This is a genomic window from Vibrio genomosp. F10 str. ZF-129 (assembly GCF_000287055.2).
GTDB lineage: Bacteria > Pseudomonadota > Gammaproteobacteria > Enterobacterales > Vibrionaceae > Vibrio.
Genome location: NZ_AJYQ02000107.1, coordinates 1 through 115,343 on the forward strand (window position 1 = coordinate 1; position 115,343 = coordinate 115,343).

Annotated in this window: 107 protein-coding genes and 1 riboswitch (1 of these 108 running past the window's edge); of the genes, 77 read left to right on the forward strand and 30 right to left on the reverse strand. The window is 41.7% G+C overall.

Going from position 1 to position 115,343, the window contains the following annotated elements; all coding sequences use genetic code 11:
• Positions 1 to 431 precede the first annotated feature (431 nt).
• Positions 432 to 2,564, forward strand: a complete 2,133-nt coding sequence (locus A1QO_RS12880; RefSeq protein ID WP_017039475.1) for a sensor domain-containing diguanylate cyclase — start codon at positions 432 to 434, stop codon at positions 2,562 to 2,564.
• A gap of 225 nt (positions 2,565 to 2,789) precedes the next feature.
• Here the strand turns inward: A1QO_RS12880 and add are convergent, their stop codons facing one another.
• The 6 genes from add to glnA form a co-directional block, all read right to left on the reverse strand.
• Positions 2,790 to 3,791 (reverse strand): adenosine deaminase, encoded by a 1,002-nt coding sequence (add, locus tag A1QO_RS12885; RefSeq protein WP_017039476.1) that lies wholly within the window; start codon positions 3,789 to 3,791, stop codon positions 2,790 to 2,792.
• Positions 3,792 to 3,895: 104 nt separating this feature from the next.
• Complete coding sequence (locus A1QO_RS12890) at positions 3,896 to 6,430, reverse strand: EAL domain-containing protein (protein WP_017040892.1); 2,535 nt, start codon at positions 6,428 to 6,430, stop codon at positions 3,896 to 3,898.
• 123 nt (positions 6,431 to 6,553) lie between these two features.
• Positions 6,554 to 7,957, reverse strand: a complete 1,404-nt coding sequence (gene glnG / locus A1QO_RS12895) for a nitrogen regulation protein NR(I) (protein ID WP_017037159.1) — start codon at positions 7,955 to 7,957, stop codon at positions 6,554 to 6,556.
• Between the two features lie 43 nt (positions 7,958 to 8,000).
• The gene (gene glnL / locus A1QO_RS12900) at positions 8,001 to 9,053 is read right to left on the reverse strand and encodes a nitrogen regulation protein NR(II) (protein WP_017037158.1); all 1,053 of its coding nucleotides are present in this window, start codon (positions 9,051 to 9,053) and stop codon (positions 8,001 to 8,003) included.
• A gap of 131 nt (positions 9,054 to 9,184) precedes the next feature.
• A complete protein-coding gene (locus A1QO_RS12905; protein WP_017037157.1) occupies positions 9,185 to 9,727 on the reverse strand; it encodes a DUF4124 domain-containing protein in 543 nt (180 codons plus the stop codon).
• A 197-nt stretch (positions 9,728 to 9,924) separates the two neighbouring features.
• On the reverse strand, positions 9,925 to 11,334 hold the full coding sequence (gene glnA / locus A1QO_RS12910; RefSeq protein WP_017036270.1) for a glutamate--ammonia ligase: 1,410 nt from the start codon (positions 11,332 to 11,334) through the stop codon (positions 9,925 to 9,927).
• A gap of 536 nt (positions 11,335 to 11,870) precedes the next feature.
• On the opposite strand from glnA, the gene typA reads away from it, so the two are divergent.
• Positions 11,871 to 13,703 (forward strand): translational GTPase TypA, encoded by a 1,833-nt coding sequence (gene typA / locus A1QO_RS12915; protein WP_017036271.1) that lies wholly within the window; start codon positions 11,871 to 11,873, stop codon positions 13,701 to 13,703.
• A gap of 93 nt (positions 13,704 to 13,796) precedes the next feature.
• Entirely contained in the window at positions 13,797 to 14,351 is a 555-nt protein-coding gene (locus A1QO_RS12920) for an AAA family ATPase (protein WP_017037155.1), read from the forward strand.
• Here A1QO_RS12920 and A1QO_RS12925 read toward each other — a convergent pair.
• Positions 14,338 to 14,979, reverse strand: a complete 642-nt coding sequence (locus A1QO_RS12925) for a DUF2959 domain-containing protein (protein WP_017039478.1) — start codon at positions 14,977 to 14,979, stop codon at positions 14,338 to 14,340. The genes A1QO_RS12920 and A1QO_RS12925 overlap by 14 nt on opposite strands.
• Positions 14,980 to 15,342: 363 nt before the next feature.
• On the opposite strand from A1QO_RS12925, the gene A1QO_RS12930 reads away from it, so the two are divergent.
• The 3 genes from A1QO_RS12930 to A1QO_RS12940 all read left to right on the forward strand — a co-directional run bounded on the left by A1QO_RS12930 (position 15,343) and on the right by A1QO_RS12940 (position 17,588).
• Positions 15,343 to 16,215, forward strand: coding sequence for a virulence factor BrkB family protein (locus tag A1QO_RS12930; protein ID WP_240492227.1), 873 nt, complete (start codon positions 15,343 to 15,345; stop codon positions 16,213 to 16,215).
• Positions 16,169 to 16,603: a D-aminoacyl-tRNA deacylase gene (gene dtd / locus A1QO_RS12935; protein ID WP_017036275.1), complete on the forward strand. Its 435-nt coding sequence runs from the start codon at positions 16,169 to 16,171 to the stop codon at positions 16,601 to 16,603. The genes A1QO_RS12930 and dtd overlap by 47 nt, the downstream gene beginning before the upstream one ends.
• Positions 16,604 to 16,670: 67 nt before the next feature.
• On the forward strand, positions 16,671 to 17,588 hold the full coding sequence (locus A1QO_RS12940; protein ID WP_017039479.1) for a bifunctional GNAT family N-acetyltransferase/hotdog fold thioesterase: 918 nt from the start codon (positions 16,671 to 16,673) through the stop codon (positions 17,586 to 17,588).
• Positions 17,589 to 17,634: 46 nt separating this feature from the next.
• On the opposite strand, the gene A1QO_RS12945 is transcribed toward A1QO_RS12940, so the two are convergent.
• The 4 genes from A1QO_RS12945 to hslR all read right to left on the reverse strand — a co-directional run bounded on the left by A1QO_RS12945 (position 17,635) and on the right by hslR (position 23,047).
• Positions 17,635 to 19,578, reverse strand: a complete 1,944-nt coding sequence (locus A1QO_RS12945) for an AsmA family protein (protein ID WP_017039480.1) — start codon at positions 19,576 to 19,578, stop codon at positions 17,635 to 17,637.
• 213 nt (positions 19,579 to 19,791) lie between these two features.
• Entirely contained in the window at positions 19,792 to 21,420 is a 1,629-nt protein-coding gene (pckA, locus tag A1QO_RS12950; protein WP_017039481.1) for a phosphoenolpyruvate carboxykinase (ATP), read from the reverse strand.
• A 334-nt stretch (positions 21,421 to 21,754) separates the two neighbouring features.
• Positions 21,755 to 22,630, reverse strand: coding sequence for an Hsp33 family molecular chaperone HslO (gene hslO / locus A1QO_RS12955; RefSeq protein ID WP_017037149.1), 876 nt, complete (start codon positions 22,628 to 22,630; stop codon positions 21,755 to 21,757).
• Between the two features lie 15 nt (positions 22,631 to 22,645).
• Complete coding sequence (hslR, locus tag A1QO_RS12960; protein WP_017036280.1) at positions 22,646 to 23,047, reverse strand: ribosome-associated heat shock protein Hsp15; 402 nt, start codon at positions 23,045 to 23,047, stop codon at positions 22,646 to 22,648.
• Positions 23,048 to 23,288: 241 nt separating this feature from the next.
• Here hslR and gspC point away from each other — a divergent pair, with 241 nt between their 5' ends.
• From gspC to A1QO_RS13020, 12 genes are all read left to right on the forward strand, one after another.
• On the forward strand, positions 23,289 to 24,227 hold the full coding sequence (gene gspC / locus A1QO_RS12965; protein WP_017036281.1) for a type II secretion system protein GspC: 939 nt from the start codon (positions 23,289 to 23,291) through the stop codon (positions 24,225 to 24,227).
• A 37-nt stretch (positions 24,228 to 24,264) separates the two neighbouring features.
• Positions 24,265 to 26,295 carry a type II secretion system secretin GspD gene (gspD, locus tag A1QO_RS12970; protein ID WP_017039482.1) on the forward strand — a complete coding sequence of 677 codons (2,031 nt, stop codon included), beginning with the start codon at positions 24,265 to 24,267 and terminating at the stop codon, positions 26,293 to 26,295.
• On the forward strand, positions 26,295 to 27,788 hold the full coding sequence (gene gspE, locus A1QO_RS12975; RefSeq protein ID WP_017036283.1) for a type II secretion system ATPase GspE: 1,494 nt from the start codon (positions 26,295 to 26,297) through the stop codon (positions 27,786 to 27,788). The genes gspD and gspE overlap by 1 nt, the downstream gene beginning before the upstream one ends.
• Positions 27,788 to 29,008: a type II secretion system inner membrane protein GspF gene (gene gspF, locus A1QO_RS12980; protein WP_017036284.1), complete on the forward strand. Its 1,221-nt coding sequence runs from the start codon at positions 27,788 to 27,790 to the stop codon at positions 29,006 to 29,008. The genes gspE and gspF overlap by 1 nt, the downstream gene beginning before the upstream one ends.
• Before the next feature lie 36 nt (positions 29,009 to 29,044).
• Positions 29,045 to 29,488 carry a type II secretion system major pseudopilin GspG gene (gspG, locus tag A1QO_RS12985; protein WP_017036285.1) on the forward strand — a complete coding sequence of 148 codons (444 nt, stop codon included), beginning with the start codon at positions 29,045 to 29,047 and terminating at the stop codon, positions 29,486 to 29,488.
• Between the two features lie 103 nt (positions 29,489 to 29,591).
• Complete coding sequence (gene gspH, locus A1QO_RS12990; RefSeq protein WP_017040893.1) at positions 29,592 to 30,182, forward strand: type II secretion system minor pseudopilin GspH; 591 nt, start codon at positions 29,592 to 29,594, stop codon at positions 30,180 to 30,182.
• A 61-nt stretch (positions 30,183 to 30,243) separates the two neighbouring features.
• Positions 30,244 to 30,654 (forward strand): type II secretion system minor pseudopilin GspI, encoded by a 411-nt coding sequence (gene gspI / locus A1QO_RS12995; protein ID WP_026026844.1) that lies wholly within the window; start codon positions 30,244 to 30,246, stop codon positions 30,652 to 30,654.
• A 4-nt stretch (positions 30,655 to 30,658) separates the two neighbouring features.
• Positions 30,659 to 31,504: a type II secretion system minor pseudopilin GspJ gene (gspJ, locus tag A1QO_RS13000; RefSeq protein ID WP_017039483.1), complete on the forward strand. Its 846-nt coding sequence runs from the start codon at positions 30,659 to 30,661 to the stop codon at positions 31,502 to 31,504.
• Positions 31,488 to 32,507: a type II secretion system minor pseudopilin GspK gene (gene gspK, locus A1QO_RS13005; RefSeq protein ID WP_017036289.1), complete on the forward strand. Its 1,020-nt coding sequence runs from the start codon at positions 31,488 to 31,490 to the stop codon at positions 32,505 to 32,507. The genes gspJ and gspK overlap by 17 nt, the downstream gene beginning before the upstream one ends.
• Positions 32,476 to 33,684 (forward strand): type II secretion system protein GspL, encoded by a 1,209-nt coding sequence (gene gspL / locus A1QO_RS13010; RefSeq protein ID WP_017037145.1) that lies wholly within the window; start codon positions 32,476 to 32,478, stop codon positions 33,682 to 33,684. Before gspK ends, gspL begins: the two co-directional genes overlap by 32 nt.
• A gap of 8 nt (positions 33,685 to 33,692) precedes the next feature.
• On the forward strand, positions 33,693 to 34,190 hold the full coding sequence (locus A1QO_RS13015; RefSeq protein WP_017039484.1) for a type II secretion system protein M: 498 nt from the start codon (positions 33,693 to 33,695) through the stop codon (positions 34,188 to 34,190).
• The gene (locus tag A1QO_RS13020) at positions 34,190 to 34,960 is read left to right on the forward strand and encodes a type II secretion system protein N (RefSeq protein ID WP_017036292.1); all 771 of its coding nucleotides are present in this window, start codon (positions 34,190 to 34,192) and stop codon (positions 34,958 to 34,960) included. The genes A1QO_RS13015 and A1QO_RS13020 overlap by 1 nt, the downstream gene beginning before the upstream one ends.
• Before the next feature lie 140 nt (positions 34,961 to 35,100).
• Here the strand turns inward: A1QO_RS13020 and cysQ are convergent, their stop codons facing one another.
• The 4 genes from cysQ to A1QO_RS13040 form a co-directional block, all read right to left on the reverse strand.
• A complete protein-coding gene (gene cysQ, locus A1QO_RS13025; RefSeq protein WP_017036293.1) occupies positions 35,101 to 35,931 on the reverse strand; it encodes a 3'(2'),5'-bisphosphate nucleotidase CysQ in 831 nt (276 codons plus the stop codon).
• 25 nt (positions 35,932 to 35,956) lie between these two features.
• Positions 35,957 to 36,505, reverse strand: a complete 549-nt coding sequence (gene nudE / locus A1QO_RS13030) for an ADP compounds hydrolase NudE (protein ID WP_017036294.1) — start codon at positions 36,503 to 36,505, stop codon at positions 35,957 to 35,959.
• Between the two features lie 165 nt (positions 36,506 to 36,670).
• Positions 36,671 to 37,258, reverse strand: a complete 588-nt coding sequence (gene nfuA / locus A1QO_RS13035; protein ID WP_017036295.1) for a Fe-S biogenesis protein NfuA — start codon at positions 37,256 to 37,258, stop codon at positions 36,671 to 36,673.
• Between the two features lie 92 nt (positions 37,259 to 37,350).
• On the reverse strand, positions 37,351 to 38,163 hold the full coding sequence (locus A1QO_RS13040; protein WP_017039485.1) for a ComF family protein: 813 nt from the start codon (positions 38,161 to 38,163) through the stop codon (positions 37,351 to 37,353).
• A 63-nt stretch (positions 38,164 to 38,226) separates the two neighbouring features.
• Here A1QO_RS13040 and bioH point away from each other — a divergent pair, with 63 nt between their 5' ends.
• Both bioH and A1QO_RS13050 read left to right on the forward strand, forming a co-directional pair.
• A complete protein-coding gene (gene bioH, locus A1QO_RS13045; protein WP_017039486.1) occupies positions 38,227 to 38,994 on the forward strand; it encodes a pimeloyl-ACP methyl ester esterase BioH in 768 nt (255 codons plus the stop codon).
• Positions 38,995 to 39,126: 132 nt separating this feature from the next.
• Positions 39,127 to 39,597, forward strand: a complete 471-nt coding sequence (locus A1QO_RS13050; protein WP_017036298.1) for a hypothetical protein — start codon at positions 39,127 to 39,129, stop codon at positions 39,595 to 39,597.
• Between the two features lie 142 nt (positions 39,598 to 39,739).
• Here A1QO_RS13050 and A1QO_RS13055 read toward each other — a convergent pair whose 3' ends face one another.
• A complete protein-coding gene (locus A1QO_RS13055) occupies positions 39,740 to 42,085 on the reverse strand; it encodes a Tex family protein (protein WP_017039487.1) in 2,346 nt (781 codons plus the stop codon).
• Positions 42,086 to 42,367: 282 nt separating this feature from the next.
• Here A1QO_RS13055 and A1QO_RS13060 point away from each other — a divergent pair, with 282 nt between their 5' ends.
• Entirely contained in the window at positions 42,368 to 44,275 is a 1,908-nt protein-coding gene (locus tag A1QO_RS13060; RefSeq protein WP_017036300.1) for an ATP-dependent zinc protease family protein, read from the forward strand.
• Positions 44,276 to 44,458: 183 nt separating this feature from the next.
• Here the strand turns inward: A1QO_RS13060 and greB are convergent, their stop codons facing one another.
• Positions 44,459 to 44,938, reverse strand: coding sequence for a transcription elongation factor GreB (gene greB, locus A1QO_RS13065; RefSeq protein ID WP_017039488.1), 480 nt, complete (start codon positions 44,936 to 44,938; stop codon positions 44,459 to 44,461).
• Positions 44,939 to 45,092: 154 nt separating this feature from the next.
• Here greB and ompR point away from each other — a divergent pair, with 154 nt between their 5' ends.
• Both ompR and envZ read left to right on the forward strand, forming a co-directional pair.
• Positions 45,093 to 45,812, forward strand: coding sequence for an osmolarity response regulator transcription factor OmpR (ompR, locus tag A1QO_RS13070; protein WP_017036302.1), 720 nt, complete (start codon positions 45,093 to 45,095; stop codon positions 45,810 to 45,812).
• Between the two features lie 117 nt (positions 45,813 to 45,929).
• A complete protein-coding gene (gene envZ, locus A1QO_RS13075; RefSeq protein ID WP_017036303.1) occupies positions 45,930 to 47,240 on the forward strand; it encodes a two-component system sensor histidine kinase EnvZ in 1,311 nt (436 codons plus the stop codon).
• A gap of 90 nt (positions 47,241 to 47,330) precedes the next feature.
• Here envZ and recG read toward each other — a convergent pair whose 3' ends face one another.
• The 5 genes from recG to gmk all read right to left on the reverse strand — a co-directional run bounded on the left by recG (position 47,331) and on the right by gmk (position 53,705).
• Positions 47,331 to 49,409, reverse strand: a complete 2,079-nt coding sequence (gene recG / locus A1QO_RS13080; RefSeq protein ID WP_017040896.1) for an ATP-dependent DNA helicase RecG — start codon at positions 49,407 to 49,409, stop codon at positions 47,331 to 47,333.
• Positions 49,410 to 49,612: 203 nt separating this feature from the next.
• The gene (gene trmH / locus A1QO_RS13085; RefSeq protein ID WP_017040146.1) at positions 49,613 to 50,299 is read right to left on the reverse strand and encodes a tRNA (guanosine(18)-2'-O)-methyltransferase TrmH; all 687 of its coding nucleotides are present in this window, start codon (positions 50,297 to 50,299) and stop codon (positions 49,613 to 49,615) included.
• Positions 50,300 to 50,388: 89 nt separating this feature from the next.
• Positions 50,389 to 52,509 carry a bifunctional GTP diphosphokinase/guanosine-3',5'-bis pyrophosphate 3'-pyrophosphohydrolase gene (gene spoT, locus A1QO_RS13090; protein WP_017036306.1) on the reverse strand — a complete coding sequence of 707 codons (2,121 nt, stop codon included), beginning with the start codon at positions 52,507 to 52,509 and terminating at the stop codon, positions 50,389 to 50,391.
• A 117-nt stretch (positions 52,510 to 52,626) separates the two neighbouring features.
• Positions 52,627 to 52,899, reverse strand: coding sequence for a DNA-directed RNA polymerase subunit omega (gene rpoZ, locus A1QO_RS13095; protein ID WP_004735648.1), 273 nt, complete (start codon positions 52,897 to 52,899; stop codon positions 52,627 to 52,629).
• Between the two features lie 182 nt (positions 52,900 to 53,081).
• The gene (gmk, locus tag A1QO_RS13100) at positions 53,082 to 53,705 is read right to left on the reverse strand and encodes a guanylate kinase (RefSeq protein WP_017036307.1); all 624 of its coding nucleotides are present in this window, start codon (positions 53,703 to 53,705) and stop codon (positions 53,082 to 53,084) included.
• Positions 53,706 to 54,088: 383 nt separating this feature from the next.
• Positions 54,089 to 54,188, forward strand: a riboswitch (purine riboswitch).
• A 73-nt stretch (positions 54,189 to 54,261) separates the two neighbouring features.
• Between gmk and A1QO_RS13105 the strand changes: the two genes are divergently transcribed.
• Positions 54,262 to 55,632 carry an NCS2 family permease gene (locus A1QO_RS13105; protein ID WP_017040145.1) on the forward strand — a complete coding sequence of 457 codons (1,371 nt, stop codon included), beginning with the start codon at positions 54,262 to 54,264 and terminating at the stop codon, positions 55,630 to 55,632.
• 83 nt (positions 55,633 to 55,715) lie between these two features.
• On the opposite strand, the gene A1QO_RS13110 is transcribed toward A1QO_RS13105, so the two are convergent.
• Positions 55,716 to 56,582, reverse strand: coding sequence for a YicC/YloC family endoribonuclease (locus A1QO_RS13110; RefSeq protein ID WP_017036309.1), 867 nt, complete (start codon positions 56,580 to 56,582; stop codon positions 55,716 to 55,718).
• Positions 56,583 to 56,793: 211 nt separating this feature from the next.
• On the opposite strand from A1QO_RS13110, the gene rph reads away from it, so the two are divergent.
• Positions 56,794 to 57,522 (forward strand): ribonuclease PH, encoded by a 729-nt coding sequence (gene rph / locus A1QO_RS13115; protein ID WP_017040144.1) that lies wholly within the window; start codon positions 56,794 to 56,796, stop codon positions 57,520 to 57,522.
• 133 nt (positions 57,523 to 57,655) lie between these two features.
• A complete protein-coding gene (gene pyrE / locus A1QO_RS13120) occupies positions 57,656 to 58,297 on the forward strand; it encodes an orotate phosphoribosyltransferase (protein ID WP_017036311.1) in 642 nt (213 codons plus the stop codon).
• 99 nt (positions 58,298 to 58,396) lie between these two features.
• Here the strand turns inward: pyrE and lpxL are convergent, their stop codons facing one another.
• From lpxL to coaBC, 3 genes are all read right to left on the reverse strand, one after another.
• Positions 58,397 to 59,347 carry an LpxL/LpxP family Kdo(2)-lipid IV(A) lauroyl/palmitoleoyl acyltransferase gene (gene lpxL, locus A1QO_RS13125; protein WP_026026495.1) on the reverse strand — a complete coding sequence of 317 codons (951 nt, stop codon included), beginning with the start codon at positions 59,345 to 59,347 and terminating at the stop codon, positions 58,397 to 58,399.
• A gap of 21 nt (positions 59,348 to 59,368) precedes the next feature.
• Positions 59,369 to 59,959 (reverse strand): nucleoid occlusion factor SlmA, encoded by a 591-nt coding sequence (gene slmA / locus A1QO_RS13130; protein WP_017036313.1) that lies wholly within the window; start codon positions 59,957 to 59,959, stop codon positions 59,369 to 59,371.
• A 141-nt stretch (positions 59,960 to 60,100) separates the two neighbouring features.
• Positions 60,101 to 61,306 (reverse strand): bifunctional phosphopantothenoylcysteine decarboxylase/phosphopantothenate--cysteine ligase CoaBC, encoded by a 1,206-nt coding sequence (gene coaBC, locus A1QO_RS13135; RefSeq protein WP_017040897.1) that lies wholly within the window; start codon positions 61,304 to 61,306, stop codon positions 60,101 to 60,103.
• A 217-nt stretch (positions 61,307 to 61,523) separates the two neighbouring features.
• On the opposite strand from coaBC, the gene radC reads away from it, so the two are divergent.
• The 5 genes from radC (at position 61,524) to mutM (ending at position 64,508) form a co-directional block, all read left to right on the forward strand.
• Positions 61,524 to 62,198 carry a RadC family protein gene (radC, locus tag A1QO_RS13140; protein WP_017040635.1) on the forward strand — a complete coding sequence of 225 codons (675 nt, stop codon included), beginning with the start codon at positions 61,524 to 61,526 and terminating at the stop codon, positions 62,196 to 62,198.
• 293 nt (positions 62,199 to 62,491) lie between these two features.
• A complete protein-coding gene (gene rpmB / locus A1QO_RS13145; RefSeq protein WP_017036316.1) occupies positions 62,492 to 62,728 on the forward strand; it encodes a 50S ribosomal protein L28 in 237 nt (78 codons plus the stop codon).
• Between the two features lie 13 nt (positions 62,729 to 62,741).
• Positions 62,742 to 62,909: a 50S ribosomal protein L33 gene (gene rpmG / locus A1QO_RS13150; RefSeq protein ID WP_002535344.1), complete on the forward strand. Its 168-nt coding sequence runs from the start codon at positions 62,742 to 62,744 to the stop codon at positions 62,907 to 62,909.
• 272 nt (positions 62,910 to 63,181) lie between these two features.
• On the forward strand, positions 63,182 to 63,661 hold the full coding sequence (locus tag A1QO_RS13155; protein ID WP_017040636.1) for a hypothetical protein: 480 nt from the start codon (positions 63,182 to 63,184) through the stop codon (positions 63,659 to 63,661).
• Between the two features lie 37 nt (positions 63,662 to 63,698).
• The gene (mutM, locus tag A1QO_RS13160; RefSeq protein WP_017036320.1) at positions 63,699 to 64,508 is read left to right on the forward strand and encodes a bifunctional DNA-formamidopyrimidine glycosylase/DNA-(apurinic or apyrimidinic site) lyase; all 810 of its coding nucleotides are present in this window, start codon (positions 63,699 to 63,701) and stop codon (positions 64,506 to 64,508) included.
• A gap of 43 nt (positions 64,509 to 64,551) precedes the next feature.
• On the opposite strand, the gene A1QO_RS13165 is transcribed toward mutM, so the two are convergent.
• Positions 64,552 to 65,319 (reverse strand): glycosyltransferase family 25 protein, encoded by a 768-nt coding sequence (locus A1QO_RS13165; RefSeq protein ID WP_026026999.1) that lies wholly within the window; start codon positions 65,317 to 65,319, stop codon positions 64,552 to 64,554.
• A gap of 110 nt (positions 65,320 to 65,429) precedes the next feature.
• On the opposite strand from A1QO_RS13165, the gene A1QO_RS13170 reads away from it, so the two are divergent.
• From A1QO_RS13170 to A1QO_RS13195, 6 genes are read left to right on the forward strand one after another with little or no spacing between them, the layout of a single operon-like run.
• Positions 65,430 to 66,656, forward strand: coding sequence for an O-antigen ligase family protein (locus A1QO_RS13170; protein ID WP_241790453.1), 1,227 nt, complete (start codon positions 65,430 to 65,432; stop codon positions 66,654 to 66,656).
• On the forward strand, positions 66,653 to 67,606 hold the full coding sequence (locus A1QO_RS13175; RefSeq protein WP_017040639.1) for a glycosyl transferase family 90: 954 nt from the start codon (positions 66,653 to 66,655) through the stop codon (positions 67,604 to 67,606). Before A1QO_RS13170 ends, A1QO_RS13175 begins: the two co-directional genes overlap by 4 nt.
• A gap of 42 nt (positions 67,607 to 67,648) precedes the next feature.
• Positions 67,649 to 68,704, forward strand: coding sequence for a lipopolysaccharide heptosyltransferase II (gene waaF / locus A1QO_RS13180; RefSeq protein ID WP_026027000.1), 1,056 nt, complete (start codon positions 67,649 to 67,651; stop codon positions 68,702 to 68,704).
• Between the two features lie 12 nt (positions 68,705 to 68,716).
• On the forward strand, positions 68,717 to 70,018 hold the full coding sequence (waaA, locus tag A1QO_RS13185) for a lipid IV(A) 3-deoxy-D-manno-octulosonic acid transferase (RefSeq protein WP_017040641.1): 1,302 nt from the start codon (positions 68,717 to 68,719) through the stop codon (positions 70,016 to 70,018).
• Positions 70,015 to 70,755 (forward strand): glycosyltransferase family 25 protein, encoded by a 741-nt coding sequence (locus tag A1QO_RS13190; protein ID WP_017040642.1) that lies wholly within the window; start codon positions 70,015 to 70,017, stop codon positions 70,753 to 70,755. Before waaA ends, A1QO_RS13190 begins: the two co-directional genes overlap by 4 nt.
• A gap of 4 nt (positions 70,756 to 70,759) precedes the next feature.
• Positions 70,760 to 71,653, forward strand: a complete 894-nt coding sequence (locus A1QO_RS13195; RefSeq protein ID WP_017040643.1) for a hypothetical protein — start codon at positions 70,760 to 70,762, stop codon at positions 71,651 to 71,653.
• Positions 71,654 to 71,691: 38 nt separating this feature from the next.
• Here A1QO_RS13195 and A1QO_RS13200 read toward each other — a convergent pair whose 3' ends face one another.
• A complete protein-coding gene (locus tag A1QO_RS13200) occupies positions 71,692 to 72,414 on the reverse strand; it encodes a 3-deoxy-D-manno-octulosonic acid kinase (RefSeq protein WP_017040644.1) in 723 nt (240 codons plus the stop codon).
• Between the two features lie 71 nt (positions 72,415 to 72,485).
• Here A1QO_RS13200 and A1QO_RS13205 point away from each other — a divergent pair, with 71 nt between their 5' ends.
• From A1QO_RS13205 to A1QO_RS13225, 5 genes are read left to right on the forward strand one after another with little or no spacing between them, the layout of a single operon-like run.
• Positions 72,486 to 73,589 (forward strand): glycosyltransferase family 9 protein, encoded by a 1,104-nt coding sequence (locus tag A1QO_RS13205; RefSeq protein WP_017040645.1) that lies wholly within the window; start codon positions 72,486 to 72,488, stop codon positions 73,587 to 73,589.
• Positions 73,579 to 74,631, forward strand: coding sequence for a glycosyltransferase family 9 protein (locus tag A1QO_RS13210; protein WP_017040646.1), 1,053 nt, complete (start codon positions 73,579 to 73,581; stop codon positions 74,629 to 74,631). Before A1QO_RS13205 ends, A1QO_RS13210 begins: the two co-directional genes overlap by 11 nt.
• A gap of 8 nt (positions 74,632 to 74,639) precedes the next feature.
• Positions 74,640 to 75,128: a pantetheine-phosphate adenylyltransferase gene (gene coaD, locus A1QO_RS13215; protein WP_017036332.1), complete on the forward strand. Its 489-nt coding sequence runs from the start codon at positions 74,640 to 74,642 to the stop codon at positions 75,126 to 75,128.
• Between the two features lie 3 nt (positions 75,129 to 75,131).
• Positions 75,132 to 76,118 carry a glycosyltransferase gene (locus tag A1QO_RS13220; protein ID WP_017040647.1) on the forward strand — a complete coding sequence of 329 codons (987 nt, stop codon included), beginning with the start codon at positions 75,132 to 75,134 and terminating at the stop codon, positions 76,116 to 76,118.
• Positions 76,115 to 76,993: a glycosyltransferase family protein gene (locus A1QO_RS13225; protein WP_017040648.1), complete on the forward strand. Its 879-nt coding sequence runs from the start codon at positions 76,115 to 76,117 to the stop codon at positions 76,991 to 76,993. The genes A1QO_RS13220 and A1QO_RS13225 overlap by 4 nt, the downstream gene beginning before the upstream one ends.
• Positions 76,994 to 77,023: 30 nt before the next feature.
• Here A1QO_RS13225 and lpxM read toward each other — a convergent pair whose 3' ends face one another.
• The gene (gene lpxM, locus A1QO_RS13230) at positions 77,024 to 77,980 is read right to left on the reverse strand and encodes a lauroyl-Kdo(2)-lipid IV(A) myristoyltransferase (RefSeq protein ID WP_017040649.1); all 957 of its coding nucleotides are present in this window, start codon (positions 77,978 to 77,980) and stop codon (positions 77,024 to 77,026) included.
• A 104-nt stretch (positions 77,981 to 78,084) separates the two neighbouring features.
• Positions 78,085 to 79,026 carry an ADP-glyceromanno-heptose 6-epimerase gene (gene rfaD, locus A1QO_RS13235; protein ID WP_017040650.1) on the reverse strand — a complete coding sequence of 314 codons (942 nt, stop codon included), beginning with the start codon at positions 79,024 to 79,026 and terminating at the stop codon, positions 78,085 to 78,087.
• A gap of 175 nt (positions 79,027 to 79,201) precedes the next feature.
• Between rfaD and rfbB the strand changes: the two genes are divergently transcribed.
• From rfbB to A1QO_RS13405, 35 genes are all read left to right on the forward strand, one after another.
• Positions 79,202 to 80,299: a dTDP-glucose 4,6-dehydratase gene (gene rfbB / locus A1QO_RS13240; protein WP_017040651.1), complete on the forward strand. Its 1,098-nt coding sequence runs from the start codon at positions 79,202 to 79,204 to the stop codon at positions 80,297 to 80,299.
• Positions 80,299 to 81,186 carry a glucose-1-phosphate thymidylyltransferase RfbA gene (rfbA, locus tag A1QO_RS13245; protein WP_017040652.1) on the forward strand — a complete coding sequence of 296 codons (888 nt, stop codon included), beginning with the start codon at positions 80,299 to 80,301 and terminating at the stop codon, positions 81,184 to 81,186. Before rfbB ends, rfbA begins: the two co-directional genes overlap by 1 nt.
• The gene (gene rfbD, locus A1QO_RS13250; RefSeq protein WP_017040653.1) at positions 81,186 to 82,067 is read left to right on the forward strand and encodes a dTDP-4-dehydrorhamnose reductase; all 882 of its coding nucleotides are present in this window, start codon (positions 81,186 to 81,188) and stop codon (positions 82,065 to 82,067) included. The genes rfbA and rfbD overlap by 1 nt, the downstream gene beginning before the upstream one ends.
• 4 nt (positions 82,068 to 82,071) lie before the next feature.
• Positions 82,072 to 82,623 carry a dTDP-4-dehydrorhamnose 3,5-epimerase gene (rfbC, locus tag A1QO_RS13255; RefSeq protein WP_017040654.1) on the forward strand — a complete coding sequence of 184 codons (552 nt, stop codon included), beginning with the start codon at positions 82,072 to 82,074 and terminating at the stop codon, positions 82,621 to 82,623.
• A gap of 38 nt (positions 82,624 to 82,661) precedes the next feature.
• A complete protein-coding gene (locus tag A1QO_RS13260; RefSeq protein ID WP_017040655.1) occupies positions 82,662 to 84,236 on the forward strand; it encodes a glucosyltransferase domain-containing protein in 1,575 nt (524 codons plus the stop codon).
• Positions 84,237 to 84,464: 228 nt separating this feature from the next.
• Complete coding sequence (locus tag A1QO_RS13265; protein ID WP_017040656.1) at positions 84,465 to 85,430, forward strand: FAD-binding oxidoreductase; 966 nt, start codon at positions 84,465 to 84,467, stop codon at positions 85,428 to 85,430.
• Between the two features lie 22 nt (positions 85,431 to 85,452).
• Entirely contained in the window at positions 85,453 to 86,226 is a 774-nt protein-coding gene (gene rfbF, locus A1QO_RS13270; protein ID WP_017040657.1) for a glucose-1-phosphate cytidylyltransferase, read from the forward strand.
• Positions 86,227 to 87,309 (forward strand): CDP-glucose 4,6-dehydratase, encoded by a 1,083-nt coding sequence (gene rfbG / locus A1QO_RS13275; RefSeq protein WP_017040658.1) that lies wholly within the window; start codon positions 86,227 to 86,229, stop codon positions 87,307 to 87,309. It abuts the gene before it with no gap.
• 1 nt (position 87,310) lies between these two features.
• On the forward strand, positions 87,311 to 88,624 hold the full coding sequence (gene rfbH / locus A1QO_RS13280) for a lipopolysaccharide biosynthesis protein RfbH (RefSeq protein ID WP_017040659.1): 1,314 nt from the start codon (positions 87,311 to 87,313) through the stop codon (positions 88,622 to 88,624).
• A 29-nt stretch (positions 88,625 to 88,653) separates the two neighbouring features.
• Complete coding sequence (locus A1QO_RS13285; RefSeq protein ID WP_017040660.1) at positions 88,654 to 90,375, forward strand: thiamine pyrophosphate-binding protein; 1,722 nt, start codon at positions 88,654 to 88,656, stop codon at positions 90,373 to 90,375.
• Positions 90,375 to 91,382 (forward strand): NAD-dependent epimerase/dehydratase family protein, encoded by a 1,008-nt coding sequence (locus tag A1QO_RS13290; protein ID WP_017040661.1) that lies wholly within the window; start codon positions 90,375 to 90,377, stop codon positions 91,380 to 91,382. Before A1QO_RS13285 ends, A1QO_RS13290 begins: the two co-directional genes overlap by 1 nt.
• Before the next feature lie 110 nt (positions 91,383 to 91,492).
• Entirely contained in the window at positions 91,493 to 91,867 is a 375-nt protein-coding gene (locus tag A1QO_RS13295; protein ID WP_241790458.1) for a GtrA family protein, read from the forward strand.
• A gap of 24 nt (positions 91,868 to 91,891) precedes the next feature.
• Positions 91,892 to 92,821, forward strand: coding sequence for a glycosyltransferase family 2 protein (locus A1QO_RS13300; RefSeq protein WP_017040663.1), 930 nt, complete (start codon positions 91,892 to 91,894; stop codon positions 92,819 to 92,821).
• Positions 92,822 to 93,110: 289 nt separating this feature from the next.
• On the forward strand, positions 93,111 to 93,917 hold the full coding sequence (locus A1QO_RS13305; RefSeq protein ID WP_017040664.1) for an ABC transporter permease: 807 nt from the start codon (positions 93,111 to 93,113) through the stop codon (positions 93,915 to 93,917).
• Between the two features lie 11 nt (positions 93,918 to 93,928).
• Positions 93,929 to 95,269 (forward strand): ABC transporter ATP-binding protein, encoded by a 1,341-nt coding sequence (locus tag A1QO_RS13310; protein ID WP_017040665.1) that lies wholly within the window; start codon positions 93,929 to 93,931, stop codon positions 95,267 to 95,269.
• Between the two features lie 63 nt (positions 95,270 to 95,332).
• On the forward strand, positions 95,333 to 96,034 hold the full coding sequence (locus A1QO_RS13315) for a sulfotransferase family protein (protein WP_017040666.1): 702 nt from the start codon (positions 95,333 to 95,335) through the stop codon (positions 96,032 to 96,034).
• The gene (locus A1QO_RS13320; protein ID WP_017040667.1) at positions 96,034 to 97,143 is read left to right on the forward strand and encodes a DegT/DnrJ/EryC1/StrS family aminotransferase; all 1,110 of its coding nucleotides are present in this window, start codon (positions 96,034 to 96,036) and stop codon (positions 97,141 to 97,143) included. Before A1QO_RS13315 ends, A1QO_RS13320 begins: the two co-directional genes overlap by 1 nt.
• Before the next feature lie 11 nt (positions 97,144 to 97,154).
• Positions 97,155 to 97,844 carry a WbqC family protein gene (locus A1QO_RS13325; protein ID WP_241790455.1) on the forward strand — a complete coding sequence of 230 codons (690 nt, stop codon included), beginning with the start codon at positions 97,155 to 97,157 and terminating at the stop codon, positions 97,842 to 97,844.
• A gap of 1 nt (position 97,845) precedes the next feature.
• Positions 97,846 to 99,411, forward strand: a complete 1,566-nt coding sequence (locus A1QO_RS13330) for an amino acid adenylation domain-containing protein (RefSeq protein WP_017040899.1) — start codon at positions 97,846 to 97,848, stop codon at positions 99,409 to 99,411.
• Entirely contained in the window at positions 99,408 to 100,082 is a 675-nt protein-coding gene (locus tag A1QO_RS13335) for a hypothetical protein (protein WP_017040670.1), read from the forward strand. The genes A1QO_RS13330 and A1QO_RS13335 overlap by 4 nt, the downstream gene beginning before the upstream one ends.
• A 7-nt stretch (positions 100,083 to 100,089) precedes the next feature.
• Positions 100,090 to 100,314: an acyl carrier protein gene (locus A1QO_RS13340; protein WP_017040671.1), complete on the forward strand. Its 225-nt coding sequence runs from the start codon at positions 100,090 to 100,092 to the stop codon at positions 100,312 to 100,314.
• 2 nt (positions 100,315 to 100,316) lie between these two features.
• On the forward strand, positions 100,317 to 101,066 hold the full coding sequence (locus A1QO_RS13345; RefSeq protein WP_017040672.1) for an SDR family NAD(P)-dependent oxidoreductase: 750 nt from the start codon (positions 100,317 to 100,319) through the stop codon (positions 101,064 to 101,066).
• Positions 101,067 to 101,074: 8 nt separating this feature from the next.
• On the forward strand, positions 101,075 to 101,224 hold the full coding sequence (locus A1QO_RS20455) for a hypothetical protein (RefSeq protein ID WP_017040673.1): 150 nt from the start codon (positions 101,075 to 101,077) through the stop codon (positions 101,222 to 101,224).
• Between the two features lie 31 nt (positions 101,225 to 101,255).
• Positions 101,256 to 102,137, forward strand: coding sequence for a hypothetical protein (locus A1QO_RS13350; protein WP_017040674.1), 882 nt, complete (start codon positions 101,256 to 101,258; stop codon positions 102,135 to 102,137).
• 3 nt (positions 102,138 to 102,140) lie between these two features.
• Positions 102,141 to 103,271: an FkbM family methyltransferase gene (locus A1QO_RS13355; RefSeq protein WP_017040675.1), complete on the forward strand. Its 1,131-nt coding sequence runs from the start codon at positions 102,141 to 102,143 to the stop codon at positions 103,269 to 103,271.
• Positions 103,264 to 104,229: a hypothetical protein gene (locus A1QO_RS13360; protein WP_017040676.1), complete on the forward strand. Its 966-nt coding sequence runs from the start codon at positions 103,264 to 103,266 to the stop codon at positions 104,227 to 104,229. The genes A1QO_RS13355 and A1QO_RS13360 overlap by 8 nt, the downstream gene beginning before the upstream one ends.
• A gap of 33 nt (positions 104,230 to 104,262) precedes the next feature.
• Positions 104,263 to 105,375, forward strand: coding sequence for a glycosyltransferase (locus A1QO_RS13365; RefSeq protein ID WP_277814236.1), 1,113 nt, complete (start codon positions 104,263 to 104,265; stop codon positions 105,373 to 105,375).
• Positions 105,376 to 105,565: 190 nt separating this feature from the next.
• The gene (locus tag A1QO_RS13370; RefSeq protein WP_017040678.1) at positions 105,566 to 106,876 is read left to right on the forward strand and encodes a glycosyltransferase family 61 protein; all 1,311 of its coding nucleotides are present in this window, start codon (positions 105,566 to 105,568) and stop codon (positions 106,874 to 106,876) included.
• Complete coding sequence (locus A1QO_RS13375) at positions 106,869 to 107,264, forward strand: sugar 3,4-ketoisomerase (RefSeq protein ID WP_017040679.1); 396 nt, start codon at positions 106,869 to 106,871, stop codon at positions 107,262 to 107,264. Before A1QO_RS13370 ends, A1QO_RS13375 begins: the two co-directional genes overlap by 8 nt.
• Entirely contained in the window at positions 107,261 to 108,010 is a 750-nt protein-coding gene (locus A1QO_RS13380; RefSeq protein WP_017040680.1) for an acyltransferase, read from the forward strand. Before A1QO_RS13375 ends, A1QO_RS13380 begins: the two co-directional genes overlap by 4 nt.
• The gene (locus A1QO_RS13385; RefSeq protein WP_017040681.1) at positions 108,003 to 108,413 is read left to right on the forward strand and encodes a MaoC family dehydratase; all 411 of its coding nucleotides are present in this window, start codon (positions 108,003 to 108,005) and stop codon (positions 108,411 to 108,413) included. The genes A1QO_RS13380 and A1QO_RS13385 overlap by 8 nt, the downstream gene beginning before the upstream one ends.
• Position 108,414: 1 nt before the next feature.
• Complete coding sequence (locus A1QO_RS13390) at positions 108,415 to 109,518, forward strand: DegT/DnrJ/EryC1/StrS family aminotransferase (RefSeq protein WP_017040682.1); 1,104 nt, start codon at positions 108,415 to 108,417, stop codon at positions 109,516 to 109,518.
• A gap of 3 nt (positions 109,519 to 109,521) precedes the next feature.
• The gene (locus A1QO_RS13395) at positions 109,522 to 112,506 is read left to right on the forward strand and encodes a glycosyltransferase (protein WP_017040683.1); all 2,985 of its coding nucleotides are present in this window, start codon (positions 109,522 to 109,524) and stop codon (positions 112,504 to 112,506) included.
• A gap of 81 nt (positions 112,507 to 112,587) precedes the next feature.
• Positions 112,588 to 113,535: a glycosyltransferase family 2 protein gene (locus A1QO_RS13400; protein ID WP_017040684.1), complete on the forward strand. Its 948-nt coding sequence runs from the start codon at positions 112,588 to 112,590 to the stop codon at positions 113,533 to 113,535.
• 22 nt (positions 113,536 to 113,557) lie between these two features.
• Positions 113,558 to 115,343, forward strand: partial view of a hypothetical protein gene (locus A1QO_RS13405; RefSeq protein WP_241790457.1) — the 5' portion only. Its footprint extends 329 nt past the window's final position; 1,786 of the gene's 2,115 nt are visible here — the first part of the coding sequence; its start codon is at positions 113,558 to 113,560; its stop codon lies off the right edge, out of view.

Consider the following 115,343-nt stretch of genomic DNA (forward strand, 5'->3'; position numbering starts at 1 on the left):
AGTCGAAAGACTTGGGCTTTTTTACGTTTAAAGTAATGCCAATTCCACTAATCCCAACCCCATTAATTACGTGATCTAATAAAGGCTCTTAAAGGAGTTTTCGTGAAGCACGATTTTCAGAGTCTTATTCATTCCACACCTAATACTTACCTTAGAGTGGCTCACCTTGCGTTTTTGGTATAAATCTACCTTTTTAAAACGTTGTCTCCCTAAATAGTGACTTCATCTTGGTATGAAGTATAAAGGCCCGTTTTTAATAGATTGTTCATATCCCAAGTTTAGACCTAATAGATAAAGACACTGACAACGTGATACCTGACCAGCATTGAATGTTAATTGCAGCGATCAAGTTATGAGGGTTAGTTTTTGGATATATTGATAAATATGTATGATAATTAACCCATACATATTTATTATTCAATAGTGCGCTAATGACAGAACCCTCTATTTTACATACTACTGCTTTGTATCATGCTGCGGTGTCGTTATTAGAATTTGGCAAGCAGGATGAGAGCATCAATGAGCTGGCATGCAGTTTATCCGTTCTTTTAAAGCAAACTTTGCCTGTTGAGGGCGTACAGGTTTGTGACTTATCGAATAATAAATTGAATTTTTCTTATGACGGTGAAACCTTAACCCAGGATCTACTGGGTGAACAACTCGATTCGTTTTTCCATTTAGCCACTTCAATTAACAAGAAAAAAGGCATGTTAACCGTGCCCTTAAGTATGCTAAATCAAAAAAGGATGTTGAGCCAAAAAAAGGAACGCGCTTACGACATTTGTACGTTAAGTTTCGATAATCAAGGACATTTCGCACTGGTTGTTGTTTATCATCCCGACAGTGAATGGCGAAAAGAGCCACAAGATTTACCAATGTTTGCGTTGATACTGCAAAATATCTGGCAGCAACGACTATCAGAGATGTCGTCACAAAACGATCGGAATCTTATTGATACGCAGTACGACATCATACTAAATCAGCTTAAGGGTGAAACAAGGAAAAATCAGGCGATGGAGATTGTCGCTACTGCTCTGGCTGAACTGGCGGCTTGTCGTGATGAATATCAGTTATTACAACAAAGCATTCAGATTTTGCATGAACGGTTAGGGATCGACAGAGCTGGCGCGTTTGTTATTGATATAAAAGAAAACGAATACCGTGGTGTGTATGGTATTGACCCAGATGGAAAATATCGCGATGAAAGCCAAGATGTGTATAAATTTTCACATTTATCATCCCCTTTCTCTGCGGTACTTACCGATCCTGAAAAGGTGCTTCATGTAGAAAATGATGTAACGCTCTATTATATCGATCAACCTATTGGTATAGGTTGGAATGGTATGGTGGTGCTTCGAAATGAACAAGAAGCATTAGGCTGGTTTGCCATGGACAATCTCTGGAGCAAACAACCATTCGATGTAAATTTAAATGAAGCGTTTAATATTTTTGGTAAAACTATCGCCCGTTTTCTTGTGGAAATTCGTCATAATTCTCAGATAAGAATGCTAGGTAAAGCATTGAGTTTTATGTCTCGGGCGGAAAACAGACACGATCTATGCCGTCATGCGGTGCAATTCGCGGTCGAACAGTTAGATATTGATAGGGTTGGCATTTTCCTCCCTACTGATGGTGATATAAGTCAGATACAAGGTACTTTTGGTGTTGATGCCGAAGGCAAAATTCAGGACGAATCGCATATTATTTTAGCTATGCCAGAAAGCGAACTCAACCTACTGGCACAAGAGACACCAAACCAGCTATTTGTGCTTGATGACACACCTCTATATTACGACAGCAAGGTGGTAGGAAAAGGTTGGAATGCGTGTATTTTAGTTCGTATTAATGATGTGAACACCGTTTGTGTCTTTGCTGATAACTTGTTGCATAAGCGAGTATTAACCAGTCAACGAAAACAACTGCTACAGCTGTTTTTTAATAATGTCGGTGAAATGGTGATGCGCATAAGCAGTCAAGAATCGTTGATTGAAGCCAATAATTTATTAGAGAAACGAATCGCAGAGCGAACTCATGAGCTTGAAATCGCCAATAAAAAATTAAGCAACATTGCGCAACAAGATATGTTGACCATGCTTAAAAATCGGCGAGCTTATGAAGAGGTATTGATCAAACTATGGCAAGCTCAGTGGCAATCTAAAGGTTACTTATCTTTAGCTGTTATGGATTTAGATGGTTTTAAAATGGTGAATGACACTTATGGTCATCAAGCCGGTGATGAGCTTCTGCAGTTATTGTCAAAGTACTTACAGATATTTTTCCATCGACCTTCAGAAACGGTTTTTCGGTTTGGCGGTGACGAATTTGCTATCCTGCTCGTCGATTTTACTCCGGATGCAGCGTTTGCTCATGTAGATAAATTACGCAAATGTTTTCGTGACATCTTGGAAGAGAAATATAAATCAGTGACGTTGTCTATTGGTTTAGTATCCACTATCCCCAATTGTGAAAAAGTTCAAGAAGGTTTCTTTGCACAAGCTGACGACGCACTTTATCAGGCTAAAGAGCAAGGTAAGAACTGCTGTATGAGTAAAATAATTAAGTAAAAAATGACTCATAGCTCTATTCTAAGTACTCATAAATGCAGAGAAGAGTAGGGGCGTGGTAGATGAGTTGCGATCCTGCACTTTTGATAAGGGTTGGTCACCCTACATAATTAAAAAAGCCTCTGATTCACATGGTTCTTCGAAAGAGAGATGGAAAAGAGGCTTTTTGGTATTTCTAGTATTGTGCTGTTTAGTTGTTTAGTTGTTTAGTGCTTTAAATCGACTTTAACGCTGATTGACTTTATCTTTCAGCGCTTGTTTTTCTTGTTCAGAGATAAATGCCAGATCCAAACCATTAAGTTGAGCCTGTTTAATTTGAGCTTGGTTTAGGCCTGCTTGTGGTGCAGCCACTTCGTATTCGTAAGGTAATTCAATACCTTCTACAGCCGGATCATCGGTGTTCAGACACGCCAAAACGCCATGATCTAAGAACTGTTTAATTGGGTGGTTTGTTAAAGACTCTACCGTGCTTGTTTGGAAGTTAGATGTTAAGCATGACTCTATTCCAATGCGGTGCTCTGCAAGGTAATCCATTAATTTAGGATCATGTATGGCTTTAACGCCGTGTCCAATGCGAGTCGCTCCAAGCTCTTGAATTGCTTGCCACATGCTTTCTGCACCTGCGGCTTCTCCTGCATGAACAGTGACATTCAGGCCCGCATCACGAACTTGTTTAAAATGACTAATGAAGCGATCACCGGGTTGACCCAGTTCATCTCCAGCTAAGTCGACGGCAACAATATGATCTTTTTGAGTTAATATCGCATCAAGTTCTTGCTGGCAGGCATCGATACCAAATGTGCGGCTCATAATACCGATCATATTGGCTTGAACACCAAAATCACGGACGCCAGCTCTAACACCATCGACGACAGCTTCAACGACCCCCTCTACAGGTAGTTTATGTTTCATGGCCATGTAGTATGGTGAAAAACGCAGCTCAGTGTAATCAATTTGTGCATTTAGGGCATCTTCAACATTTTCGTAAGCAACACGACGACAAGCGTCAAGATCGCCCAATACTGCAACTCCCCAGTCTAGTTTTGATAGAAAAGCGACCAGTGATGGTTCAGCTTCAACGATCTGTACGTGAGGCGTTAGGCTTTCAATATCATAGGCAGGAAGAGAAACGCCAAACTTTTTCCCAAGGTCTAATATGGTCTGAGTACGAATATTGCCGTCGAGATGACGGTGTAGATCAGTTAAAGGGATGTTCTTTGTAATCATTGTAATCATTCCAATTGCTATTAGGAGGCCAATGCCAAGTATAAAAACCAATCACTATACTGTCAGCAGTAAAAGTGGGGTAAAACCATTGAATCCCTTATTTGTCATTTAATGTTAACTAAATGTGTTGGCCACTCCGTGAAAGGAACAGGCCGGCTATAAAGAAAGCCTTGGCCTTGAGGGCAATGAAGGGAGTTAAGCATCTGCACCTGCTCAATGGTTTCAATACCTTCGGCGACAATATTGACCTTCATTCCTTTTGTCATATTGATAATGGCTGAGACAATAGAGTTATCGAGAGTCTCAATATTCATTTGATCAATGAAGGTTCGGTCGATTTTAATGCAGTTAAAGGGTAACTCATGTAAGTAAGCGAGGGAGCTATAGCCCGTTCCAAAATCATCAATAGCGATTTTACAGCCCAACTGTTGAATGGCTTGCATGTTATTTAACACTAACTTATCACCACTAACGATGCGAGACTCGGTGATTTCAAGGGTAAGATATTGAGCATCAATGCCTGAATCTTCGATTATTTTGGTTAAGCCGGCAATATAGTCTTGCTGAGAAAGTTGATTGGCCGACACGTTGACATGCATGTGGAAATCTTCGCCCCATTTTCCTTGCTCTACGCCGAGCATCGTATCTCGACAGGCTTGGCGCAGGATTTGTTCACCGATTTCGGAGATAAATCCATATTCTTCTGCGATAGGAATAAAGTCCAGAGGTGAGATCAGGCCTTCTTGAGGAGATATCCATCTGGCAAGAGCTTCAGCACCAATCACATCGCCTGTGTTGAGATCCATAATCGGCTGATAAAAGGCAACGAATTCATTATTCTCAATCGCTGTTTTTATTTTTGCCATCATTGTTGTTCTGTTTTTAGAAATATCCGCCATTTCAGGTCGGTAGTAGCTGATGTTAGATGGTTCGAGTTTAGAGTTGCTTAGTGCGATACTGCCATTTCTTAACCATTTCCCCATGGAGGACTGATTATCGTTGTCCGAGACAATCCCAATAGAGACACTGATAATGAGATTTTGGTCATCGATAATAAACGGTGAAGCAAAAGCTTGATGGACCCGAAGCGCTAGCTGTTTGATATCGCTCTCGGATATTTGCTCTGATAAGTAAATCGCAAATTCATCACCACCAATACGAGCAAGGTATGCCCGCTTATTAGCAACATGCTTGATACGTTGTGAGATGTCTTTGAGTAGATCATCGGCTCGATTGTGCCCAATACTGTCATTAATGTTCCGAAACCTATTTATCCCAATCATCAATAAGTGACCATTAAGAGTTGGTAATTTATCGCAACAATCAATTAACCCCTCACGACTGTATAGTTTGGTGAGTGAGTCATACAACAACTGATTGCGCAAAGCATCAAAGGAGACTTTTAGGTTGTCGGTCATTTCGTTGAATGCGTTGACAAGAAGGTTAATTTCGTAGATCTGGCCTGGCTTAGGCAAGGTACTATGCCAATTGCCATCAGCAAGATCACTGGCTGCTCGTGCGGTAGCCGTCAGTGGTTGAGTAATTTTGTTAAACGCGATGAAACCTAGAGCGATACCGATAACACTGACGAAGATACCAAGACTCCAACTCAGGCGTTGGTTATTGGGTAATTCTCCTAGCAAATCTGGTTCTGAAATGGAAACGCCGATATACCATTCAAGCCCATGTTGATCGGTATAGGGGGTGACTTGGCTAAAGTAGCGTTCACCGGAGATGATGGAATCAAATTTATATAATCGAGATTGTATTGGGAAAGCGAGTGGTCGAATAAATTCAGCCATGGACTGAATGATAGGGTTGGCACTTTCAATGGCGAGTAAACGATCGCCTTTGTCTGTGATGGGGGTTCCCCAGGATACAACACTGTTATCACTTGAGTGAGTAATGAGTTGCTGTTCATTGTCGAAGATATAAATGGTCGCTTTGGTACGCTGTTTAAGTCCGGCTAAAAACGCATTAAAAGTATGGAGTTTAATGTCTGTCGCAACTACGCCCATAAATTCGTCATTGTCTATAACGGGGGCCAGTGCTGAGATGGTTATCGTTTGTCTTTCATCGGCATCGGTATAGATTGATGACCATACGGGCTTAAAATGACTCGATACTGGTGTGTACCACGGGCGGATTTTAGGATCGTAGTTTTCAATTACAGCTCTGGTGTTATGGCTTATCGTATCACCTTGGTAGATGACCAGATTATCATTTGAACGATTGTCTTGAAGCATTAATGTGTAGGTGTCATCCGCTTCTTTTCTGAAGCCAATATATTCACTGGCTTCGCTACCAAAACCAATAACGCCAATTTGGGAAATAGGCTTATAAAGAGAGTGAAAACTACTTCGGATATAGTCTTCAATCAGTTCAAGGTTACCCATTTGGTAGAGCTTATTTTGCCCGATGTTGTAGCTGATGGACAAATTGGCTTGAAAGGATTCTTCAAGATAGTGATCAAGCTTTTGAACTACATTCGTGGTCAGCGCTGTCAGGTGTTTATCCGTAACCTCGTTAACCATCTCTTCATAGCTGTATTTTTGCACCGCAATAATACAGCCCATGGTCAACAAGAAGATGAGGATAAAAGGCAAAACAACCGCTGTTCTTAGTGTTATTTGAGTCATTAACTTCCATCGAATATCTGATTTACGCGTTGATTTGCTTCAAAAGAGTGAAAATGAGGCACACAAAGAACAAACCAACACTAGTCGGTGTCTCATCAACGCGTTTAATTTCCATATATTCAATCAGTATAGCTCTTTTAGCTTCCTCGTCAGTGTATTTCTTCCCCAACCTAGAACCTTAGCAGCATCTTGTTTGTGTCCATTGGTATGATTAAGTGCAGCCTCTAGTAAAATTCGTTCAAATTCTGGCTGTGCGAATGAAAGCAGTTCCGTTTCACCGGATGACAGAGCTTTCTTGGCCCAGGAAGAAAGTAACCCTTGCCAGTTGTCGCCTTCACCGAGGGTGAGTGATGGCTTTTCATCGATCAATTCGCCTGGAAGATCGTTAGGAAGAATCTCATTGCCACTGGCCATGACGGTTAACCAGCGGCAAATATTTTCAAGCTGCCGGACATTTCCCGGCCAATCAAGGTGATTAAGCACGTCTACCGTTTTGGGATGGAGGGTCTTCATGTCAACCTCTAACTCATCGGCTGCCAAAGACAAAAAGTGTAGGGTCAGTTTTTCGATGTCTTGTCGTCTTTCTCTTAGTGCTGGAATGTGGATGCGAATGACATTAAGACGGTGGAATAAATCTTCACGAAACTCCCCTTTATGTACCAGGCTTTCAAGGTTTTGATGGGTAGCAGCAACAATTCGCACATCCACTTTAATGGCAGAATGCCCACCGACACGATAAAACTGCCCATCAGACAATACTCGTAGAAGTCGAGTTTGAATATCGAGTGGCATGTCGCCGATTTCATCTAAAAATAGCGTCCCTCCATTGGCTTGCTCAAAGCGACCTTGCCTAACACTATTTGCTCCGGTAAATGCGCCTTTTTCATGGCCAAATAGCTCAGATTCAATTAAGTCTTTGGGAATCGCGGCCATGTTTAATGCAATAAAGGGCTTTTTTGCTCTAGGGCTATGTCGATGCAGAGCGTGAGCAACCAACTCTTTACCTGTCCCTGACTCTCCGTTAATGAGAACTGAGATGGAGGAGCGAGATAATCGACCAATTGCGCGAAACACCTCTTGCATTGCAGGGGCTTCCCCAATGATTTCAGGCGTTTCACTCGACGAGGTTTCTTCAGTACTTTGTGATTTACGCTGCTCTTGATTGTGAGCAATGGCTCGCTCAACCAACGTGAGTGTTTCGTCGACGTCGAAAGGTTTGGGAAGGTACTCGAACGCCCCTTTTTGATAAGCGTTCACGGCGGCATCAAGATCGGAGTGAGCCGTCATTATGATCACAGGAAGTTCTGGTGAGCGAGTGTGAATTTGTTCCAGTAGTTGGATGCCATCAATGCCTGGCATGCGAATATCAGAGACAAGGACATCCGGTGTTTCTCGCTCTAGGGCAAGTAAGACACTTTCTGCATCGGAAAATGTTTCGCATTTTATGTTGGCTGATGAGAGTGTTTTCTCCATCACCCAGCGAATGGAGCTATCGTCATCGACAACCCAAACGTATCCTTTACTCATAGTGCGTATTCCTCATAGACATTCCGTTGCAAGCATTTAAAAGTTATATGGGTAAATAAATGGTAAATGTGGTTTTACCTGGCCAGCTTTCAACGTCAATTTTCCCGTTGTGCTGATCGATTAAATTTTGAGATATCGAAAGGCCTAAGCCCGTTCCTCCTTCCCGACCGGTGATCATTGGATAAAATAAAGTGTCGAGTAATTCGGGTGAAATACCCGGCCCGTTATCTATGATTTCAATTCGAGCGGAAAGTTTGTGTCTTTGGCCATGAATATTCGCTTGGTGCACTGTTCTGGTGCGAATAGTGATGGTGGGGTGCACTTGTTGGTGCTCCGTTAATATTTGTGCAGCGTTACTGATAATATTAAGCAGTGCTTGCTCTATCTGGTCTGAATCGACCAATATGTCAGGTAAGCTTGGATCGTAATCGCGTTCAATCGCAATGGTGTATTGGGATTCAAGTTCCACCAATTGGCGGGCTTTTTCTATAATCGAGTGCAAATTTTCAGGTCGTTTCTTACCGGGTTTTTGTGGACCAAGAAGTCGATCAACCAAGGCTCTGAGTCGATCCGCTTGCTCAATAATAATTTGAGTGTATTCCGTCAAGTTGGGATCAGGCAGCATTCGCTCCAGCAGTTGTGCGGCACCACGTAGGCCACCCAGAGGGTTTTTTATTTCGTGGGCTAAGCCTCGAACCAATAACTTAGCGGCTTGCTGTTGTGCATGTTGATTAAGCTCTTGCGATAAACGACGTTGTTGGCCAATTTTTCGCATTTCAACCAATAGCATCAGCTCCTTTTTCCATGACAGAGGGCTAACCGTAACTTCAAGCATTAGCGGTTTACCGTCGACAACAAATGTCACATCGCTATCGGTGATGCTTTGGCCACTCTGTAACGGTTGAGATAGTAGGGCTAAATCTAAAGAGGCGTGCTGAATGAGTTTAGATAGAGGTTGATCGACGATGCGTTTGGCACTTTGCGTAAACAGTTGTTCCGCTGAAGGGTTGGCATATCTCACAATGAGAGATTCATCCAGCATCAACGTCGCTGTTACAACATTATCTAAAATGGCGGTGCTTAATTCTGCGCTCACAGGATCATCCTTGTTGCTCTGAAAATCACCATCGCACCAATATGGTGCATGGCTATTCCAGTATGGCGCATAGCATCAGAAAGAGAAACCCAAATTCGTGTGTGTTAGGCCGTATGGCTGTGTGTTTATCACTATTTTACTGAGGCTCGATGTAAATGCACCGTTATAGACATAGATGATGCAATAAGCTTGCCGTCTCTAAAGGCTTGAATTGAAATAGTATGAGAGCCTCGATCGATGTTTTTTAGCTGCCATTTTCCCGTTGTATTTGGGGCAGAATAAGTGGCGTTGTTTAAGATCAGTTGAAAATGTTCACCCACTAACAACTTGCGATTCGAGTTTGCTGTGATGTTGATATGGCCTTGATTACTACGGATGGTTTGGTCGTGTTGTGGCGATTGAAAAGAGAGCGATAATGGCTCAGGTTTAGTGGTGGCTTTCCCTTTCTCTTCGCTAGGCCGATCGTTGTTGGGAAGAGACTCAAAGGAAGGGGCGGGTGCTTCTGCGAAGTGATCGGGCAGTGTAATGGTTTTTACTGTTTTCCCACCTTTTTTTCCGTTAGTAGAATCGCTTAAGTGAAGAACACCTTGGTCATCCTCCCATGTGTAGATGGTTTGCGTGTAGCTGAACACAGGAAAAAGCAGTGTTATAAAAAACAGAATATAGGGCTTCATCACTCATTTTTCCTTCACATAATCCACTGATTGAATGGGCTTTTTTCGTTGGAAGTGCTTTGGGAGGCAGTCAGAGAGTAGGATAAAGCTGAAGGACGAAGGGGCAAATAAACAAAAGGCTCACCTGAGAGGTGAGCCTAATAAAATAGTAACTTCAATCACGAATTACACACGACGGTGTGAATGTCGAATTGAGGTTATACTGAGTAGTAAAGTTCAAACTCTAGTGGGTGAGTTGTCATGTTAATCAGCTCAACATCTTTAGACTTAAGTTCGATGTAAGAATCGATAAAGTCATCAGAGAATACACCACCAGCCGTCAGGAATTCACGATCGCTATCAAGCGCTTTTAGTGCGACTTCTAGAGATTCTGCAACCGTTGGGATTTCTGCTGCTTCTTCTGCTGGTAAGTCGTACAAATCTTTGTCCATTGCTTCGCCAGGGTGGATCTTGTTCTTAATTCCGTCAAGACCTGCCATCAGCATTGCTGAGTAACATAGGTAAGGGTTCGCTGCTGGGTCACCAAAACGTAGCTCGATACGGCGTGCTTTCGGGCTTGGTACCACTGGGATACGGATAGAAGCAGAACGGTTACGTGCAGAGTATGCAAGCATTACAGGTGCTTCGAAGCCAGGTACAAGACGCTTGTACGAGTTAGTTGATGGGTTAGCAAATGCGTTGATTGCACGAGCGTGTTTGATGATACCGCCAATGTAGTAAATGGCTAGGTCAGAAAGGCCGCCGTACTTATCACCAGCAAACAGGTTCACACCGTCTTTTGCTAAAGATTGGTGTACGTGCATACCAGAACCGTTATCACCAACTAATGGCTTAGGCATAAACGTTGCTGTTTTGCCAAACGCATGTGCTACGTTGTGCACAACGTACTTGTAGATTTGAGTCTCATCGGCTTTTGCTGTCAGCGTGTTGAATCGAGTTGCGATTTCGTTTTGACCCGCTGTTGCAACTTCATGGTGGTGCGCTTCAACAACAAGGCCCATCTCTTCCATAATTAGACACATAGCAGAACGGATGTCTTGAGATGAATCAACAGGAGCTACTGGGAAATAACCGCCTTTCACACCAGGACGGTGACCTTTGTTACCACCATCGATATCAGAACCAGAGTTCCAAGCCGCTTCGATGTCGTCAATCTTGAAGAAAGAACCTGACATGTCAGTGTTGAATTTCACATCATCAAATAAGAAGAATTCTGGTTCAGGACCGACAAGAACGGTGTCTGCGATGCCTGTTGAGCGCAAGTACTCTTCAGAGCGCTTAGCGATTGAACGTGGGTCACGATCGTAGCCTTGCATTGTTGCAGGCTCTAAAATATCACAACGAATATTCAGTGTTGAATCTTCTGTGAATGGGTCAAGAACAGCACTTGATGCGTCAGGCATCATGACCATGTCTGATTCGTTGATACCTTTCCAACCAGCAACTGAAGAACCGTCGAACATCTTGCCTTCTTCAAAGAAGTCTGCATCAACTTGGTGAGAAGGTAAGGAAATATGCTGCTCTTTACCTTTTGTATCGGTAAAGCGTAAATCAACAAACTTAACTTCGTTTTCTTGGATCAGCGATAGGACATTTTCTACTGACATCTTGGATAACCTCCAGTGTTATTAAAGCGGTATTAGCTCGATTCGTTGTTCTTTTATGTCAGTAAAAACCGATATAAAAGTAAGAAACCCAGCATTGATTAATTTCATTTCAATTGTATTAACCGATGCTATTTTCTATAAAGCGATAATCGTGCCAAAAAAATTAATCCATTAATTTCAATGCATTATGTGATTTTTGTTGGTGGGCAATAAAAAAATTGCACCAAAATGATCCGTGACGGCACTTATTTGGTGCAAGATAAAGTTCATGCACCAATATGAATCAAACAACAGAGGTTATTCAGCCAATAATTGCCTGATATGTCAATGACAATAATGGATACCTGAGTTGAGTTTGTCCCAAATCAACTCGTCATCTAGTATTAAAGAAGAATAAATCGCTGAGATAGATCACATATTTCTAGGATTTTCTCCAGAATCTGGTACATTACGGACGTTTTTTTAATCAAATAAAGCAATGCTCATTAAATATACGATTTAAGAGGGTTGCTTCTTTTATAAGTGAATCATATTCCATGGCTACTCCACAGATTGATAAGTTAAGAAATATCGCGATCATCGCGCACGTTGACCACGGCAAAACAACACTGGTTGATAAATTGCTACAGCAGTCAGGTACGCTAGAGTCTCGCGGTGAAGCTGAAGAGCGAGTCATGGACTCGAACGACATCGAAAAAGAGCGTGGCATTACCATTCTTGCTAAGAACACAGCAATTAACTGGAATGACTACCGCATCAACATCGTAGATACTCCTGGACACGCGGACTTCGGTGGCGAAGTTGAGCGTATTATGTCAATGGTAGATTCCGTTCTACTGATTGTTGACGCGGTTGATGGCCCAATGCCTCAAACTCGTTTCGTCACACAAAAAGCATTCGCACACGGTCTTAAGCCAATCGTGGTTATTAACAAGATTGACCGCCCAGGCGCTCGTCCTGACTGGGTTATGGATCAAATCTTTGACCTATTTGATAACCTAGGTGCAACCGATGAACAGCTAGATTTCACCACTGTGTACGCATCAGCACTTAATGGCTGGGCAACAATGGAAGAAGGTGTTGTTGGCGAAGACATGGAACCATTGTTCCAAGCGGTTGTAGACACAGTAGAAGCGCCTCAAGTTGATCTTGAAGGCCCACTACAAATGCAAGTATCTCAACTTGATTACAGCTCTTACGTCGGCGTTATCGGTGTTTGTCGTGTCACGCGCGGTAGCGTTAAGCCAAACCAGCAAGTCACCATCGTGAATGCTGAAGGCCAAAAACGTAACGGTAAAGTCGGTACGGTTCTAGGTTACCTAGGTCTTGACCGTCACGAAGTAGAACAAGCCAATGCGGGCGATATCATTGCAATCACAGGTCTTGGCGAGCTTAAAATCTCAGACACAATTTGTGATGTGAACAATGTTGAAGCGATGGAAGCATTGTCTGTTGATGAGCCAACAGTGACCATGACTTTCCAAGTAAACACTTCGCCATTCGCGGGTAAAGAAGGTAAGTATGTTACTTCACGTAATATCCTTGAGCGTCTTGAGAAAGAATTAGTTCATAACGTTGCACTTCGCGTTGAAGAAACAGACAGCCCAGACCGTTTCCGCGTATCAGGCCGTGGTGAGCTTCACCTATCTATCCTGATTGAAAACATGCGTCGTGAAGGTTTCGAGCTAGCCGTATCTCGTCCAGAAGTTATCATTCGTGAAGAAAATGGCCAGCTAATGGAACCGTTTGAAACGGTGACCATCGATGTTCTTGAAGAGCACCAAGGCGCGATCATGGAAAGCATTGGTCTACGTAAAGGTGAGCTAACTGATATGGCTCCTGATGGCAAAGGCCGTGTACGTATGGACTTCATGATGCCTTCTCGTGGTCTTATCGGTTTCCAAACTGAATTCCTAACAATGACGTCTGGTTCTGGTCTTATTTACCACTCATACGATCACTACGGTCCACACAAAGGTGGTGTGATTGGTCAGCGTAATAACGGTGTTCTAGTATCGAACGCAACTGGTAAAGCGTTGACTTACGCACTGTTCTTCCTTCAAGCTCGTGGTCGTCTATTTGCAGAGCACGCGGATGAAGTTTACGAAGGTCAAATCATCGGTATTCACAACCGTTCAAATGACTTAACTGTAAACTGTCTGAAAGGTAAGCAGCTAACCAACGTACGTGCATCAGGTACCGATGAAGCACAGGTTCTTTCTCCACCGATCAAGCACACACTAGAGCAAGCGCTTGAGTTTATCGATGAAGATGAACTGGTAGAAGTAACGCCTGAAAACATTCGTATTCGTAAGAAACTTCTTACTGAAAACGAACGTAAACGTGCGGCGCGTCCTGCAAAAGCGTAATCACTGAATTAGCGATATATCAAAAGGGTGAGAAGTTATCTTCTCACCCTTTTTTGTCTCTGTGAGATGAGTCGAAATGGAATACAAAGACCGATGAAGCCTTTTATTATTTCTGGAGGCCCAGGGGCGGGCAAGACGAGTATCATTGAGTGTTTAGCGAGTATGGGCTACTGCACAACGACAGAAGCTTCACGGACGTTAATCGAGCAGCAGAGTTGTTCCGATAACGGTATTTTACCGTGGACGAATCTTAGCGCTTTTGCTGAGCTGTGTTTGGCGTTGATGACCGAGCAAAAGCAAGCGGCGCAGAAAAGTCGACGCATCGCATTTATGGACAGAGCTATTCCGGATATTTGCGCGTATCTGAAGCAAGGCAAGTTACCCATTGAGCAGCGGTACATGACAGGATGTGACGGTTATCAGCCTATTGCATTTCTTTGTCAGCCAGAGTGGTCGATCTACGCTCAAGACGCCGTAAGACCGCACCCTTTTGAAGAGGCGGTAGAGATACATGAACAGTTATTGAGTACCTATTTAGAATTGGGCTTTGACGTGATCCAGGTACCTTGGGGAGAGATCCGTGATAGAGCTGAATTTATTGAAAATCAAGTAAAAACAGCCCTAAAAGTTGTTCTTACTGCGGATTAAGTTGATTAAGAAATCGATCAGATTCTTCAATAGCGGCGTTCATCTGTTGAATTGCGTACCCAATATCTTTTTCTAAACTCATAAACTCCCCCTGAAGTGAGCCGACTGCGCTTGCATTAAGGTTATGCTTTAAATACAGCGTATTGTCTCTGAGTGTATTGAGTACTGGCGTCATTTTCTTCTCAGCTTGCTTCATCGCAGACAGCATGCTGTTGTAAGATGTTTTCGTTTCACGGAGTTTTTGTTGGCTCGAACGGCGAAGTTTATCGCTGGTATATAGGTCAAGTTCTTGCTGCCACTCCTCAAACAGAGCATCAGAGACATCTTCTATTGCTGCGATGCGGTCAGAAACGTCCTGTGCAGCGTTCTCACTCTCTTGATACTTGTCATTAATTTCGTTGTACACCTTTTCTAATTCACCTCCATCAAATTGAGTGAAAGCGGAAATAGCTTCAAGTGCGCTAGTGAACTCTTGCTGAGCTTCCTGCTGGGCTTCTTTTGCGTCTTCAACACGTTCAACCATTATGTCACGTTTGTGGTAGCCCACTTGCTCCATCGCAGAATAATAGGTGGACTGGCAGCCACTTAACGTGAAGACTGAAACCAATAGAATAATTAAATAAGGCATCCAAATTTCCTTTTTAATGGTAAGTCTAAGAGTTGTACCCCACTTAAGAAAATAAAGCCAGTAGTCTGATCTTGTCGAACTATGTGTAAGAATAAAGGTCATATTTTGAGATGAAAATCTATTTGTCGCTCGGTAATAAAAAAGCCTGTAACATTAAGTACTGTAAAAAAAACACAGTAAGCCGTCGAAAAATCAGGTATGACTTTGATGTGTATCCGATCTCTTTCAGTCGTAAAGAGAACGATGATCGCGATGACAAATGGCCTAACTACTGTTTAACCCGGTGTACTAAGGACAGATGTCGTGGATTTAAAAGCAATAGGACATAACTTTCTGAATTTCCTTCGCTACCTGCTAGTGCGAATGAACCACGATAGAATCAATGTAAATGCTGGATACCTGACTTACATTACCCTCCTGTCTATTGTACCAATGCTGACCGTATTGCTTTCCGTGTTATCTTCTTTCTCCCTGTTTTCAAGCTCGGGTGATGTCATACAAGATTTTGTTATTACTCATTTTGTCCCGGCTGCAGGTGATGCAGTTAAGGGAGCATTGGTGGAGTTTATTGCTAACACCGGAAAGATGACTGCGGTTGGTGGTGCATTTTTGTTTGTCGCAGCGCTGATGCTGATTTCAAACATTGATAAGAACTTGAATTTTATCTGGCGAGTAACAGAAAAGCGCCGTCCGGTGTTTTCATTTTCGATGTATTGGATGGTCTTAACTCTCGGGCCCATTTTAGTAGGAACAAGTATTGCTGCGACCTCGTACATCACCTCTCTAAAGATCATTGATAGTGAAGCCATCAGTGGTATCTACAATATGCTGCTGCGATGGCTACCGTTTTTATTGTCATTCTTTGCTTTTATTGTTTTGTATCTGCTTGTCCCTAATAAAAAAGTGCGTTTGACGGACGCCATGGTGGGTGCGATAACCGCTGCTATACTGTTTGAACTGAGCAAGAAGGGATTTGCTGCTTACATCACTCACTTTCCTTCTTATCAATTGATTTACGGCGCATTAGCGGCGATTCCGATTCTCTTTGTTTGGGTGTATTTGTGCTGGTTGATTGTCTTGATTGGGGCGGAAATAACGGCTGCTTTGGGTGAACAAGCCCTGTGGTCAGGTACCTCAGAAGTGCTACAATCAAGCGCTAAAATGGAAGAGAGCGAAGAGGATAATAAGAGTGATTGCGCTGATTCAGAGAGTAAGCGAGGCGGCCGTCAAAGTTGACGGTGAAGTCGTTGGAGAAATCGACCACGGCCTGCTGGTGTTATTGGGTGTTGAGAAAGACGATGATGAAGCGAAGGCGAAACGCCTGGTGGAACGAGTCACGACCTATCGAGTCTTTGGTGACGACGAAGGAAAAATGAACCTCAACGTTCAGCAGGTCGGAGGTAAAGTGCTGGTGGTTTCTCAGTTTACGTTGCCTGCCGATACCAAAAAAGGCACAAGGGCTGGCTTTTCTCGAGGCGCTCACCCAAGTGATGCTGAGCGTTTATACGACTATTTTTCAGATACGTGCGCAACGGTATTGCCAACAGAACGTGGCCAATTTGCTGCCGACATGAAAGTGTCATTGGTGAATGATGGTCCTGTGACGTTTTGGTTACAGGTATAGTGATTAATTACTGATACCGATACAAGGACGAACAACAAGCACAAACAGACAGGCTAGGAAGCATTTAATGTTCAAACTGATTACCCCCCAAACAGATAACCAGCTTAATAAGTATTATCACTTTCGCTGGCAGATGTTGCGTGAGCCGTGGCAAATGCCACTCGGTTCTGAGCGTGATGAATATGATTCGACTAGCCATCACCGTATGATTGTTGATGGTAGAGGTAGACCCATTGCGATTGGACGCCTTCATATCACCCCTGATGACGAAGGCCAAGTGCGCTATATGGCGGTGAAAAGCAATCGTCGCAGCAAGGGTATGGGTTCGTTGTTGTTGGTGGCTCTGGAGTCGTTAGCGCGCCAGGAAGGGGTGAAGCGACTCGTGTGTAATGCGCGAGAAGACGCCATCGCATTTTATGAGAAGAACCATTTCGAACGCCGTGGTGAGTTGAACGATCAACGTGGCCCAATGCGTCATCAGCAAATGGTCAAACCGCTCGATCCCATGGCTAATGTTCTAAGAAAACCAGAATGGTGCGCTGAGTTGCAAGACCGTTGGGAAAATCAGATCCCGATCAGCGACAAAATGGGCATCAAAATCAATCAATACACAGGGTATCAATTTGAGTGCAGTGCTCAGCTTAACCCGAACCTAAATCCACATAACACCATGTTCGCCGGTTCTGCATTTACCTTGGCCACCTTAACGGGATGGGGTATGACGTGGTTACTACTCAAAGAGCGCGGATTACAGGGGGATATTGTTCTCGCAGACAGCCGAATTCGTTATCGCCATCCGGTTGAATTCAATCCGGTTGCTAGCACATCTCTAGACGGCATCAGTGGCGACTTGGATAGACTCGCTTCTGGACGAAAAGCAAGAATTGTCATCAATGTGACGATTTATAGCGGAGATAAAGCCGCGGTGGAATTCATTGGCACCTACATGTTAATGCCGAATTATAAATCAGAACTATCGGTGTAATTCGTTATCGGTTTGAGGGCGCTGTTGGCTTAAGGACACTGTTGGCTTAAGGGCACTGGTGATCGGATGTCACAGTGCCGTTGAGCAGGTCAACATTCAGTTGTTGGCAAGCTTGTTCAATCGAAAGCCCGATATTTCCCAGTGTCGGTTTCACTAAATCAATGTTGCCTTGTATCATCCCCGTCATATCCGTGCCTTTAATTTCTGTCTCGCTAATCGACACTCTTCCCCTATCCGCTTGAACCCAAAGATTGCTCACGGTAAATGGTTGAATAAGGGTTTGATTTTTTGCGCCGTTATCAGGGTTGGTGGGTGTAGACGTAAACATTAAGACGCCCTCACGAACACTGGTTTTAAGCGTGCCGGTCAACGAGTGTTCAAACATATCACGGTTCCCCGATAGCCCATGGCTATTCAGTTCGAGTTCAACTTGACCATCGAGATCAATAGGTAAAGGGACGATTTTATTCAATAGCTTGAGTGGGAGCCCATCGCCATGCGCGATCAACTGCCAAGGTTGGCTGAGGCTGTTAAGTTCTCTAAACCCTGATGCTTCGAAATAACCGCTTTCTAATGGAATGAATAAACGTTCCAATTGCCATGAGCCGTTGTCAGCATTGCTATTTAACATTGCTTGAGTTGCGACGGTATCGTCATAACTCAGGCTATTAGCCGACATTTCCAGCTCCCCACGCCATAACCCGACCATATTATTACGTTTAAGTTCTAGGTTGCGACCAGAAATATTGGCGCCTGATATCTGCCAAAAAGGTGCATGTTCTATTTGAATGATCTGACTGCGTGCAATATCAAGTTGCTTAATGGTTACGGCGTCTTGCTGTGAAAAATATGCAGAGAGTATCGATAAGCTCTTTGCGGTATTTTCGGTCAATTTCAGCCCAGATGCTTTTAGCCAATCCAGCTTCGTTGTCGTTGGAGATAGGTGCCCAGACAGTTGAAGCCGACCTTGTAGAAAGTCACTATCAAACTCAGAAATCGTGAGTTTGTTCGGCTGAAACTGTAATTTTGCTATCGGTGAGATGAGCCATTGATCTGAGTAACTCATACTTTCTGCATTAAACGAAAGGTAGGCGTTTTCTTGTTGCCAAATAGGGGATGAATCTGAGCTCGATGTGAATAGCGATACATTTTCGATGGATGCATCTAGGTTAACTGCTTGAAATGTTTCGAATTCAAAATGGCTGTTTAGTATATCAAGGCTATTGATATGACTGATTTTGTTAATGATGGGGCTGAAATCGGTGTACAGCGATGGCAGTTTATCGTGTTCTGACAGACTCAATTTATTGATGGTGACGTTAATTAATGACCAGCCATGATCAAATTGCTCTGCTTGCCCTGACACTTCAGCATGACGCCACTCAAATGAAGCCCCAAAAATCGTACTGTCCTTGGGCTTGTAGTCGAGGTCAATTAAAAGGTCATTGAACGCTTCACCTTGATAGTAGAGCTGATCGGTACTGAATTGGATGACACCGAACGGTATCGTTTGATTGCTTTCTGCCCAACGCGGATTTTTGACCTGAACATTGACCCCACGAGCAATGATATCTTGGGAGGAAACATCAAAATTATTCAGGGCAATTTGGTGCACCGTCAGGTGCTTTTGCCAATCAAATGAAGGTTGAAGTGCCTGGAGGCTTAATCCATCAATAAGAACGCTATCTACTACCCATTTCTTTTGTTGATAGGGTGTTCGATTGAACCAAATATCCATTCTAGGGATATAAGTGATGTTCTGCTGCTGTTGATTCTGTTGCTGGTGTTGATAACTGACGCCTTCTAAAGAGAAGTGAAACGGCGGGTTATAAGTGAATTTTTCAACGTGAATTCGATCCTCTAAAAACTGATGGGATAAATAATTCGTAGCGCTGGTGGCGTAGTGTGTTTGAGAGAGAATAAACACAGATGCAATAAAAAAAATGACGAAAGAAATGAGGATTAGCGAGAGAACCAATAGCTTTTTCATGAGAGGCCTAATCCAGTTTGAATAACAAGTATCATTTATATTGTCTATAGATTGGTACAAAACGGTGTTAGCTTCAATAGAAAAGCCCCTAAATTTAGGGGCTTGTAACTAAGTTTCAAAAATAAGTTTCAAAACAACGCTAAGTTTTCAAGATAAGTTTTAAAACACGTTATCACTGATCTTATCTAATGTAGACCCTTAGGTTTTTTACTTTTAGTCGAGCTGTGGGCCAGCAGCAACCAGAGCTTTACCTTCGGTATTGTCTGTGTACTTATCAAAGTTATTAATAAAGCGTTGTGCAAGATCATGCGCCTTGCTTTCCCATTGCAGTGGATCCACATAGGTATCACGAGGATCTAGAATCGCAGGGTCAACACCTGGTAGTGATGTTGGTACTTCAAGATTGAACACCGGAATCGACGTTGTTTCTGCTTTCTCAATAGAACCATCAAGGATTGCATCAATGATACCGCGCGTATCTTGAATTGAGATACGTTTTCCTGTGCCATTCCAACCGGTATTCACAAGGTAAGCTTCTGCACCAGCGGCTTCCATACGCTTAACCAGCACTTCCGCATACTTGGTTGGGTGCAGCGTTAAGAATGCCGCACCAAAACAAGCAGAGAACGTTGGTGTTGGTTCCGTAATGCCGCGCTCTGTACCTGCAAGCTTCGCTGTAAAGCCGGATAGGAAGTGATATTTGGTTTGCTCAGGTGTCAATTTAGACACTGGAGGAAGAACACCAAACGCATCCGCAGATAGGAAAATTACTTTGTTTGCGTGACCGCCTTTTGAGACCGGTTTAACAATGTTATCAATGTGATGGATAGGGTATGAAACTCGCGTATTCTCTGTTTTTGAGTTGTCATCAAAATCAATAGAACCGTCATTTCGAACCGTGACATTTTCTAGCAATGCATCGCGGCGGATAGCGTTGTAGATATCTGGCTCAGCTTCTTTCGATAGTTTGATGGTTTTCGCGTAGCAGCCACCTTCGAAGTTAAACACGCCGTCATCATCCCAACCGTGCTCATCATCACCAATCAGTGCACGTTTCGGGTCCGTTGATAGCGTGGTTTTACCGGTACCAGACAAGCCAAAGAATACCGCGACATCGCCATCTTCACCCATATTTGCACTGCAGTGCATTGATGCGATGTCTTTAAGAGGAAGGAAGTAGTTCATCATTGCGAACATCCCTTTCTTCATCTCGCCACCGTACCAAGTACCACCAATCAACTGCATGCGTTCGGTAAGGTTAAAGACGGTGAAGTTTTCAGAGTTCAGACCATGCTCTTCCCACTTCTGGTTGGTGCATTTCGCGCCATTCATGACCACAAAATCAGGTTCAAATGTCGCGAGTTCTTCTTCGGTTGGGCGGATGAACATGTTCTTAACGAAATGCGCTTGCCATGCCACTTCTGTAATAATTCGAATACTGAGGCGAGTATCAGGGTTCGCACCACAGTAGCCATCTATCACAAACAAACGTTTACCGGACAACTGGTTGGTTACCAGCGTTTTCAGGTCATTCCATACCGTTTGGTCGATGGCTTTGTTGTCATTTTTAACCGCGTCAGATGTCCACCACATGTGCTCTTCTGTTGTGGCATCTTTTACAATGTATTTGTCTTTTGGCGAGCGACCAGTAAAGATCCCAGTATCAACAGCAACAGCACCGAGTTCAGTCACTACGCCTTTTTCGTAGCCTTCTAAACTTGAACGGGTTTCTTCTTCGAATAATTGTTCGTAACTAGGATTACGAAGAATCTCAGTTGCGCCAGTAATTCCGTGCTTAGTTAGATCGATTTGTGCAGCCTTTGTATGTTCCATAACAGTCATAGGTGCTCCTTGTAAGGATATTTTGTAGGGATTTGTAATATTATTATTTTTTGTTTGCTCATCATGCTATCAACGGAATTACCAGAAAACAGGGATATGGCTCAAATAATGACCATATATCTAATGTGGTTTTATGTGTGTCATCACATAATGGCTGTACTTATAATATCCTGTAAGCAAACCTTTGCGCTAGAGCAAAAGAATTATTAATACTAAGAAATTAAGTGCGTTTTTTTGGAACGGAAGCCCTTGTTTTACCTGGGTTTGATCACAAAAAAAGCCAGCGGAGAGCTGGCTTAGTAACGGATTTTACGTGCTTGTTGTTTTAAGCAAATTAATGCAGCGTACCGGAGTTTAAATTGGCCTCAATAAACAGTTCTTTGACCTGTTCTTCATCGAATGAATAATGGGTGCCGCAATAGTCACAATGAAGAGAGACAGAACCTTCAGTGGCGATAATATCAGCAACTTCTTCTTGACCAACAGTCATAATCGCCGCACCACTGCGTTCACGAGAACAACCACAGTGGAAGGTCACCGGTTGTGGTGCAAAGAGCTGAACTTGTTCCTGATTATACAAGCGATACAGAAGATCATTCGCTTCCAATGAAAACAGTTCTTCATTTTTAACCGTGTTAGTCAATTGCTCAAGGTGTTCGAAATCATTCTCAGTACCGGTACCATCAGGCATCACTTGAATCAGCATGCCCGCTGCGCAAGGCTTACCATTGTATTCGCCAGTACGAATCCATAGTCGAGTCTTGAGTTGTTCAGAGCGCTCGAAGTAACCTTCAAGTACTTCCGCTAAGTTGTCGCCTTCTAGCCCTACAACACCCTGATAGCGCTCACCCTGCTTAGGTTCGATCGTGATCACTAAATGGCCTTTACCGATTAGGTCATGCAGGCCTGCTTGTTCATTGATGTCACCGTCATAACGCGCAACGCCACGTATTTTTTGCTCGTGATCGCCATTGATAACAACCAGTGATACCGGGCCGTCACCTTGAAGTTGCATGGTAATCGAACCTTCAAATTTAAGTGTTGCGGTGAGAAGGGTTGTGGACACGAGTAGCTCACCCAGCAGTTTTTGCACTGCGGCAGGGTATTCCTTACTAGAAATTATTTGTTGGTATGCTTCATCCACTTGTACCAACTCACCGCGTACAGAAAGATCTTTAAAAAGGTAGCGGTTTAATACATTGCTTGCCATCTAGGGAGCTCCAGATTATTGATTTTTAAATTTAATAATATTTCGACGCTGCTTCTTATCAGGTCGCCGTTCAGGGCTTGGGTTGTGTGCGTGCAATCGACGTTGTTCAGCATTATCTGCACGCTTTTTGATGCTTTCCGTTGTCTCTATATAGAGTGTTTGCGCTTCTGGTGCCCCACGCCGTTGATCTGAAAGCTTCTCGATAGTGACTGTTTTTTCTTCATGCCCTTGCTTTAGTGTAATAAGTGCACCAATTTCTACAAGTTTACTCGGTTTGCTGCGCTGACCATTATATTGCACCTTTCCACCGTCAACCATGTTACGTGCGATGGAACGAGTTTTATAAAAGCGGGCAGCCCAAAGCCACTTATCGAGTCTGATTGATGTAGATTTGGAGTCTGAAGAGCTAGAGCCCATAGTGAAAAATACCTCTAATAGCGTTTCGCGCAGTCACTGGGTGTTGGCAACAGTCACTAAATGTGGATAAACAATGGTGTTGTGAAGCCATTTTTTCAAGGTAAGCACCAAATATTCGGGTGAATTTACGATAGCATCATTACGCTATGTTATATTTAACGGTCATAACTGTATGATCGATAATGCTAATCGCAATGGGCTATCCGCGATTTTTAATTGATATTTATAAAGGGTTTTTGGAGTGAAGCAGAACTTTTTTTCTAACAACATTGCTTCAAATGTTTGGCTGCAAAAGTTGACAGCGCATTCGGTCGTGATTCAGCAGCGTGCCAGTCTTTTGCTCTGCGTGCTATTGCTGGTTTTATCTGCTTGGATGCTCGGAAAGGTATTTTGGCTGGTACAAAGTCCGGTGGACTCTGTGACTCCTTGGGTGGCGCAGCCGATCAGCAAGCAAAATAAGGCTCAATCGACAATTGATACCTCTTCCTTAACCGGTAGCCATTTATTTGGTGAATATAAACAAGAAAGTAAGCCGATTGAAAAACCAGTGGTTCAGGATGCCCCTAAAACGCGCCTGAATCTGACGTTGGTTGGGGTGGTTGCCAGTAGCGATAATGGCAAGAGTCTGGCCGTCATTGCTAATCGTGGAAGGCAGGCTACTTATGGTTTGAATGAGCAAATCGAAGGAACGCGTGTTCAACTAAAAGCCGTGTTTAATGATCGCGTTATTATTGATAATTCGGGTCGAGATGAAACCTTGATGTTAGCTGGGATTGATTACAGCAAGCTTTCTCAAAATACAGCTCAAAACACAGCCGCGGTGAGACCTAGTGTCAATCGTCAGGGTAACAACCCAGTTAAGAGTGATAATGAGTCGAATTTGGAGACGGTTCGCGCGCAAATCTCAGAGGACCCACAGAAAATATTCCAGTATGTTCGCATGTCGCAAGTGAAACGCGATGGCAACGTAATCGGTTATCGAGTCACACCAGGAAAAGAGCCGGAACTATTTCGTTCAGTTGGCCTCGAAAGTGGTGATATCGCAACGCAGCTCAATGGGCATGACCTGACGGATCCTGTATCAATGAGTAAAGTATTCAGCGCTATTTCTGAGTTAAGTGAATTGAACTTAACGGTTGAGAGAGATGGTCAAACCCATGATATTAATATTGAATTTTAATGTTGATGCAATTGTGCACCAGCGTGAGGAGTAAAAAGTGAAGCATTGGTTAAATAAGAGTGCTTGGTTATTAGTCGGAAGTTTATTAGCAGCCCCAATGGCCACAGCGAACGATTTCAGTGCCAGCTTTAAAGGCACTGATATTCAAGAGTTTATTAATATTGTTGGTCGAAACTTAGAAAAAACCATCATTGTTGATCCATCGGTTCGTGGCAAAGTTGATGTGCGCAGTTATGACATGCTGACCTCTGAGCAATATTACAGCTTTTTTCTAAACGTTCTAGAGGTGTATGGTTTTGCTGCCGTTGAAATGGACAACGGTGTACTCAAAATCATCAAATCGAAAGATGCTAAACATTCAGCGATTCCCGTTGTAAGTGACGACAGTGAACAAGGCGACAGCGTAATAACACGTGTTGTGGCGGTGAAAAATGTGTCGGTCCGAGAGTTATCACCACTTATTCGTCAGCTCAATGATAACGCCGGAGCAGGTAATGTGGTGCACTATGATCCGGCCAATATTATTCTGATCACGGGCCGAGCAGCCGTGGTTAATCGCCTTGCTGAAATCATTAAACGCGTCGATCAGGCGGGTAATAAAGACATTGAAGTTATTGAACTTAATAACGCCTCAGCAGCTGAAATGGTTCGTGTAGTTGAAGCGCTAAACAAAAGCACCGATGCTAAAAATACCCCCGCACTCATGCAGCCTAAATTGGTTGCGGATGACCGCACTAACACTATCTTAATTTCGGGTGACCCTAAGGTACGTGCGAGATTGAAAAAGCTCATCAAACAGCTTGATGTCGAGATGGCTTCTAAAGGTAATAACCGGGTTATTTATCTGAAATACGCGAAAGCGGATGAACTGGTCGATGTACTCAAAGGCGTGTCAGATAATCTTCAAGCTGAAAAACAAGCAGCAAGACAAGGTGCTTCGGGTTCTAGTAGCAATCGTAATGAAGTCATGATTTCTGCGCATACTGGAACTAACGCGCTAGTGGTCACTGCTCCGCCCGATATTATGAAAGCAGTTCAAGACGTTGTGTCGCAACTCGATATTCGCCGTGCTCAAGTGTTGATTGAAGCATTGATCGTCGAAATGGCGGAAGGCGATGGTATGAACTTTGGTGTTCAATGGGGAAACTTAGAGACTGGTGCTGTTGTTCAATATGGCAATACGGGTGCTTCAATTGGTAATGTCATGATTGGGCGTGAACAAGCCAAAGATTCAACCAAGACAGAAAGCTACTGGAACTCTAGTGAGAATAAGTGGGAATCACGCGAAACAACGGAAGAAGGTGATTACACTGCATTGGCTGGCGCGTTAGCGGGTGTCAATGGTGCGGCGGTGAGTATTGCAATGGGAGACTGGACTGCGTTGATCAGTGCAGTGTCGACCGATTCCAACTCAAACATTCTCTCCTCACCAAGTATCACGGTGATGGATAATGGTGAAGCCTCGTTTATTGTTGGTGAAGAAGTCCCTGTACTGACGGGGTCAACCTCTGGTTCTAATAACGAAAATCCTTTCCAGACTGTTGAACGTAAAGAAGTGGGTATCAAGCTTAAAGTGGTGCCACAAATCAATGAAGGTAATTCGGTACAGCTTGATATTGAGCAAGAAGTGTCCAACGTGTTGGGTGCTCAAGGCGCTGTTGATGTGCGTTTTGCCAAGCGTCAGCTCAATACCAGCGTCATGGTTGAAGATGGCCAGATGATCGTGTTAGGCGGTTTGATTGATGAGCGAGCACTAGAAAGTGAGTCTAAAGTTCCAATATTGGGTGATATTCCGTTCTTAGGTTATCTATTTAAGTCTACCAGCACTCAGGTTGAGAAAAAGAACCTAATGGTATTCATTAAACCGACCATTATTCGTGATGGTATGACGGCAGATGGTATTACGCAGCGCAAGTACAACTTTATCCGTGCGGAGCAGCTGTACAAGGCAGATCAAGGCTTAAAGCTTATGGATGACAGCAGCATACCTGTGTTGCCAGCCTATGGTAAAGACATCAGTCATCCAGCAGAAATTCAAGCATTTTTTGATCAAATGGATACTGAGTAATGAGTGAGCAACTAGACAAGAGCGTTATTTCTCGCTTGCCCTTTAGTTTCGCCAATCGATTCAAACTGGTGCTCGAGCAAGATGACCAAGGCTGCACGTTATTCTATGTCGCCCCACTTGCCATTGAAGCACTCGTCGAAGTAAAGCGTGTTGCTAAAGTGATGTTCACGCCTGTTGAACAGAGCGTTGAAGAGTTTGATCGAAAGCTTACTGAAGTGTATCAGCGAGATTCTTCGGAAGCTCGTCAGTTAATGGAAGACATCGGCGCAGACAACGATGATTTCTTTTCTTTAGCGGAAGAGTTACCACAGGATGAAGATCTGCTTGAAACGGAAGATGATGCGCCGATCATCAAATTGATTAATGCGATGTTGGGGGAAGCCATCAAAGAAGGCGCTTCTGATATCCACATTGAAACGTTTGAGAAATCGCTGTCTATTCGTTTCCGAGTGGATGGGGTGCTGCGTGACGTTCTAGCCCCAAGTCGTAAGCTGGCACCTTTGCTTGTGTCGCGTGTGAAAGTCATGGCTAAGCTCGATATTGCGGAAAAACGCGTTCCTCAAGATGGTCGTATTTCACTGCGCATTGGTGGCCGAGCGGTTGATGTTCGTGTCTCGACCATGCCGTCATCTCATGGTGAACGTGTGGTTATGCGTCTGTTGGATAAAAATGCAACCCGATTGGATTTGCACAGTTTGGGAATGACCAAACCTAACCACGATAGTTTCAGCAAGTTAATCGAGCGCCCACATGGCATTATTCTGGTCACAGGGCCGACAGGTTCGGGTAAGTCGACCACCTTGTATGCGGGCTTGCAAGAGCTAAACAGTAACGAAAGAAACATCTTAACAGTGGAAGACCCGATTGAATTTGATATCGATGGTATCGGTCAAACGCAGGTTAACCCGAAGGTGGATATGACCTTTGCTCGAGGGCTTCGCGCTATTTTGCGTCAAGATCCCGATGTGGTTATGGTTGGTGAAATTCGTGATTTAGAAACCGCCCAAATCGGTGTTCAAGCCTCATTAACCGGTCACCTGGTGATGTCGACCTTGCACACCAATACGGCTGTCGGTGCGATCACCCGTCTTCGCGATATGGGAATAGAACCGTTTCTAATTTCATCTTCGCTACTTGGTGTATTAGCGCAGCGATTGGTTCGTACCCTGTGCAGTGGATGTAAACAGCCTTATCAAGCATCACCTGAGCAAAAAGCTCTGTTTGATGTGGTTCCAGATGACGAATTGACTCTGTATAAACCGTGCGGTTGTGAAGCCTGTAATTACAAAGGTTATCGAGGTCGTACGGGTATTCATGAACTCTTAATCGTGGATGAAGATGTTCAGGCGCTTATCCATAGTGAAGCGGGTGAACAAGCCATCGAGAAGTCGGTGCGCCAACAAACACCAAGCATTCGAAGTGATGGATTATTGAAAGTTCGTCAAGGTGTCACCTCTATTGAAGAAGTTATGCGAGTCACTAAGGAAACCTAATGGCTTCATTTGAATATAAAGCGCTCAATGATAAAGGCCGACAAAAAAAAGGCGTTATCGATGGAGACAGTGCTCGTCAGGTACGCTCTCGTTTAAAAGAACAAGGTCTTGTGCCGATTGAAGTCACAGAGACGCGTGCGAAAAGTAACGCTCAGTCTGATCAAGGTGGCTTAAGCTTCAAGCGAGGTTTAAGTACGCCGGATCTGGCCTTGATTACTCGACAGCTATCTACCCTTGTGCAGTCAGGTATGCCGCTTGAAGAGTGTTTAAAAGCCGTTTCAGAGCAATCAGAAAAGCCGCGTATTCGTAACATGCTTGCTGCAATACGCGCTAAGGTGACCGAAGGTTACACGCTGTCTGATAGCCTGTCGGATTACTCTCACGTATTTGACGATCTATTTCGCTCCATGGTGGCGGCAGGGGAAAAATCCGGTCATCTAGATTCAGTGCTAGAGCGTTTAGCTGACTATGCTGAAAATCGCGAGAAGATGCGATCTAAACTACTGCAAGCGATGATTTATCCGATCGTGTTGGTGGTCTTTGCAGTCAGTATTGTCGCGTTTTTGTTGGCTGCGGTGGTGCCTAAAATCATCGATCAGTTTGTACAAATGGCGCAAGAGTTACCTCAGTCGACTCGGATATTGCTAGCGTCCAGTGACTTTGTTCAGCAGTGGGGGATCGTGCTACTCATTGCTGTCATTAGCATTGTAGTTTTGGTTAAGTGGTTGCTGACTAAGCCCAATATTCGATTGTCTTGGGATAAAACCCTGTTGTCAGTGCCCTTGGTCGGCAAGATCATTAAAGGGCTGAATACGGCGCGATTCGCTCGTACTCTCTCGATTTGTACATCGAGCGCCATTCCTATTTTAGACGGGATGAAAGTGGCTGTGGATGTGATGTCGAATCAGTATATAAAGCAGCAAGTCATCGCGGCGTCAGAGAATGTTCGAGAAGGAACCAGCTTAAGAAAGGCCCTTGACCAAACCAAGCTTTTTCCACCGATGATGCTGCATATGATTGCCAGTGGTGAACAAAGTGGTGAGCTTGAAAGCATGCTGACTCGCGCCGCTGATAACCAAGATACTCAGTTTGAATCAACCGTAAATATTGCTCTTGGCATTTTTACCCCAATGCTTATCGCTTTAATGGCGGGTTTAGTGTTGTTTATCGTGATGGCAACCTTAATGCCAATTTTAGAAATGAATAATCTGATGAGCTAACAACTCTCTTTTGCGTCAATTGATTTTGGAGAAAAAATGAAACATAAAATGAACAAACAGTCAGGCTTTACTCTTTTAGAAGTCATGGTTGTGGTCGTGATTTTAGGCTTACTTGCCAGCTTTGTTGTTCCGAACCTTATCGGAAGTAAAGACCAAGCGGATCAGAAAAAAGCGGTGATTGATATCGCGTCACTGGAAAGTGAACTGATGAAATATCGACTGAATCACCACTCTTTTCCAACCACCGATCAAGGGCTAGAGGCCCTGGTGACGAAACCTAGCAACCCTGAGCCGCGTAATTACCCAGAAAATGGCTATGTGACTCGATTGCCGGTTGATCCTTGGGGCAATGAGTACCAATACCTAAATCCGGGTGAACATGGCGTGATGGATATTTTCACACTGGGAGCTGATGGGCAAGAAGGTGGTGAAGGCGTCAACGCTGATATTGGTAACTGGAACATCCAAGATTTCCAATAAAGCCTAATGAGCTTAATGAGATAGCTCCGCGAAAAACGGTCGCTATCTCTTCGCTCCCCAAACAACCACCCATACTGTACACCGCGAAAAGAGTTGCCACCGCATGATGAAATACAAACAACAAGGTTTTACCTTGCTAGAGATATTATTGGTTCTAGTGGTGATCTCTATGGGTGTGGTGACAACACTTTCAGCCTTACCTGACAATAGCCAAGATAATGCGAAGCAGCAGGCTCAAGCCTTATTTCAACGCCTTCAATTAATCAATGATGAGGCGATACTGAGTGGCAAAGATTTTGGCCTTCGTGTCGATGAGACGCGCTCTCGCTATATTTGGATGGGCATTGAAAATGGGCAATGGAAGCCGGTTACGCTCGATACTATCCCGGAAGAGACTGAACTCACGGAAGAAGGAGTGTCGATTGAAATGACGTTAGGGGGCGATGCTTGGAATGACAAAGATCGTCTCTTTCAACCCGGGTCATTGTTTGATGAAGAAATGTTTGCTGATCTAGAAGCGGATAACAAACCACTTCCACCCCAGATATTTCTATTTTCAAGTGGGGAAGTGACTCCGGTATCCATTGCTCTATACCCTCAAAATAAAGACGCTAAACAGGATGGTTGGCAAGTGGTCATTAAAGCGAATGGCCAAATCCTATTAATGTCTCCGGGAGAGCAGGATGAACAGTAGCACGATGAGTAAGAGTCATGTGAGCAAGAATATTGTTAGTCATAACATAGTGAGAAATAGCATGACAGTTCGGCAACGGCCGACAAGATCTCGCCGTTCTTTTGGGGCTCATACTGGGTCGCATTCGGTACGCGGTATGACGTTACTCGAAGTGTTAATAGCATTGGCTATTTTTGCCACAGCGGCTATTTCAGTGATTCGTTCTGTGGGTCAGCACATGAATACGATTGCGCATTTGGAAGAAAAAACGTTTGCTGCGATGGTCGTGGATAATCAAATGGCGATGGTGATGCTTGATGCATCAGGGTTAAAAGCCAAGCAAGGGACGGAAGAAATGGCAGGGCAAACCTGGTATTGGAGCGTCACCCCCGTCGAGACGGCTGGGGATTTACTAAAAGCGTTTGATGTGAGCGCCTCTTTGTCAAAGCAGGGTGATGCGATTATAACGGTACGAAGCTATGTTTCTCAGTAAAGCTATGTTTCTCAGTAAAGCTATGTTTCTCAGTAAAGCTATGTCACTTAACAAAATGTCACGCAGGAATAGGTTTCGTAGCAATGTGTCTTGCAGTAAACAGAATGTGTCTCGTAGTACACAGATAGCCCGCAAGGCTCAACAAGGGTTTACCTTATTAGAGGTACTGATTGCCATGGCTATTTTTGCCGCGTTAAGCGTGAGTGCTTACCAAGTGGTGGATCAGGTCCGCATGAGCAATGCGATATCTCTAGAACGTGGTGATCGCCTGAAAGAGCTGCAACGCAGCCTTGTGGCCATGGACAGTGATTTTAGACAAATGGCCACGCGACAATTTCGTACCAATGGCGAAGCGGGTGGTGAGTTGAGTGAAGTTCAACTACTGCAATGGAAAGACTATCTTTTAGAATCAGACGGCAAAGGTGTGCTATTTACTCGACTCGGTTGGCATAACCCACAACAACAGTTTCCACGCGGCGAAACTCTTAAAGTTGGCTATCGAATCAAAGAGACAACATTAGAGCGAGTATGGTGGCGTTACCCTGATACACCAGCAGGTCAGCAACCCATCATTACCCCTATTCTGACGGATGTCGAATCGTTCTCTATGCGATTCTACTCAAAAGGCACTTGGAGCGATAAGTGGGAAGCGGCTCAAACACTGCCAGAAGCCGTGGCCCTAGAGTTGGAGCTGACTGATTACGCAAAAATAGAGCGCGTTTACCTTGTCGCGAGTGGAGAGATAGTGCTCAGTGAAGACGACCAAGAAGATCGAGACTCCTTTAAGAACGACTCTTCTGATGATGACGCCTCTAGCGATGAGGAGGGCAGCGATGAACCAAGCGAATAATAAACAGCGAGGTGTTGCGCTGATCATCGTTCTCATGTTGCTTGCTGTGATGGTGTCGCTCGCTGCCACCATGTCGAGCCGTTTATTCACACAATATAAACGGGGAAGCAACCAAGTCAGTTACCAGCAAGCCTATTGGTATAGCATTGGCGTAGAAAGTTTAGCAAAAACAGTGATAGAACAGAGTTTCCAAGACAGCGATACGATCAATTTGTCTCAGCCTTGGGCATTAGAAGAACAAACCTACCCGTTAGATTTCGGGACATTGAGTGGCCGAATGGTGGATAAACAAGCGTGTTTTAATCTCAATGTTTTTTCTCGGGTAACACAGTCGTCTTCTCAACTAGAAAAACCGTATTTAATCCGGTTTTGGCAAACCTTGCTGGAAGAAGTGGATGTGGACAATTACCAAGCGGAAGTGATTGCGGATTCTACATGGGAATTTATCAATCAAGAGTCCTCGGTACAGTCATCACAGGGTGTGGGTGACAGCTATTATGAATCACTGTCACCCGCGTATATGGCGGCTAACGGTTTTATTGCAGATCCCAGTGAACTGAGAGCAATTCAGCAGGTTTCTGGGGATGTGATGCAAAAAATAGCGCCCTATATTTGTGCCTTGCCAAGTGATGATTGGCGTCTGAATGTCAACACCATCAATGCTGATCAATCGGCGTTATTGGTGGCGATGTTTCAGCCTCACTTGAGTCAACAAGATGCGATTTCATTAATTGAGTCTAGGCCCTTTGATGGCTGGGCATCGGTTGAGGATTTTATAGCAGAAAGCAGCGTTAGCGTAATTGAAGAAAGTGTTCGCAAGGAAGCTCAAGCCTATCTGAGTGTGGATAGTGCCTATTTTGAATCGGATGCAGAAGTATTAGTGAATGACTCTCGAGTACGCATTCGAAGTCTATTATTTAGTGATAATCGAGAAACAGCAACGGTCATTCGCCGTCGCTTTGGAGGGTTCAGTGAGCGAGTTTCTGACAGTTCGACTGAGTAGTGATAAAAACGCACAGATTCAGTGGCTAGTATGGTCAACAACACAAAGTGAGATCATTGCCAGCGGTGAACTCAATGGATGGGAAGAGCTGGGTGAACTATCTGGATATGCAGAGCAAAGACAAGGAATCGTGTTGCTATCGAGCGATGATATCGTTCTAGCAGAAGTAGATACGCCAGCAGGATCATCGCGTCAATTGGAATCCATGCTTCCTTACTTATTGGAAGATGAGATTGCCCAAGATGTTGATGAGCTTCATTTTACCGTATTAAGCAAGCAAGCGAAGAAAGCCTGTATTGCTGCCGTCGATAAACGTTGGTTAAAAGCGTGTTTGGACGAGCTTCAAGACGCAGGGATAAACATCAGTAAAGTGCTGCCAGATGTACTCGCATTACCGAAATCTGGTGAGCTTACTGCGGCGAATATTGGTCAACATTGGTTAGTGCGAAAAGGCGACAGTTTAGGGTTGAGTTTACCTTCACCTTGGCTTGAAACCTTAACGACATCTGACTGGGTAAAAGAGGGGCAAGAGTACTTACCGTTAACCTCTTACAGTCCTTTGCCGACACTAGAGTTGGATAGTGAGCAATCGTGGCAAAGTGTCGATGCGCCACTGATTATGCAGCTGCTTACCGAAGGCGCACTTGGCTCGAAAGTCACGTTATTGACCGGGGAATTTAAGCCTAATTCATCCTTGTTAAAGTACTGGTCTATATGGAAAAAAACTGCCGTCGCTGCTGCGGTTATTGGCGCGGTATTTGTGGGTCAGTACGGTTTGCAAATTTCTCAGGATGAAGCCAAAGCCGAAGCTTATCGGGCCGAAAGCGAACGTATATTCCGTGAGGCGTTACCCGGAAAAACCCGTATCCCGACGGTGAGCTATTTAAAACGGCAGATGAACGATGAAGCGACTCGTTTATCCGGTGGTGGTGGCGGCTCTCCAATACTGGATTGGCTGAATCAAATTCCAGATTCATTGAAAGCCAATAATTCAATGACGCTGCTGAGTATTCGTTACGATGGCAATCGAGATGAAGTTAGAATTCAAGCAAAAAGTAAAGATTTTCAAAGCTTTGAACAAGTGAGAATTAAGTTTGCTGAGCATTTTGAAGTAGAACAAGGTCAGTTAAGCCGCTCGGGTGAGTCGGTTAACGGTAGCTTTGTGTTGAAGAGATAGTGAGATTGATGATGAGTAAACTGGTCACGTCTTTTAGGCTTTGGTGGCAAGGCATCAGTGTTCGAGAACAACGTCTAATGATGATCTGTATGGGATTGTTAGTCGTCGGGATTGGGTACTGGGGGATTCTTGAGCCAATACAGCAACGAAGCTTACAAGCGCAAAATAAGATTAACAGTGAACAGCAACTGCTTAACTGGGTGAAAAATAAAGCGGATGAAATTACTCAATTACGAGCACAAAGTGGGTTAGTGACGACATCCGAGCCCCTTAATCAGGTGATTTCTTCTTCGGCGAGTCGGTTTAAAGTGGAACTTATTCGTATCCAGCCGAGAGATGACATGTTTCAAGTTTGGGTACAGCCTATAGAGTTTAATCAGTTAATAGGTTGGATTACCTACCTGAAAGAGCAACAAGGTGTTGATGTTGAACATTTCGATGTAGCACGCACCGATCAGGATGGTATGGTCGATGTCAAGCGTTTGCAGTTTAAGCGAGGTGAATAATGAAGCGTATCATTCTGATTTCGTTGCTTTTGATTGCCACGCTTATCGTGAGCCTGATTGTCCATATGCCAGCTCAATACGTTTTGCAAGCGGTGTCTTTGCCACAAGGTTTGGTGGTGCAGGGGACGCAAGGCTCAGTATGGAAAGGCAGCGCGGAGCGTGTCAGTTGGCAGGGGACTTCTCTGGGCCAAATCAACTGGACAGTCAATGCCGCCCAACTGCTGATGGGTAAAGTTCAAGTGACCACTCGTTTTGGGCAAGGAAGCGAGATAGGACTGAGAGGGCGAGGCGTCGTTGGTTATGGCTTTTCTGGCGCCTATGCCAAAGATGTGATTGCTTCTGTTCCGGCTCAGTTCGCTATTGATCAGCTGTCTTTGCCACTGCCAGTGGATCTTGAAGGCCAACTCGAGGTTTCCATTATCGAACTTGAGCATGCGATGCCGTATTGTCAGAGCGGAACAGGAACCGTGGTTTGGAGTGGTAATAACGCCACAACACCGTTAGCTGCACTGGCGCTCGGCCCTGTTGTGGCGAACATTGATTGCCAAGATAACGTCGTCTCGATTAATGCGAAGCAGGAAAGTGAGCAAGTCAGCGCGGAGTTTGAAGGGCAATTAGACGCAGCAACCCGTGGTCAGCTGACATACAGCGCTAAGGGTTGGTTTAAACCAGAAGCTAATTTTCCGACGAGTTTATCGAGCCAGTTGCAATGGCTGGGTAACCCAGACAGCAAAGGGCATTATTCATTGGATTTCAATGGCCGTTTATAGCGTTTATTTATAGCGTTTATTTATAGCGTTTATTTATAGCGTTTACTTATAGCGTTCAGTTATAGCGATTAATCGTCGAACGAAACAGAAAACAGGAAATGAAAAAAGCGAGCTTAACTAGGCTCGCTTTTTTATGATGCTCAGTCTTTCACTTTCAAAATTTCATCCCAAGGCAGGGATTCATCCCCAAGCACCAAGAAATTCGGGTTTTCAAGCGTTTCTCTTTGGTTGTATGAGAGAGGGGCTAACTGGGTGCTTAAAATGCGCCCGCCCGCTTCTTCGACGATACATTGAGTGGCCGCTGTATCCCATTCGCCCGTTGGACCGATTCTTAAATAACAATCCACGGCACCTTCCGCGACCAAACAAGCTTTTAGCGCGGCTGAGCCGAGTGGCACAAGGTCGTAGTTCCATGCGCTGCTCAGGCGAGCGGTAATGCTGTTGATGTTCTGACGTCGACTGATCGCCATGCCGATGGATTGCTTTTGGCCTTGTTCGTGTTTATGGCTTTCAATTTCAACTTTTTCACACAGATCGGGAATCTTCCAAGCCCCTTTACCTTTATAAGCGTAATACGTCACACCAGAAACTGGCGCGTAAACCACTCCCATGATCGGTTGATTATTGTCGATCAAGGCGATGATGGTTGCGAAGTCTCCACTGCGAGCAATGAACTCTTGCGTGCCGTCGAGTGGGTCTACTAACCAATAGCGGCTCCACTTCTCGCGCTTCTCTAAGCTAATGTCGGCGGCTTCTTCAGAGAGAACAGGGATATCAGGCGTAAGCGCCGATAGTTGATTGACGATGAGCTTATGTGCGGCAATATCCGCGCTTGTGACTGGCGTTTCATCACTTTTAACATAGGCTTCATATTGTTTTGTTTCATAGATGTCGAGGATAAGTTGCCCAGCAGAACGAGCCACTTCAACCACGGAAGGTATCAGGTGAGATAAGTCTTTATCAGTAGACATAATAATTCCTAAGACTTTGTTATTGTTATTTTTCTAAATGCTTTAGAGCAAGTAATAGGGCTGTGATACTGCGGGCTTCACAAAAATCTAAGTGAGTGACCAGCTCTTCAGCTTGAGCTAATGGCCAGCGCACCACTTCTAACGGCTCTGGCTCATCACCTTCTAGTTTCTCTGAGTATAGATCCTGTGCAATAAATAGGGTCATTTGACTAGAAAAATAAGAAGGAGCCAGGACGACCTGTTTCAGCGGAGTTAGCGTGTTTGCACCAAAGCCGATTTCTTCTTTTAACTCTCGGTTCGCGGCGTCAGTTGCCGACTCACCCAGGTCAATCAGCCCTTTTGGAAAGCCAAGCTCATATCGCTCTGTCCCCGCTGCGTATTCGCGTACTAACAGTAAGTCACCTTGTTCGGTCACGGGCACCATCATGACGGCATGACGACCACTGGGCTTCATTCGCTCATAGGTGCGCAAAACACCATTGCTAAAGCGCAAGTCAAGAGACTCGATGGTGAATAGCTTAGATTGAGCAATAGAACGAATAGAGAGAATGGTAGGTGGGCTCAATTTTGTCATAATGCTTATTCCGTTTGTTAGGTATAAAGCGCATACGTGCTGGGTTGACGTTACTATATAAAATGACTCTCCAAGTTCAAAATCTATCCGTTAGAGGTCGATCAAATTATTGAAAATAAGAAAAAGCCGACGTCGTGACATCGGCTTACTGAGCGTATTTAAGGCTTAGTAGTAAGAGTGCTCACCACGGTCATGCTCTGTGGCATCACGCACGGCCGTTAGTTCGCCTTCAAATTGCTGAAGAAGCTCTTTTTCGATGCCTTCTTTTAGCGTGACATCAACCATAGAACAACCATTACAACCGCCGCCAAAGGCAACAATAGCAGCGCCGTCTTCGGTAATTTCAACCAAACTTACGTGACCACCATGCCCAGCAAGCTGAGGGTTAACCTGGGTTTGAATCGCGTATTCAACACGCTCAATCAATGAGGCGTCATCAGCAACCTTGCGCATTTTGGCGTTTGGTGCTTTGAGTGTTAACTGTGAACCCATCTTATCGGTAACGAAATCCACTTCTGCATCTTCTAAAAATGGCAGGCTAAGCTCGTCAATATAAGCTGAGAAATGTTCAAATTTAAGTTCGGTGTCTGTTGCTTCAACCGCTTCTGGCGGGCAGTAAGAGACGCCACACTCTGCATTTTGAGTACCAGGGTTAACAACAAATACGCGAATGTTAGTCCCTTCAGGTTGTTGGCTAAGTAAGCCACCGAAGTGAGTTTGCGCTGTTTCTGTAATAGTAATAGTGTTTGACACGACGAATACCTGAGTAATTTTGTAGGCTATTATAACGCCATTCTACTCCTGATAAATCTAATTTCTAGACCTAAAAACAAAATCTCATCGCTTTATATTGAGTTATCTGTTTCAGGAGTGCGGCAGATACAATAAATATCAATGGTTTCGACGCCAGCATCAAGCAATAATTGACATAAATGATGGATTGTACTGCCTGTCGTGACCACATCGTCAAAAATCGCAATGTGTTTCTGTTGTGGAGAGGCATTCAGACGAAAAGCATTCCTCAGGTTTTGTTGTCGCTGTTTTTTATTGAGACCTTTCTGCTGAGGTGTGCTTTTCACTCGAGAAAAGAGGTTCGGTTCAATCTCTATATCGAGTCGTTTGCCTAGCTGTTTGGCAAGCAGGTCACTTTGATTAAACCCTCGCATTAACTGCCGCTGCCAATGGAGTGGAACGCTCGCTATTAGGTCTGGCGTTGCATCAATACGTTCGCTTAATAGCGCAGCTAATGGTTTGGCATGCCAAAACTGTTGCTGATATTTGAAGCGGTGAACATAACTCGATAAGGGAAGTTTGTAGTCACCTACGCAGTACAGCTTTGACCAAAGAGGAGGATGCGCTAAGCACTGGCCGCATTGGTCGGTTTGAGTGAGCGTCGTAAGCCCACACCGTGAACAGCGTGTGGTTGGCGCAAAGTGTTCCTTGCAGCTATCGCACCAGATACTTTCCCACTCGATATCATTTCTTCCGATCCTTTGACGCGTTGTCTCTTTTCTTTTGGCGTGCTCTCTATCCGATGTTTTTAGAGGCAATGGAGTATGGATGGGCAGTTGGCAAAGGTCACAATAACAGCCGAGATGCATGCGCATGGTTTTTTGTAGCCAATCGGATAACATAAGTGCCAAATTTTGATAAAACATGCCTTCATCATGAGTGTAACCGAGCGGGTGGTGAGACTGTTTTTAGTAGGAGAAAATGCGATCATGGATAAAGCTCTGCACTGGCAAGTGAGCGGTAACGGTGAGGATTTGGTCTTAGTCCACGGTTGGGGGATGAATGGGGCCGTTTGGGATCAAACGGTTCAGGTACTCAGCCAGCACTATCGAGTGCACGTCGTGGATCTTCCGGGTTATGGGCACAGCGCGCACTTGCACGCCGCCACCCTAGAAGAGATTGCACTATGTTTACTGCCACAGGCTCCGAAGCACGCTATTTGGCTTGGTTGGTCTTTAGGGGGCTTAGTCGCTACGCATATGGCTCTGGCTCATAGTGATCGCGTCACCAGGCTCATCACCGTCGCTAGTTCGCCCAAGTTTGCTGCAGAAAGACCTTGGCGCGGAATTCAACCTCAGGTTCTTGATGCTTTCACTGATCAATTAGTGGATGACTTTCAAACCACGATTGAGCGCTTTATGGCACTGCAAGCGATGGGCAGTCCTTCAGCAAGATTGGATGTAAAGCAGCTCAAAAAAGCGGTGTTATCTCGGCCATCCCCGAATCCTGAATCGCTACTGGCGGGTTTGAAGATGTTGGCGAATGAAGATTTTCGACAAGATTTAGCGACTGTTTCGGTGCCGATGCTGAGAATGTACGGTCGCCTCGACGGGTTAGTGCCGATCAAAGTCGCCACTGATGTACAGGCAACCGCTCCGCATACGGAACAATACATTTTTAGTCAGTCATCGCATGCCCCATTTATGACCGAGCTGGAATCCTTCTGTCATCAAATTGTCGCTTTTGGCGGAAAATAATCGTCGGTTAGATAAAAAATTGACATTAATTGCTAAATTTTTGACCAGTTTAGCCGATAAGTTTATTAACCCAATATAGCTAACAATACGAACAGCATTATCGGGTTGGGCGATGCCAAGGAGGTTTCGGCTATGATTGTGTCACCGACTAACGTTAGTGTGCCGCTTATCGCCCCATCGGTTAATGTGCAAACGGAACAAGCAGCGAGAGACAATAGAATTCGTGAGCCTGTTGTACCAACCGCAGAGCTAGTCAAGTCAAACGCAGAGCGTAAGTTAAAGGCTGACGACAAACGGCGAAGGCGATCCTCATGGGATCCGTCAGAGCATCCAGATTACGAGATGGACGCTGATGGCGCTATTGCTGAGCCGCAGACCGAAGAGCCCAAAAGTGTGTTAGAGCATCTTTTTAGGCTATTGGCTTTAGATACTTACAGCAAAAAGCAAGGCAAAGGCTATGCAATGCGGTTTCGGTTACCTAAGCGCATTATTGATGCAGCGATAACTGAGGGACGAATGGAAAAACGGCGAACGGTAATAAAATATCATTATGGTCATGCCGTGGCCCCAAACGTGCCATCTGAGGTTATAGCGGTGTTGTAAACATCAGCACTAAGGTGTTTATCGCTATGAATAAAAATACCCACAATAATGTGGGTATTTTTTTATCTTTCGGCTGTTATCTGTCCGCTTTTTTCTGATTGAACTACTGTTATTGACTCACCGTCAGTTCAGAACCGTCACTTTATTTTTTCGCTTTGGCGAAGGCTGCTGCAAATGCGCCTCCCATTGCGCCAGACGATGTATCATTCCCCTGGTGAGAACGTTGGCCGTTGCGGTCATTACTCTTTCGAACACTATTACTGTGAACGTTTTGTTTTTGCCCAGATGTTCTCTGGGGACGGTTATCTTGCCCCGGCTCGTCACTTAAACGCATGGACAGAGCGATGCGTTTGCGCTGCTCATCCACTTCCATCACTTTGACTTTAACGATATCACCGGCTTTTACTACGTCTCTAGGGTCGGAAATAAAGCGGTCAGTCAGCGCTGAGATGTGCACCAAACCATCTTGATGCACGCCAATATCGACAAACGCACCAAAGTTCGCCACGTTAGAAACTACACCTTCAAGCACCATGCCGATTTCTAGGTCAGAGACTTTTGTTACGCCGTCTGCAAAGCTGGCGGTTTTAAACTCAGGGCGAGGGTCTCGACCCGGTTTATCTAACTCTTTGATAATGTCAGTAATGGTCGGCACACCAAAGCTGTCACCGGTGTAATCTGCCGCTCGCAACTGGCCTAAAAAGTCACTATTACCAATCAAGGCTTTAATCGCGGTGCTATTTTTATCTGAGATCGCTTTCACCACGGGGTAGGCTTCTGGGTGAACCGCTGAGGCATCGAGGGGGTTTTTACCATCCATAATTCGCAAGAATCCGGCACACTGCTCAAAGGCTTTTGGCCCAAGACGAGCCACTTTTTTTAATGTGGTTCGCGCATCAAATCGACCATTGGTATCGCGATAGTCAACAATGTTTTGTGCAATGGTCGTACTTAGCCCGGCAACGCGAGTCAGCAGCGCAGCCGAAGCCGTATTCACATCAACCCCAACCGCATTCACACAGTCTTCGACAACTGCATCAAGGCGCTTCGCCAGCATCGATTGGCTGACATCGTGTTGATATTGGCCCACACCAATCGATTTGGGATCGATTTTTACCAGCTCGGCGAGTGGATCCTGTAAGCGACGTGCGATAGAAACTGCGCCACGGAGCGACACATCCATATTCGGGAATTCATTGGCAGCGAGCTCTGAGGCAGAATAAACCGAGGCTCCCGCTTCACTGACCGTGATTTTTTGCACTTTCAAGTTGCCGCGTTTAATGACATCGGCCACGAAGGTATCGGTCTCACGAGAAGCGGTGCCGTTGCCAATGGCAATCAAGTCCACATGGTACTTTTTAACCAGTTGTTCGACGGTGTGAGCGGATTGGTCATATTGCTTTTGTGGTGGGTGAGGGTAGATGGTGTCAGTGGCGAGTACCTTACCTGTGGCATCCACAATCGCAATTTTCGAGCCGGTACGCAGGCCTGGATCTAAGCCTAAGGTTGCTTTTGGCCCTGCGGGTGCGGCCATTAATAAATCTTTTAAGTTGGTGGCAAACACTTCAATCGCTTCAACTTCTGAGCGTTCTTTTAGCGCACCCATCAGTTCGGTTTCCATGTGCATTGATACTTTAATGCGCCAGGCCCAGCTAATAACTTGTTTACGCCATGCATCGGCAGGTGCACTGCTCAGGCTGATGCCATAGTGATCACTAATGATGCTTTCACAGTAAGACTGTCGGACACCTTCTTCTTGATTAGGATCGGCATTCATAGCCAGAGATAAAAACCCTTCATTACGACCACGAAGCATAGCCAGAGCACGGTGGGAAGGCACTTTACTGAGTCGCTCATTGTGTTCAAAATAGTCTTTAAACTTCTCACCCTGTTGCTCTTTACCCTCAACAACCCGTGACACCAGTTCGGCATTACGGGTCAGGTTTTGGCGAATTTTTTCGAGTAGATTGGCGTCTTCGGCAATGCGCTCCATGATAATAGCACGAGCGCCATCCAGTGCGGCTTTGGTGTCGTTGATGCCATTATCGGGCTTGATGTATTTGGCTGCTTCGGTTTCTGGTTCAGTTTGCGGAGTTGTCCATAAGGTATCGGCGAGTGGTTCCAATCCCGCTTCAATGGCAATTTGCCCTTTGGTGCGACGCTTGGGTTTGTAAGGCAAATAGAGATCTTCTAATCGGGTTTTACTCTCAGCTTGGTTGATCTCTTTTTCTAATTCAGGGGAAAGTTTCCCTTGGTCACTGATCGATTTTAGGATGGTGTCACGTCGATCGTTGAGCTCTCTTAAATAGGACAATCGGCTGTCTAAATTTCGCAATTGAGTATCATCTAGCCCCCCTGTCACCTCTTTTCGATAACGCGCAATAAAAGGAACCGTATTCCCGTCATCAATTAGGGTTACAGCGGCAATAACTTGTTCTGGGCGAACGTTCAATTCGCGGGCAATAGCATGGCAGATAGCTTGGCTCATCGGAGAGTTCTCTTCTGGTCTAAATTTTGATTAATGCACATGCATGGCTTGATACGCATGTCTCAGCACCGCTCGATAGTATTTCAATATTGGGGTATCGAAAGGATTTTCCAATATTTTTGTAATTAAGCTGTCAAAAAATCACAGTAATGAAGGTTTTTTGGTCTATTTTGGTTAAGGTTATGTCATAAAGAGACAGCAACTCGAACTTATCCACTTTCACGAGTTCAAAATTAGCCAAGAATAAACAACGGGCTTTTCTCAGAATTACGGAAATCAACAATGAAAAAAATGTCTTCAGTCTTAGTAATACTCAGCACTTTCTTATTTTCACTGCCGTCTTTGGCTGTTGATATTCCCTTTACTACTCAAAGCCCTGCTTATGATTTAGAGGGTAAAGTCGTTTTAGGTCGTACCGAAAATGTATACCTGAATGATTCACAAACCCTGGCAGGTGTGCCTTTTGTTGGGAAAATCGATACGGGTGCTGATACAACGTCAATGCACGCCGAGAATATTCATGTCTCCAGTGAGCATCCCGAGTACCAAGATCTTAAAGATGATGCCTTGATGGCGGCGTTAGTGAAAGAAGTCGAGAAAGATAAAACGCTCGACTATTTCGATTGGGACGGCAGTACGTTTTCACCGTTTAAAGTAACGGTTACGTTTACTGTGCACCATCCTTACACTGGCGATGCAGTCGTTATTAAAGCGCCTTTAGAACGCGTCAGTGTGATCCGAAGTCGTACCAGCAGCACGCCGTTACTGCGCCCAACCGTCAAAATCCCCATGACTATTGCTGGGCATGAAGTGAAAACCGATGTGAACCTAACCGACCGCAGTAATTTTACGGCTCCTGTTTTGATCGGAAAAACATTTTTGGTTAACCATGCCTGGGTATTTGCGGGTTACGATTATCTGCAAGAACAGCCAAACGCGAAAGTTGTGGGTAAAAAAGAGCAAGTGGCTATCAAGGGTGTTCCTTTGAATGTCAGTTTTTCGCTCGAAAATAGCCACAGTATTTTGCATGCAAAAAATATCGATATCGATAAAAAACGAGATCAAGTGACGTTCGATATCGTAGGCAGTAATGGTGAACAAAAAGAGATGTTGTTACCACTGGTACGTATGCTCAACATAAGTGGTCATCAGCGTCCATTGGTTTATGTACCCGTCCAATTGGACAGCAAAACGACTCAATATTGGCTGGTGTATTTGAAAGACCGCTCAGGCAGTTCTTCTCAACTTCGGGTGGGTACGAGCACCATTAGCGAATCCTTTATGATTGATACCCGTGCTGAGAACCTGCTCGGCAAAGGCGCAAAACGCTTTTTAGATATCGCAAAATCCAAACAGCCTATGGTGGTGTCTCCGCAAGAGCATATTGTGCTCGATGGCTTTAAGCTGGATGCTACACCTTCATTTACTGTCAAAACACCGCTGTTGAAGGTGGTGAGTTTTGAAGTGACAGAGGAAGGCAAAGACGATTATGTGGAGTACTTTCTCACCAACGCTGATGGCGAGCAGCAAAAAGTGAAGAAGAAGATTGAAAAGAATTTACGAGTGGGTGAAACCATCAGGCCTACTGTTCTTGGGCAACTGTTTATTGCAGGTGAAGGGCGAGAGCAAGAGTATGCGATTGATGTGCTCGATAGCGATGAAAAGCGACCTTATTTTATCTTAGGGCAAAAAATGGCAAAGGATGGTGTGTTTGTTAACACTCGTGCCGATCACTTATTGCAAGCGGAGCCTCTTTTCAAAGCTGGCCATATCGAGACGGTCCAAGTCGAAGGAATGACGTTTCCTGCGAAGCTGGACACAGGGGCCGATGTTAGCTCGATGAACGCAGTAAACATCAAACAGTTCAAAAAAGATGGCCATGATATGGTGACATTCACTTACCAAAATAGCCAAGGTGATGAGCAAGAGTTGACTAAACCCGTGATTGATGTGATGCGAATTAAAGCTAAAAAAGGTGAAAAACCAAATATTCGCCCTGTGGTTGAAATGAACGTTAAATTAGGCGAGCTTGAGAAAACAATCAACGTGAACCTTCAAGATCGTTCGCGGTTTGAATACAGCATGATTTTGGGCAAGAACTTTCTAAAGCATGGTGCGGTTGTGAGCAGCGATGAAAATTATTTATTAGGGAAAAGCGCTGGCGATAACGGCTCAAGTGCTAAAAAGTAGTACTCAGTTGTATGAGCTCAGCACTCATTTACCTGGACGATTCGTTTCTTAGATCTGCTGTTTTCTTGGAGCGGTTGTTTTCCTTTCCTAGAGCGTTTGCTTTCTTAAAGCGTTTTTTCTTGCAGTGCTGACGGACTTAACCGATAGGAAAAATCCCTGCCTGAGTGACCAAGCAGGGATTTTTTAGGTTTGATGGTAACGAATAGAATTAACGAACCACTCTTTTTCACCGTCTGGTGTCATCACGTTAAATTCATCGTCGACTTCCTTTTTTAATAAGGCTCGCGCCATTGGTGAATCGATAGAGACATAGTTTTTGACACCGCCATAGATTTCATCTGTCCCAACGATGCGAAACGATTTGGTTTCACCCGCATCATTTTCAATCTCCACCCAGGCGCCAAAGAAAACTTTGCCTTCTTGTTGAGCCGAGTAATCGACCACTTTGACCTGCTCTAGACGCTTTCTTAAATAGCGAACTCGGCGGTCAATTTCGCGTAAACGCTTCTTGTTGTACTGATAGTCAGCGTTCTCTGAGCGGTCTCCGAGACTCGCTGCCCAGGTCACTTTTTTGGTGACTTCCGGTCTGTCTTCACGCCAAAGGAAGTCAAGCTCTTTACTTAATCGGTCATAGCCTTCACGGGTAATTAGGTTTGTTTTCATATTTTTGACGTATGATTATTGAAGATGCTTAATACATTAGCTAAAAAAGTAATAAACGTTAACAATTCTTTGCGCCACATTGCACGCAACAGTGTTACATTTCTAATTGCGACTCCTTTTTGAGTGCAAGCTTATTGATAGGTGGAATCATTACATGCAAGAAAATTTCAAAATTTTAGTGGTTGATGACGATGCTCGTTTACGTGCATTACTTGAGCGATATTTATCGGAGCAAGGTTTTCAAGTCCGCAGTGTTGCCAATAGTGAGCAAATGGACCGCCTATTAACACGCGAAAATTTTCACCTTATGGTATTGGATTTAATGCTACCAGGGGAAGACGGCCTATCGATCTGTCGCCGTCTACGAAACGCAAACAACTCGCTACCCATCCTAATGCTGACGGCAAAGGGCGATGAAGTCGATCGTATCGTGGGTTTGGAAGTGGGTGCCGACGATTATTTACCAAAACCGTTTAACCCGCGTGAGTTACTGGCTCGCATTAAGGCGGTTCTTCGTCGTCAAACGATTGAAGCGCCGGGCGCACCCAGTTCAGAAGAATCTTTGGTTGAGTTTGGTGAATTCCGTTTAAACCTAGGGACGCGAGAAATGTTCCGTGGTGAAGAGCCGATGCCGCTAACTTCGGGTGAATTTGCGGTTCTGAAAGCGCTCGTGACCAACGCTCGTGAGCCAATGTCCCGTGACAAGCTCATGAACATGGCGCGTGGCCGTGAGTATTCCGCCATGGAACGTTCGATTGATGTGCAAATATCTCGCCTGCGTCGTATGTTAGAAATCGATCCAAGTAAGCCGCGTTATATTCAAACGGTATGGGGCCTTGGCTACGTTTTTGTTCCCGATGGAAAAGAAGCTTAACCCTCGTTACTCAACTCGCATTTCCTATACTCGCATTCCCTAGCTTTTAGTGCCGATTGAGGCGTGATTCTTCTAAAAGCTAGGGTGCGTTGCTAGGGATCAGCAAAGGCTCTCATTATGCGCATTCGCAGCTCGTTCACTCAAACCATCGTATTATTTCTTACCTTACTGATTGCTAGCCAAGTTTATTCTTACTATGCCGTGTTTAACTACGCCTTAATGCCGAGTTTGCAGCAGTTCAATAAAATCATTGGTTTCGAAATTCGCTTGATGCTCGATGAGACGAACAGTGAACTGGCAAAATTAGAGATGGATGCACCTTTGCGTCGTCGAGTTTTAGAGCAACTTGGCGTGACGATTCATTCTTCTGATAGCCCCATTTCTGATGAATTTGAACGGGCCATGAGTATCGATTTAATGAGTGAGGATATGACTCAAGAATTGGATACCGAGACAGAAGTTCGAATGTTACTGGTTAACGATAGCTATGTTCTGTGGATGCAAATTGATGCTCTTCCCAATTCACTGATACGAATCCCTCTTTCAGAACTGCAAGAAGATGACTTTAAACCTCTTTTTTATAACAGCTTGATGGTGGCCTTTTTGGTCATAGCGGGGGGCTGGTTGTTCATCCGACTGCAAAACCGCCCTTTAATTGCATTGGAAAAAGCCGCAAAAGGGGTTGGGCTAGGCGATATTCCGCCACCCTTACCAGAAAAAGGCCCTTCCGAAATTCGCTCGGTAACGCGTGCTTTTAATCAGATGTCCAAAGGTATTCAAGCGCTTGAAGAGGACCGTGCTTTATTAATGGCGGGGATAAGCCATGATCTGCGCACGCCGCTGACTCGGATTCGATTAGCCACCGAAATGATGCCGCCACAAGAAAGTTACCTTGCGGAAGGGATCATCAGTGATACGGAAGAGTGTAATGAAATCATTAGCCAGTTTATGGATTATTTGAAGCCCGTTGATCGTCAGACTTTTAGTGCCGTTTATCTGAATGAAATAGCCAATGAGATAGCGTTGGCAGAAACTCATACCGAGATGAACGTCGAGATTGAAACCATACTGGCCGATGACGTTAAGCCCGCGATTGGCAACGCCATCGCTATTAAGCGTGCGATCACCAACTTAGTGGTCAATGCGGTGCGTTATGGGAATGGTTGGGTGCGCATCAGTACCGGTGTGACGGCGGATAATAAATTGGCCTGGGTGTGTGTAGAAGATAACGGATCTGGGATTAAACCCGACCAAGTGACTAAGTTGTTTGAACCGTTTACGCGTGGTGACACCGCGAGAGGCAGTGAAGGGACGGGGCTTGGGTTGGCGATCGTGAAGCGTATCATTAGCCAGCACAACGGCACAGTGGTGGTGAATAATCGCAGTGAGGGTGGGCTAAAAGCTCAGCTAAGTTTCCCGACTAAATAATCCCCAAATAACAAGGCTGATTAAGGGATTAAGCCGCCTTTTTCCTGTGCTATTTCTGATCACTGACTTACTGTGATTGGCGTTATCACATTATGCTTTGGCGTAAATGTCTCGTTCACCCAACCAACGTTCTATGATGGCCGCTGCATTTTGTGGGTAACGGTCATGAATATGACGCGCCATGCGTTGAACCTCTGGAATTAGGCGTTGATCTCGTACTAAATCTGCAATTTTAAAATCAGCAATGCCAGTTTGCTTTGTGCCTAACAGTTCACCAGGCCCACGAATCTCTAAATCTCGCTGGGCAATGACGAATCCATCGTTACTTTCTCTAAGTACCCCTAAACGCTTTTGCGCGGTTTTCGACAGTGGAGCGTGATACAGCAGCACACAGTGGCTGGCGATTTCACCTCGACCCACTCGACCTCTAAGCTGATGCAGTTGAGCCAGCCCAAGGCGCTCTGGGTTTTCAATGATCATTAAACTCGCATTAGGGACATCGACACCCACTTCAATAACCGTGGTTGCGACCAGAAGGTGCAGTTTATTGTCTTTAAAATCCTGCATTACCGCTTGTTTTTCTGCGGGTTTCATTCGGCCATGGACGAGACCGATTTTGACGTCGGGCAGTGTGCGTTGCAGCTCTTCAGCGGTATCGGCGGCGGCTTGCGCTTCTAACACTTCGGACTCATCAATGAGCGTACACACCCAATAAGCCTGTTTGCCTTCATTGAGGCAGGCGTTTCGAACCCGCTCTACGATGTCGTCTCGTTTGGTGTCTGGGATGGCCACGGTTTGAATTGGGGTTCTGCCGGGTGGAAGCTCATCAATGATCGATGTTTCTAAATCGGCATAAGCGGTCATCGCCAGAGTTCTAGGGATAGGTGTGGCTGTCATGATCAACTGATGCGGATACGCACCTTGCTTGGCCCCTTTTTCACGAAGCTCTAAGCGCTGGTGAACCCCAAATCGGTGCTGCTCATCAATAATAACCAGAGTAAGGTTGTGAAATTCAACATGCTCTTGAAAAAGGGCGTGTGTGCCAACCACCATTTGTGCTTCACCAGAGGCAATGCGGCCTAGCTCGGTCTGTTTGGCCTTTCCGGTGAGTTTTCCTGCCAGCCACCCCACCTGAATGCCCATCTTTTCAAACCACGCGGCGAAGTTGATCGCATGTTGCTCGGCGAGTAATTCAGTGGGTGCCATTAATGCCACCTGATACCCGTGTTCTATGGCTCGAACTGCTGCCAGCGCTGCCACTAGGGTTTTACCGGAACCGACATCCCCTTGCACTAAACGCATCATTGGATGACTTAGTGCGAGATCATGCTCGATTTCACTCACCACTCTTGATTGCGCATTGGTTGGGGTAAAGGGAAGCTGTTCGAGCAGCTGTTTCTTGAGTGTACCAACGGCCGGCAGCGCGATAGCATGGTCTTGTTGACCTTTGCTTCGGACAGCGAGCATGGATAAATTTTGCGCCAATAATTCTTCGATGATCAGCCGAAGCTGAGCTGGGTGCTTGCCTTCATCAAATTGCTCTAGATCGATAGTGGGTGGCGGTCGATGAATCGTATGCAGCGCCTGAGCGAGCGTTTGTTGGTGGTCGTAAAGCCCTGCAGGTAACAGTTCTTGTACGGCCGCTTTATCGAGCAACGCCAGTGCTTGATCTGTGATGTTCCTAAGTGTTAATTGTCTTAACCCATCAGTGGTTGGGTAAACAGGTGTTAATGTTTGCTCGGTATCTGGGCTCTGCTCTGGAGATGAAAATTTAAAGTCAGGGTGAATGATCTCAAGGCCCATTCCTCCCCGTTTTATTTCACCGTAAGCGTGAACCCATTTCCCTTCTGAAAAATTGTTTTTAATACCCGCGGTAAAGTTAAAAAATCGTAGAGTAATGGTGCCATTGCCATCACTGATTTTAACGGCGAGCATTTTTCGTTTGCCAAAAATGGTATCGACAGACATTACCTTGCCCTGTACCGCGGCCCATAACCCGGCATGAAGCTTTGCAATCGGGTAAACACGCGTACGATCTTCGTAGCGGTAGGGAAGGTGAAACAGCAAATCTTGAACCGTATTGAGGCCAACTTTTTCCAGCTTTTCTGAGACTTTAGCACCAACACCAGACAGTGAAGTGAGAGGGATAGCGGAAAGAAGTTGGGACATAAAATTCGCTCATAAGGCAGCCGTCGGTGGATAAACCTAGTTAACCATTGGGCTGTGTTTTTGTACAGTCAAAAATGGAAACAAGATGGAAAGAGAAGGCAGGAAATAGGGTGGAAAAGAGGCCCATCTTCGGTTTCTACCCTGTATTGAACCTATTTCCGTCCTATTTTAGGCTTATTATCAGCTTCTTTTCGACTCAGCTTTTATGCTTTTTGCATCTCTTTCCACCAAGCTTCATCGGCCACGATTTGTCCTTCGTGATCCAGAGGTGGGTAAGGCAATTTCTTACGTTTCGCGACTTTCGCAAGTACCGGGTGACCGCGTTCAAATAGCGTACGGTGAATCGATTCTTCGGGAATAGCGCTCTCTTCTCGATCGTACATGCCCGCTTCTTGGCGTTGGCGCTGCGCTTCGTATAAAACAATCGCGCTCGCCACTGACACATTGAGTGATTGCACCATGCCCATCATTGGAATGATGATGTCTTGGTCAGCAAGCTCTAGTGCTTTTTTGGAGGCTCCTACCTTTTCATTGCCAAGAATGATGGCGGTCGGTTTGGTGTAATCAATCTCGCGAAAATCAACCGCGGTATCAGATAGGTTCGTGACTAAAATCTGCATGCCCTGTGCTTTGAATTCGGCGACTGCATCAATAATGTCGTTGTGTGTGTCGACTTCTACCCAGTTTCTTGCGCCTGCTGAGGTGTGGCTGAGTGTACGCATCTGAGCACTAGGCCAAATTGCATGGATTTTGTGAATACCGGTTGCATCAGCGGTACGGATAATCGCCGAAACGTTATTGGGTTTATGGACTTCTTCCAAGCACAAAGTGAGGTCGGTTTGACGAGCTTTGAGGACATCTTGAATGCGTTGGTAGCGTTCTAAATTCATAGGTTTCTAATCTTTTCCATTATGATTTTATTGTGCCGATATTGTAAAAATGCGCCCAATTATGAGCGCATTTTAAAGGCGTAAACAAGCTAGTTTCTCTTGCGTCGAACTCTCAACGCTTGAGGCATCACTCGAATCTTCTTCATGATCCCAGCAAGATGCACACGATCTTTCGTTGTCAGTAGCATGGTGATGGTATATAAGCGACCGTCACGCTCTTCCGTTGAAATTCCGTGAATATTCGAGCCCGTTTTAGAGATAACATTGGTCAATTCTGCTAGAGCCCCTTGGCTATTTTGCATATCGATCGTTAACTCGGTAATGAACTCTTGCTCGTAATCTTCGGTCCATTCAACGCCCATGTACTTATCGGGTTCTTTTTGGTACCCGCGAACATTCGGACACGTTTCGCGGTGGACCACAAGGCCACGACCTGGAGAGACGTGCGCTATGATGTGATCATCAGGGATTGGGTGACAACATTTCGCGAACGTCAGTAGGATTCCTTCAGCCCCTCGAATTGGCAGTTTCTTCTTAGGCTTTCCATCTTTGGTGATCACTTCGGTTAATTCATCGCTATCGCCTAGCAAGCGTCGAGCGATGACGATACTCATGAGTTCACCAAGACCAATAGCGGCCAATAAATCTTCCAATGTCGGGATTTTTAGGTCACTCAGCACTTGTTGAATATTGTCTTCACTGACATCGGAAATCGACTGATCACCGAGTGCGTGATTAAGCAGACGACGACCCAGTGTGACCGATTCTTCACGACGCATGGTTTTCAGTACTTGACGAATCTTAGTGCGGGCTCGAGAAGTCACCACATAGTTAAGCCAGGCTGCATTTGGGCGCGCGCCAGGTGCACTGATGATTTCGATGGTTTGCCCGTTCTTTAGCGATTTGCTCAGTGGGTATGGGTTTCTATCGACACGAGCACCGACACACATATTGCCCACATCGGTATGCACCGCGTACGCAAAGTCGACAGCGGTTGCCCCTGCGGGCAGTTCAACGATGCGACCTTTTGGTGTGAAGACGTAAATTTCATCTGGGAACAGATCAGATTTCACGTTTTCAATGAACTCAAAAGAGTTACCGGCACTTTGCTGAAGTTCGAGTAGGCTTTGCATCCAGCGCTGAGCTTTCACTTGCGCTGTTGTGCCAGTGCGATCACTGTCATTTTTATATGACCAGTGCGCAGCGACACCTTTGTCGGCCATTTGGTCCATGTCTTCAGTGCGAATCTGTACTTCAACTGGAACACCGTGAGGGCCAATCATTGAGGTATGTAAAGATTGATAACCATTGGCTTTTGGAACCGCAATGTAATCTTTCATGCGACCAGGGCGAGGCTTATACAAACTGTGAACTTGACCAAGAACGCGGTAACAGGTGTCTACACTGTCGATGACCACACGGAACGCATAGATATCCATAATGGTATGGAATCGCTGATCTTTGGTTTTCATCTTGTTGTAGATGGAATAAAGGTTTTTCTCGCGTCCGAACACTCGAGCTTTGAGCCCGAAATCTTCTAGGCGGCCTTCAATCTCACTGTGAATGCGCTGAATCATCTCTTTTCGGTTGCCACGCGCGGCTTTGACCACTTCTCGAAGGACTCGATAGCGATTAGGGTAGAGCGCTTCAAAACCCAGCTCTTCTAGCTCTGTTTTGATATTGTGGATACCGAGGCGATGCGCCAAAGGAGAGTATATTTCAAGAGTCTCACGAGCGATGCGACGTTTTTTATCAGGGCGCAATGCACCTAATGTACGCATGTTGTGAGTACGGTCAGCAAGCTTGATTAAAATAACGCGGATGTCTTGCACCATTGCAAGGACCATCTTACGGAAGTTTTCAGCTTGAGCTTCTTTGCGATCTCGAAATTTAAGCTTATCCAGCTTAGACACACCATCAACGAGTTCTGCAACTGTATTGCCAAACTGCGCTTCTAAATCTTCTTTTGTGACATCACAGTCTTCAATGACATCGTGAAGGAGAGCAGCTTGTAGAGTTTCAATATCCAGGCGCATTTCAGCTAAGATACGAGACACAGCAACAGGGTGGATGATGTATGGTTCACCGCTTGAGCGGGTTTGCCCTTCATGGGCGTCTCTTGCTACCACATAAGATTGACGCAGAGCCTCAATTTGAGGCTCTGTTAGGTATTCTTGGGCAACGTCTTTGAGGCTATCAAATAGATACAAATTATAGGCCCGGCAGGTTGTTTAATGGTAATAAGCAACTTACTTTACTTTGCAAAGAAATGTACAAAGAAATCACTAGCAAGCCAGTTCTTCGTGGACAAGTTCTTTGCGGACAAGCTAGCGAGTGTGAGCGATGCTACTGACTGCTGCGAGTTCTGCTGCTTCTTGCTCTTGTTGCTCTTGGCGCTCACGTGCGTCTAGAACATCTTTAGTAATAAGCCCTTCTTCGATTTCGCGTAGAGCGATAACCGTTGGCTTATCATTCTCTTCTGGCACTAATGAATCTTTACCGCCAGTCTGCATTTGACGAGCGCGGCGTGCCGAAATAAGAACTAGGTCGAAACGATTACCTACTTTTTCAACAGCATCTTGAACAGTTACGCGTGCCATGAGGACTCCAATTAGTTAACTTAAATTTTTAATGACGAGAAAGTATACAAGCTTATATCAATACTTTCTAGCGATTAAATAGATTTGATCCTAAAGGATCTTGTGTAATAAAGGCGCTAAGAGTGAGTGTGAATTCTCAGAGCCGCTATATTCATTTCGCGTATTTTGGCTAGTCAGGTCGATTATTCAGCCAAAAGTGCGTCAAGCATGCCTTTATACTTGGCTGCTTGTTTATCTTGTTTCAATCTTTCGGCGCGAATAATGGCTTTAAAGTCCATCAGAGCGGCATCGAAGTCATCATTAATGATCACGTAGTCGTATTCATTGTAGTGAGAGATCTCTGCTTTTGCTTCTGCCATGCGTTTGGCAATCACAGCATCGCTGTCTTGACCGCGAGCATTTAAGCGACGTTCAAGCTCGCCATTTGAAGGCGGTAGAATGAAAACGCTGCGAGCCAGTGGCATTTTTTCGCGTATTTGACGAGCGCCTTGCCAGTCAATATCAAGAAAGACATCAATGCCTTTTTCTAAATTTTCTTCAATCCAAACCTGAGAAGTGCCGTAGTAATTACCAAATACTTCTGCGTATTCTAAAAACTGGCCTTTACCGATCAGGTCTTCAAAGTGTTCTTTCTGTACGAAATGGTAGTGAACGCCATCTTGTTCACCCGGACGCATGCCGCGAGTCGTATGAGAAACCGATACTTTCATAGCATAGGTTGGATTGGTTTCTAGCATCGCTGAGATCAAGCTAGATTTTCCTGCGCCGCTAGGTGCAGATACGATATATAGAGTACCTTTGCCCATTTGTACTGTTCCACGTTTGGTTGAATGGAAGTCGAAAGTGCTTCGTCTTCAATTAAAGATAGCACTGACCCAAATTATCGTCACCAAGGGGATAAATCATTGGTCGATTTATCGAGTAAATTGGTGGTTTTTTAGGCCAGAAAAATGGAGGCGAAGAGTAGCATGTTTTACGTGTTTTGGACAAGAGAATGGTCTGGGCAATCACATCACTCTTTATTGGTTGGTATGAGTGAGAAATGCGGATTCGTAAAGAGTAAAAAAGGCAGGATAATGAATATTTTGGCAATCGTTTGCTTGTTTATCAAGCGTTTGATTTATTGTGTAATTTTTATTCTTAATTCATGTCGAAAATCATTGAATTATTCACCGGAGCGATTAAAATTCGCGCCAAAGTTTTATCGCACTGTATATGTTTAGTGATTTGGTCTAAACGTTTCTACTACTGAGCCTAACTCGGTTGCTACAGTCATTTTTGGTTGTGTCGCTGTTAAACGGACCTTCATATTCAGCGTGATAATCCCACCGAATTTTTAAATTAACTGAATAGGGTTCCGTTGTGAGCATCGATACTAGTATTAAGGATAGAGCGTCTGATTCTTTTCTTGAGTCAACCTTCAAAATTACCGAAAGAAAATCCACCATTGGCACAGAGCTGTATGCCGGCTTTATTACTTTTTTGGCCATGAGTTACATCCTCGCGGTTAACCCAGCGATTCTAGGTGATATTCCTGGTATGGATCGTGGTGCCATCTTTACCGCTACCGCACTGGCGGCTGCGCTTGCAACGCTGGTGATGGGCGTATTTGGTAATTACCCTGTGATGCTTGCACCAGGGATGAGTATGAACGGCTTTTTTAAAGGGCTATTGTTCAGTGGCTCTGTCGCTTTGGTTTGGCATGAAGCGTTGTTTGGTATTTTCTTATCAGGTGTGCTCTATCTAATTCTTTCAATGACGAACTTGCGCAAAGCCATGATTGAGTCGATTCCCGAAGATCTTAAGTTGGCGATTACCGTTTCTCTCGGCCTATTTATCGCTTTTCTAGGCTTAAAGAACGCAGGCATCATTGTGTCGAATCCGTTTGTTCTTGTCGGTATGGGAGATATTACTAATCCACAAGTGTTGATCGCGTTCATCAGTATTTTTATCGCTTTGGGCTGTATGGTTCGTGATATTAAACTGGCGACGTTCATTTCGTTTGTTTCAGCGATCGTTTTAACTATTCTTGCTGATATTTTCTTGGGCACCAATCACGCGCCGATCCCAGATCAGTTTGTCACTATGCCACCAAGTATGGAAGGCAGTTTTGGTGCGATCTTTAACTTCTCAGGATTTACCGCAGAGAAGATGTTTGATCTGCTTTTCATCGTGATCATCTTCTTGATTGTCGATTTCTTTGATGGGCTAAGTACGATTGTTGGTGTTGGTCGTGATGCGGGTATTATCGATAAAGATGGCAAGGTACCGAATGCACGCTCAGCATTGGTTGCTGATGCAGGCGGAACCGTGATTGGTTCAGTATTAGGTACGACGTCTATTACCGCATTCTCTGAATCGGGTATTGCTTCTTCACAAGGGGCGAAAACTGGCTTGGCTGCGGTGATGGTTGCCGGTTTATTCTTAATCTCGCTATTCTTATATCCGCTGTTCTCTATCTTCTCTGCTGCGATGGTGGCACCCGCGATGGTGGTGGTTGGTATCTACATGATTGGTCGCCTAGGTCAAATTAACTGGGAAAAGAAAGAGTCACGCATTGCTGCCTTCTTTACCATCATGTTTACAGTATTAAGTTTCTCTCCTGCAAACGGCATGGCGATGGGCTTTATCAGTTATGCATTTACGATGGTGGTTGCGGGTAAAGGCAAGCAAGTCCACCCAGTGATTTACGCGCTGTGTGTGTTGTTCATGACTTACTTGGTTCTATTATAAATTAAGTGATTAACTGTCCAGTAAAAATAAAAAAACCAGAGCAAAAAATGGCTCTGGTTTTTTTTATCTCAAAATAATTAATTCTATTCAATATTTTGGATCTGCTCACGCATCTGTTCGATAAGCACTTTTAGCTCAACACCTGATGCAGTGATGTCGGTGCTGATAGATTTAGACGCTAGCGTATTGGATTCGCGGTTGAACTCTTGCATCATGAAGTCTAGTTTACGACCACAAGCGCCACCTTTCTTCATCACAGCATTGGCTTCTTTCACGTGTGAATCTAAGCGATCCAGCTCTTCGGCTACATCGGATTTTTGTGCAAGCAAGATAAGCTCTTGTTCGACGCGAGAGCCATCGAGTTCAATGTTCGCTTCTTCAAACTTCTTCAATAGACGCTCACGTTGCCATTCTAAAATTTCAGGCATGCGCGCGCGTACTTTCACCACTTCTTCTGTAATAGCCGCCAAACGTTGGTCGATCAGTGCTTTCATGTTGGCACCTTCGCTTGCACGCGCCTCGATGAACTCTTTAATTGCTTCATCAAATCCAACCAAAAGGTCTTTGTTGATGCTGTTCATGTCTTGCTCTGGTGTTTCCATAACACCCGGCCAGTTCATGATTTGAAATGGGTTCAAACGGCTCTCTTCGCCAGTTAACGACATCACTTGATTTGCCGCATTGATCACTTGCTTAGCTAAATCTTGATTGATGGTTAAATCGCCTTTAGCGGCAGGGTTTGCTTCAAAACGCAGATTACACTCTACTTTTCCGCGCGCTAAACGCTTACGAAAACGCTCACGAAGCACTGGCTCTAAACCGCGAAACTGCTCTGGCATGCGGAAATAAGTTTCTAAGTAACGCTGGTTTACCGAGCGGATTTCCCAAACAGCGGTACCCCATTCGCCTTTCACTTCTTTACGTGCGTAGGCTGTCATACTATAAATCATCGAATTTTCCTGTCTCAATATTAGGTGAAAATTAACCGCGCAATAGTAGCAGATTTTTCTATCTAGTTTGTTTCCCCTACCGACTTTTCTTCGATCTTCTTGCCTTCCTCTTTCACCCCCCTCTTACTACCCTTTCTTTTCCTTCTTTCATATTTCCTATATAATCTTGCCCCAATTCACTCCGTCTCATCCAAATAAAGGTATATGCCCTATGCGTCCAAACGATCGCGCAGCGGACCAAGTTCGCCCAATTAAAATTACTCGTAATTACACCGCATATGCAGAAGGTTCTGTGTTGGTTGAGTTCGGTAATACGAAAGTTTTGTGTAACGCAACGATTGAAGAGAACGTTCCTCGTTGGTTGAAAGGTCAAGGTAAAGGTTGGGTAACGGCAGAATACGGTATGTTGCCACGCGCGACTCACACGCGTACTCGTCGTGAAGCGGCAAGTGGTAAGCAAGGTGGTCGTACGATGGAAATCCAACGTTTGATCGCTCGTAGCCTTCGTGCTGTGGTTGATTTAAAGGCGATGGGTGAAATCATGATCACGGTTGATTGTGATGTTATTCAAGCGGATGGCGGTACTCGTACTGCTTCTATCTCTGGGGCCAGTGTGGCTATGGCTGATGCATTTCAGTCGCTTATTGCGAGCGGTAAGCTGAAAAAGAACCCAATGAAAGGGCATGTATCAGCGGTCTCGGTAGGTATTCTGGGTAAAGACATTCTATGTGACCTTGAATACGTTGAAGATTCAAAAGCCGATACCGATATGAATGTCGTGATGACGGAAGACGGTAAGATGATCGAAGTTCAAGGCACCGCAGAAGGCGAACCGTTCAGCCATGAAGAGCTGATGGCGCTATTGGAGTCGGCGAGCAAAGGCATTCGAGAAATTGTCGCCGCACAGAAAGCCGCTTTAGCCGATACGCAGGCGGACTAGTTATTTCAATAGCTTCTATTTTATAGAGGCTATTTTTTTGCCTTTTCATAAGAGCAGTGGAGTATTCATTGCAATGAAAGAGGCGGTAAGAGAGACATTGTTTAAACCGTTATTTGAAAGATGAGAGAGAAACATGAAAGCATATCAACGTGAATTTATTGAGTTTGCCCTAGAGAAAGAAGTATTAAAATTTGGTGAGTTTACTTTAAAGTCAGGCCGCACAAGCCCTTACTTCTTCAATGCTGGATTGTTTAATACTGGGCGCGATTTGGCGCGTCTTGGTCGCTTCTATGCCGCGGCACTGGCCGATTCTGGTATTGAATTTGATGTACTATTTGGCCCCGCTTACAAAGGCATCCCAATTGCCACCACAACGGCGGTTGCGTTGGCGGATCATCATGATATCGATACACCATACTGTTTTAACCGTAAAGAAGCGAAAAACCACGGTGAAGGTGGCAACCTGGTGGGTAGTGATTTAGCGGGTCGTATTATGTTGGTGGATGATGTGATCACAGCCGGTACGGCGATTCGTGAATCGATGGAAATCATTCAAGCGAATGGCGCAGACTTAGCGGGTGTGTTGGTAGCCATAGACCGTCAAGAAAAAGGCAAAGGTGAGTTGTCTGCGATTCAAGAAGTTGAGCGCGATTTTGGCTGTGCGATTATTTCCATTGTTAGCCTAACGGATCTGGTTACCTTCCTTGAAGAGAAAGGCACAGATGCAGCTAATCTAGAAGCGGTAAAAGCGTATCGCGCGCAGTACGGCATTTAAAAGTTAGACTATAAAAGAATGAAAAAAGAGGCGAGAACAAAGAATGTTCTCGCCTCTTTTTACGTACAGAGATCGGAATGTCAGCTTGTCTTAAACCGTCTATTTGTATCGAATCCCTTTCTCTACGCTTTCATCTTCCATGGTCTTATAACGTTTATGCAGCCACATCCATTGCTCTGGCGCTCGTAAGATGATCTCTTCAACGTATTTGTTCATATAAGCGGCCGCTGATTTTTCATCTTTTTGTGGGTAATGTTCTTCAACCGACTTATTTGCCAAAATCTCGTATTGTCCATCTTCATTTCTAAAACCAGAACCGACCACAATGGCGCACTTACTGGTATACGCGAAAAGACTGGTTCCAGTAGTTGTACAAGCATCTTGAACCGCAAAGAAAGGAACAAACGCCGATTTGTTGCGCCCGTAGTCATGGTCAGGAAGGTAGAACAACCGCCCACCATTGCGCAGTACTCGAATCATACTTTTGACGTCTTTACGGTCTATCGCCCCATTACCATTTTGGGTCCGGCCACGGTACTGAATAAAATTGTAGGCTGGGTTGTTGTGTGGTCGATACGCACCAGAGCCAGGAAGACCTATCACAGCAAAGGCTCGACAAGTGATCTCAAGATTGAGTGCGTGAACACAGCAAAGCAGGACACCTTTCCCATCTTTTTCATGTTGTTTTAGCGCTTCTGTGTCTTTATCGGTAATCAGTGTTTTAAAGCGCCATGTGGGCCAAAACCAGGCAATACCCGTTTCAATCAGCGCTAAACCGGTATTCTTAAAGTTTTCTTTGACCAGCGATTGGATTTCTTGCGGTGATTTGTCTGGGAAAGCGAGCTCGAGGTTTCGTGTGGCAACATGAACCCGCTTCTTGCCAAACCGCATCGCAACAAGCCCCATTGAGTGACCAAAACGAAGCAGCAGTCGATAAGGCAGCAGGTGGACAATCAAGGCCAATAATCCAAACCCTAGCCATACGGCCCAATACTTAGGGTGCAATAGCGCCATTGAAAAAGTGGGTTTGTCGTAGGTTCTTCTATTCATAGTGATGACTTCATCAAGTGGTTATTGAATTTGTGCACTTAATAATGCCCAATATTCTTCAAAGTTCGCGGTGGGTTGATATTTAAAATCAGAACGAACGAAACGATTGAGACTGCCTTCAACTTGCCCAAGCAGTTGTGCCGCCAGTATCGCTTCATCAACCGGGAAAGATTTCCCTTCGCGTAGCTTACGTTCACGCAGAATTTGACGCAGAGATAACTCAATGCGCTCATACAGCTGATTGATTCTATCGCGTAGACGTTCGTTCTCAAACATGAGTGCATGACCCGACAGAATACGGGTTAAACCAGGGTTTCGTTCTGAAAAGGCCAAAATGAGTTGGATCACCAATCGAATGCGGTTCAGGGTGTCTTTTTCTTCATCTAAGATTCGGTTGATGCGCGACATCAGCGATTCTTCAATAAACTCAATCAATCCTTCAAACATTCGGGCTTTACTTGGGAAGTGACGATAAAGCGCCGCTTCTGACACTCCGACTTGCTTAGCAAGTTTGGCGGTCGTGATTCGAGATGCTCCGTCTGTAGACTCAAGCATTTGTGCTAATGCTTGCAGTATTTCTTCACGACGATTGGATTTTCTTGTGCCGGCCATGACCCTTTCCTTTTGATGACAACTTGAGAAATAGAACGTAACGAACATTCATTGCTGGTGGACTGCTTAGTGTAACCAACAGTGAATGGAGTTCGTAGTGTTTCAATAAAAACGCAGTGGTTAAAAGTAAAAAAAGTGATATTAGAGGCTTTTCTCGATCAGCATCATAATCGATTCAGCGAGCTGTTTCTTGGATGCCAATGGAAGTGAATGCTCACCTTGTTTGTCAAATACGGTAATGGCATTGTCGTTACTATTGAAGCCTTGGCCTAAAATCGACACATCGTTAGCGCAGATCATATCCAGATTTTTGTTCACGAGTTTTCCGCGAGCGTATTTTTCGACGTCTTGAGTTTCAGCCGCAAAGCCAACGGTAAATGGTCGGTTTTGAGTAAGGGCTGCGACAGAGGCAACGATATCTGGATTTTTCACCATCGAGATGGTCATCGTATCGTTGTCTGTGGTTTTTTTGATCTTTTGATCGGCAATGATCTCAGGGCGATAATCCGCTACGGCTGCGCAGCTGATAAATACATCGTGAGTGGGGGCGTTTTTCATCACCGAATCATACATCTGCTGCGCGCTTTTTACCTGAACGACAGAAGCCGATACTGGCTTGGTAAGCGAAACAGGCCCACTAACCAAAGTCACGTCTGCACCTAAATTTATTGCCGCTTGCGCAAGTGCATAGCCCATTTTTCCAGAGCTATGGTTGGAAATATACCGGACGGGATCGATAGCTTCGCGAGTCGGGCCCGCTGAAATCAATACGGATTTTCCTGTTAACGGCTGAGCGTGAGGTTTAAAAAATTGTTCACATCGCTCAACAAGCTGCATTGGCTCTAACATTCTGCCAAGGCCAACGTCACCACACGCTTGTTCGCCAGAGCCTGGTCCCCAAATGTTGAGGCCGCGCTTTGTTAAGGTCGCGATGTTTTCTTGTGTCGCGATATTTTGGTACATCTGCTGGTTCATAGCAGGAGATACTGCAATCGGTGAATCCGTAGCAAGTACTAACGTACTGAGAAGATCATTTCCCATGCCCGCTGAAATTCGAGCGATAAGATCAGCAGTAGCAGGCGCAAGTAAGATAAGGTCAGCCCATTTCGCCAGCTCGATATGGCCCATAGAGGCTTCAGCCGCAGGATCAAATAAGCTTTCTGATACGGTGTTACCCGAGACCGCTTGCATCGTTAAAGGTGTGATGAACTCTTTGGCTGCGCTGGTCATTACCACTCTAACTTGTGCTCCGCGCTCAACAAGGCGGCGAGTGAGTTCTGCGCATTTATACGCGGCAATACCGCCACTGATGCCCAATAGAATCTTTTTTCCTGCTAGGGTTTGCATGATGTTTTCCTTCGAAAATTCTGCCGCTAAGATAACATGGAGCTCTATTTTGTGACTAGTCCTGTTCTTGCGCAATAATGAACATCACAGTTGCATGGTTGTCATCGTTCACTCTCAACGATCATCGCTAGACAAGATAAATAGCGGCGCGGCTTTTATTGTATCGACATCCATTATTTTAATTTAAGTTTTAATATAGATAGAAGTGAATGTCGTTATGAGTATTAAAGTATTACCCGCAGAATCGATGCCAAGAGAAAAGCTATTAGCCAACGGGCCGGGTTCATTAACCGATGCTGAGCTGTTGGCCATTTTTCTAAGAACGGGAACCAAAGGGATGAATGTTCTCGAACTGTCTGACGTATTACTCAAAGAGATGGGATCACTGCGAGGGCTATTTTCAGCCTCCAAAGATCAGTTTTGTCATCACAAAGGGTTGGGGGAAGCCAAATTCGTTCAACTTCAAGCAGTATTAGAGATGACACAGCGCTATTTAGCCGAAACGTTAAAACGTGGCGATGCGCTCAGTAGCCCTCAGCAAACCAAGCTTTATTTGTCGAGCGTATTGAGAGATCGCCAGCGAGAAGCCTTTCATGTGCTCTTTTTAGATAATCAAAACAGAGTAATAAAAGATGAAATCTTGTTTGAAGGGACCATTGATGCGGCGTCGGTCTACCCCAGAGAGGTCGTAAAGCGAGCATTAGAGCACAATTCCGCTGCATTAATCCTTGCCCATAATCACCCTTCAGGCGTTGCTGAACCTAGCCAGGCGGATAGGCGGATCACGAGAAAACTGACGGATGCACTGTCTTTAGTCGACATCAGAGTCCTCGACCATTTTGTGGTTGGTGACGGCGAAGTGGTCTCCTTTGCCGAACGTGGTTGGATTTGAATCACATTTTGGCTTGTTAGTTGATAAAAATCTGCTATCATTCCCGCCACATTTTAGAACCTTAAATCAGCCTCGATTACTCAATAAGCTGCGATGTTCAAAAAAAGATCACGAAATCCGGTAAAAAGGATCTGTTCGGGTCTTGAGCAATGCACGTCAAGTTAGTATAATGCGCGACCTTTGATAGCCTTGAATGGATTTTCCATTTTGGTTTTTACCTCTAAATTCATCTTTGATGGAGAGGTTCGGCCACCAAGGTTGATATCGAGCTGAAACGATTTGGAGAGACATTCATGTCCCGAGTATGTCAAGTAACTGGTAAGCGTCCAGTAGCGGGTAACAACCGTTCACACGCACGCAATGCTACCAAGCGTCGTTTTCTGCCGAACCTACAAACTCACCGTTTTTGGGTAGAGAGCGAAAAACGTTTTGTTAAACTACGTCTAACTGCTAAAGGCATGCGTATTATCGATAAGAAAGGCATTGATGCTGTACTTGTTGATGTCCGTGCACGTGGCGAAAACGTTTAAGAGGAATTGAACAATGGCTAAAGGCATTCGTGAGAAAATCCGTCTAGTATCATCTGCTGGAACAGGTCACTTCTACACAACTGACAAGAACAAACGTAACATGCCAGGCAAATTTGAGATCAAAAAGTTTGATCCAGTAGTTCGCCAACACGTTATGTACAAAGAAGCTAAAATCAAGTAATTGATATTAACGCTTTAAAGCTTCTTGTTTAGAGAAGATTGCATAAAACCCAGCTTTCGAGCTGGGTTTTTAGTTTCTACAACCATTCATTTTTTACCCACCGCAACCATTAACGTCTTACTTTTCTTCTTTTCCTCCTTTTTCGCCTTCTTTTAACCCCATCTTCCGTCCTCTTTTCATCTTATCTTCATCCTATTGCCATCCTTTTTCCTTTTTCCACCCTCAATCCCTTATACTCGTTAGATAAACGAATGTATTTATAGGGAATGAACATGCGAGTCTCACCAGCCCGTCGCAAGCGTTGGAACAATCTATTGATGCTGGCCATTGTGTGTTTTATCGGTGTGCTGTACCTTCCGACGATCATCAAAACGTACTTAATTGAGCCGCCACACAGCCCATATCCTTATTTATTAAATCCAGATGCAGAGCTTCAGTCTCTCCACTTCAGCCAGTGGTCTTTAGAAAAAAATCAAGGCCGGTGGCGAGTTAGCGTGCCTAGTGATGTTGCGCCAGAAGAGTTAGCGGATAGATGGCAAGCGCTTGTTGGAACGGAAGTCGATGACAAAACACGCCAAGCGTTGAATCCGACCTTGATCAATCCACAGACCATAGAAGTTTGGTATGCGGATCAAGAAGAGCCACAAAGGATCACTTACTATCAGACGCCTCAATTCTGGTTATTAAAAAATTGGGAAGAAAAGTGGATTGCGCTTTCTGTTGAAGTGAATTACCTAATTCCTAGCTCTTAAGTCACCATTATCATCTATTTTCAAGGAGTTGTAGCTCATGCCTGAGTTGCCTGAAGTCGAAGTGAGCCGAATGGGAATCAGCCCACACCTTATCGGTCAAACCATCCATTCATTGACTTTTCGAACACCTAAGTTGCGTTGGGATATCCCACAAGAGTTAAAAAAAATGGAAGGGGAAGTGATTCGAACCATATCTCGAAGAGCAAAATACCTGATCATTGAAACCGACGCTGGTAGCGCTATTGTTCATTTGGGGATGTCAGGATCATTGAGAGTGTTAGATGCCGACTTCGAAGCAGCAAAGCATGACCATGTTGATCTTAAACTCACTAATGGAAAAATTTTACGTTATAACGATCCGCGTCGCTTCGGCTGTTGGTTATGGATTGAAAAAGGTGAGTCTCACTCAGTATTAGCGAACATTGGCCCAGAGCCGTTAACCGATGAATTCAATGCTGAATACATGTTTACCAAAGCAAAAGGCAAGCGAGTGACCGTTAAGCAATTCATCATGGATAACAAAAATGTGGTTGGAGTGGGGAATATTTATGCCTGTGAATCGTTGTTTTCTGCCAAATTACACCCGACTCGGCAAGCGGGTAAAATTCTAAAAAAAGAATGGGGCGTGCTGGTGCCCGAAATCAAACAGGTACTATCCAAAGCCATCGAACAAGGTGGAACAACGTTAAAAGACTTTGCCCAAGCCGATGGTAAGCCGGGGTATTTTGCTCAAGAACTGCAAGTGTATGGCAGGGCAGGAAAGAAATGCCCAATTTGCAGCACTTTGGTTGAAGAGCAAAAAATTGGGCAACGTAATACGTTTTTTTGTGGTGTGTGCCAGCGCTAAAGCAAGGCTACTGTTTTAGCGTTTAGCGTTTAGCGTTTAGCTTTTAGCCTTTCCACCATTTGGTGGGTTTGTACTCGTTTCCTAAAACGGCTAAGTGATAGAAGTTAGTCTTAAGGTTAAGCGTCATATTTTTAACCTTATTGATAATTTTCATCACTGCGACGAAGTAGTTTTTCTTACCTGATCGTTTCCGGTTGCCGATGATAGAAGGTTTGTTTCCTCCCCACAGCCCTGATTGACAAACACCAAAGATGGGCTGTTTATGAATCCAAGCATTACGTAAGAACACATCAACAGGGTAATCAAAAGTTTGGCTGTGTTCTATAAATGCTTTGGCACACTTAGGTGAGATAGCGTAGGCCGTCATGCATTGTGGGATTTTTAGGTATTTAACTAATCGCTGTTCACCATAAGTACGAACTTGATAGAACATATCGTGATTATCGGCATTTTCAATTCGAATATAGCCGCATTTGTCGATATGCTCTTCGGCTATCTGTAACGTATTCTGAAACATTGCAGCATCAATATCGAAATCATCCTCAAAAATAATAATAGGCTCGTTAAGCTCTACACACTTCTGCCACATAAGGAAGTGGCTGGCATAGCATCCAAATTCGCCAATGGCTGCTGGGCGGCCCATGTTGTATAAGAATTCTTTATCTCTGTTACGGTTTAGCAGAGGGTGGGTATCTACTCGTGCATCAACACCGATGAATAATTCAACCTCGAGCTGCGCTTTAGTGAGTACTTTTTTTGTGGTGGCTTGGCGATCTTCGCAGCCGTTTAGGGTTATGCAGTAATTCTTCATAAATTTAGTATATGTTGTCGGGGTTAGCATTTAGGGGGCCCACATTTTTGTGGGATATCTACATTGCAGAGATTACAGTAATTTTAATCAGAGTGTTAGTTTGCTAGACTGTGGAACAAATCATTCAATTATTATCTAGTTGTCATTTCATGCTCAAATCCTTATCTAGACATTTATTGCATCTTCCTTTGTTATGGCTTGCAGCTGGTATTATTTGGTTTCCTCAAGGTAATAAACCTATGGTTGCTATTGTATTGATCGTTGTTTTGTTTTATGTGTTCGGTCATGGACTTTCAGATATAAAACGAAATTTTCAGAGCAGTTACTGGTTGGGGGGGATTCTTATTTCTGCTCTTTTTGTGACCATATCTTATAAAACCTATGGAGCAAGCACTCAGGAGCTTAGAGGTTTATTGATCGCCCTTGTCTATTTGAGTGTGCTACCCAATAATTTTTTGAGTTGGAAAAACGCTCAAACACTACTTTGTGTTGCTGCAATGGCTTCGTTTATATTATCGATTTGGTATTTTTTGATTGTCCCTACGGATAGAATACATTGGCCTACAAACCCTGTCCCTTTAGCAGCACATCAAGGTCTTGTATCTTTATTATCCCTAGGGCTGCTTCTTACTTCGTTTGATGGAAAGAAACCGTGGGTGTTAAGTTTCTCTATGCTATTGTCTGGATTTTCTATGTTACCAACTCAGTCTCGAGGAGTGATTGTTGGAGTCGCCGCAGTTTACTTTTTAGCTTGCATCCTATTAATACTACAGAAAAAAATCTCTTATAAAAATATTGTTTTTTCTTTAGTTCTGATGCTTATTTGTGGTGCTTTAGTTAAAGATGTATTAATGGATAGAGTTAATGATACTTTTGAGGAGGTTGAGAGTATAAAGAGTGGTAATCTGGACACATCGATTGGTTGGCGGCTACAGATGTATCAAGCTGGTATAGATCTATTTGTACAAAAACCTATTTTGGGACATGGGGAGATATCAAGTGAGTATGCTGAAGAAAATGCCCCTGGTTATACCACCTCTGCTTATGGATATATGGCAGGACATTTGCATAATAACTACATTGATAAGTTAGCAAAATCCGGATTTGTTGGTTTTTCTCTTTTGTTGTTTATCCTATTTTATCCCTTGTATCTTGGAGTTTTTAAATATAAAAATGGTTTTTGGCTGTTAGCTCTTCCTTCATTGCACTTTATTATATTTAGTATGGTCGATAGCCCATTCAGAAATGGTGATACAGCCGTGTTGTATTTAATCGTTATCGGGCTGGTTATTCACAGTTTATCGAGTGTAAATCAAGATAAAAGGCTTGAGCCATGAAGATCTTGTTTTATGTAAAGCATTTGCTTTTATTACTTTCTCCAAGGTGTGTATTTAGTTATAAGAAACACCAATTAGAAAAGGTTTATTTATCCAAAGACAAGTACATAGCGAAACGTGTTGAGTATTGTGCCGCGTATACTGAAAAAAATTGGATTGAGTCGCTTCCTACCAATATCAAAGGATACAAACGTAAAGGCTTCACCTCGTACTATTTTGATCTCAAAGAGTTTCTCTATTATTTTCCAAAACACTTACGATTTAATTACTACTTTGGCGATGAAACCCACATAGAGCCTGTCCCTACCTTGTTCAAAGCTCGTCCAATAGAAGGTGACAATAGAAACTCCGTCCTTTTCAAGCTAGACAAACGACGTCACTTTCGTTTTGTAAAAGATAAACTCAAGTATTCAGATAAAAAAAATATGGCTGTTTTTCGTGGAGCAGTCACGCAACCTCACCGATTCCGCTTCATGCAGGAAATGTTCGAACACCCTTTAGTGGATGCAGGACAATCTAATTCTAGTTATAAGAATCCAGAATGGCAGAAGCCGTTTATGTCGGTTGACGAACAACTTCAATATAAGTTTCTGATCTGTTTAGAAGGCAACGATGTTGCGTCAAATTTAAAATGGGCGATGTCGTCTAACTCTGTCGTTATTACGCCTAAAATGAAGTACGAGACTTGGTTTATGGAAGGCACACTAAAAGCGGGTGTTCACTATATTGAAGTAAAAGGTGATTGGTCAGATTTTGATGAAAAGATTCAATATTATCTAGATCATCCAGAAGAAGCTGAGAAGATCATTAAGAACGCTCATGACTATGTCGCGCCATTTAAAGATGAAAAATTAGAGCAACTTATTTGCATTAAGACGCTTGAGCGTTACTTCGAATTATCCGGTCAATACGTTAATGAAAACCAGCATGATAATAACCAGAACAGTTAGAACCCGAACCGCAAGAACCAGAACCGTAAGAAATAGAAGACTATGAAAATACTGGTAATAGGCCCGTCATGGGTAGGGGACATGGTGATGTCTCAAGGCTTATACATTGAACTAAAAAAACAATATCCTGACGCCCTCATTGACGTATTGGCTCCGGCCTGGTGTAAGCCAATACTAGAGCGAATGGCAGAGGTTAATCAAGCCCTTGAAATGCCATTGGGTCATGGTCAGTTTGATCTGAAAACTCGATATTCGTTAGGTAAGTCATTAAAAAATTCAAAATATGACATGGCCTATACACTGCCTAATTCCGCGAAATCTGCGCTCATTCCCTGGTTTGCTCGAATACCTAAGCGAGTTGGCTGGAAAGGTGAAATGCGTTATGGGCTTCTTAATGATATTCGCACCAACAAAAAATCGTTCCAATACATGCTTGAGCGATATGTGGCATTAGCGCATACGAAAGAAACAATGACGGGCAGTGGTTGCTTGGGTGAGCTATCAGGTTTGCCGTTTCCGAAGTTAGAAGTCATAGAGCAAACGCAATCAGCAGCAATGGAAGAATTCGGTTTAAATTTGGATCGCCCCGTTCTTGGTTTGTGCCCTGGCGCTGAATTTGGCCCGGCCAAACGTTGGCCCGATAATCACTTTGCGGCAGTTGCTGAAAAGATGATTGAGCTCGGCTATCAAGTGTGGTTATTTGGCTCAACTAAAGATCGAGAAGTGACAACCCAAATTATTGAGAAAGTGCAATCTGATGGGCAACAACAATGTTTTAATCTCGCTGGCAGCACAAGCTTGATTCAGGCCGTCGATCTGGTTGGTGCCTGTCGTACCGTTGTCAGTAATGACTCTGGTTTGATGCATGTTGCCGCAGCGGTTGGCTGTAACGTGGTTGCCGTCTATGGCTCGAGTTCTCCGAAATACACACCACCGCTAACCGAGAAGTTGTCTATTCTGAATACTGACATTGACTGTCGCCCTTGCTTTGAACGAGTTTGCCCTAAACAGCATCTAAAGTGCTTAACGGAGCTTATGCCTGAGAAAGTCATTACTGCGATTCAGCAGTTCGACATCATTAAACAAGAGCACATTTAAAAGGCGAGAAGAATGACAACGATGGTTCGTTGGTGTTACACCATACTGCTCAGTCTCATTAGCCCCATTTTACTGTGGGGTTTGTATCGTCCGAAAACCAACAAACCACCCTTTGGTCGACGCTGGAAAGAGCATTTCGGCTTTACTCCCAAAATTGACGACAGAAAATCAGGTGTTATCTGGATTCATGCCGTATCAGTCGGTGAAGTTCTGGCTAGTAAGAAGTTAGTGGATAAGTTGGTAGAGCAAAACCCAGAAAAACGAATACTGGTGACAACAACAACCAGTACTGGCGCTGAGCAGGTTGAAAAGATGGGTAATGACATCATACACCGCTATATGCCGATTGATTTTAACTGGTGTGTTCGAGGTTTTCTTAATGCTATTCAGCCAGAAAAAATGCTCATCATTGAAACGGAATTATGGCCAAATACGCTTCATACTGTTGCCATTAATACTATTCCTATTACCTTGATCAACGGTCGACTTTCTGAGAAATCTCTCGCTAATTATCGTAAGTTAAAAGCGCTAATCCACCCTGCGCTTTCCAATCTCAATTTAATATTAACGGTTCACTCTGATGATAAACATCGCTTTGAGTCGTTAGGCGTATCGAGCGAAAAAATCATTGTCACAGGGTCAATCAAGTACGATGTAACTTTAGATAAAAGCATTGAGCTTCAGGGGGGTGTTTTAAAGAGCTCTTTTGTTGGCGATAGAAAAATACTGGTCGCTGCGAGCACTCATTCGGGGGAAGATGAACAAATCCTTCAAGCGTTTCAGCAAGCCCAAAAGGAACTGCCGGAGCTATTATTGGTGATCGTTCCACGCCACCCGGAACGTTTTAATATGGTTGCCGAGTTAGTTAAAAACCAAGGTTTTCAGTTGGCTCGCAGAAGCGACTCTTTAGATCGTATTGAAGAGTTTGTGGATGTTTACTTAGGCGACACCATGGGGGAACTGATGATTATGTTATCGGCAGGTGATCTTGTTTTCATGGGGGGAAGTCTCATTGGGAAAAAAGTGGGCGGACATAATTTCATCGAACCAGCACTGCTTAAAAAATACTGTTTAACAGGGCCTAGCTATTTCAATTTTTCCGATCTCGCTAATCAGCTTATCGAGTCTAATGCACTTTCAGTCGTTTCTGATGTGCACGACCTTGCGTTACAAATAGTCAGCGCCTTATCTAAACCGGAAGCGTTAGTTGAAAAAGGACAATGGGGCTATGGTATAGTTAAGCGAAATCAAGGTGCTTTACATAAAACACTCGAGTTAGTAAGTACTTCCCCAAACATTGAGAAATGGTCATGATCAAAACTTTTGTTATTCATGTCAGTAAAGGCTATGAAGAACGCAGAAAGCACATCGACAAACATCTTCCGGAAAGAGGCATAACGGATTATGAGTATATGCTGCGCGGCGATATTGATGATTTGAGTGATGAGATTCGTAATGAGTTTTTTGATGATTCACTAAGGTTGCCTGAGAAATCATGTTTCTATAAGCACTACTTGGTGATGAAAAAGGTCATTGAAGAACAGATACCACAGGTATTGGTGCTTGAAGATGATGCTCTTTTGGTAAAGGGCTTTGATAGTCAACTCAAGCGCATATTGAAAGAAATGGAAGGCAAAACAAACTACTTAGTTAATATTGAAGATGCTGCGAGCTCGGTACCATATTCTTACAGAGAAAAAGATCAGTTAACTTACTCATGTAAGACCAATAAGTTAACGGGTGGTTTGGTTTATGATATATCTTTCGCAAAAAAACTCGTGTCTTATATCGAGTCATCTCCTGTATGTGCGCCTATTGACGGCTTTATTGGAAATGAAAATGATAGATTGGGCTATTCAATTCATTGGTGTCAGCCGCCTCTTGTTTCTCAAGGAAGCAAGAATGGTATGTTTGCCAGTGAATTGAATGGCGCAAAATCTGGGCTGTACATACGATTAAGAAGTGCGATTAAAGACTTTTATAGACGTGATATTCGAAGTCATCTCAGTAAAAAACACAAAGCGCTCTTTCAGAACATTAATAAGCACTAAAATTATGGCATCAAACTTAGCTCGGACACACCTAACCTTTGTAGTTTACGGAAACGATAAAACTTATTATCAAGGTGCAAGATTTTGTATTTTATCCTTTTTAGCTAATTGGCATGAAAAGATTGGTGGATGCCCTGAAGTTTCTGTTTTGGCTGAAGAACCTGAACATTTCGTCAATATGCCAATCAAAGTGTTTGCGATATCTCCAACTCAAAAAGCAGAGTGGAGCCTCAATAATGCTTATCATTTTAGAATAAAAAATCGTGGCTTAAAGTATCTTTGTGAGCGTTTAAATATTGGGGCAGAAGATAAGCTGCTGTTTTTAGATACAGACACATACTTTACCCAAGCCACCAATGTGTACTTTGACTCAATCTCCAATGAGAATGCGCTGTTGTTTTGCTCGGAAGTGAATATAAATACCCTTCCAGAGGTTAATGAATATGCCGCTATAAGAGATAGGGATATTAAACTTGCTGATGGTAGCATTTATCGCACAGACTCAGACTCAGTCATGTGGGCATCTGCAGTAATTGGAATGACTGGAGCTCGCATATCAGCTTTCGATCATGCCGATATGTTGATTCAAGGCTTACGCAAGGAAGGGTGTTTAGCTCATACTCTAGAGCAATTTGCGTTATCTGAAGCTCTTTCTAGGCAAGTTTCGATTACGCCTGCAAAAGAGTGGGTGAACCACTACTCAACAAGTGGAAGAAAAGACTGGGCTAGAATCGTTTTAGAACGTTTTTTTGAAGAACACGGCAACAAGCCTTTTGAAGAACAAGTACGCCTAGCAAAAGATGTCAGCTTTAAGCGCCCGCTTGCTGAGGTGATTCGGGGTCATATCTACAAGAAGAAAAAGAAATTTCGCAAACTGTTTGGCCTCAAAGAAGAGTAAGATTTGCCTGCATTAGTTTCACTCTTCTTTTAAGGCAATCAAGAGTAATCGAGGGTACTTTCACCGTATCCTTTTTTTATTTCTGAAAAGTCAAAGCTGGCAGCACGAATGTGTCCTAGTCGAGCTTCTTTCTCGAATGAGCGTTGAAGACGATCTAAATTGCTCGCTTTCCAACTACCGCAACTTTGTGTTCGGCACTTATCAAAATCAATAATCCAAACTTTTTTGTCTTTATCGATCAGAATATTGTGAATGTTAAGGTCCGTATGATTAACGTTAACATCGTGCATTTTTCGAATTTGACGACCTATATTTCTCAAGTCACTGTTTGATAACTTCTCATTCGAGAGTATTTTTACCAAATCTTCAGCGTGAGGGAGTTTTTGAACTAAGATATCGGCCTTGTAGGTTAGCCCATTCTTTGAGACTTTTGCTGCGACTGGAGCTGGAACGTTGACATTATTTTCAGTCAGTAGTTTGAGCAGCATCACCTCTTGAAAAGCTCTCGACGTTTTTAACCCTGTAAACCAGTAACTATCACGAACCAGTTTTCCAAACAAACCACCGCGATGATAGTGTCTAAGCGCAAAGTCAGCTTTCTCTCCTTTCACAAACCATGTTGTCCCTCTACCTTGAGCGCTGCCAAGTATCGCTTGATTCTCTTTCCAGTAATCAATAGAAAAAGCAGATTCAACATCTTCTGTGAGCATTAAAGGATCATACCAGTACGTTGTATTGCTGATTTGTTTTGTTGTGAACATGAATCACTGTCTCGTATTGGTGGGTTTATGGCATACTAGGTAAAACAGTATATCAAACGCCTAATAGATTGATGAACGATTCATATAGTTACCAGAAAATATTAGTTATTGCTACTCACTGTATCGGTGACAGTTTGTTGATCTCAACGTTTACTCGAAGCTTACGCAATGCATTTCCGAGCGCCAAAATTGATGTTCTAGTCAATGCTAGAGGTGAAATGGTTTTTGGAACCAACCCTGATATCGATTCTTTGGTCGAAATCCCCCCAAGTGCGTCACTGAAAGACTATTACCGCATTCTTAAAAAATATGGGCGATATGATTTGGTTGTAAATGAAATGCTCAATGATAGGACGGCGATATACAGCTTTATTTTTGGTAAGCAGAGACTTGGAGCGATTGATGAGTCACTTTCAGGGACTTGGCTTAAGAAGCTTGTTTATAATCAACATATTACAGAACAACATCGTTTCGAGCATAAAATGAGCCGAGCCGCTCGTATGCTTGAAATCATCGGTGTTGAATGCATTCCAAGGCTTGTCTCTCCGGAAAAGTTTCTTCCTGATGTGATTCAAAAAAAGCTGCCAAAGCGTTATATCGTTGTACATGCCCCATCTTCCAATGAGATTAAACAATGGCCCATTGCTTATTGGGTTACGACGATCAAGAGCCTGCTTGCATCTGGCTACAACGTTGTGCTCTCCGGCGCTAAATTGGAGCGAGATGAAGCGGTTGTAAATCAAATACTCGATCAAATACCAGAGTCACATCAACTGGTGAGTGTGTTGGGGCAGCTTACATTGGCACAAACCTCTGCACTGCTGAAGCAAAGTGATGGCTTTCTTGGGCCGGATAGTGGACCTGGACACATGGCATCGGGCTACTCTATCCCTATTGTCTCTATCATTAGCGTTGCTCCTGCAAGTATGTGGTCACCTTGGCCGTATGAACAGCCCATTGATGTGAAAAATAACCTATATAAAAACGGCATTGCGTCTCAAAGAGTGGCAAATATTCGACTTTTGCAATCAGAACGCAGCTGTGTCCCTTGTTATAAGAACCATTGTAAGATCAGCGATGACTTATATTCACCATGCCTAAAAGATATTACGCCAGAGCAGGTTATTACCGCCGTTATGGAAATGATGCCGTTGGATTCAGTACATGAAGAGTAATTTATCAGCACCCAAATCCATCTGCATTCTTCGCCTCTCAGCCATTGGCGACGTATGCCATGCACTTTCTGTTGTACAGCGTATTCAAACCACGTATCCAGAATGCAAAATCACTTGGATTATGGGGGAAATAGAATCTCAGCTACTGGGTGATCTGCCGGGTATTCAGGTGGTGGTGTTTGATAAAAAGCAGGGCTTAAAAGGGATGCGGGAAGTATGGAAAACCCTAAGCCAAACCCAATTCGATTACTTACTGCACATGCAGGTGGCGTTAAGAGCAAGCGTATTAACGCTCGGCATTAAAGCGAAAATAAAATTGGGTTTTAGCTGGAATCGAGCCAAAGAAGGCCAATGGTTATTTACCAATAGAAAACTACCGAGAACCAATGCCTCGCATGTTCTGGATAATTTCTCTCAATTTGCTCAGTTTTTAGGATGCCCTCAGCAGGTACCAAGCTGGAACCTTCCTCTTTCATTGGCAGATCAACAATTGGCAAACGAGCTTTCAGATCAGGCATACATTGTTATTAGCCCTGCCGCCAGTAAAGATGAACGTAACTGGCTGGTTGAACGCTACGCCGCTGTTGCTGACCATGCGTATCACTTAGGCTTGCAGGTTGTACTTTGTGGTGCTCCAACAGGTCGTGAACGCTTACTGGCGAGTAACATTGCAAAAAGTATGTCATCTCCAAGTATTAACTTGGTTGGTAAAACGTCACTGAAACAGTTGACGGCAGTCATCGCTAAAGCCAGCGCAGTCATTGCACCTGATTCCGGCCCTGCTCATATTGCAACGACTCAAGGCACCCCTGTTGTTGGGCTATACGCTCACAGTAATCCTCGTCGAACTGGGCCGTATAACAGTTTGGATCACGTCGTTTCAGTTTATGATGACGTCGCCGCTGAGCAACACGGTCAATCCGTTGATACCTTACCTTGGGGAACGAGGGTCAAGGGGAGCGATTTAATGCAGCGTATTGAAGTGCATGATGTGATTGAAAAGCTAGAACAAGTACTTGTGCTGAACAATAAAAAACAATAAGGAATACCATGCAAATAGCCATATACCCAGGTACGTTTGATCCGGTTACTAACGGTCATTACGATTTAATCAAACGCGCTGCGAGTATGTTTGAGCGGCTTGTTATTGGTGTTGCAGAGAGCCCAAGTAAAGCCACGCTGTTCAGTTTAGACGAGCGAGTGGCTTTGCTTAGAGAAACCTGCCGTGAACTGCCTAATGTGTCTGTAGAAGGATTCAGTGGTTTACTCGTCGATTTCGCCACTGATCAAAAAGCCTCTATTTTAGTTAGAGGCTTGAGAACCACCATGGATTTCGAGTATGAGTTTGGTCTAACCACCATGTATCGAAGATTAAAGCCCGAGCTAGAGAGTCTATTTCTAACGCCGGCGGAAGAGTTTGCGTTTTTATCATCGACTCTAGTGCGTGAAGTGGCGATTCATGGCGGAAAGATTCAGCAGTTTGTTCCTGAGTGTGTTCACCAGGCTGTTGTTGCTAAAGTTAACTCAGCAGAGCGTTAAGTCATGATGAACATTCTAGTTTATACAAGAGCGACATTACCGGTTGTTAACTATGGTGGAACCGAACGAGTCATTTGGGATTTAATTTACGCTTTGCACCTTGTAGGGCATAGGGTGACGTTATTGGCAGGAAAAGGTACCCAATGTGACTGGGCAAGAGTCATTGAATATCAACCTAATGTGCCGCTGCAACAACAGCTTCCACATGATATCGATGTTGTGCATTTTCATTCTGATCTTGAGCCAATTTCCCTCCCTTATATTTTGACTCAGCATGGGAATTCAGACGGCCCCATAGATCCGAATACCGCGTTTGTGTCATCGCAACATGCAAAAAACCATGGTGCGCAGGCTTATGTTTACAATGGACTCAATTGGGACAATTACCTAAAGCCTGATCTTAAGGCTAAACGCGAACGTTTTCATTTTCTTGGCAAAGCAGCGTGGCGAGTAAAAAATGTTCAAGGTGCCATTGGTATCACCAAGAAAGCAGGCGAACAGCTTGATGTATTGGGCGGTCATCGATTAAACCTAAAAATGGGTTTTAGATTGACATTGGATCAGCATGTGCGTTTTTTGGGTATGGTTGATGACACAACGAAGTCAGAGGTGATGACGAAATCGAAAGGGCTGGTATTTCCGGTTACATGGCATGAGCCTTTCGGTTTAGCGATCACCGAGAGCTTATATTTCGGTTGCCCAGTGTTTGGAACGCCCTACGGCTCGCTACCTGAGTTAGTTACTAATGAAGTTGGTTTTTTGTCTCATGTTGAATCTGACTTGGTTGAAGCGGTTTCTAATTCTGAGCAATTTAACGCGAAGCGATGTCATGAATATGCCCGCGATGTTTTTAATGCCAATGAAATGGCTATAGCGTATGTTGCAAAATACCAGCAGGTGATTGATGGGAAGTTGCTTAATTCAGCTCTAGGTTCGATTATTACTGATTTTAAATGTTTACCTTATGATCGTTCAGGTCACTTTAAATGAAAAAAATAGTATTTCTTGGTTATAAGCAAGATTATGAAAAACTAGAACTAGAAGCCCTTGGGTGCGATATAGACAAGTCCCATGTTCAGCTTTCTAAGTGGCAAATCAGATTGATTTCAAATCTCTTTTTCTTTAATAAGAAACTATACCATCGAGTATATGGAGTGCTAATAAGGCAGCGTATTTCTAAACTGGGTGATATTGAATCAGTTTTTGTTACTGACTCGTTAAGGGACATTAGAGCTGCAGCTTCTTTAGAATGTCAGAAGGTGCTCACTTTTAGAAATATATTCAATGGCGAATTTCTAAGTGAGCTTGAAGGCTTCGATGTTTATACTTTCGATAAAAATGATGCAAAAAAATATGCCTTCAAGACATTTAAAGTCCCACTTCCAAGTCTCAACTTGTTAGATAAGTACCGAGATACGAATGATTTTGATATTAGCTTTGTAGGGCTTGATAAAGGCAGGAAAGGGTTAATAAATGAAATTGATAAATCTTTACCTGAACAAAGGTGTAATTTCATAGTATTTGATCATAAAGGGAAATTATCTTACGAAGGCTACTTACAGCAGTTACTTAATGCTAAATCTGTTCTTGAGATATCAATAGATGGTCAAAGTGCTAACACGATGAGGTTTATTGAAGCACTTTATTGCGGTAAGAAGGTGATTACCAATAATAAAAAGCTAAAGAAGCATGAATTCTACAATAGTAATAACGTTCTAATATTTGATGATTTAGCTGATCTTAAGCGCAATATCAGCGCCTTTCTAACTACTCCATTTGATAACTCTATATTGAGCTATATTGAATTGCTAAGAGTTGATAATGTATATCGTAATATTCTAGATGACTTACAAAAAATCAAGTAATAATTGCCAGCCATCGCTGGCATTCCATCGTTAATAACCTACATATGGGTCATTACCATCTCGGCGAGTTTTGAGTAACTTTAAAATCCACATATATTGTTCAGGCTTTGGGTTTACAAAGCCTTCAACGACTTCATTCATCACTCGCGCATCGATGTGTTCATCGCCGGATAGGTCTTCAAGTGGCGACTTTATCTCAATCTCATATTTGCCTGTCTCGATATTATAACTTGCAAACGTAGGGACGATTTTGGCGCGGCTCACTTTAGCTAGCTTTCCTAATCCCGGTAATGTCGCTTTTTCTGTTGCAAAGAAATCAACAAATACGCTTTGCTCTGGTCCATGATCTTGATCGGGTAAGTAATAACCGAGATAACCCTCTTTGACCGATTTGATAAACGGTTTAATCCCACCGCTACGATCGTAGACTCTGCCACCGTATTGCACTCTTTGTTTGTGCATTAACCAATCGGTAAATAGGTTCTTTTGGCTGTTGGCCATAGCAGAAACTGGCTGTCCTCTTGAGGCGAGTAATATGGCTGGGATATCAATACACCATGAATGGGGTACCAGCAAAATAGCGCTTTGATTGTTTTTTTGAAGTTCTTGCAGGTATTCAAGCCCAATAATGGAAGAGTTTCGTTCTAACCACTTTTTACTACGCAAACTGATTGCAGGAAAACCGAGCAGAAATGTCCCCGCAGTGATAAGGCACTTTTCTAAAATCGCTTCTCGCTCTTGTTCTGACTTTTCAGGGAAACAGAGGGCTAGATTGATACGGGCTTTTTGTACTGAGCCGCGTTGCTTTTTACACATCTTGCGCGCGATAAAGCGAGCGATTGAAACTCGAACAGAGTTAGGTAAAAGAGTCAAAGGCAACCCGAATGTTAGCCCTAACCAAGTTCCCCAGTGTTTAGGAGCTAAAAAATCCCTTTTAAAGGTAGGGTTGTATGCTTTAGGGTCGTAATCATTACGTGTATTAGCCACAGTGAAACCTTTAGCCTGATAAGTAGTATTTAAGAAAATGAAAAGAAAATAAAAAAGCCAAGCGTTAAGATAAACCCTTGGCCTTAATACAGCAAATGGAAGTGTTAGCTATTTACTAGCTTCATATACTCCGCAACGCCTTCAGCGACGGTTTTGAATGTGTGATCGCACCCTGCTGCACGAAGCTTGGTTAAATCTGCTTGAGTAAACTCTTGGTAAGCACCTTTAAGGTGCTCTGGGAATGGAATGGTTTCCACTTCACCTTTACCATGATGCTTAATCACCGCTTTCGCCACTTCCTGGAATGATTCTGCATTACCGGTACCTAGATTGAAAATACCAGAAGTACCGTTTTGCATAAACCAAAGATTGACTGCTGCAACATCGCCAACATAAACAAAATCACGCTGGAACGTTTCGCTGCCCGCAAACAGTTTCGGGTTTTCACCCGAATGCATCTGATTGTTTAGGTGGAAAGCCACTGATGCCATTGAACCTTTGTGTTGTTCACGGGGGCCGTAAACGTTGAAGTAACGAAAGCCAGTGATTTGAGAAAGCGATTCACCATGTGCTTCAGCATCTTGCCACAAGCGACGAACATAGTTGTCGAACTGCTGTTTAGAATAGCCATATACATTGAGAGCACCTTCATACTGTTTCTCTTCAATGAAAGTATCGGTTTCACCGTAAGTGGCAGCAGAAGATGCGTATAGGAATGGAATCTCACGCTCTAAACAGTAGTGAAGAAGCTCTTTAGAATACTCGTAGTTATTGAGCATCATGTACTTACCATTCCACTCGGTGGTAGCAGAGCAAGCCCCTTCATGGAAAATGGCTTCAATAGGGCCAAAGTTTTCACCCGACATAATCTGAACTAAGAAATCATCGCGATCCATGTAGTCAGTGATATCGAGATCGACGAGGTTTTGGAACTTCTTACCATTCTTAAGATTATCGACAACTAAGATGTCATTAATACCTTGTTCGTTAAGTGATTTGACAATGTTGCTGCCAATCATACCTGCGCCGCCTGTTACAATGATCATTATAAATGCCTTTAGATGATAATTTTCTTAAGTATACCACCTCTATTTTTCACTTTCTCTATGTTCCTTGTTACTGGGAATTCAGTTAAACTTAAAAATAGAAAAAAAATTTGAATAATTCGCCTTTAGGAGCATGACCTAAGGGCGGTAGCGTACAATTTAGCAGGGATCAAAAATGAAAATTTTAATTACTGGCGGAGCAGGTTTTATAGGATCTGCTGTAGTTAGGCATATAATTCGAAATACAAACGACCAAGTTATTAACGTTGATAGCCTAACTTATGCGGGAAACTTAGAATCTTTATTAGACGTTGCAGATGACGAATGCTATGCATTCGAAAAGGTTGATATTTGTAATCGTTCAGAGCTTGACCGTGTTTTTGCGGAGCATAAGCCTGATGCGGTCATGCATCTAGCTGCCGAGTCTCATGTGGACCGTTCTATCACTGGGCCCGCAGCATTTATTGAAACAAATATAGTTGGAACATATACGTTACTAGAAGCAACGCGAGAGTACTGGAATACGCTTAAAGAGCGTGAAAAATCCGAATTCCGCTTTCACCATATTTCTACTGATGAAGTGTATGGTGACCTTCCACATCCAGATGAAGTCCCCGAAGGTACAGAGCTGCCATTGTTTTTGGAAACCACATCTTATGAGCCATCAAGTCCATACTCAGCGTCAAAAGCATCCAGCGACCACCTTGTTCGAGCGTGGCTGCGCACTTACGGCCTGCCAACTATCGTAACTAACTGCTCAAATAACTACGGTCCATATCACTTCCCAGAAAAACTGATCCCACTTGTGATTCTAAACGCCTTAGAAGGAAAAGACCTTCCTATTTACGGTAAAGGTGACCAAATCCGTGACTGGTTATTTGTCGAAGATCATGCGAGAGCACTTTATACAGTAGTAACTGAGGGTAAAGTGGGTGAGACCTACAATATTGGTGGTCACAACGAGAAGAAAAACCTCGAAGTCGTGAGTACAATTTGCGACATTTTAGATGCGTTAGTGCCGAAAAAGTCAGCGTATGCTGAGCAAATTACCTATGTTCAAGACCGTCCTGGTCATGATCGCCGCTATGCGATTGACTCCTCGAAAATGCAACGTGAATTAGGTTGGACACCTGAGGAGACGTTTGAAACAGGTCTTCGAAAAACCGTGCAATGGTACCTAGATAACTCTGCATGGTGTCAAAATGTGCAAGATGGTAGTTACCAACGTGAGCGTTTAGGTGTAGAAACAACGAAATCAAAGGTGAAGAAATAATGAAAGGTATAGTTTTAGCTGGTGGTTCTGGCACTCGTTTATACCCATTGACTCGTGGCGTATCAAAACAACTTTTGCCTATCTATGATAAGCCCATGGTTTTTTACCCAATTTCAACTTTGATGCTGGCAGGCATCAAAGATATCTTGATTATCACCACTCCAGAAGACAATGCCGGTTTTCAGCGCTTACTTGGTGATGGTTCTGATTTTGGTATTCATCTGGAGTACGCGATTCAACCAAGCCCGGATGGTTTAGCACAAGCTTTCATCATTGGTGAAGACTTCATTGGTGATGACTCTGTTTGCTTAGTACTCGGTGATAATATCTTCTATGGGCAATCATTTAGTGACACTTTAAAAAATGCTGCCAACCGTGAAAGTGGTGCGACTGTTTTTGGTTACCAAGTAAAAGACCCAGAGCGTTTTGGTGTCGTTGAATTTGATGAAAATATGAAGGCGGTTTCTGTTGAAGAGAAGCCAGAAGCACCAAAATCTAATTATGCAGTAACGGGCTTATATTTTTACGATAACCGAGTGGTTGAAATGGCGAAGCAAGTTAAGCCATCTCACCGTGGTGAGCTAGAAATCACTACGCTTAACGAGATGTACCTAAATGATGGTTCTTTGAGTGTCGAGCTATTAGGTCGTGGCTTTGCTTGGTTAGATACTGGTACACACGAAAGTCTTCATGAGGCATCCTCTTTTGTTCAAACAATTGAACATGTACAAGGTTTAAAAGTGGCTTGCTTAGAAGAAATTTCGTGGCGTAACGGTTGGTTGAATGATGAACAAGTTCTTAGGCTGGCTAAGCCAATGATGAAAAATGAATATGGTCAGTATTTAACACGCCTAGTTAAGGAAGCTCAAAAGAAGGCTGGTGCTTAATGCGTGTATTAATTACTGGTTGTCACGGTCAAGTAGGCTCTTGTCTTGCTGAGCAGTTAGCTAGCAATGAAGATACAGCAGTATTAGCGCTTGATAGAGAGCACCTTGATATTACGAGTCAAGATGCTGTTAATGCGGTTGTTGGTGAATTTCTACCAACCATCATTATTAATGCAGCGGCACATACTGCAGTGGATAAAGCTGAAAAGGAAGTAGAACTTTCTTATGCGATTAACCGAGACGGTCCTAAATATCTAGCACAAGCCGCGCAAAGTGTTGGTGCGGCTATTTTGCATATCTCGACGGATTATGTTTTTGACGGCAATAAAGTAGGCGAATATTCAGAAACGGATGCTACAAACCCTCAGGGTGTTTACGGTGAAAGTAAACTAGCAGGTGAAGTTGCCGTCGCTGAAGAATGCGATCAACACATAATTCTTCGTACCGCATGGGTGTTTGGTGAGAATGGCAATAACTTCGTCAAGACCATGTTGCGCTTAGCTAATACTCATGATTCTCTTAATGTTGTGGGTGATCAATTTGGTGGGCCGACTTATGCAGGTGATATTGCGAGTACATTAATTCAAATTGCAGAATGCATAACCCGAGGTGATACAGTTGAGTACGGTGTTTACCACTATTCGGGTTTGCCACATGTGAGTTGGTTTGACTTTGCTAATACCATTTTTGATATTGCCGTTGAGCAAGGAGCTCTTGAAAGTAAGCCGGGCTTAACGAGTATTACCACTGACCAGTACCCAACACCAGCTAAACGCCCAAGCAATTCTCGATTAAGTACTGAAAAAATCACTCTAGGTTTCCCGGTTGAAGCGAGCGATTGGAAAGCTGCTTTGAATAATATTCGAGCGCATATAGGATAAGAAAATGAAAGTAATTGATACTCGTATACCAGATGTGAAAATTATAGAGCCAAGAGTATTTGGTGATGAGCGTGGTTTCTTTATGGAAACCTGGAACCAAAAGCAATTTGAAGAGTTAGTGACGGGAAAGTCGACTCAATTTGTGCAAGATAACCATTCTAAGTCGAAGAAAGGTATTTTGCGTGGTTTGCATTACCAAGCAGAAAATACTCAAGGCAAATTAGTACGAGTAGTGTCAGGGGAAGTGTATGATGTAGCTGTTGATATTCGAAAAGGCTCTCCTACCTTTGGTCAATGGGTTGGTGAGTATCTGTCTGCGGAGAATAAACGTCAACTTTGGGTTCCTGAAGGCTTTGCTCATGGCTTTTATGTTACGAGCGAGGAAGCGGAGTTTGTTTACAAATGTACCAATTATTACGACCCTAGTAGTGAAGTATCAATCCTTTGGAATGATGGTGAAATTGCTATTGAATGGCCGGTCAGTGATGTTGAAACGAAAAACATACAGATGTCTGAAAAAGACCGACTAGGTACTAGACTAAATGACTTATATTGAGTCGTATCACAGGGTGATAGAACTATAAATGGAATGTTATGAAACGAAATTATTTTACTAAAATAGTAAATTTTGATATTACAGATTACTGTCGGTCAATTTTTGAAAATAACAGGGAGTATCTTTTTTCATTTTGTATATTGTTGTTAGCTACAGTCGTTATTTACTTTACTAAAATGACAATGCCATCATATAGTGATGATGATGCATTGTTTCTATATAACGCTAATTACAGTTGGCTTGCTGTACAAGGTAAAATTTTCGCATATTTGGTGACGCAGTTTCTATCATCAAACTTCTTGATGGCTTTTTTAAATATATTATTATCATCGGCTTTACAGATTGTAGCTCTTTTTATGATGTTTAATTATATTTTCAAGAAAAAGCTTAATGACTTTACCCTAATAACGGGAATGTTGCTATATTTTACTTTTATATATCATGTTTCGATACAGCAGTATGTAGGGTTATATTTGCAGGTGGGTGTTTCCTTATTTCTTTTGGGGGTGGTTTTATCTGGCCCTATAAAAAGCCCCATGAGTTATATATGGCAAGCAGGTGTTATTTTTATTGTGCTAGGAATATACCAGCCAGTTTTGAGCTTTTATCTAATATCACTTTCTCTAGGTTATCTGTATTATATCTATACAGGGTACATGGAGGATAGTGAACAAAGTGTTGTTGACATTTTTAAAAGCTCACATACAACGCAGTTAATTAAAAGGGTGGTTGTATTCCTTGTCGCGATGCTCGCGTATATAGTTTACGTTAAAAGCTTTACAACACTGGCTGGATACTCTAGTACAGTAAGTAATGTTGAAGATATTATAGCCAGTTTTAATAAATCGGTCACACTCTCCACGTATTTTATGACAAGAAGCTTCTATTACCCTGAAGTTGCTCAGAATGTTTATTTTAAAAATGTATACATAGTGATTATTGGTTTGTTCTCATTATTAACTACTTTTTATGCTATTAAAAAAAGAAAAATCACCTTTCTCATCCTGACTGGGACTCTGTTACTTTCTTCGTTTTTATTCACAAATGTCACCTTGGGGATTACTGATAAACATGAGACAAGACATTTTTTACATGTGGTTCTTGTGATTATATTTTGTTATGTGGTGCTATTGGAATACGTACGAATAAAATTAATAAAATCATTTTTAATAGTTTTTACTATGTTGGCGATATTTCAATCCACATTGCTTATCCACAAATTACAAGCGTTGGCTTATCATACTTATCAAAGTGAGCAGCTTTTGGCTAATTCATTGCTGGATAAACTAGATAGATTAACAGATGGAAGCCCTAATAAAGTACATGATGTAGCTATAATCGTTGATAGGGCAAAGAATCCATCTCATGTAACATACGGTCATCTATATTATCATTCCATACAAGGTTTCATTATTAACAAGTGGACGTTTGATGCGATAATAGCAAGGCAACATGAGTATAGAGTAAAAACTGATATTAGATATAATTTTAAAGTGGATAATTATGAAGAAAAAAGAGAATTGTACTTTAATTCACTTTCGGAACAAAAAAAAGATGTTGGCTTCTTGGATGAAAGTAAGTCTGATATGTTCCTAGTTCTAAAATACAAGTAGGAGTGTGGTTCATTACATCTATACCGTTAATTTGATACTCAATTTGTTTGGTAGAGTGGAAATGAGCATGGTTAGCTATGAGTTATTAAATAGTTTGAAGTGTTCACTTCTATATTAATGTTTCCTATCTATATTGGGCTCATTTACGGTGCATTAGAATAAAATTATCAAAAGCTATCTATCAAGAGTAAGAATATTGGCTGTTGATAAATAGTTGTGGAAAAAATCATGGTATATAACGTTAAAGTACAACCTGCTGGTGTGAGCTTTAAAAGCGAAGGTAATTTATTAGAAGATGCCTTGTCGCAATCAATCCATCTCGAATACAGCTGTAAAACTGGAGAGTGCGGTACTTGCAATGCTGATATAGTCTGTGGGGAAGTAGAGAATGAACATGGAGAAGTTGTATCTAACGGTGCAATATTAACTTGCCAATCAAAAGCAAAGTCAGATGTGATTTTGAAAGCAAATTATTACCCTGAACTGGTTAATATAAAACAAAAAACAGTGCCTTGCAAAGTAGCAAGCTTCGAGTATTGTACTGATGATATTGTGGTAATCAAGTTTCGTTTTCCTCCTACTGCAAAGTTTGACTACCTTCCCGGGCAGTATGTTGATTTAAGCTTCAAGGGCGTTAAACGTAGCTACTCCATTGCTAATGCAAAATCAGCTACAGGTGAGTTAGAGCTGCATATAAGAAAAGTCCATAATGGCAAAATGTCAGAGTTGTTATTTGGGCAATTAAAAGAAAATCAATTGATGCGACTTGAAGGCCCTAAAGGTACTTTTTTCGTAAAGGAAGGCAATAAACCGTTAATTTTGATTGCAACGGGTACTGGTATCGCGCCTATTAAAGCGATTGTCGAAGAGCTATTAACAAAAGAAGATAGTCGCTCGATTGATATTTTCTGGGGAATGCAATTTGCAAAAGAGTTATATTGTGATGAATTAATTAAGCTAAGCAAACAAAATAAACATATAAACTTTACTCCCGTACTATCAAAAGAATCGACCGCAAACTGCGAAACCGGTTACGTACAAAGTGCGGTTGTAAAGGCATTTAACTCCCTAAAAGGGAAAGATGTGTATGCGTGTGGCTCTATCAATATGATAGAAAATTCCCGAGAGCTATTTTTAAAACATAATTTGGCAGAAGGTGCATTTCATTCTGATGCATTTGTAGCGACAAAGTGATTATTAGATATTGGAGACAACAATGAAAGCAGTAATTCTAGCTGGTGGTTTAGGCACTCGCTTGAGCGAAGAAACCTCGTTGAAGCCGAAACCTATGGTAGAAATTGGTGGTAAACCAATCTTATGGCATATCATGAAGCAGTATTCAGCCCACGGTATCAATGATTTTATTATTTGCTGTGGTTATAAGGGTTATGTAATCAAAGAGTATTTTGCCAATTATTTTTTACATATGTCAGATGTTACATTTGACATGAAGAATAATAAAATGGAAGTACATCATAAACGCGCAGAGCCTTGGACCGTTACTTTAGTTGATACTGGCGATAACTCGCTAACTGGTGGGCGTTTAGGTCGCGTAGCTAGTTACGTGGCGAATGAAGAGGCTTTTTGTTTTACTTATGGTGATGGCGTTTCAGATTTAGATATAACAAAGACGATAGAATTTCATCAGTCTCATGGTAAAAAAGCGACTCTAACTGCAACATTTCCTCCTGGTCGGTTTGGTGCTTTAGACATTGATGCAGGAAAAGTCAATAGTTTCAAAGAGAAGCCTCAAGGTGATGGCGCAATGATTAATGGAGGTTTTTTTGTTCTCTCGCCAGATGTATTAGAGCTTATAAGTGGGGACAGCTGCACGTGGGAGCAAGAGCCGTTAAATACTTTAGCGGGAGAAGGCGAACTAATGGCCTATGAGCATGATGGTTTTTGGCAACCTATGGATACCTTACGAGATAAGGTCCTCCTTGAGGAGTTATGGCAAGCAGGCAGGGCACCTTGGAAAATTTGGAAATAAATGATGAAACCTAATTTTTGGAAGGGTAAAAGAGTTTTTGTAACAGGGCACACTGGCTTTAAAGGAAGTTGGTTATCTTTATGGCTACAGGAAATGGGAGCTAACGTAAAAGGTTACTCCCTTCCCGCCCCTACATCACCTAGTTTATTCGAAGAGGCCAAAGTTGGCTTTGGCATGTCTTCTGAAGAGGGGGATATTCGTGATTTTTTACATCTACGTGAAAGCATTAGTAGTTTTAAACCTGAAATAGTGTTTCACATGGCTGCTCAGCCATTAGTTCGCTTATCATATGATGAACCGATGGAAACCTACTCGACGAATGTAATGGGTACTGTTTATCTTCTTGAGGCAGTTAAGCAAGTTGGTGGTGTTAAAGCAGTGGTTAATATCACTAGCGACAAATGTTATGAAAATCGAGAGTGGGTTTGGGGTTATCGTGAAGATGAAGCAATGGGCGGCTACGATCCATACAGCAATAGTAAAGGTTGTGCCGAATTGGTTGCATCGTCATATAGACAGTCATTCTTTAATAAAGAAAAATATCAAGAGCATGGCTGTGCGTTAGCCTCTGTTCGTGCAGGTAATGTTATTGGTGGCGGTGATTGGGCTGATGATAGATTGATACCTGATATGCTTAATGCTTTTTCAAATGACAATTCTGTCGAAATTCGTAGCCCTCATGCTATTCGCCCATGGCAGCATGTACTTGAACCACTATCTGGTTACATCTCAATTGCCGAGCATCTATATGAACAAGGGCCTGATTTTGCTGAAGGGTGGAATTTCGGACCGAAAGAAGAAGATGCCAAGCCAGTAAAGTGGATTGTTGAAAAATTAGTCGACCAATGGGGTGATAAAGCAAGTTGGTATTTAAGTGATGGTGAACACCCTCATGAAGCGCATTATCTAAAACTTGATTGTTCAAAAGCAAAAATGCGTTTGAACTGGCAGCCTGCTTGGGATTTAGAAGAAACACTAAGCCGTATTGTTCAATGGCATAAAGCTTGGCTTGAAGGTCAAGACATCAAACAATATACGCTAAACGAAATAAATGAATATATGACAGCAAGAGCGAGAAAATAAAATGTCGAAAGAGTTAATCAGAAATCAAATATCAGAGTTAGTTGAACAATATGCTGCATTACAGTATGCACCAACAGAGTTTGTGGGTGGAGAAACTGTAGTACCACCGTCGGGTAAGGTACTTGGGGCAAAAGAACTTCAACTAATGGTTGAGGCATCACTTGATGGTTGGTTAACAACTGGTCGTTTTAACGATGCTTTTGAAAAACGCTTAGGTGACTATTTAGGTGTACCGCATGTATTGACAACTACGTCAGGTTCATCTGCCAATCTACTTGCAATGACAGCATTAACCTCTCCTAAGCTTGGGGACCGCCAGCTAAAACCGGGCGATGAAGTGATTACTGTCGCTGCTGGTTTTCCTACAACGGTTAATCCTACAATTCAAAATGGTTTAGTGCCAGTATTTGTTGATGTTGATATTCCAACATATCAAATTAAACCTGAAATGATTGAAGCAGCGGTATCAGATAAAACCAAGGCTATTATGGTTGCACATACACTTGGTAATGTATTTGACCTGACAGAAGCTCGTCGAGTTGCAGATAAGTACAATCTTTGGTTAATTGAAGATTGCTGTGATGCACTTGGTTCAACTTATGACGGTAAAATGGTCGGTACATTTGGCGATATTTCAACGCTGAGCTTTTATCCTGCACATCATATTACAATGGGTGAAGGTGGTGCAGTATTCACAAAAGACAATGAATTACGTAAGTTAATTGAATCCTTCCGAGACTGGGGCCGTGACTGTTACTGTGCACCAGGTTGCGATGACACATGTAAGAAACGTTTTGATCAGAAATTAGGAACTCTTCCACATGGTTATGATCATAAATACACTTATTCTCACTTAGGTTACAACCTAAAAATAACAGATATGCAAGCTGCATGTGGTTTGGCACAAATGGACCGTGTTGAAGATTTAGTGCAATCACGTAAAGATAACTACAAATATTTAGTGGAAGGGTTAGCATCTTGTGAAGAGTTCATAATTCTCCCGAAAGCGACAGAAAAATCTGACCCTTCATGGTTTGGCTTCCCTATTACAATAAAACCAGAAGCAGGCATTGATCGTGTTGAACTGTTGAAGTTTATGGATCAATACAAAATCGGGACACGTTTATTGTTTGCAGGCAACTTAACACGACAGCCATATTTCGAAAGTGTTAATTATCGAGTTGTTGGTGAGTTAACTAATACTGATCTTATTATGAATAATACACTCTGGATTGGTGTTTTCCCTGGTTTATCAACGGAGCACTTAGATTTTGTAATTGAGAAGTTTGAAGAATTTCTTGGTTTAAATTTCTAACTAAGCCAGTGACCAAATTAGGAAAGTAGATGAAAGCTTCTGATGCAATAGCAAAAGTTCTGGGTAAAAATAACGTAACAGTAGGTTTTGAGCTTATTGGCGGTATGATTGCTCACTTAGTTGATAGTATTAATGTTGTAGGAGAAACTAAGCTGATTTCCCTACATCATGAGCAAGCTGCCGCATTTGCCGCTGGCGGTATAGCGAGAGCAACCAATAATAACAGTTTAGGCTTAGCTCTTGGTACTAGTGGACCTGGTGCAACTAATTTGGTTACAGGTATAGCAGATTGTTGGCTTGATAATTATCCTTGTATATTTATCACTGGACAGGTGAACACGCATGAGCTTAAGGGTGAACGTAACATTCGTCAACAAGGATTCCAAGAGCTTGATATAGTAAGTATTGTAAAGAGTATTACTAAATATGCAGTACAAGTAAAAACTGCAGATGAAATCATACCTACCTTACAAAAGGCAATTGACTTAGCTATTTCTGGCCGTCCAGGGCCTGTGCTAATTGATATTCCAATGGATTTGCAGCGTGCAGAACTCAGTGTTGACTCTATCGCTTATTTGGATTACGCAAGCTTTTCTAATAAATATAACCACCTTTTAACTGAAGAAGTCCAAGCTCAGCTAGAAAATGTTTTTATTGATTTATCTACGGCAAAGAAACCGTTATTTATAATTGGTGGAGGGGCTGTGAATGAACCAAGTTTTGCAGCATGGCAAGAGTTTATATCCAACATAAAAATACCACATGTAGCTAGCTTAAAGGGAAGTGAGAAAACACCTTCATTTGAAGGTTATCTGGGGATGATTGGGGCTTATGGTACGAGAGCTGCAAATTATGCGGTTCAAAATGCTGACTTAATTATAGTTCTTGGAAGCCGCTTGGATATTCGTCAGACAGGCGCCGATGTCGATGATTTTGCTCGAATGGCAAAGAAACTAATCCAACTAGATTTGGATGATGCTCAACTTGATAATCGCGTTAAAGGGCATGTAAATATCCACAGTACCTGTGAATTATTTTTCCAAGCACATTTAAAGCAAGTTAAGTACGAAAAACAAATGGCTAGCCAGTGGTGGACGGAGCTAAGAGAACACTTTTCGAAAACATTCAGAAACGAATATGAAGAATTAGCGATTAGCCCATTTAATTTGTGCGCTTCTTTAGCTCATAGGTTTCAAGGACAGCCAGCTCAATTTGTAACAGACGTTGGCAATAACCAAATGTGGATTGCTCATTCTCTATTATTAGATAAAGGTCAGATGATTCACCATTCGGGCGGGTTAGGGGCAATGGGCTTTGCTATTCCAACCTCAATAGGTGTGCAATATGCGACTGGAGAAAATGTTGTTTCTATCTCAGGAGATGGTGGGGCGCAATTAAATATCCAAGAACTTGATATTATTGCTCGTGAAAAATTACCTATCTTGACTATCGTAGTGAATAATGAATCCTTAGGAATGGTCCGTGCATTTCAAGAAATGTACTTTGCCGGACGGAATCAGTCTACCTATTGGAAAGGTTATAGCTCTTCATTTTGTAAGATAGGTGAAGCTTATCAAATGAAGTCTTTAGTAGTGAAGAGTGAGGCTGATTTTGATAAAGCAGTTTTAGCATTTACAGAGAACCCTGTACCTACGTTAATAGAGGTTATGATGGTAGATGCCCGCGAGTGTAAGCCTCGGCTTGCGTTTGGTAATCCGATAGATAAACAATTCCCTTCAGGGGAGGCCTAATGGGTGTCGATGTTGAAGACTTAAAGCTAATTGCCGATAAACTATCTTCAGATTTTGAGTTCTATAAAGGCAAAAGTATATTTGTAACTGGTGGAACGGGATTTTTTGGTAAGTGGTTACTTGAAGCATTTATTCACCTAAACCAAAACCACGGTTTAAATTCATCCATAACTATACTTTCACGTTCACCAAGTAAGTTTAAAGATAGTTTCCCTCACTTGTATAATCATAATTACTTTAACTTTGTTCAGGGGGATGTTAGGGATTTTCCTGATATAGCTCAAGATTTCGATCTGATTATTCATGCAGCAGCAGATGCATCTTCAGAAGTATATAGATCTAATCCTGAATTAATGCGTAGTACTATAATGGATGGTACGAAAAACGTGTGCGAATTTGCTGAAAAAGTGAATTGTAAGCGTATTCTATATACAAGCTCTGGTGCTGCCTATGGTCCGCAACCAGATAGTTTAGCTCATATGGCAGAGACTTTTGTAGACAATCCATTATTTAATCAAAATGATGCCTATGCAAGTGCGAAACTAGAGTCAGAAACTTATTTTAAAGATAATGCGATTTGTGAAGTTGTTGTTGCAAGGTGCTTTGCTTTCACTGGGCCGTATTTGACACTAGATGGTGGTTATGCTTTCGGTAATTTCATTTCCAACGTTATGAATAAAGAAAGTATATTGATTAAAAGTTCCGGGGAATCAACACGCTCTTATTTATATTCTGCAGACTTAGTTGTCTGGCTGTTGAGAATTCTTTCCAAAGGAAAAAATAGAGATATGTATAATGTTGGTTCAGATGAGAAATTAACAATTTTAGAGTTGGCAGAAAGAATATCGTTAGGAAAGGTGGGCATACTATCCGATGGGGTAAAAGGTCTCAATGTAAGCAAATACATACCAAGTATAGAGAAATCAAAAAAAGAGTTGAGCTTGGATGTTTACACTTCACTTAAAGACTCGATAGAAAAGACGATAGACTTTTATAGGAAAAATTAGTAGTTTATTTTCGAGCAAAGCTTTAAGTTGAATATGTATTATTTGGCTGTAGCTTTAGTTAGTGATAATGGAGTGAGAGAAGTTCAGTGGGCCAAAACGTTAATAGGATCATGGTTTATTTAGAAAAATTGAAATTCGTAAGGTACCTACTAGTTGGTGGGCTAAATACAGTATTTGGCTATTGTATTTATTCTATATTTGTTTTTAGTGGCGTCGGTTACTCACAATCATTGTTAATAGCAACTATTTCAGGTGTTTTCTTTAATTATATAACCTTTAGCAAAGTTGTTTTTAATAGTAGTCATAAGTGGATTGTCCTTGCTAAGTTTATAGTGTGCTATGTTGTAGTGTACTTTTTAAATGTAACATTGTTGACATTTTTCATAAATGATATGGAAATAGATCCATATATTTCCCAAGTTCTATGTCTAACTCCAATGGTAATCCTTAATTGGAGTTTATTTAAGTATTGGGTGTATAAGTAGTAACTATATTAATTGAGAGAATTTATGAGAAAAATTACCATTGTGACACCATGTTTTAACGAAGAGTTAAACGTAGAGGTTCTTTATGAGCAAGTAAAAGAACAATTTGAAGGTCTTGATAATTACACTTATGAACACATTTTTATCGATAATGCTTCAACAGATAAAACGGTTGAAATTTTAAAGAAAATTGCAGCTCTTGATAATAACGTAAAAATCATTGTCAACAGCCGCAACTTTGGTCATATTCGCTCACCTCAGCATGGCCTTCTACAGGGGACTGGTGATGCGACATTGTTTATGGTCGCAGACCTACAAGACCCGCCTGAACTTATTCCCGAATTTATTGAAAAATGGGAAGCTGGAAATGACCTAGTTTTAGGTGTAAAAAATGAAAGTAAAGAATCGCCGTTGATGTTTCTTGTCCGTAAGTCTTATTATAATTTAGTTTCAAAAATATCAGAAACCCAATTACAGAAAAACTTTTACGGATTTGGTTTGTACGATAAAAAAATAATAGATATATTGAAAGCTATCCCAGACCCCTATCCGTACTTAAGAGGTTTACTTATGCAAGTCGGCTTTGAGGTTGAACGCGTATATTATACTCAACCAGTACGTAAGCGAGGAATAACTAAAAATAACTTCTTTTCGTTGTATGATATGGCAATGCTAGGTATTTGTAGTCATTCGAAGGTACCTTTAAGAATTGCGACAATATCTGGTTTTATTTTGAGTTTTCTTACTTTTTGCGTGGCAATGTTGTTTCTAGTCTTAAAGTTGGTATTTTGGGATGCATTCCCTATGGGTACAGCTCCAATTATCATTGGGATGTTTTTCTTAGGGTCTGTTCAAATATTCTTTATTGGAGTCGTTGGTGAATATGTAGGGCACCTAGTTACAAAATCGTCAAACTTTCCTCTGGTAATAGAAAAAGAGAGGATAAACTTTTGAGATTAACTAGTGATAATTGGTTGTGGTTTAATCTTGAAGAACAGAATTGGGTGATTTTTCCATTGATATGACGTTTGGTTACCATAGCGCTATTCATGGAAGTTTGATTGCAACACTACTTGCGATATGATGTTGTGATAAATGTGCAACTCCATTCTTAGTCAAAATATAGAACAGATACTCAACAAGGAATCATGTGAATTAACTTTCGGAATGAAGGAGTATGTATTACATGGCGGTGATGATTTATATGAAAGCAAATCAACAATATAATTAAAAGGCAGTACAAATGTATCAATTACCATTTCTCTTTATTCGAGACATTTTTCGTAGTCGCGAATTATTGGTAGCAATGACTAAGCGAGATATAGAAAACCGTTATTTAGGCTCGCTATTTGGAGGGGGGTGGGCGTTTGTTCAGCCTTTAGTTACTATTTTAGTAATGTGGTTTGTTTTTCAGGTTGGCTTTAAAGCACAACCAACTTCAGATGGAATCCCTTTTACACTCTGGTTGATTTCCGGGATGATCCCATGGTTTTTCTTTGCAGAAGCGTTATCAAATGCAACAAGCTCGATTACTGAACAGGCTAATATTGTAAAGAAAATTGTTTTTAAAGTTAGTTTGCTTCCAATTGTAAAGATACTTTCGGCACTTATTATTCATATCTTTTTTATTGGTGTTCTTCTTTCCGTATCGATTGCTTATGGTTTTTACCCTAAAATGAATTGGGTGCAGATTCCTTATTTTTTATTTTGTGCCGGAGTTTTGTTACTTGGAATATCATGGATTACTTCTTCTGTGATTATTTTCTTTCGTGATGTGGGGCAAGTCATTGCAGTTTTTATTCAGCTAGGTTTTTGGGGAACTCCTATTTTTTGGAGTATTGGAATGATCCCTGAGAAGTATCAATGGATATTTAAACTAAACCCTGTTTTTTATATAACAGAGGGTTATAGGAACTCGCTTACAACTGACGTATGGTTTTGGCAGTCTACCTCTTGGAGCTTCTACTTTTGGGGAACTACACTGACTATTTTAGTTTTGGGTAGTATTTGTTTTAAAAAATTAAGACCACATTTTGCTGACGTACTATAAAGAGTTTATAAATGAAGAATGATGTTGCAATTAAGTGTGAAAATATAACTAAAACCTATCCAATGTATAATAACCCTCAAGATAGGTTTAAAGAGGCTCTCCACCCTTTTAGAAAAATCTACCATGAAGACTTTTACGCTCTGAACGACGTAAGCTTTGAAGTGAAAAGAGGTGAGACAGTAGGGATTCTTGGTGGAAATGGCGCTGGAAAATCAACACTGCTCAAAATAATTACAGGTGTATTGACTCCTACTTCAGGCTCAGCTCAAGTTAATGGCATCGTATCCTCAATACTTGAACTAGGTACTGGTTTCAACGGCGAACTAACCGGAGTTGAAAACATCTACGTTAATAGCTCTTTGATGGGAATCTCTAAAGAAGTCGTTGACAATAAATTAGAACAAATTATAGCTTTTGCAGACATAGGTGATCACATTAATCAACCTGTGCGTGGTTATTCTTCGGGGATGTTTGCACGATTAGCATTTTCTATAGCTATCAGTATTGATCCCGACATACTGATTGTGGATGAGGCATTAGCCGTCGGTGACATGAACTTTCAAGCTAAATGTATGACAGCAATGAAAAGAATTCAAGAGAATGGCACTACTATTCTTTTCGTTAGTCATGATATCAGTAGTGTAAAAAGTTTATGTGAAAAAGCGGTATACATTAAAAAAGGAAGCGTCCATGCAGTAGGTGATGCTGGTGATGTTGCTGAGTTATACATGAGAGAAATGAGAGAAGAGACTAACCATAAGATCAGCTCCACAGATACAGATACTAACGACAAAACTATCTACGAGGGAGAAACGAAGCTAGCGGGCGAAAATAGTTACTGCTTAGAAACTGGTCATCCGTTATTTAAGTGTTCGAAGGAGTTTGATGAAAGGGTATCATTATTCAGATATGGTACTGGTGGGGCGAAGATTACTTATGTCGAAGTTCTTAGCTTGGACGATGAGTTAATTGTAGAGGCTCAGTTTAATCAGGAAGTAAAAATAAGAATATATTTAGAAAGCTATATGGAAGGTGAAGTAAGTGTCAATTTTCAGCTTTTTGATGACAAGAAGATTAATATAGTATCAGGTTCACCTTTACTTGTAGGGGAAGAATTATTAACTGTTAGTCAAGGAAGCAAGCATATCGCCGAGTACCAATTAAAACTACCTCTTCAACTTAATAATTATTCTCTGCAATGTACAATAGGTTCGACTATCGTTGAAAATGTCTCTTATGAATTTATAGATGCAGTTCCTAATTCATATTTATTTAAGGTAGCTGTTCGGCCTGATATCACACTTTGGTCTAAGGTTCATTTGTTTCCTAAATTTACTGTTATTGATTTATAGTATTAATTGCATTGCTGCATATATTAGAGTAGCTCTTGTTCGAATTAAGATGAGTTTTTATTTATGTTTAAACGTATATCTAAATCATTTATTGGGAACCTAAAATCCAATAAAAGTAATGATTTTTCCCAAAAAAATGTCAATTTGGAAGAGAAAGTTTTTTGTATAGGCTTTAATAAAACTGGAACAACATCTATTGAAAAGACGTTGAACTCGTTTGGCTATAGAATGGGAGATCAAGCAACTGGTGAAATGCTTATTTTCGACTGGGGTGATAATAACTTTGATCGTATAGTTAGATTTAGTGAAACAGCGGAAGCTTTTCAAGATATTCCATTTTCCCTCCCTAATACTTATAAAGCTCTTGATGGAGCTTTCCCTAATGCAAAATTTATTCTTACTGTTCGTCAATCTTCGGATGTGTGGCACCGCTCCCTCTGTAACTTCCACACAAAAGTTTTTTCATCGGATCAGAGTCGGCTTCCGAATGAAGAAGACTTTAGAAATGCTTTATATCGTTATAAGGGCTATATATACGACGCTAGTAAAGTTATGTATAACTTTCCAAATGTCCCTTTATACGATAAGAAAAAATATACTAAAATGTATGATAATCATAATGCTGACGTAAAAAAGTATTTTTCGGATAAACCAGAGAAATTGCTTGTATTAAATCTTGCAGAACAAGGTTCTTACCATAAACTTTGTAAATTCTTAGGTAAGGAAGCCATGCAGGATGAGTTTCCTTGGGAGAATAAAACATAATGAAAACAGTGTATGTAACACAACCATCTCTGCCACCGCTTGGCGAATTTATCCCTTTATTAGAAGATATATGGGAACGGAAGTGGTTGACGAATGGTGGTTATTATCATCAAGAGCTTGAGACATCCCTGGCAGAGTATCTTGGAGTTAAGTATGTGTCTCTGTTTTGTAATGGGACTGTTGCACTTCAAACGGGGCTTAAAGCTCTGGATATTAAAGGTGAGGTTATTACAACTCCATTTACTTTTGTCGCGACAGCCCACTCAATAAAATGGAATGATTGCACACCAGTGTTTTGTGATATTGAGCCTGATACGTTTAACCTTGATCCATCGAAGGTTGAAGCTCTTATTACTGATAAAACCACGGCTATTATGCCTGTACATGTTTACGGCAACCCATGTGATACCGACAAGCTTCGACAAATAGCGAATAAGCATAACCTCAAACTTTTTTATGATGCAGCCCATGCGTTTGGTGTAGAAGAGAATGGGGAATCAATTCTTAATGCAGAAGACTTGTCAATGGTGAGTTTTCACGCGACAAAGGTCTTTAATACCATAGAAGGCGGTGCGTTGATTACCAATAGCGCTGAGATGAAGGAAAAAATCGACTACCTTAAAAACTTTGGTTTTGAACACGAGGAGTCAGTTGTTGGGGTTGGTATCAATGGAAAAATGAATGAGTTACAGGCTGCTTACGGACTATTACAGCTCAAATATATAGATGGTGATATAGGTAAATGTCGCGAGCTATCTGAGTTTTATAGAGATGCCCTTGATTCGATTCCTGGCATTAAATATTTGAATGATTTACCAAAGGTGAAACATAACTACTCATACTTCCCTATTCTAGTTGATGTAGAGTTATTTGGTTCTTCGAGAGATGAGTTATATGAGAAATTAAAAGAAAATGGCATTATGACTAGGAAGTATTTTTATCCACTAGTGTCAAGTTTTTCTGATTATAAAAACTTACCATCGTCGTCGAAGGTAGCTTTGCCCGTAGCAAACGAGATAAGTTCAAAGGTTTTATGCCTGCCAATGTATTCTGACTTAAGATATGAAGATGTGTTAAGAGTTGTTGAAATTATTAGAGGGGATAGATGAAGATAGCGATAATGCAGCCATACCTATTCCCCTACATTGGATACCTTCAACTTATTGATGCTGTAGATAAGTTTGTTGTTTACGATGATGTTAATTATATAAAAAAAGGCTGGATAAATCGAAATCGTATTTTGATTAGTGGTAATCCAAAACTATTTACATTACCACTGAAAGGGGCTAGTCAAAATAAATTGATTAATGAGATAGAATTATCTGATAGTTATCATGACTGGAAACAAAAGTTTCTTAGAACCTTAGAAATGAATTACAAAAAAGCCATCAATTATGATGAAGCGATGATAGTTGTTACGGAAATTTTATCTTTTAAATGCTCAAACTTATCCGATTTTATAGTGCACTCGCTTAATGTTATATGTTGTTACTTGGATATAGATACAGAAATAGTTGATTCATCAGTTAGGTATGGCAACCGGATGTTAAAAGGGCAAGACCGTATTCTAGATATATGTAAAAAAGAAAACTCAAAGCACTACATAAATCCTGTCGGTGGTGTTGAATTATATAATTTAGATGTATTTGAGAGAAATGAAATAAAAATTAATTTTATCAATAGCGATGGAGAAAGCCATTATAAGCAGTTTGGAGATGATTTTTCTCCATGGCTTTCAATTATTGACGTGATGATGTTTAATTCGCGATCAGATGCAAAAGTTTTATTAAAGGAATATGGGCTAGTTTAGTATGAGGATAAAAAAGTATAACTATAACTTAGGGCTATTATTTGACGATATAGCTTCGGAGCAAAGTTCTCAGGTAGCGATAAAGTTTACCGATAATACAGCAGTGTCCTATCAAAATTTAAAGGAAAGCTCAAATAGCATTGCTCGATATATGCTGAATCATGGCGTCAAAAGCGGGGATATCGTTGCGATTTTTAACGAAAAAACTCAATATTCATATTCAATTATGATTGCCTGCCTAAAAATTGGCGCTACTTATACGAATCTTGATCCAAATAGCCCTATTGAACGCCTTCATAAAATGCTTCAGGTTTGTGAGCCAAAACACTATTTTGTAAATGACGATAAATATGTTAGGAAATTAGGTGACGTACAAGTTTTAAAGGAGTGTATAACACTCTACTCGTCGAAATTGTTTACTGAAGAACTTAAGTTGCTTGGCACAGATAGTTTGACAGAATCAGAATACGTAAATGGTGATATGGCTGCTTACTTGATGTTTACTTCAGGATCAACTGGATTTCCAAAAGGCGTTATTATTTCTCACGCCAGTGTCTTGAATTTTATTCATTGGGCTAAAACGACCTTTAAAATAACTTCTGATGATGTTCTGACCAACTTGAATCCAATGCATTTTGACAACTCTGTATTTGACTTCTATGCCTCGTTATTTAATGGCGCCGCAATGATTGCCGTTCCCGAACCAACCCTGAGAGTTCCTAGAACATTACTTGATACGCTAAATCCCTTGAATCCTACGATCTGGTTCAGCGTCCCATCATTACTGGTCTATATTACGAAAATGCGCGCTTGGAAAGAGGCTGATTTATCTAAATTGAGAACTGTTTCGTTTGGAGGCGAGGGATATCCCAAAAGTCAGTTACGCGCACTTTGGGCTATTATGGGCGAAAGAGTCAACCTTGTAAATGTCTACGGCCCAACCGAAGGAACGTGCATATGTTCTTCATATCCAGTAAGTAAAAGTGACCTTGAAGTAGATGAGCTACTACCACTTGGGCCACTCGCCCCAAATTTTGACTTTCTGATTATGACTAATAAACAGGAAAAGGTAGACCCTGGCGAAATAGGTGAGTTATGTTTAATTGGCCCGAACGTGGCAAAAGGGTATTATAATAATTGGGAAAAGAGTCAGGAAGTTTTTATTAGAAACCCGTATTGCAAAGCTTACAATCAAATAATGTATCGTACAGGTGACCTTGTTAAGTTTGATGAGCATGAAAATATGCTCTATTTTTGCGGTAGAACGGACAATCAAATTAAAAGAATGGGCTACCGAATTGAACTTGAAGAAATTGAAGCTGCACTTGGGTCTCTCGAACAGGTGAATGAAAGCGCTATTGTATACCATAAAATGGAAGAATCAAATGGTAAGATAATAGCCTGTGTGTGTGGGGATTATAGTTGTGAGGCGCAAATACTTTTAGACCTTAGAGATTTATTACCAATGTATATGATCCCTAATGAGGTGGTGTTCCTCAGAGATTTACCAAAGAATCAGAACGGCAAGATTGATCGTCTGGCATTGAAAAAGGAGTTTTGTAAATGAAAAAACTAATTATTTTCGGAACAGGAAAAATTGCAGAAGCGGTTTCATTTTATTTTAACCGTGATAGTAATTTTGAGATCTGTGCTTATGTCTGTGACAGTGAATTTATACAAGGAAAAAATTTTTTAGGCAAAAGAGTTATAGCGACAGAAGATGTTGAGGCAATATATGCCGCATCTGAGTGTAGTGTATTTGTTGCTGTTGGTTACCAGGGAATGAATTCAGTCCGCACTGAAAAGGTAGAATATTTTAAAGGTTTGGGTTACCAACTTGCCAACTACGCCAGTCCTAACGTTAAAGGAGAGTTTTCAATTGGCGAGAATTCAATTGTAATGGATGATGCCGTAATTCAACCTTGCGTAAAAATAGGAAGTAATGTTTTCATTTGGGGGGGGGCTATGATCGGTCACCATGCAGAGATAAGAGATAATTGTTGGGTTACTGGTAGTTGCGCTATAGGTGGTTTGGTTGTACTTGGTAATGGTTCATTTGTTGGTTTGAATGCTACAATAGCGAATGAAGTAATGATTGGTAAATCAACAATGATTGGTGCCGGTACACTTTGCTGCCGTAGCATTAACGAAAATTCGGTTCTTGTTGCAAAAGAGACTGAATCTCATCGATTAAATAGTCAACAGTTCATCCGGCTGTCAAGCTGTTTTAGAACATAGAGGATTTATGGAACGTTTAACAAAGATTTTAGTGAGCGTGTTTAAAATACAGGTATCAGAATCAAATAAAAATTTAGGAATGGACGAGGTAGCAAGCTGGGATTCTTTGACGCATATGGATTTGATTGTAGAGGTTGAAAATGAATTTGAGATCCAGTTAACTGGCGATAATATTGCAGATATGATTTCGTTTGATGCCATCAGAAAAATTGTCAAAGAACACATAGGCTAAATATGCTTTTACACGATAAAATAGCCCTTGTAACAGGAGCAGGGTCGGGTTTTGGGCGCGCTCTTGTCGAAAGACTAATTCGAGAGGGGGTGAAAGTTGCTGCTTTTGATATTGACTCTAGCAAACTCGATGAACTAAAACTGTTGTCTCCTGAAATTGAAACATTTGTATGTGATGTCTCTGATAATTTTCAAGTGGAGCGATCTGTTTCAGGTTGTTTTGAAAAGTTTGGTGAGTTAAATATATTAGTGAATAATGCTGGCATAATGGAAAATGCACCTATTGTTAACTTACTTGATAGAAATGATAGAAAGCACTCATTAGAACTTTGGCATCAAGTTATTAATGTTAATCAGAATTCAGTCTTTTATATGACTCGTGCTGTTGCGGACCAAATGACCCAAAGGCGTAATAAAGGCATTATCGTGAACATTAGTTCAATTGCAGCTAAAGGTAATCTAGGTCAAACAGCATATTCTGCATCTAAAGCCGCCGTTGAAGCTATGACAAAAGTGTGGTCAAAAGAGCTCGGACGATTTGGTATACGTTCCGTAGCTATTGCTCCTGGGTTCATAAATACTCTAGGAGCTGCAGATGCAATTGAAGACAGAATGTTACAACACTGGGTAGACAAAACCCCTCTTCGTCGAACAGGCGAAGTAAACGAGGTAGTAGAATCAATTATTTTTGCCATATCAAATGATTTTTTGAATGGTGAAGTCATTTCAATTAACGGTGGGTTAACACTTTAGGGTAAATTATGGCAGAAGAACAAGGGCATGAATATGGAAGTCTTGAGAGTATCAAATTTGCACCAGGAGAGAGTGGCGCTTTACATGAATTACTCCCTGATGTTTCAGTGAAAACAATCCCGAACTCGTGGATGCCTAACGCTTATATCATTAAGTAAAAGGCTTATTAAGGCGTTATAAATATCCATTATGAATATGCATTGTTCACCACTAGACGTTTATTATATTGGTTCGTCTGAGCTAGGTTTACAAGCTCTTGCGGAATCTGACTCATTTGAAATACTTAAAGTCTTATGCCTAAAAAGCCGTGTGACTAAAGAACTTATATCTCTTGCAAATAAGTTGGGGTACGAAGTTATACTATTTGAATGGCATAAAGACTTTCGAAAGTGCATTTTACAGTTGGATGAGTCAGTTCCATTTTTTATATATCAGCTTGATATGCTTGTACCAGAAGAACTGACGTTAAAGTACAGTTTTTATAATGTGCATCGAGGATGCTTAAGGACAAATCGAGGACCAAATCCAGATGTATGGCCTATTTTGTTAGGGCATGGCGAGTCATCTATTTCATTGCACAAAATAAATGGAAAAATTGATTCTGGTACTTATATTGACTCCTTTGGAATTAGTATAAATCCGATGGATGACAGTGTTACTGTGAAAGAAAAACTTGAGAGATACCTTCCTAAAATAATAAAGTCCCTCTCTGATTTCTTAAAAGGAACGATTAAAGGCACTACCCTCACTGGAGGAAAGTACTACCCTTGGGTTACTGAAGAAGATTTTACCATCAATACTAGACAAGATTGTATTGAGTTGATTAATAGGAAAATTAAATGTCAAAAGCAATACTTTGGCGCAATATTGATAGTTTCTGACTACAAATATTATGTCACGAACGTAATGGAACTTTCGTTAAACTCAATGAATAAATATAGAGATGGATTTTCTGTTTTGGATAATGAAGTGATTTGGTGTTCAAAAAAAACATTACTTAAGTTTACTATTAATAATACTGCAGTATATAAGCCAATGATTAAGAGGCAATTACCAATTGATAGGATTTAATGTATGAGTTTTATTAACAAAGTGGAAAACAACGGAAATAATCAACAAGAGTTAATATTACTTTTAAAGAGCGACTCAAAAAAAAATGGAATATACGGAGCGGGTGTCTATTCATACGTATTGATTAAGTATTTCAAGGCATTGAATATTGATATAGAATACTTCTTTGTTGATAGAGAGTATATTACAGAGTCTCATTATCAAGGATTAAAAGTGCTTCCTGTTGAGGATTATGCTGACAATATTGCGTCAGATTATAATATTGTAATTGGGATGACCAACTACCCTAGAGCCATTGATCGTTTAAGAGATCTAGGAATAAACACGCCTTTTGTAATTGATGTCCCGGATTTTTTAAACGTACCCTCTGAATTTATGGATTATAAATTTGTTGAAGATAACAAATCTAGCTTTGAGAAAGCATATCAAATATTTGATGATAATGTCTCCCAGGATACCTATTTGGCAGCGATTAACTCCAAAATCAATACCGACCTATCATTTATTGAACCATTAGTAGAACTGGATCACTTGTACTTTTCAAAAAAAATCTTTGAATTCACTAATAATGAAGTTTTGTTAGATGTTGGAGGTTTTGATGGAGATTCTATAAGAGATTTTTGCTCAATTGTCGGTGATAAATATGAACAAATTATTTCTATGGAACCATTTGATTCAAACTTTAATAAGCTTCAAGAGACTGTATCAAACTTAAATCTTGCAAATGTGAATTTGTTAAAGATTGGAGCGTGGAAAGAAAAGTGTACTCTTTCGTTTATGCCTACAGAAGAAAATATTGATAATAAAATTTCAGTTCATAGTGATAGCAATATAGAAATACAAGTTGACACTATAGACTCTGTAATGGAGTCTATCCAACCTTCTAAAATATCGTTTATTAAGATGGATATAAATGGAGCTGAATATGAAGCCATTTTGGGTTCAAAAAAAACCATAAATACCTATCGACCTAAGCTTGCAATAAAATTGCATGTAAAAGAGGACTTCATTAGAATTCCAATTTTGTTGAAAGAAATAGCCCCTGATATCAAGCTTTCACTTAGGCAGAGAAATTATATGTCGATGATGCTAGTTTTATACGGTGAATTTATTGAAGGAAGAAAACGTGACTAAAGTTATGAAATGGAAAAAAGGTGGTAACCTTTTTGACCCATCTAAATTGCAACTATTCGAATGGATGAGTGAATACGCTCAATTACCATCACCTCTTTTATTAGATGACGAAACAGTAAGGGTGTATTTCGCTTGTCGGCCGAAACGTGGCATTGATATGCTTTATGTATCTCGTTCGGGTTATGTGGATTTAGATAGAGCAAATTTAAAAACTATAAAGAATGTCTCAAAAAAACCTTTGCTGGAGCTAGGGAGGGTTGGGGCTTTTGACGAATTCGGTAGCATGACAAGCAGTTTTGTTAAGCACAATGGTGCCGTTTATGCTTATTATACTGGTTGGTCACGGATGCAGTCCGTTCCGTACACCATGGCTGTCGGTATGGCGATTAGTCGAGATGGAGGAACATCCTATAAAAAATTGGGCGAAGGCCCAATATTAGCTCCGACAGTTAATGAACCATATTTAATATCCGGACCGGTAGTTAAGGTAATTAATGGTAATTGGCACATGTGGTATCTATTTGGAACCAAGTGGATTGAACATGATGGTAAAAAAGAACCCATTTATAAGCTAGCTCACGCAACGTCAAATGATGGTATTAACTGGAATCGAGACGGAGTTCAAATTATTGAGTCATTAGAACCTGACGAATGCCAGGTTTCGTTTGGTATTTTCGAGTATAAGGAAAAGTGGCATACTATATTCGCTTTCAGACAGCCTACCGATTTTAGGAAAAATGTTGAGAGAAGCTATCGACTCGGATATGCATCATCATCAGACTTAGTTACTTGGGAGCGTGACGATTCTGCTGTTGGTATTGATATCTCAGAATGTGGCTGGGATTCGGAAATGATTTGTTATCCACAGGTGTGCAATATAGATGATAAATTGATTCTATTTTATTGTGGAAATGACTTTGGTCGGAATGGTTTTGGTTACGCAGAGTTGGATATTTAAATGGGGAGTTCGATTCCATTAGTATGTGTATGGATGTGCACATACGACCATCATGAGTACATATCTCAAGCTATTGAGGGAGTAATGACTCAGGAAGTCTCATTCCCTATTAAATTAATTATTTCAGATGATTATTCTTCTGATGGTACTAGGGAGATTTGCTTGCAGTATCGGGATAAATACCCGGAACTCATTGAATTAATTCTTCCAAAAGAGAATACAAAAAGCAAAGTTGTTTTAGATAAGTTATTTCCAGCATGTTTTAATAGCGGGGCCAAATACGTCGCTATGTGCGAAGGAGATGATTACTGGTGTGATTCTAGCAAGCTTCAAAAACAAATTGATTTTTTAGAAAAAGAAACCGAATTCTCTGGGTGTGCTCATAATACAGAAATATTGAAGCCTTGTGTTTCTGATGAAAATGATCTTATAGTAAAAACAAGAACTAAAAGCGTTTTTACTATAAACGATTTTACTAGAGGGGAGGCGTACTTCCATACTTCTTCGATGGTTTATAGAGTTGAAAAATTTGAAAAAATAGACTTTGAAACTTACAAAAAGTTTCCAGGAGACTCCGTCTTCTTAACAATGATGGCAAGTGTTGGTCCAATTAAGTATCTTGATCAAGTTATGTCAATTTACCGAATCCACGAGCGTGGCGCATGGAGTCGACTCAATGAAATTGAACAACTGTGTCTCAATTTAACATCAACTATAAAGTGTAATAAAGCTCTTGGTTGCAAGTATGAAGAAAATTATTTACCTCTCTTTGTAAGAAGCTCAAGCGTAGGATTTATCACGAATAAACAGGAGATAATGAGCCTAATAAAAGCTTACGAGAAAGAGGATCTTATTAAGATCATTGAATATTTGTATATCTTTCAAAAGGAAAAAACTGCAGATGTCGATTCTAAATCTGAGCAGATTTCTATTCTTCAAGCTTACAATAGAGAGTTGAATACACAGATTAAAATTGGAGAAGAAAATATAGAAGAACAGAATATATTGATTATGAGACAAGAAGAGAAAATTATTGATCTGAAAAACTTTAGAAATACAGTTTTATCTAGTCGTGGTTGGAAGTTTATCAATCTATTGAGATCATTCAAGACTTTAATTTCAGAGAGATTTAAAATTTCCACATGATGTGGAAGTTTGTGCTACTTTTAGTAGCCACTAGGGGCAGGTTATTATACTAATATAGTATTGAAGATATTTAAAATTAAACCCAGGCTGTTATTTAAATTTAAATTTAAATTTAAAACTCAATGCTACTATAATTTAATTGTCAAAATGTATTTAAATAAATTTTTAAATTAAATTCTGTGAACGACGAATGAAAAAATTAATATCAATAACTCTTCGATCTATCTATTATTTATTCCCCAAAATTTTTCGAGAACAGTACATCGAAAGTATTGCTTTTTATCGTACTTGTTTGTCGAATCTAGTCTGCAGAGACAATAACAATAGTGATAATTTACTTGATGTTCAATTGGTTTCTGAACCAAATTTATTAGATGATAATTTTGAATTGATAGCTCATATTACTGATCGATATTCGAAGGTTAACGCTCCAAGATTACATGTAGACAATCAAGAATGTAAGCGTTCACCTCTGGAAGGTCAGCTACCTGATGTTAAAGTAATCCGTTTAAGTGGGGTTAATATTTTAGGATCTACGGATGCAATTATTTCTGGAAATAAGATGTATCACCAAGAGTTAACGCTAATGGGTGCTACTCATGATTTGAAGCGCCCGGATATTTTCTCAACATCCGATGGCATTAATGCTGAAAGTCGTCAGTATATTGTTCAGACTTATGGAGATAAGTTAACGGTAGAGGGTTGTGCCATTAGTTTATTGAAGGAACATTCAGTTAACTACTATCACTGGCTTACAGAGCTATTGCCTAAATTAGTTGAAACAATAAATAGTCTTGATGAGAATAACCATAATTTAACAATTCTTATTGACGAGAAAATGCCAGAGCAATGTGTGGGGCTAATTGATCTAATTCTAAAGGGCATTAGAAGAATAAAATATACTATAGTTAGAGTGAAGCTTGGTCAGCTAGTTTTTTGCCATAAATTAATCTACTGCACGCCTCTATGGACATCTCTCGATAATACTCGTTTCCTTCCAAATCCAAAAAAAGAATTTTTTGTGTCTGTTGACTGCTTGCGACTCGTTAAGGAAAGAATTTCCTTGGCTATCAAGTCAAACACTACGATTATAAAAAATAAAAAAGTATACCTACAACGCCAAAACAATAAGCTTAGAAAAATAACTAATGTACTAGAGCTTGAAAGAATGCTGTACAAGCAAGGTTTTGATTTTGTTGACCCTGGATCTTTAGATTTTCGTGAGCAGTATAGCCTTTTCTCACAAGCGGAAATTATTGTTGGGGCATCTGGTGCTTCCTTTACTAATTTGTTATTTATGAAAGACGGTAGTAAAGGGATATCTCTATATCCGTCTGCACAAAGCACTAACTATTATGTATTCCAGCCTTTGGCTGATGTTTCGAATGTTGAGTTCATTCACTTTCTCACAACTCCTGATGATGATTCTAATTCTGTTCATGGTGATGCGAAGGTCAATGTTAAAGAGTTAGAGGGATTGTTGGAAAAAACTTATGATTAAGACGTTGGAATTTAATGTACTGGGTGATGAAAGAGGCTCATTAGTATCACTTGAAGAAAATGGTAATATCCCTTTTAATATTAGGCGTGTTTATTATATTTTTGATACCGAAACAGAGGTTTCTAGAGGTTTTCATGCTCATCGAGAACTTGAACAGATTGCTGTCTGTCTAAAAGGAAGATGTCGATTTGTTTTGGACGATGGACATACTAGAGAAGAGGTATGGCTAGACTCACCTAACAAAGGACTATATATAAACAACAACAAATGGCGTGAAATGCACGACTTTTCAGATGACTGTGTTTTGATGGTCTTAGCCAGTAATGTTTATGATGAAAGCGATTATATTCGCGACTACGAAGAATTTTTAAAGGAAGTAAACGGATGATTCACCCTACAGCCATTGTTTCAGAAAAAGCTCAAATAGATAGAAACGTCGAAATAGGTGCTTTTACTATTATTTACGACAACGTAGTTATCAAAGCGAATACTGTTATTGAATCTTATTGTGAGCTTGGTGTAGCAAATAAATTGTCAGAAGGGGCATTACTTACTATTGGTGAAGGCTCTCTTATTCGTTCTAGAAGTACATTTTATGAAGGGTCTAGTTTTGGTGACGGCCTTGTAACTGGGCACAACGTTACGGTGCGTGAGAAAACGATTGCCGGCAAAAATTTTCAACTAGGTTCGTTAAGTGATATCCAAGGTTGGTGCGAAATTGGGGACTATGTTCGGACGCACAGCAATGTTCATATCGGACAGCACAGTGTTATTGGAAATTGTGTTTGGTTATTCCCATATGTAGTCTTAACTAACGACCCTCACCCTCCGAGCAATGTTATGCTGGGAGCTGCAGTAGGTGATTATGCTGTAATCGCAACAATGACCGTAGTTCTTCCTGGGGCAAAAATAGGGGAGGGGGCATTTATTGGCGCTCACTCTTGTGTTGGAGGAAGAGTACAAAAAGATATGCTTTATTCCGGTTCGCCTGCTAAAAACATTGGTCCAGCATCTAAGATCAAACTAAAGGATGGCTCTAGAATGCCAGCTTACCCTTGGCGTACTCACTTTCATCGAGGTTATCCAGAAGACCTCGTAGAGCAATGGAATAAGGAACAGCAAGAAAATGTATGATATTGATGAATTAACCATTGGGATGAGTGCATCTTACTCTCAAACAATAACTGATGCAGACATAAAGCAATATGCAGGACTCTCTGGTGATAGAAACCCAGTGCATCTGGATGAAAATTATGCAGAGAGATCGAGGTTTAAAAAAAGGATTGCGCATGGAATGATCAGTTCTGGTTTTTTTTCTGCATTGTTTGGAACAAAGTTACCGGGGGAAGGCTGTGTTTATGTGGCGCAGTCTTTAAAGTTTAGAAAACCAGTCTATATAAATGATACGGTTGAAGCGACCGTTGTAATTAAAGATATTGATATCGATAAACGCCGCGTATATTTTGATACTTACTGCAAAGTAGGTCGACAGAAGGTCATTACTGGCCTAGCAGAAATTTATATTCCAGAGAAATAATATGATTCCTTTTTTAGATTTAAAAACTATCAATCAGCAATACCAAATAGAACTAAAAGAAGCTTGCTCCCGAGTCATTGACTCAGGTTGGTATATCATGGGCAAAGAGCTTTCATCATTCGAAGACAATTTTGCTCAATATTGTGGCACTAAATATTGTATCGGCGTGGGTAATGGCTTAGATGCTTTAACCCTCACTTTGCGAGCTTGGAAACAACTAGGTCGACTACAAGAGGGTGATGAGGTTATTGTTCAGGCAAATACTTATATTGCCTCAGTTCTTGCTATTACTGAGGTTAACCTGAAACCTATTCTTGTTGAGCCAGATGAGTTAACGTTAAATTTAGATCCTAACGTTGTATTAAAGCATATAACGCCTAAAACCAAAGCTATATTACCAGTTCATCTTTATGGACTGATGTCTCCTATGACGGAGTTAATGGAAGTCGCAGAAGAACATGGTTTGCTTGTGTTGGAAGATTGTGCACAAGCTCATGGAGCTAGTATTAATAATAGAAAGGCCGGAAATTGGGGACACGCTGCTGGTTTTAGCTTTTATCCAGGCAAGAACTTAGGAGCATTGGGCGACGCTGGAGCTATCACCACAAATGACCCAGAACTAGCTAATATGGTTAGATCGTTGCGAAACTATGGTTCATCGGAAAAATATAGGCATGATCTAAAAGGTGTCAATAGCCGCCTAGATGAGATACAGGCAGCCATGCTGAACGTAAAGCTCAAATACTTAGATGATGATATTGAATCTCGACGTAGTATTGCTCAATATTATAGAGATAACATAACCAATAAAAATATAAGATTTCAAGCTTGGGATAAAAAAGACTCTCATGCATTTCATCTATTTACAATTCAAACAAAAGATAGGACTTGTCTAGCTGATTACCTGTTGGAAAATGGGATTCAAACTCAGATTCATTATCCAATCACAATTAATAAACAAGGCGCTTATTCTGAATTGATTGAAACTACGTTACCTAGTACTGATAGAATAAATGGCCAGATCTTAAGCCTTCCAATAGACCCTACGCTTAGTAAGCAACAAGTTGCCTTTATTGTAAACATTATCAATGATTGGAAAGTGTAAATAATGAATGATTATGATGTAAACTTACCACTGGTAAGTATATGTATTCTGACTTTTAATCATGATAAATACGTAAAAAAGGCCATTGAAAGTGCTTTGAACCAAACGTATGACAATATTGAAATTATTATTGTTGATAACAACTCTAGTGACATGACAAGAGAAGTAATTAATAAGGAATTCAATATAGAAATTGAGAATGAGCAAATACGTTTTTATAGTTTAGAAACCAATACATATCCTTCTCATGGGACAAACTTTGGCCTAAGCAAAGCAAACGGTAAATATATTTGTTTATTATCTGGAGATGACTCATACTGTTTAAATAAAATTCAACGACAAGTTGAATTGATGTTAGAGAGACGACTAAGTAACTTATTTACGTGGGTGAATATTATAGATGAACATGATCATCTTGCTTCATCTCACCTAGAGTCTTTGTTTAATAAGAATTTTTCCAGCCTACAGATAAAAGAGCACTTTGTTCGTCATGGTAATATGTTATGTGCTCTATCAGCCATGTTTGATAGAGATCTCTTTAAACAACATGGTTACTTTGATGAACGTTTACTTCAATTGCAAGATTATGATTTATGGCTAAGGATTATTAGTCATGAAGAATTGAATTTATTACCTGAAAAATTGACTAATTATCGAATAAGAGGCGACCAAAAGAACTTAAGTCTAGATCCTTCTAATGAAACGTTTTCCCGTACTGAATTCGAAGAGCTATTTACAAATAAACATATATTGAATTTTGGTCATGATACACTATCAAATGTAGTAGGATCTGCTTGTAATGAAAGTAACAAGTTTGAATTGCTTTTTAAGTATTACTTAAAAGAAAATAAGCCATCTAAAGCTAAAGCGGTTTTATTAAGTAGCTATGAGAATCTAGGAGATAAAATAAATTTCCCCTCTGAAGAGTATAGTTCGTTCCTTGATGCATACTCAAAAACTGATTTTTTTAATAGTATTACGTTACAACAAATGCAGAACCAACTGAATCTGAAAAATGAAGAGTTAGTTGATCAAGCATCTGCGATGAATCAAATGAAGGAATCAACCTCTTGGAAGATCACACTTCCGCTGCGAGTTATAAACAAGTTCATTCGCGAAGATATGAATTCAGGACTAGTTAGTCGTATAAAAATACAAAACAGAACATTAAATCCATTTTCTGGCGGTTTTGTTGGGAGAGGTCATCGAGCTTTCTATTTATTAATGAATGAAGGTCCCACTTCTCTAATTCGTAAAGTAAAAGAGGTGTTATTTACAAAACAGAATGCTTCTACGAATCCTATTCATTATCAAAAGTGGCTCATAGAACGTAAAGCTAAAGATCAAGATGAAGCTGAAAAAACTATTGCCTCATTAAATCAAGCTTGGCAACCTCTAATCTCAATAGTAGTCCCAACATATAATACTGAGGAAAAGTACTTACGTTTGTGTATTGAGTCAGTGATAAATCAGTCTTATCAAAACTGGGAGCTCTGTATTGCAGATGACGCTTCAACCGACAAGGTTGTCGCACAAATCTTGGATGAATATCGATTAAAAGATAAGCGTGTCAAGGTGACCTATCGTGAGAAGAATGGGCACATCTCAGCGGCATCAAACAGTGCATTAGAGCTAGTCAGTGGGGAATGGGTTGCTTTACTTGATCATGATGATGAATTACAAAAGCACGCATTAACGTATGTAGTTAACGCCATCAATAGTAAAGAGAATGTCGAATTCGTCTATAGCGATGAAGATAAAGTCGATCTTGAAGGTAAAAGACTTGATCCGCACTTTAAGCCTGACTGGAACTTAGATTTGCTCTATAGCCAGAATTACGTTTCACATTTAGGTGTTTATAAAGCTAATATAGTAAGAAAAATAGGCGGTTTCCGTATTGGATATGAGGGAAGTCAAGACTTCGACTTATTGCTTCGTTACTCTCGCGAAATTGATCATAACAATATAGTACATGTTCCAAAAGTGCTTTACCATTGGCGTATGGTTCAAGGCTCCACAGCATTAGCTTCTGATGAAAAATCTTATACAACTGAAGTAGGCATCAAAGCTCTGCAAGATCATTTTGATACCTTAAATGAAGATGTAATCGTTGAGAAAGGCAAGCATGATAATATCTATAAGGTTAATTGGACATTATCAGACAAGCCTCTAGTATCTCTCATCATTCCTACTTATAACGGTTACGACATTACTAAGCAGGCAATTGACTCTATCTTTAAAAAGACGACTTATTCTAACTACGAAATCATTCTAGTTGATAATAACTCAAATGATCCTACTGCTCTTGAATATTTTAAAGAGCTTGAGCATCACGAGAAAGTTACAGTGCTTCGCTATCCACACCCTTTCAATTATTCGGCGATTAACAATTTTGCCGTTAAGGAAGCAAAAGGAGATATCATTGGGCTAATTAACAATGATATAGAGGTTATTACTCCTGATTGGTTAACTGAAATGGTTTCACACGTCCAACGTAAAGATGTAGGCTGCGTAGGTGCCATGCTCTATTATCCGAATGACACTATACAGCATGCAGGCGTAGTAATTGGCATTGGTGGTGTGGCTGGTCACTCGCATAAGCATTTTTCACGAGGAGACTATGGTTACTTTAGTCGATTGAAAGTCGTACAGAACTACTCTGCTGTCACTGCTGCTTGCTTGTTAGTTAAGAAGTCTATTTATAATGAAGTACACGGACTGAATGAGCAAAGTTTGTCTGTCGCTTTTAACGATGTAGATTTTTGTTTAAAGGTCCAACTAGCTGGTTATCGTAATGTTTGGACTCCCTATGCTGAACTTTACCATCATGAATCAATTAGCCGTGGAGCAGAAAATAATCCAGAGAAAATTGCTAGATTTAATGGTGAAATAGATTATATGAAAGTTCAGTGGAAAACTGATGTGACCTGCGACTTTGCCTATAACCCTAATTTATCTAAATATCATGAAAATTTCGAATTGAATTAACTAAATCTATGTCGTATTTATATTTGTGATTGGACTAAAAGTTATATTTCAATTTGTTAATAGAAAAAGGAGGGTGTTTAGGTGAAAATATCAGTCGCTATACCTTGTTATAAAGTTAAAAAGCATATTTTAAGTGTAATTGAAAAAATTGGTGACGAGGTTGATGTTATCTTCGTAGTCGATGACTGTTGCCCAGAAAATTCGGGAAAATTTGTTCTGGAAAATAATCAAGACCCTAGAGTACAGGTTATTACACATGCTGAAAATAAAGGTGTAGGAGGGGCAATTAAAACGGCTTATAGGGAAGCATTAAAACAAAGCGTAGATATAGTCATTAAAATAGACGGTGATGGGCAGATGGACCCTAGATTAATACCGGCCTTTATTAAGCCCATTATCGAGGGTAAGGCTGATTATACCAAAGGTAGTCGATTTTATAGTCTTAAGTCTCTTGTTCAGATGCCAACTTTAAGAAAGTTTGGTAACGCTGCTCTATCATTCGTTAATAAGGCATCAAGTGGATATTGGAACGTAATGGATCCAACAAATGGTTACACTGCGATTAATGCACATGCCTTAAAATTATTAGACGTAGAAAAGATCAACGATCGCTATTTTTTTGAAAGTGACATGTTATTTAGATTGGGGACTATTAGAGCTGTCGTGAAAGATATTCCCATGGATGCGCTATATGACGACGAGGAAAGCAATCTTTCAATAAGGAAAGTTCTTGTTGATTTTCCTCCGTTATATATTAAGGCATTTTTTAAGAGGGTCTTTTATAATTACTTTTTAAGAGACTTTAATGGTGCGAGTATGGAGATGGTCATAGGTACATTCCTCATTCTATCTGGGTCTGCCTGGGGTGGGGTAAATTGGTCCTTGTCCCTCTCTACCAATATAGAAAGTAGTGTAGGGACAGTAATGTTAGCGGTACTTCCAATAATACTTGGATTTCAGTTGTTATTAGCGGCGCTTAACTTTGATATGAATAACGCTCCAGATGAACCACTTAGCGAGCACTATTAGAATTTAAAGGTTAATAATGACAATGAAATTGACACTTAAAAGTAATGGCTTATTTTTAGTAATAGCAATGGGTTTGCTGGTAATCACACTCCCTGAGCTGCTTACCGACCCAAGCGGAGGTATAAAGGATTTTAAATATTCATATCTATCATATTTTTATGGTGCCTCTATTACGTTGTCAGCAATGTATTTTTCTTTGGTTGGGCTAACGTTTGCGTTGGTTTTTAAAGGGAGTAGCCTTTTAAATGGAGCAAGTTTACCATTTCATTCTGTATTTTTAGGGCAAGCGATTATATTTACATATGTATATATAAGATCAGCTATTAATTTTTATATAATACATATTCCAATAACGCATTTTGAATTTATTGGCTTGATTTTTCTTTGCTTTGTATTTATTAGATGCAAGTTTGGAATTAGTAATGTGTATACTTCAATTCTAAAGGATAAATGGAATTGGATACTATCTTTCTTCATATTTTTCCTTGTGTGTGTTGGTATCTCTGAGCATGAAATACCGCGTCAAGTTATGTTGTCTAGTGACCCGGATCAGCATGCGTTTTTCGCTAAGCAGATAGAACGATTTGGTACAATTCCATATCATCAGTTTTATTGGGGTGAGGAAAGTTTCAACTACCCTGCGGGAACTGGAGTTCTTGGCTTTATATGGTCTTTCTTAACAGGTATAGATGTAAGGAACGCATTTACAATTCAGCCGTTATTGCAAGCATATATAGCTATTTTTATTATTACCGAGATGGTTTTGGTAGAAAAAAAATCTTTGAAAGTCTTAGCAATTTTGAAGCTTGGCTTAATCTCAGCATTCGGCTTGTTCCTAACCTATAGCCTAACGAAAAATTATTATCATTTAGAAGGAGCAGGTAGGCTAGCAAGTATATCTATATGTGCATTTGCTACGTCATGTTTTTTCTGGAGTAAGAGGAATGTTGGCTTACTAGAAAAGAAGGATATATTGAGCTCTGTATTATTATACCTTCTTGTTGTTTTTTTAGGTACAGTAATAAACCCCGTAAATATTGTTTACTTAGGCGTTATCTTTGGGTTTTCCATATTGATGCAATGTGGGCGTAAGTTTAATTTTTACCCTATAGTATTTCTGTTACTGTTGTTTCCCATATTTTTAATTCTAGACCCGTACTACTTTAGCCTTATATTTTCACAGGGTGGTCAGTTATACGACCCAATAGTTATAACTCATGTCCCTCTGGATATGAGTATTAGTGAGTTTATTAGTCAATTTATTTTAAGTTTTAAAATTATGACAAAAAACTTTGGAGATGATTTCTTTTCCTTCCATCTTATTTCTGGTAAGTTCTCATACTTAGTACTACTTCTAACTCTTGTTTTTTCTTTTGTACTTATAAGTGATAAGTCTCGCAATGAACTATCTGAAATTATAATTTTCTTTATTGTATTAATCATTTGTTGGGTGATTTTTTCGGCGGTTTTTGATATTCTAAAATCTGGTTCATCCTTTAGATTATTGGGCCCATACTTTCAATTTTCTAAGTATCAATATTTGTATGTTATTTTGTGTTTTGTTTTCGCATTGTTCATTGAACGAATTACAAGGATGGAACTTAACAATTTTAAATTGTTAGCCCTGGTTACATTTTTTATTGTTTCTTCATCTTTATTCGGTAGGAATGTAAGTGACAACCTGGACTCAAGACGAGTTAATTATTGTGGCTCGATAGGTTGTGCTACTAGCAATGATCTTTCTGTGCTTAGCTACTCTGAAGATTTGTTCAAGCAAGTCAAAGTCCAGTCGAAGTTAGATTCAGAGG

Excerpts from the sequence above, each read along its gene's own strand:
- A1QO_RS12945 (WP_017039480.1), bottom strand. The coding sequence starts at position 19,578 with ATGAAAAAGCTATTGGTTCTCTCGCTAATCCTCATTTCTTTCGTCATT.
- A1QO_RS13355 (WP_017040675.1), top strand. The coding sequence starts at position 102,141 with ATGAGTTTTATTAACAAAGTGGAAAACAACGGAAATAATCAACAAGAG.
- A1QO_RS13315 (WP_017040666.1), top strand. The coding sequence starts at position 95,333 with ATGTTTAAACGTATATCTAAATCATTTATTGGGAACCTAAAATCCAAT.
- A1QO_RS13040 (WP_017039485.1), bottom strand. The coding sequence starts at position 38,163 with ATGTTTTATCAAAATTTGGCACTTATGTTATCCGATTGGCTACAAAAA.
- A1QO_RS13330 (WP_017040899.1), top strand. The coding sequence starts at position 97,846 with ATGAGGATAAAAAAGTATAACTATAACTTAGGGCTATTATTTGACGAT.
- A1QO_RS12920 (WP_017037155.1), top strand. The coding sequence starts at position 13,797 with ATGAAGCCTTTTATTATTTCTGGAGGCCCAGGGGCGGGCAAGACGAGT.
- radC (WP_017040635.1), top strand. The coding sequence starts at position 61,524 with ATGAGTATTAAAGTATTACCCGCAGAATCGATGCCAAGAGAAAAGCTA.
- coaD (WP_017036332.1), top strand. The coding sequence starts at position 74,640 with ATGCAAATAGCCATATACCCAGGTACGTTTGATCCGGTTACTAACGGT.
- A1QO_RS13375 (WP_017040679.1), top strand. The coding sequence starts at position 106,869 with ATGATTAAGACGTTGGAATTTAATGTACTGGGTGATGAAAGAGGCTCA.
- A1QO_RS13055 (WP_017039487.1), bottom strand. The coding sequence starts at position 42,085 with ATGAGCCAAGCTATCTGCCATGCTATTGCCCGCGAATTGAACGTTCGC.
- A1QO_RS13015 (WP_017039484.1), top strand. The coding sequence starts at position 33,693 with ATGATGAGTAAACTGGTCACGTCTTTTAGGCTTTGGTGGCAAGGCATC.
- gspE (WP_017036283.1), top strand. The coding sequence starts at position 26,295 with ATGAGTGAGCAACTAGACAAGAGCGTTATTTCTCGCTTGCCCTTTAGT.
- A1QO_RS12940 (WP_017039479.1), top strand. The coding sequence starts at position 16,671 with ATGTTCAAACTGATTACCCCCCAAACAGATAACCAGCTTAATAAGTAT.
- greB (WP_017039488.1), bottom strand. The coding sequence starts at position 44,938 with ATGAAAACAAACCTAATTACCCGTGAAGGCTATGACCGATTAAGTAAA.
- gmk (WP_017036307.1), bottom strand. The coding sequence starts at position 53,705 with ATGGGCAAAGGTACTCTATATATCGTATCTGCACCTAGCGGCGCAGGA.
- coaBC (WP_017040897.1), bottom strand. The coding sequence starts at position 61,306 with ATGCAAACCCTAGCAGGAAAAAAGATTCTATTGGGCATCAGTGGCGGT.
- A1QO_RS13205 (WP_017040645.1), top strand. The coding sequence starts at position 72,486 with ATGAACGATTCATATAGTTACCAGAAAATATTAGTTATTGCTACTCAC.
- A1QO_RS13295 (WP_241790458.1), top strand. The coding sequence starts at position 91,493 with ATGGTTTATTTAGAAAAATTGAAATTCGTAAGGTACCTACTAGTTGGT.
- A1QO_RS12905 (WP_017037157.1), bottom strand. The coding sequence starts at position 9,727 with ATGAAGCCCTATATTCTGTTTTTTATAACACTGCTTTTTCCTGTGTTC.
- A1QO_RS13175 (WP_017040639.1), top strand. The coding sequence starts at position 66,653 with ATGAAGATCTTGTTTTATGTAAAGCATTTGCTTTTATTACTTTCTCCA.
- A1QO_RS13210 (WP_017040646.1), top strand. The coding sequence starts at position 73,579 with ATGAAGAGTAATTTATCAGCACCCAAATCCATCTGCATTCTTCGCCTC.
- A1QO_RS13050 (WP_017036298.1), top strand. The coding sequence starts at position 39,127 with ATGATTGTGTCACCGACTAACGTTAGTGTGCCGCTTATCGCCCCATCG.
- gspI (WP_026026844.1), top strand. The coding sequence starts at position 30,244 with ATGACAGTTCGGCAACGGCCGACAAGATCTCGCCGTTCTTTTGGGGCT.
- bioH (WP_017039486.1), top strand. The coding sequence starts at position 38,227 with ATGGATAAAGCTCTGCACTGGCAAGTGAGCGGTAACGGTGAGGATTTG.
- pyrE (WP_017036311.1), top strand. The coding sequence starts at position 57,656 with ATGAAAGCATATCAACGTGAATTTATTGAGTTTGCCCTAGAGAAAGAA.
- waaF (WP_026027000.1), top strand. The coding sequence starts at position 67,649 with ATGAAAATACTGGTAATAGGCCCGTCATGGGTAGGGGACATGGTGATG.
- A1QO_RS13300 (WP_017040663.1), top strand. The coding sequence starts at position 91,892 with ATGAGAAAAATTACCATTGTGACACCATGTTTTAACGAAGAGTTAAAC.
- cysQ (WP_017036293.1), bottom strand. The coding sequence starts at position 35,931 with ATGTCTACTGATAAAGACTTATCTCACCTGATACCTTCCGTGGTTGAA.
- hslO (WP_017037149.1), bottom strand. The coding sequence starts at position 22,630 with ATGGCAAGCAATGTATTAAACCGCTACCTTTTTAAAGATCTTTCTGTA.
- A1QO_RS13325 (WP_241790455.1), top strand. The coding sequence starts at position 97,155 with ATGCAGCCATACCTATTCCCCTACATTGGATACCTTCAACTTATTGAT.
- A1QO_RS13335 (WP_017040670.1), top strand. The coding sequence starts at position 99,408 with ATGAAAAAACTAATTATTTTCGGAACAGGAAAAATTGCAGAAGCGGTT.
- envZ (WP_017036303.1), top strand. The coding sequence starts at position 45,930 with ATGCGCATTCGCAGCTCGTTCACTCAAACCATCGTATTATTTCTTACC.
- rfbF (WP_017040657.1), top strand. The coding sequence starts at position 85,453 with ATGAAAGCAGTAATTCTAGCTGGTGGTTTAGGCACTCGCTTGAGCGAA.
- A1QO_RS13265 (WP_017040656.1), top strand. The coding sequence starts at position 84,465 with ATGGTATATAACGTTAAAGTACAACCTGCTGGTGTGAGCTTTAAAAGC.
- A1QO_RS13370 (WP_017040678.1), top strand. The coding sequence starts at position 105,566 with ATGAAAAAATTAATATCAATAACTCTTCGATCTATCTATTATTTATTC.
- hslR (WP_017036280.1), bottom strand. The coding sequence starts at position 23,047 with ATGGGCTCTAGCTCTTCAGACTCCAAATCTACATCAATCAGACTCGAT.
- A1QO_RS13290 (WP_017040661.1), top strand. The coding sequence starts at position 90,375 with ATGGGTGTCGATGTTGAAGACTTAAAGCTAATTGCCGATAAACTATCT.
- recG (WP_017040896.1), bottom strand. The coding sequence starts at position 49,409 with ATGTCCCAACTTCTTTCCGCTATCCCTCTCACTTCACTGTCTGGTGTT.
- rfbG (WP_017040658.1), top strand. The coding sequence starts at position 86,227 with ATGATGAAACCTAATTTTTGGAAGGGTAAAAGAGTTTTTGTAACAGGG.
- A1QO_RS13340 (WP_017040671.1), top strand. The coding sequence starts at position 100,090 with ATGGAACGTTTAACAAAGATTTTAGTGAGCGTGTTTAAAATACAGGTA.
- A1QO_RS13195 (WP_017040643.1), top strand. The coding sequence starts at position 70,760 with ATGGCATCAAACTTAGCTCGGACACACCTAACCTTTGTAGTTTACGGA.
- trmH (WP_017040146.1), bottom strand. The coding sequence starts at position 50,299 with ATGAATTTAGAACGCTACCAACGCATTCAAGATGTCCTCAAAGCTCGT.
- gspF (WP_017036284.1), top strand. The coding sequence starts at position 27,788 with ATGGCTTCATTTGAATATAAAGCGCTCAATGATAAAGGCCGACAAAAA.
- rfbA (WP_017040652.1), top strand. The coding sequence starts at position 80,299 with ATGAAAGGTATAGTTTTAGCTGGTGGTTCTGGCACTCGTTTATACCCA.
- nudE (WP_017036294.1), bottom strand. The coding sequence starts at position 36,505 with ATGACAAAATTGAGCCCACCTACCATTCTCTCTATTCGTTCTATTGCT.
- glnG (WP_017037159.1), bottom strand. The coding sequence starts at position 7,957 with ATGAGTAAAGGATACGTTTGGGTTGTCGATGACGATAGCTCCATTCGC.
- rfbB (WP_017040651.1), top strand. The coding sequence starts at position 79,202 with ATGAAAATTTTAATTACTGGCGGAGCAGGTTTTATAGGATCTGCTGTA.
- rfaD (WP_017040650.1), bottom strand. The coding sequence starts at position 79,026 with ATGATCATTGTAACAGGCGGCGCAGGTATGATTGGCAGCAACATTGTC.
- gspK (WP_017036289.1), top strand. The coding sequence starts at position 31,488 with ATGAACCAAGCGAATAATAAACAGCGAGGTGTTGCGCTGATCATCGTT.
- A1QO_RS13390 (WP_017040682.1), top strand. The coding sequence starts at position 108,415 with ATGATTCCTTTTTTAGATTTAAAAACTATCAATCAGCAATACCAAATA.
- A1QO_RS13395 (WP_017040683.1), top strand. The coding sequence starts at position 109,522 with ATGAATGATTATGATGTAAACTTACCACTGGTAAGTATATGTATTCTG.
- rpmB (WP_017036316.1), top strand. The coding sequence starts at position 62,492 with ATGTCCCGAGTATGTCAAGTAACTGGTAAGCGTCCAGTAGCGGGTAAC.
- A1QO_RS13285 (WP_017040660.1), top strand. The coding sequence starts at position 88,654 with ATGAAAGCTTCTGATGCAATAGCAAAAGTTCTGGGTAAAAATAACGTA.
- gspH (WP_017040893.1), top strand. The coding sequence starts at position 29,592 with ATGATGAAATACAAACAACAAGGTTTTACCTTGCTAGAGATATTATTG.
- add (WP_017039476.1), bottom strand. The coding sequence starts at position 3,791 with ATGATTACAAAGAACATCCCTTTAACTGATCTACACCGTCATCTCGAC.
- A1QO_RS13060 (WP_017036300.1), top strand. The coding sequence starts at position 42,368 with ATGAAAAAAATGTCTTCAGTCTTAGTAATACTCAGCACTTTCTTATTT.
- pckA (WP_017039481.1), bottom strand. The coding sequence starts at position 21,420 with ATGACTGTTATGGAACATACAAAGGCTGCACAAATCGATCTAACTAAG.
- A1QO_RS13320 (WP_017040667.1), top strand. The coding sequence starts at position 96,034 with ATGAAAACAGTGTATGTAACACAACCATCTCTGCCACCGCTTGGCGAA.
- rpoZ (WP_004735648.1), bottom strand. The coding sequence starts at position 52,899 with ATGGCACGCGTAACTGTTCAAGATGCTGTTGAAAAAGTAGGTAATCGT.
- A1QO_RS13350 (WP_017040674.1), top strand. The coding sequence starts at position 101,256 with ATGAATATGCATTGTTCACCACTAGACGTTTATTATATTGGTTCGTCT.
- rfbC (WP_017040654.1), top strand. The coding sequence starts at position 82,072 with ATGAAAGTAATTGATACTCGTATACCAGATGTGAAAATTATAGAGCCA.
- A1QO_RS13165 (WP_026026999.1), bottom strand. The coding sequence starts at position 65,319 with ATGAAGAATTACTGCATAACCCTAAACGGCTGCGAAGATCGCCAAGCC.
- A1QO_RS13365 (WP_277814236.1), top strand. The coding sequence starts at position 104,263 with ATGTGCACATACGACCATCATGAGTACATATCTCAAGCTATTGAGGGA.
- glnA (WP_017036270.1), bottom strand. The coding sequence starts at position 11,334 with ATGTCAGTAGAAAATGTCCTATCGCTGATCCAAGAAAACGAAGTTAAG.
- A1QO_RS12880 (WP_017039475.1), top strand. The coding sequence starts at position 432 with ATGACAGAACCCTCTATTTTACATACTACTGCTTTGTATCATGCTGCG.
- A1QO_RS13225 (WP_017040648.1), top strand. The coding sequence starts at position 76,115 with ATGAAAAAAATAGTATTTCTTGGTTATAAGCAAGATTATGAAAAACTA.
- A1QO_RS20455 (WP_017040673.1), top strand. The coding sequence starts at position 101,075 with ATGGCAGAAGAACAAGGGCATGAATATGGAAGTCTTGAGAGTATCAAA.
- lpxL (WP_026026495.1), bottom strand. The coding sequence starts at position 59,347 with ATGAATAGAAGAACCTACGACAAACCCACTTTTTCAATGGCGCTATTG.
- A1QO_RS13155 (WP_017040636.1), top strand. The coding sequence starts at position 63,182 with ATGCGAGTCTCACCAGCCCGTCGCAAGCGTTGGAACAATCTATTGATG.
- rph (WP_017040144.1), top strand. The coding sequence starts at position 56,794 with ATGCGTCCAAACGATCGCGCAGCGGACCAAGTTCGCCCAATTAAAATT.
- rpmG (WP_002535344.1), top strand. The coding sequence starts at position 62,742 with ATGGCTAAAGGCATTCGTGAGAAAATCCGTCTAGTATCATCTGCTGGA.
- A1QO_RS13385 (WP_017040681.1), top strand. The coding sequence starts at position 108,003 with ATGTATGATATTGATGAATTAACCATTGGGATGAGTGCATCTTACTCT.
- A1QO_RS13305 (WP_017040664.1), top strand. The coding sequence starts at position 93,111 with ATGTATCAATTACCATTTCTCTTTATTCGAGACATTTTTCGTAGTCGC.
- A1QO_RS13310 (WP_017040665.1), top strand. The coding sequence starts at position 93,929 with ATGAAGAATGATGTTGCAATTAAGTGTGAAAATATAACTAAAACCTAT.
- A1QO_RS13380 (WP_017040680.1), top strand. The coding sequence starts at position 107,261 with ATGATTCACCCTACAGCCATTGTTTCAGAAAAAGCTCAAATAGATAGA.
- mutM (WP_017036320.1), top strand. The coding sequence starts at position 63,699 with ATGCCTGAGTTGCCTGAAGTCGAAGTGAGCCGAATGGGAATCAGCCCA.
- waaA (WP_017040641.1), top strand. The coding sequence starts at position 68,717 with ATGACAACGATGGTTCGTTGGTGTTACACCATACTGCTCAGTCTCATT.
- gspG (WP_017036285.1), top strand. The coding sequence starts at position 29,045 with ATGAAACATAAAATGAACAAACAGTCAGGCTTTACTCTTTTAGAAGTC.
- A1QO_RS13190 (WP_017040642.1), top strand. The coding sequence starts at position 70,015 with ATGATCAAAACTTTTGTTATTCATGTCAGTAAAGGCTATGAAGAACGC.
- typA (WP_017036271.1), top strand. The coding sequence starts at position 11,871 with ATGGCTACTCCACAGATTGATAAGTTAAGAAATATCGCGATCATCGCG.
- gspJ (WP_017039483.1), top strand. The coding sequence starts at position 30,659 with ATGTTTCTCAGTAAAGCTATGTTTCTCAGTAAAGCTATGTCACTTAAC.
- A1QO_RS13345 (WP_017040672.1), top strand. The coding sequence starts at position 100,317 with ATGCTTTTACACGATAAAATAGCCCTTGTAACAGGAGCAGGGTCGGGT.
- A1QO_RS12930 (WP_240492227.1), top strand. The coding sequence starts at position 15,343 with ATGAACCACGATAGAATCAATGTAAATGCTGGATACCTGACTTACATT.
- A1QO_RS13110 (WP_017036309.1), bottom strand. The coding sequence starts at position 56,582 with ATGATTTATAGTATGACAGCCTACGCACGTAAAGAAGTGAAAGGCGAA.
- A1QO_RS13200 (WP_017040644.1), bottom strand. The coding sequence starts at position 72,414 with ATGTTCACAACAAAACAAATCAGCAATACAACGTACTGGTATGATCCT.
- A1QO_RS13260 (WP_017040655.1), top strand. The coding sequence starts at position 82,662 with ATGAAACGAAATTATTTTACTAAAATAGTAAATTTTGATATTACAGAT.
- A1QO_RS13020 (WP_017036292.1), top strand. The coding sequence starts at position 34,190 with ATGAAGCGTATCATTCTGATTTCGTTGCTTTTGATTGCCACGCTTATC.
- rfbH (WP_017040659.1), top strand. The coding sequence starts at position 87,311 with ATGTCGAAAGAGTTAATCAGAAATCAAATATCAGAGTTAGTTGAACAA.
- A1QO_RS12925 (WP_017039478.1), bottom strand. The coding sequence starts at position 14,979 with ATGCCTTATTTAATTATTCTATTGGTTTCAGTCTTCACGTTAAGTGGC.
- ompR (WP_017036302.1), top strand. The coding sequence starts at position 45,093 with ATGCAAGAAAATTTCAAAATTTTAGTGGTTGATGACGATGCTCGTTTA.
- rfbD (WP_017040653.1), top strand. The coding sequence starts at position 81,186 with ATGCGTGTATTAATTACTGGTTGTCACGGTCAAGTAGGCTCTTGTCTT.
- A1QO_RS12890 (WP_017040892.1), bottom strand. The coding sequence starts at position 6,430 with ATGACTCAAATAACACTAAGAACAGCGGTTGTTTTGCCTTTTATCCTC.
- A1QO_RS13220 (WP_017040647.1), top strand. The coding sequence starts at position 75,132 with ATGATGAACATTCTAGTTTATACAAGAGCGACATTACCGGTTGTTAAC.
- slmA (WP_017036313.1), bottom strand. The coding sequence starts at position 59,959 with ATGGCCGGCACAAGAAAATCCAATCGTCGTGAAGAAATACTGCAAGCA.